The organism is Cedecea neteri (genome assembly GCF_000758325.1).
In the GTDB taxonomy this organism is placed as follows: domain Bacteria; phylum Pseudomonadota; class Gammaproteobacteria; order Enterobacterales; family Enterobacteriaceae; genus Cedecea; species Cedecea neteri_B.
In genome coordinates this window covers 1718883-1833800 of sequence record NZ_CP009459.1, presented here as the reverse complement: position 1 = coordinate 1833800, position 114918 = coordinate 1718883, and the positions used below count along the sequence as shown (strand labels likewise).

The 114918-nt window shown below is 54.7% G+C and carries 115 protein-coding genes, 4 tRNA genes and 1 other annotated feature (2 of these 120 running past the window's edge); of the genes, 34 read left to right on the top strand and 85 right to left on the bottom strand.

Annotation, left to right across the window (positions count from 1 at the left end; translation table 11 throughout):
* The 9 genes from carB to ribF all read right to left on the bottom strand — a co-directional run.
* Positions 1–878 carry the beginning of a carbamoyl-phosphate synthase large subunit gene (gene carB, locus LH86_RS08710; RefSeq protein WP_039300334.1) on the bottom strand. The gene continues 2347 nt to the left of window position 1, outside the view, so the window shows 878 of its 3225 coding nt (coding positions 1–878); it begins with the start codon at positions 876–878; its stop codon lies off the left edge, out of view.
* A 16-nt stretch (positions 879–894) separates the two neighbouring features.
* Positions 895–2043, bottom strand: coding sequence for a glutamine-hydrolyzing carbamoyl-phosphate synthase small subunit (gene carA, locus LH86_RS08705; RefSeq protein WP_039300331.1), 1149 nt, complete (start codon positions 2041–2043; stop codon positions 895–897).
* 458 nt (positions 2044–2501) lie between these two features.
* Positions 2502–3323, bottom strand: a complete 822-nt coding sequence (gene dapB, locus LH86_RS08700; RefSeq protein ID WP_039300328.1) for a 4-hydroxy-tetrahydrodipicolinate reductase — start codon at positions 3321–3323, stop codon at positions 2502–2504.
* Positions 3324–3482: 159 nt separating this feature from the next.
* Positions 3483–4400, bottom strand: a complete 918-nt coding sequence (rihC, locus tag LH86_RS08695; RefSeq protein ID WP_039306015.1) for a ribonucleoside hydrolase RihC — start codon at positions 4398–4400, stop codon at positions 3483–3485.
* A 71-nt stretch (positions 4401–4471) separates the two neighbouring features.
* Positions 4472–5422: a 4-hydroxy-3-methylbut-2-enyl diphosphate reductase gene (gene ispH, locus LH86_RS08690; protein ID WP_039300325.1), complete on the bottom strand. Its 951-nt coding sequence runs from the start codon at positions 5420–5422 to the stop codon at positions 4472–4474.
* The gene (fkpB, locus tag LH86_RS08685; protein ID WP_039300323.1) at positions 5403–5873 is read right to left on the bottom strand and encodes an FKBP-type peptidyl-prolyl cis-trans isomerase; all 471 of its coding nucleotides are present in this window, start codon (positions 5871–5873) and stop codon (positions 5403–5405) included. The genes ispH and fkpB overlap by 20 nt, the downstream gene beginning before the upstream one ends.
* 3 nt (positions 5874–5876) lie before the next feature.
* Entirely contained in the window at positions 5877–6383 is a 507-nt protein-coding gene (lspA, locus tag LH86_RS08680) for a signal peptidase II (RefSeq protein WP_039290186.1), read from the bottom strand.
* Complete coding sequence (ileS, locus tag LH86_RS08675; RefSeq protein WP_039300320.1) at positions 6380–9196, bottom strand: isoleucine--tRNA ligase; 2817 nt, start codon at positions 9194–9196, stop codon at positions 6380–6382. The genes lspA and ileS overlap by 4 nt, the downstream gene beginning before the upstream one ends.
* 32 nt (positions 9197–9228) lie before the next feature.
* Complete coding sequence (ribF, locus tag LH86_RS08670) at positions 9229–10161, bottom strand: bifunctional riboflavin kinase/FAD synthetase (RefSeq protein WP_039300317.1); 933 nt, start codon at positions 10159–10161, stop codon at positions 9229–9231.
* A 326-nt stretch (positions 10162–10487) separates the two neighbouring features.
* Between ribF and rpsT the strand changes: the two genes are divergently transcribed.
* On the top strand, positions 10488–10751 hold the full coding sequence (rpsT, locus tag LH86_RS08665; RefSeq protein WP_008461694.1) for a 30S ribosomal protein S20: 264 nt from the start codon (positions 10488–10490) through the stop codon (positions 10749–10751).
* A 64-nt stretch (positions 10752–10815) separates the two neighbouring features.
* Here rpsT and nhaR read toward each other — a convergent pair whose 3' ends face one another.
* The 4 genes from nhaR to dnaK form a co-directional block, all read right to left on the bottom strand.
* Complete coding sequence (nhaR, locus tag LH86_RS08660) at positions 10816–11709, bottom strand: transcriptional activator NhaR (RefSeq protein WP_008461693.1); 894 nt, start codon at positions 11707–11709, stop codon at positions 10816–10818.
* A 66-nt stretch (positions 11710–11775) separates the two neighbouring features.
* The gene (gene nhaA / locus LH86_RS08655) at positions 11776–12948 is read right to left on the bottom strand and encodes a Na+/H+ antiporter NhaA (RefSeq protein ID WP_039300314.1); all 1173 of its coding nucleotides are present in this window, start codon (positions 12946–12948) and stop codon (positions 11776–11778) included.
* A 198-nt stretch (positions 12949–13146) separates the two neighbouring features.
* Positions 13147–14280 (bottom strand): molecular chaperone DnaJ, encoded by a 1134-nt coding sequence (dnaJ, locus tag LH86_RS08650; protein ID WP_039300311.1) that lies wholly within the window; start codon positions 14278–14280, stop codon positions 13147–13149.
* Between the two features lie 84 nt (positions 14281–14364).
* Positions 14365–16287: a molecular chaperone DnaK gene (gene dnaK, locus LH86_RS08645; RefSeq protein ID WP_039300308.1), complete on the bottom strand. Its 1923-nt coding sequence runs from the start codon at positions 16285–16287 to the stop codon at positions 14365–14367.
* Between the two features lie 297 nt (positions 16288–16584).
* Between dnaK and satP the strand changes: the two genes are divergently transcribed.
* Positions 16585–17151, top strand: coding sequence for an acetate uptake transporter (gene satP, locus LH86_RS08640; RefSeq protein WP_008461687.1), 567 nt, complete (start codon positions 16585–16587; stop codon positions 17149–17151).
* A gap of 50 nt (positions 17152–17201) precedes the next feature.
* Here the strand turns inward: satP and LH86_RS08635 are convergent, their stop codons facing one another.
* The 3 genes from LH86_RS08635 to tal form a co-directional block, all read right to left on the bottom strand.
* Positions 17202–18512: an MFS transporter gene (locus tag LH86_RS08635; RefSeq protein WP_039300305.1), complete on the bottom strand. Its 1311-nt coding sequence runs from the start codon at positions 18510–18512 to the stop codon at positions 17202–17204.
* 125 nt (positions 18513–18637) lie between these two features.
* Positions 18638–19225 (bottom strand): molybdopterin adenylyltransferase, encoded by a 588-nt coding sequence (gene mog / locus LH86_RS08630; protein WP_039300302.1) that lies wholly within the window; start codon positions 19223–19225, stop codon positions 18638–18640.
* A gap of 109 nt (positions 19226–19334) precedes the next feature.
* The gene (gene tal / locus LH86_RS08625; RefSeq protein WP_039290154.1) at positions 19335–20288 is read right to left on the bottom strand and encodes a transaldolase; all 954 of its coding nucleotides are present in this window, start codon (positions 20286–20288) and stop codon (positions 19335–19337) included.
* A 217-nt stretch (positions 20289–20505) separates the two neighbouring features.
* Here tal and LH86_RS08620 point away from each other — a divergent pair, with 217 nt between their 5' ends.
* Together LH86_RS08620 and yaaA are read left to right on the top strand one after the other, a co-directional pair.
* Positions 20506–21945 (top strand): alanine/glycine:cation symporter family protein, encoded by a 1440-nt coding sequence (locus LH86_RS08620; RefSeq protein ID WP_039300299.1) that lies wholly within the window; start codon positions 20506–20508, stop codon positions 21943–21945.
* A gap of 72 nt (positions 21946–22017) precedes the next feature.
* Positions 22018–22791, top strand: coding sequence for a peroxide stress protein YaaA (yaaA, locus tag LH86_RS08615; RefSeq protein WP_039300297.1), 774 nt, complete (start codon positions 22018–22020; stop codon positions 22789–22791).
* Between the two features lie 48 nt (positions 22792–22839).
* Here yaaA and LH86_RS08610 read toward each other — a convergent pair whose 3' ends face one another.
* The 7 genes from LH86_RS08610 to yjjY all read right to left on the bottom strand — a co-directional run bounded on the left by LH86_RS08610 (position 22840) and on the right by yjjY (position 29571).
* Positions 22840–23100, bottom strand: coding sequence for a DUF2502 domain-containing protein (locus LH86_RS08610; RefSeq protein ID WP_039300294.1), 261 nt, complete (start codon positions 23098–23100; stop codon positions 22840–22842).
* Positions 23101–23312: 212 nt separating this feature from the next.
* A complete protein-coding gene (gene thrC / locus LH86_RS08605) occupies positions 23313–24599 on the bottom strand; it encodes a threonine synthase (protein ID WP_039300292.1) in 1287 nt (428 codons plus the stop codon).
* A 3-nt stretch (positions 24600–24602) separates the two neighbouring features.
* Positions 24603–25532: a homoserine kinase gene (gene thrB, locus LH86_RS08600; protein WP_008461668.1), complete on the bottom strand. Its 930-nt coding sequence runs from the start codon at positions 25530–25532 to the stop codon at positions 24603–24605.
* Position 25533: 1 nt separating this feature from the next.
* Positions 25534–27996, bottom strand: a complete 2463-nt coding sequence (gene thrA / locus LH86_RS08595) for a bifunctional aspartate kinase/homoserine dehydrogenase I (protein WP_039300290.1) — start codon at positions 27994–27996, stop codon at positions 25534–25536.
* 25 nt (positions 27997–28021) lie between these two features.
* Positions 28022–28139 (bottom strand) — a sequence feature (Thr leader region).
* Positions 28078–28146, bottom strand: coding sequence for a thr operon leader peptide (gene thrL / locus LH86_RS22000; RefSeq protein WP_071530522.1), 69 nt, complete (start codon positions 28144–28146; stop codon positions 28078–28080). It overlaps the preceding feature by 62 nt.
* A 196-nt stretch (positions 28147–28342) precedes the next feature.
* The gene (locus LH86_RS08590) at positions 28343–29029 is read right to left on the bottom strand and encodes a tRNA/rRNA methyltransferase (protein ID WP_039300288.1); all 687 of its coding nucleotides are present in this window, start codon (positions 29027–29029) and stop codon (positions 28343–28345) included.
* 401 nt (positions 29030–29430) lie between these two features.
* Positions 29431–29571, bottom strand: coding sequence for a protein YjjY (yjjY, locus tag LH86_RS22555; RefSeq protein ID WP_085938930.1), 141 nt, complete (start codon positions 29569–29571; stop codon positions 29431–29433).
* Positions 29572–29667: 96 nt separating this feature from the next.
* Here yjjY and arcA point away from each other — a divergent pair, with 96 nt between their 5' ends.
* Entirely contained in the window at positions 29668–30384 is a 717-nt protein-coding gene (gene arcA, locus LH86_RS08585) for a two-component system response regulator ArcA (protein WP_008461663.1), read from the top strand.
* 57 nt (positions 30385–30441) lie between these two features.
* Here arcA and LH86_RS08580 read toward each other — a convergent pair whose 3' ends face one another.
* Genes LH86_RS08580 through LH86_RS08560 form a run of 5 tightly spaced genes read right to left on the bottom strand, consistent with a single transcriptional unit; the run spans position 30442 to position 37449 of the window.
* Entirely contained in the window at positions 30442–32463 is a 2022-nt protein-coding gene (locus LH86_RS08580) for a CocE/NonD family hydrolase (RefSeq protein ID WP_039300285.1), read from the bottom strand.
* The gene (locus LH86_RS08575) at positions 32460–34082 is read right to left on the bottom strand and encodes an ABC transporter ATP-binding protein (protein WP_039300282.1); all 1623 of its coding nucleotides are present in this window, start codon (positions 34080–34082) and stop codon (positions 32460–32462) included. Before LH86_RS08575 ends, LH86_RS08580 begins: the two co-directional genes overlap by 4 nt.
* Positions 34079–34909 carry an ABC transporter permease gene (locus LH86_RS08570; RefSeq protein ID WP_039300279.1) on the bottom strand — a complete coding sequence of 277 codons (831 nt, stop codon included), beginning with the start codon at positions 34907–34909 and terminating at the stop codon, positions 34079–34081. The genes LH86_RS08575 and LH86_RS08570 overlap by 4 nt, the downstream gene beginning before the upstream one ends.
* Before the next feature lie 3 nt (positions 34910–34912).
* The gene (locus tag LH86_RS08565) at positions 34913–35860 is read right to left on the bottom strand and encodes an ABC transporter permease (RefSeq protein WP_039290121.1); all 948 of its coding nucleotides are present in this window, start codon (positions 35858–35860) and stop codon (positions 34913–34915) included.
* Positions 35860–37449 carry an ABC transporter substrate-binding protein gene (locus LH86_RS08560; RefSeq protein ID WP_039300276.1) on the bottom strand — a complete coding sequence of 530 codons (1590 nt, stop codon included), beginning with the start codon at positions 37447–37449 and terminating at the stop codon, positions 35860–35862. The genes LH86_RS08565 and LH86_RS08560 overlap by 1 nt, the downstream gene beginning before the upstream one ends.
* Before the next feature lie 192 nt (positions 37450–37641).
* Here LH86_RS08560 and LH86_RS21995 point away from each other — a divergent pair, with 192 nt between their 5' ends.
* Positions 37642–37941, top strand: a complete 300-nt coding sequence (locus LH86_RS21995) for a CBU_0592 family membrane protein (RefSeq protein WP_071842770.1) — start codon at positions 37642–37644, stop codon at positions 37939–37941.
* A gap of 129 nt (positions 37942–38070) precedes the next feature.
* On the opposite strand, the gene LH86_RS08555 is transcribed toward LH86_RS21995, so the two are convergent.
* On the bottom strand, positions 38071–38973 hold the full coding sequence (locus LH86_RS08555; protein WP_039300273.1) for a LysR substrate-binding domain-containing protein: 903 nt from the start codon (positions 38971–38973) through the stop codon (positions 38071–38073).
* Between the two features lie 143 nt (positions 38974–39116).
* The gene (creA, locus tag LH86_RS08550; RefSeq protein ID WP_039300271.1) at positions 39117–39590 is read right to left on the bottom strand and encodes a protein CreA; all 474 of its coding nucleotides are present in this window, start codon (positions 39588–39590) and stop codon (positions 39117–39119) included.
* Between the two features lie 211 nt (positions 39591–39801).
* Between creA and robA the strand changes: the two genes are divergently transcribed.
* A complete protein-coding gene (gene robA, locus LH86_RS08545) occupies positions 39802–40671 on the top strand; it encodes an MDR efflux pump AcrAB transcriptional activator RobA (RefSeq protein WP_008460114.1) in 870 nt (289 codons plus the stop codon).
* Here robA and gpmB read toward each other — a convergent pair.
* Positions 40668–41315: a 2,3-diphosphoglycerate-dependent phosphoglycerate mutase GpmB gene (gene gpmB, locus LH86_RS08540; protein ID WP_039300268.1), complete on the bottom strand. Its 648-nt coding sequence runs from the start codon at positions 41313–41315 to the stop codon at positions 40668–40670. The two genes, robA and gpmB, sit on opposite strands and share 4 nt — an antisense overlap.
* A 52-nt stretch (positions 41316–41367) precedes the next feature.
* Here gpmB and yjjX point away from each other — a divergent pair, with 52 nt between their 5' ends.
* A complete protein-coding gene (gene yjjX, locus LH86_RS08535) occupies positions 41368–41895 on the top strand; it encodes an inosine/xanthosine triphosphatase (protein WP_039300265.1) in 528 nt (175 codons plus the stop codon).
* Here the strand turns inward: yjjX and trpR are convergent.
* Both trpR and sltY read right to left on the bottom strand, forming a co-directional pair.
* Positions 41892–42230, bottom strand: coding sequence for a trp operon repressor (trpR, locus tag LH86_RS08530; protein ID WP_008460111.1), 339 nt, complete (start codon positions 42228–42230; stop codon positions 41892–41894). The two genes, yjjX and trpR, sit on opposite strands and share 4 nt — an antisense overlap.
* Before the next feature lie 55 nt (positions 42231–42285).
* The gene (gene sltY / locus LH86_RS08525; RefSeq protein ID WP_039300262.1) at positions 42286–44220 is read right to left on the bottom strand and encodes a murein transglycosylase; all 1935 of its coding nucleotides are present in this window, start codon (positions 44218–44220) and stop codon (positions 42286–42288) included.
* 242 nt (positions 44221–44462) lie between these two features.
* Between sltY and ettA the strand changes: the two genes are divergently transcribed.
* A complete protein-coding gene (ettA, locus tag LH86_RS08520; RefSeq protein ID WP_008460109.1) occupies positions 44463–46130 on the top strand; it encodes an energy-dependent translational throttle protein EttA in 1668 nt (555 codons plus the stop codon).
* A gap of 113 nt (positions 46131–46243) precedes the next feature.
* On the opposite strand, the gene nadR is transcribed toward ettA, so the two are convergent.
* Genes nadR through serB form a run of 3 tightly spaced genes read right to left on the bottom strand, consistent with a single transcriptional unit; the run spans position 46244 to position 49897 of the window.
* Entirely contained in the window at positions 46244–47476 is a 1233-nt protein-coding gene (nadR, locus tag LH86_RS08515; protein ID WP_008460108.1) for a multifunctional transcriptional regulator/nicotinamide-nucleotide adenylyltransferase/ribosylnicotinamide kinase NadR, read from the bottom strand.
* A gap of 46 nt (positions 47477–47522) precedes the next feature.
* Positions 47523–48905 carry a DNA repair protein RadA gene (gene radA, locus LH86_RS08510; protein ID WP_008460107.1) on the bottom strand — a complete coding sequence of 461 codons (1383 nt, stop codon included), beginning with the start codon at positions 48903–48905 and terminating at the stop codon, positions 47523–47525.
* Between the two features lie 14 nt (positions 48906–48919).
* Positions 48920–49897, bottom strand: coding sequence for a phosphoserine phosphatase (serB, locus tag LH86_RS08505; protein WP_039300259.1), 978 nt, complete (start codon positions 49895–49897; stop codon positions 48920–48922).
* A 204-nt stretch (positions 49898–50101) separates the two neighbouring features.
* Between serB and LH86_RS08500 the strand changes: the two genes are divergently transcribed.
* Together LH86_RS08500 and lplA are read left to right on the top strand one after the other, a co-directional pair.
* Positions 50102–50737, top strand: a complete 636-nt coding sequence (locus LH86_RS08500; RefSeq protein WP_039300256.1) for a YtjB family periplasmic protein — start codon at positions 50102–50104, stop codon at positions 50735–50737.
* A 74-nt stretch (positions 50738–50811) separates the two neighbouring features.
* The gene (gene lplA, locus LH86_RS08495) at positions 50812–51828 is read left to right on the top strand and encodes a lipoate--protein ligase LplA (RefSeq protein WP_039300254.1); all 1017 of its coding nucleotides are present in this window, start codon (positions 50812–50814) and stop codon (positions 51826–51828) included.
* Here lplA and yjjJ read toward each other — a convergent pair.
* From yjjJ to LH86_RS08430, 14 genes are all read right to left on the bottom strand, one after another.
* Positions 51825–53153, bottom strand: a complete 1329-nt coding sequence (gene yjjJ, locus LH86_RS08490) for a type II toxin-antitoxin system HipA family toxin YjjJ (RefSeq protein WP_039300252.1) — start codon at positions 53151–53153, stop codon at positions 51825–51827. The two genes, lplA and yjjJ, sit on opposite strands and share 4 nt — an antisense overlap.
* A 151-nt stretch (positions 53154–53304) precedes the next feature.
* On the bottom strand, positions 53305–54024 hold the full coding sequence (deoD, locus tag LH86_RS08485) for a purine-nucleoside phosphorylase (protein WP_008460099.1): 720 nt from the start codon (positions 54022–54024) through the stop codon (positions 53305–53307).
* A 59-nt stretch (positions 54025–54083) separates the two neighbouring features.
* Entirely contained in the window at positions 54084–55307 is a 1224-nt protein-coding gene (gene deoB / locus LH86_RS08480) for a phosphopentomutase (protein ID WP_039300250.1), read from the bottom strand.
* A gap of 52 nt (positions 55308–55359) precedes the next feature.
* Positions 55360–56682 carry a thymidine phosphorylase gene (deoA, locus tag LH86_RS08475; protein ID WP_039300247.1) on the bottom strand — a complete coding sequence of 441 codons (1323 nt, stop codon included), beginning with the start codon at positions 56680–56682 and terminating at the stop codon, positions 55360–55362.
* A gap of 67 nt (positions 56683–56749) precedes the next feature.
* Positions 56750–57529, bottom strand: coding sequence for a deoxyribose-phosphate aldolase (deoC, locus tag LH86_RS08470; protein ID WP_039300243.1), 780 nt, complete (start codon positions 57527–57529; stop codon positions 56750–56752).
* Between the two features lie 345 nt (positions 57530–57874).
* A complete protein-coding gene (locus tag LH86_RS08465) occupies positions 57875–59152 on the bottom strand; it encodes a NupC/NupG family nucleoside CNT transporter (RefSeq protein WP_039300240.1) in 1278 nt (425 codons plus the stop codon).
* Between the two features lie 171 nt (positions 59153–59323).
* Positions 59324–60100 (bottom strand): TatD family hydrolase, encoded by a 777-nt coding sequence (locus LH86_RS08460; RefSeq protein ID WP_039300238.1) that lies wholly within the window; start codon positions 60098–60100, stop codon positions 59324–59326.
* Positions 60097–61170, bottom strand: a complete 1074-nt coding sequence (locus LH86_RS08455) for a patatin-like phospholipase family protein (protein ID WP_039300235.1) — start codon at positions 61168–61170, stop codon at positions 60097–60099. Before LH86_RS08455 ends, LH86_RS08460 begins: the two co-directional genes overlap by 4 nt.
* Positions 61171–61462: 292 nt before the next feature.
* On the bottom strand, positions 61463–61624 hold the full coding sequence (locus LH86_RS21990) for a DUF1328 domain-containing protein (protein WP_007373037.1): 162 nt from the start codon (positions 61622–61624) through the stop codon (positions 61463–61465).
* Positions 61625–61757: 133 nt separating this feature from the next.
* Positions 61758–62369, bottom strand: a complete 612-nt coding sequence (gene osmY / locus LH86_RS08450) for a molecular chaperone OsmY (protein WP_039290058.1) — start codon at positions 62367–62369, stop codon at positions 61758–61760.
* A gap of 315 nt (positions 62370–62684) precedes the next feature.
* Positions 62685–64274, bottom strand: a complete 1590-nt coding sequence (gene prfC, locus LH86_RS08445; RefSeq protein WP_039300232.1) for a peptide chain release factor 3 — start codon at positions 64272–64274, stop codon at positions 62685–62687.
* Between the two features lie 100 nt (positions 64275–64374).
* Positions 64375–65052 (bottom strand): pyrimidine 5'-nucleotidase, encoded by a 678-nt coding sequence (gene yjjG / locus LH86_RS08440; RefSeq protein ID WP_039290052.1) that lies wholly within the window; start codon positions 65050–65052, stop codon positions 64375–64377.
* Positions 65053–65070: 18 nt separating this feature from the next.
* Complete coding sequence (gene rimI, locus LH86_RS08435; RefSeq protein WP_039300229.1) at positions 65071–65514, bottom strand: ribosomal protein S18-alanine N-acetyltransferase; 444 nt, start codon at positions 65512–65514, stop codon at positions 65071–65073.
* On the bottom strand, positions 65483–65902 hold the full coding sequence (locus LH86_RS08430) for a DNA polymerase III subunit psi (protein ID WP_039300226.1): 420 nt from the start codon (positions 65900–65902) through the stop codon (positions 65483–65485). Before LH86_RS08430 ends, rimI begins: the two co-directional genes overlap by 32 nt.
* A 107-nt stretch (positions 65903–66009) precedes the next feature.
* On the opposite strand from LH86_RS08430, the gene rsmC reads away from it, so the two are divergent.
* From rsmC to LH86_RS08410, 4 genes are all read left to right on the top strand, one after another.
* A complete protein-coding gene (gene rsmC / locus LH86_RS08425; RefSeq protein ID WP_039300223.1) occupies positions 66010–67041 on the top strand; it encodes a 16S rRNA (guanine(1207)-N(2))-methyltransferase RsmC in 1032 nt (343 codons plus the stop codon).
* A gap of 121 nt (positions 67042–67162) precedes the next feature.
* A tRNA-Leu gene (locus LH86_RS08420) sits at positions 67163–67249 on the top strand.
* Between the two features lie 31 nt (positions 67250–67280).
* Positions 67281–67367 (top strand) — tRNA-Leu (locus LH86_RS08415).
* 47 nt (positions 67368–67414) lie between these two features.
* A tRNA-Leu gene (locus tag LH86_RS08410) sits at positions 67415–67501 on the top strand.
* A gap of 39 nt (positions 67502–67540) precedes the next feature.
* Here LH86_RS08410 and LH86_RS08405 read toward each other — a convergent pair.
* On the bottom strand, positions 67541–67780 hold the full coding sequence (locus tag LH86_RS08405) for a DUF1435 domain-containing protein (RefSeq protein ID WP_008460074.1): 240 nt from the start codon (positions 67778–67780) through the stop codon (positions 67541–67543).
* A 265-nt stretch (positions 67781–68045) separates the two neighbouring features.
* Between LH86_RS08405 and LH86_RS08400 the strand changes: the two genes are divergently transcribed.
* Both LH86_RS08400 and fhuF read left to right on the top strand, forming a co-directional pair.
* Positions 68046–69110, top strand: a complete 1065-nt coding sequence (locus LH86_RS08400) for a GGDEF domain-containing protein (RefSeq protein ID WP_039300220.1) — start codon at positions 68046–68048, stop codon at positions 69108–69110.
* 131 nt (positions 69111–69241) lie between these two features.
* Positions 69242–70033 (top strand): siderophore-iron reductase FhuF, encoded by a 792-nt coding sequence (fhuF, locus tag LH86_RS08395; RefSeq protein ID WP_039300217.1) that lies wholly within the window; start codon positions 69242–69244, stop codon positions 70031–70033.
* Positions 70034–70076: 43 nt separating this feature from the next.
* On the opposite strand, the gene LH86_RS08390 is transcribed toward fhuF, so the two are convergent.
* Both LH86_RS08390 and LH86_RS08385 read right to left on the bottom strand, forming a co-directional pair.
* Complete coding sequence (locus tag LH86_RS08390) at positions 70077–71423, bottom strand: PTS sugar transporter subunit IIC (RefSeq protein ID WP_039300214.1); 1347 nt, start codon at positions 71421–71423, stop codon at positions 70077–70079.
* A gap of 13 nt (positions 71424–71436) precedes the next feature.
* On the bottom strand, positions 71437–71742 hold the full coding sequence (locus LH86_RS08385; RefSeq protein WP_039290026.1) for a PTS sugar transporter subunit IIB: 306 nt from the start codon (positions 71740–71742) through the stop codon (positions 71437–71439).
* Positions 71743–71953: 211 nt separating this feature from the next.
* Here LH86_RS08385 and LH86_RS08380 point away from each other — a divergent pair, with 211 nt between their 5' ends.
* A complete protein-coding gene (locus LH86_RS08380; RefSeq protein ID WP_008460069.1) occupies positions 71954–72412 on the top strand; it encodes a YbaK/EbsC family protein in 459 nt (152 codons plus the stop codon).
* 37 nt (positions 72413–72449) lie between these two features.
* On the opposite strand, the gene LH86_RS08375 is transcribed toward LH86_RS08380, so the two are convergent.
* A complete protein-coding gene (locus LH86_RS08375) occupies positions 72450–73250 on the bottom strand; it encodes an AraC family transcriptional regulator (protein WP_039300210.1) in 801 nt (266 codons plus the stop codon).
* A 119-nt stretch (positions 73251–73369) separates the two neighbouring features.
* Here LH86_RS08375 and LH86_RS08370 point away from each other — a divergent pair, with 119 nt between their 5' ends.
* From LH86_RS08370 to LH86_RS08345, 6 genes are all read left to right on the top strand, one after another.
* The gene (locus tag LH86_RS08370; protein ID WP_039306012.1) at positions 73370–74284 is read left to right on the top strand and encodes a DMT family transporter; all 915 of its coding nucleotides are present in this window, start codon (positions 73370–73372) and stop codon (positions 74282–74284) included.
* A 98-nt stretch (positions 74285–74382) separates the two neighbouring features.
* On the top strand, positions 74383–75159 hold the full coding sequence (locus tag LH86_RS08365) for a threonine/serine ThrE exporter family protein (protein ID WP_039290021.1): 777 nt from the start codon (positions 74383–74385) through the stop codon (positions 75157–75159).
* Positions 75150–75623 carry a threonine/serine exporter gene (locus tag LH86_RS08360; protein WP_039300207.1) on the top strand — a complete coding sequence of 158 codons (474 nt, stop codon included), beginning with the start codon at positions 75150–75152 and terminating at the stop codon, positions 75621–75623. Before LH86_RS08365 ends, LH86_RS08360 begins: the two co-directional genes overlap by 10 nt.
* A gap of 68 nt (positions 75624–75691) precedes the next feature.
* The gene (locus tag LH86_RS08355) at positions 75692–76138 is read left to right on the top strand and encodes a MarR family winged helix-turn-helix transcriptional regulator (protein ID WP_039300204.1); all 447 of its coding nucleotides are present in this window, start codon (positions 75692–75694) and stop codon (positions 76136–76138) included.
* Positions 76139–76233: 95 nt separating this feature from the next.
* Positions 76234–76662 (top strand): organic hydroperoxide resistance protein, encoded by a 429-nt coding sequence (locus tag LH86_RS08350; protein ID WP_008460060.1) that lies wholly within the window; start codon positions 76234–76236, stop codon positions 76660–76662.
* A gap of 140 nt (positions 76663–76802) precedes the next feature.
* Positions 76803–77315 carry a DUF2501 domain-containing protein gene (locus tag LH86_RS08345; RefSeq protein WP_034809722.1) on the top strand — a complete coding sequence of 171 codons (513 nt, stop codon included), beginning with the start codon at positions 76803–76805 and terminating at the stop codon, positions 77313–77315.
* Between the two features lie 41 nt (positions 77316–77356).
* On the opposite strand, the gene LH86_RS08340 is transcribed toward LH86_RS08345, so the two are convergent.
* Together LH86_RS08340 and LH86_RS08335 are read right to left on the bottom strand one after the other, a co-directional pair.
* Positions 77357–78097 carry a CDP-diacylglycerol diphosphatase gene (locus LH86_RS08340; protein ID WP_039300200.1) on the bottom strand — a complete coding sequence of 247 codons (741 nt, stop codon included), beginning with the start codon at positions 78095–78097 and terminating at the stop codon, positions 77357–77359.
* 19 nt (positions 78098–78116) lie between these two features.
* Positions 78117–79043, bottom strand: a complete 927-nt coding sequence (locus LH86_RS08335) for a LysR family transcriptional regulator (protein WP_039300197.1) — start codon at positions 79041–79043, stop codon at positions 78117–78119.
* Positions 79044–79177: 134 nt separating this feature from the next.
* Here LH86_RS08335 and LH86_RS08330 point away from each other — a divergent pair, with 134 nt between their 5' ends.
* Both LH86_RS08330 and LH86_RS08325 read left to right on the top strand, forming a co-directional pair.
* Positions 79178–80965: an adenine deaminase gene (locus LH86_RS08330; protein ID WP_039300194.1), complete on the top strand. Its 1788-nt coding sequence runs from the start codon at positions 79178–79180 to the stop codon at positions 80963–80965.
* A 16-nt stretch (positions 80966–80981) separates the two neighbouring features.
* Complete coding sequence (locus LH86_RS08325) at positions 80982–82325, top strand: NCS2 family permease (protein WP_039300190.1); 1344 nt, start codon at positions 80982–80984, stop codon at positions 82323–82325.
* Positions 82326–82372: 47 nt separating this feature from the next.
* Here the strand turns inward: LH86_RS08325 and hldE are convergent, their stop codons facing one another.
* The 3 genes from hldE to LH86_RS08310 all read right to left on the bottom strand — a co-directional run bounded on the left by hldE (position 82373) and on the right by LH86_RS08310 (position 88027).
* Positions 82373–83800 (bottom strand): bifunctional D-glycero-beta-D-manno-heptose-7-phosphate kinase/D-glycero-beta-D-manno-heptose 1-phosphate adenylyltransferase HldE, encoded by a 1428-nt coding sequence (gene hldE, locus LH86_RS08320; protein ID WP_039300186.1) that lies wholly within the window; start codon positions 83798–83800, stop codon positions 82373–82375.
* Positions 83801–83867: 67 nt separating this feature from the next.
* Positions 83868–86705: a bifunctional [glutamate--ammonia ligase]-adenylyl-L-tyrosine phosphorylase/[glutamate--ammonia-ligase] adenylyltransferase gene (gene glnE / locus LH86_RS08315; protein WP_039300183.1), complete on the bottom strand. Its 2838-nt coding sequence runs from the start codon at positions 86703–86705 to the stop codon at positions 83868–83870.
* A 23-nt stretch (positions 86706–86728) separates the two neighbouring features.
* Positions 86729–88027 (bottom strand): inorganic triphosphatase, encoded by a 1299-nt coding sequence (locus LH86_RS08310; protein WP_039300180.1) that lies wholly within the window; start codon positions 88025–88027, stop codon positions 86729–86731.
* A gap of 235 nt (positions 88028–88262) precedes the next feature.
* On the opposite strand from LH86_RS08310, the gene LH86_RS08305 reads away from it, so the two are divergent.
* Both LH86_RS08305 and LH86_RS08300 read left to right on the top strand, forming a co-directional pair.
* Positions 88263–88883 (top strand): TIGR04211 family SH3 domain-containing protein, encoded by a 621-nt coding sequence (locus tag LH86_RS08305; protein ID WP_039289986.1) that lies wholly within the window; start codon positions 88263–88265, stop codon positions 88881–88883.
* Positions 88884–88964: 81 nt separating this feature from the next.
* Complete coding sequence (locus tag LH86_RS08300) at positions 88965–90206, top strand: multifunctional CCA addition/repair protein (protein WP_039300178.1); 1242 nt, start codon at positions 88965–88967, stop codon at positions 90204–90206.
* Positions 90207–90218: 12 nt separating this feature from the next.
* Here the strand turns inward: LH86_RS08300 and bacA are convergent, their stop codons facing one another.
* Positions 90219–91040 (bottom strand): undecaprenyl-diphosphate phosphatase, encoded by an 822-nt coding sequence (gene bacA / locus LH86_RS08295; RefSeq protein WP_039300175.1) that lies wholly within the window; start codon positions 91038–91040, stop codon positions 90219–90221.
* Between the two features lie 114 nt (positions 91041–91154).
* Positions 91155–91523 carry a bifunctional dihydroneopterin aldolase/7,8-dihydroneopterin epimerase gene (folB, locus tag LH86_RS08290; RefSeq protein WP_039300172.1) on the bottom strand — a complete coding sequence of 123 codons (369 nt, stop codon included), beginning with the start codon at positions 91521–91523 and terminating at the stop codon, positions 91155–91157.
* Positions 91524–91630: 107 nt separating this feature from the next.
* Between folB and plsY the strand changes: the two genes are divergently transcribed.
* Entirely contained in the window at positions 91631–92251 is a 621-nt protein-coding gene (plsY, locus tag LH86_RS08285; RefSeq protein WP_008460038.1) for a glycerol-3-phosphate 1-O-acyltransferase PlsY, read from the top strand.
* Between the two features lie 79 nt (positions 92252–92330).
* Here the strand turns inward: plsY and LH86_RS08280 are convergent, their stop codons facing one another.
* From LH86_RS08280 to tsaD, 3 genes are all read right to left on the bottom strand, one after another.
* On the bottom strand, positions 92331–92561 hold the full coding sequence (locus tag LH86_RS08280; protein WP_039306009.1) for a hexameric tyrosine-coordinated heme protein: 231 nt from the start codon (positions 92559–92561) through the stop codon (positions 92331–92333).
* Positions 92562–92710: 149 nt separating this feature from the next.
* The gene (trpC, locus tag LH86_RS08275) at positions 92711–93505 is read right to left on the bottom strand and encodes an indole-3-glycerol phosphate synthase TrpC (RefSeq protein ID WP_039300169.1); all 795 of its coding nucleotides are present in this window, start codon (positions 93503–93505) and stop codon (positions 92711–92713) included.
* A gap of 159 nt (positions 93506–93664) precedes the next feature.
* On the bottom strand, positions 93665–94678 hold the full coding sequence (tsaD, locus tag LH86_RS08270) for a tRNA (adenosine(37)-N6)-threonylcarbamoyltransferase complex transferase subunit TsaD (RefSeq protein WP_039300165.1): 1014 nt from the start codon (positions 94676–94678) through the stop codon (positions 93665–93667).
* A 249-nt stretch (positions 94679–94927) separates the two neighbouring features.
* Between tsaD and rpsU the strand changes: the two genes are divergently transcribed.
* The 3 genes from rpsU to rpoD all read left to right on the top strand — a co-directional run bounded on the left by rpsU (position 94928) and on the right by rpoD (position 99037).
* Positions 94928–95143 (top strand): 30S ribosomal protein S21, encoded by a 216-nt coding sequence (gene rpsU / locus LH86_RS08265; protein ID WP_001144069.1) that lies wholly within the window; start codon positions 94928–94930, stop codon positions 95141–95143.
* Between the two features lie 153 nt (positions 95144–95296).
* Positions 95297–97042: a DNA primase gene (gene dnaG / locus LH86_RS08260; protein ID WP_039306006.1), complete on the top strand. Its 1746-nt coding sequence runs from the start codon at positions 95297–95299 to the stop codon at positions 97040–97042.
* Between the two features lie 150 nt (positions 97043–97192).
* On the top strand, positions 97193–99037 hold the full coding sequence (gene rpoD / locus LH86_RS08255) for an RNA polymerase sigma factor RpoD (RefSeq protein ID WP_039300162.1): 1845 nt from the start codon (positions 97193–97195) through the stop codon (positions 99035–99037).
* A 262-nt stretch (positions 99038–99299) separates the two neighbouring features.
* Here rpoD and mug read toward each other — a convergent pair whose 3' ends face one another.
* Entirely contained in the window at positions 99300–99806 is a 507-nt protein-coding gene (gene mug, locus LH86_RS08250; RefSeq protein WP_039300159.1) for a G/U mismatch-specific DNA glycosylase, read from the bottom strand.
* A gap of 126 nt (positions 99807–99932) precedes the next feature.
* Between mug and LH86_RS08245 the strand changes: the two genes are divergently transcribed.
* Positions 99933–100008, top strand: a tRNA-Ile gene (locus LH86_RS08245).
* Positions 100009–100145: 137 nt separating this feature from the next.
* On the opposite strand, the gene LH86_RS21985 is transcribed toward LH86_RS08245, so the two are convergent.
* The 14 genes from LH86_RS21985 to LH86_RS08185 all read right to left on the bottom strand — a co-directional run bounded on the left by LH86_RS21985 (position 100146) and on the right by LH86_RS08185 (position 112054).
* On the bottom strand, positions 100146–100364 hold the full coding sequence (locus tag LH86_RS21985; protein WP_071842819.1) for an ogr/Delta-like zinc finger family protein: 219 nt from the start codon (positions 100362–100364) through the stop codon (positions 100146–100148).
* A gap of 75 nt (positions 100365–100439) precedes the next feature.
* Positions 100440–101543, bottom strand: a complete 1104-nt coding sequence (locus LH86_RS08240; protein ID WP_197061711.1) for a phage late control D family protein — start codon at positions 101541–101543, stop codon at positions 100440–100442.
* Positions 101534–102019, bottom strand: coding sequence for a phage tail protein (locus tag LH86_RS08235; RefSeq protein ID WP_039300152.1), 486 nt, complete (start codon positions 102017–102019; stop codon positions 101534–101536). Before LH86_RS08235 ends, LH86_RS08240 begins: the two co-directional genes overlap by 10 nt.
* Positions 102016–104763, bottom strand: a complete 2748-nt coding sequence (locus LH86_RS08230) for a phage tail tape measure protein (protein ID WP_039300150.1) — start codon at positions 104761–104763, stop codon at positions 102016–102018. The genes LH86_RS08235 and LH86_RS08230 overlap by 4 nt, the downstream gene beginning before the upstream one ends.
* On the bottom strand, positions 104756–104875 hold the full coding sequence (locus tag LH86_RS21980) for a GpE family phage tail protein (protein WP_071842818.1): 120 nt from the start codon (positions 104873–104875) through the stop codon (positions 104756–104758). The genes LH86_RS08230 and LH86_RS21980 overlap by 8 nt, the downstream gene beginning before the upstream one ends.
* Positions 104876–104889: 14 nt before the next feature.
* Entirely contained in the window at positions 104890–105192 is a 303-nt protein-coding gene (locus LH86_RS08225; protein WP_039300148.1) for a phage tail assembly protein, read from the bottom strand.
* A gap of 54 nt (positions 105193–105246) precedes the next feature.
* Positions 105247–105762: a phage major tail tube protein gene (locus tag LH86_RS08220; RefSeq protein ID WP_039300146.1), complete on the bottom strand. Its 516-nt coding sequence runs from the start codon at positions 105760–105762 to the stop codon at positions 105247–105249.
* Between the two features lie 9 nt (positions 105763–105771).
* Complete coding sequence (locus tag LH86_RS08215; protein ID WP_039300144.1) at positions 105772–106944, bottom strand: phage tail sheath protein; 1173 nt, start codon at positions 106942–106944, stop codon at positions 105772–105774.
* Between the two features lie 164 nt (positions 106945–107108).
* Positions 107109–107678: a tail fiber assembly protein gene (locus tag LH86_RS08210; protein ID WP_039300141.1), complete on the bottom strand. Its 570-nt coding sequence runs from the start codon at positions 107676–107678 to the stop codon at positions 107109–107111.
* A 2-nt stretch (positions 107679–107680) separates the two neighbouring features.
* Positions 107681–109636, bottom strand: a complete 1956-nt coding sequence (locus LH86_RS22790) for a phage tail protein (RefSeq protein WP_052045558.1) — start codon at positions 109634–109636, stop codon at positions 107681–107683.
* Positions 109633–110175: a phage tail protein I gene (locus LH86_RS08200; protein WP_039300138.1), complete on the bottom strand. Its 543-nt coding sequence runs from the start codon at positions 110173–110175 to the stop codon at positions 109633–109635. The genes LH86_RS22790 and LH86_RS08200 overlap by 4 nt, the downstream gene beginning before the upstream one ends.
* Positions 110168–111076, bottom strand: coding sequence for a baseplate assembly protein (locus LH86_RS08195; protein WP_039300135.1), 909 nt, complete (start codon positions 111074–111076; stop codon positions 110168–110170). Before LH86_RS08195 ends, LH86_RS08200 begins: the two co-directional genes overlap by 8 nt.
* A complete protein-coding gene (locus LH86_RS08190) occupies positions 111063–111422 on the bottom strand; it encodes a GPW/gp25 family protein (RefSeq protein WP_039300131.1) in 360 nt (119 codons plus the stop codon). The genes LH86_RS08195 and LH86_RS08190 overlap by 14 nt, the downstream gene beginning before the upstream one ends.
* Complete coding sequence (locus LH86_RS08185; RefSeq protein WP_039300129.1) at positions 111419–112054, bottom strand: phage baseplate assembly protein V; 636 nt, start codon at positions 112052–112054, stop codon at positions 111419–111421. The genes LH86_RS08190 and LH86_RS08185 overlap by 4 nt, the downstream gene beginning before the upstream one ends.
* 130 nt (positions 112055–112184) lie before the next feature.
* Here LH86_RS08185 and LH86_RS08180 point away from each other — a divergent pair, with 130 nt between their 5' ends.
* Positions 112185–112994, top strand: coding sequence for a DUF2971 domain-containing protein (locus LH86_RS08180; RefSeq protein WP_052045557.1), 810 nt, complete (start codon positions 112185–112187; stop codon positions 112992–112994).
* On the opposite strand, the gene LH86_RS08175 is transcribed toward LH86_RS08180, so the two are convergent.
* The 6 genes in view from LH86_RS08175 to LH86_RS08155 are tightly spaced (at most 4 nt apart) and all read right to left on the bottom strand, a layout consistent with a single transcriptional unit that may run on beyond the window.
* On the bottom strand, positions 112968–113417 hold the full coding sequence (locus LH86_RS08175) for a phage virion morphogenesis protein (protein ID WP_039300126.1): 450 nt from the start codon (positions 113415–113417) through the stop codon (positions 112968–112970). The two genes, LH86_RS08180 and LH86_RS08175, sit on opposite strands and share 27 nt — an antisense overlap.
* Complete coding sequence (locus tag LH86_RS08170; protein ID WP_039300123.1) at positions 113410–113841, bottom strand: phage tail protein; 432 nt, start codon at positions 113839–113841, stop codon at positions 113410–113412. The genes LH86_RS08175 and LH86_RS08170 overlap by 8 nt, the downstream gene beginning before the upstream one ends.
* A complete protein-coding gene (gene lysC, locus LH86_RS22785) occupies positions 113804–114052 on the bottom strand; it encodes an Rz1-like lysis system protein LysC (protein WP_231562731.1) in 249 nt (82 codons plus the stop codon). Before lysC ends, LH86_RS08170 begins: the two co-directional genes overlap by 38 nt.
* Positions 113937–114365: an Rz-like lysis system protein LysB gene (lysB, locus tag LH86_RS08165; protein ID WP_197061710.1), complete on the bottom strand. Its 429-nt coding sequence runs from the start codon at positions 114363–114365 to the stop codon at positions 113937–113939. Before lysB ends, lysC begins: the two co-directional genes overlap by 116 nt.
* Positions 114362–114739 (bottom strand): DNZ54_00345 family protein, encoded by a 378-nt coding sequence (locus tag LH86_RS08160; RefSeq protein WP_039300118.1) that lies wholly within the window; start codon positions 114737–114739, stop codon positions 114362–114364. Before LH86_RS08160 ends, lysB begins: the two co-directional genes overlap by 4 nt.
* A gap of 4 nt (positions 114740–114743) precedes the next feature.
* Positions 114744–114918 carry the 3' portion of a lysozyme gene (locus tag LH86_RS08155; protein WP_039300115.1) on the bottom strand. The gene runs 335 nt beyond the window's last position, so the window shows 175 of its 510 coding nt (coding positions 336–510); the start codon falls outside the window, past its right edge; its stop codon occupies positions 114744–114746.

The following is a 114918-nucleotide window of genomic DNA, read 5'->3' as shown; positions in this document are numbered from 1 at the left end:
CCCGTTTTTGGGTTTACGGAGAACTGAACGTTTGAGCCGCCGGTTTCCACGCCGATTTCACGCAGTACCGCCATCGAGGCGTTACGCATGATTTGGTATTCTTTATCGGTCAGCGTTTGTGCTGGTGCCACGGTGATTGAGTCACCGGTATGAATCCCCATTGGGTCGAAGTTTTCGATAGAGCAGACGATGATGCAGTTGTCGTTCTTATCACGCACCACTTCCATCTCGTACTCTTTCCAGCCAATCAGCGACTCATCAATCAGCAGCTCTTTGGTTGGGGAGAGATCCAGGCCGCGCTCGCAAATCTCTTCGAACTCTTCGCGGTTATAAGCGATCCCGCCGCCGGTACCGCCCATGGTGAAGGAAGGGCGAATGATGCACGGATAGCCCACGTCTGCCGCCACCGCCAGCGCTTCTTCCATATTGTGCGCGATGCCGGAGCGTGCGGTGTCGAGACCGATTTTTTTCATCGCAATGTCGAAGCGACGACGGTCTTCAGCCTTGTCGATGGCATCAGCGGTCGCGCCGATCATGGTGACGCCGAACTCTTCCAGTACGCCCTGGCGCTCAAGCTCCAGCGCACAGTTCAGCGCGGTCTGGCCGCCCATGGTTGGCAGCACCGCATCCGGGCGTTCTTTTTCGATGATTTTGCGTACTACTTCCCAGTGAATCGGCTCGATGTAGGTCGCATCCGCCATTTCCGGGTCGGTCATGATGGTGGCCGGGTTGGAGTTCACCAGAATAACGCGGTATCCCTCTTCGCGCAGCGCTTTACAAGCCTGGGCACCAGAGTAGTCGAACTCACAGGCCTGGCCGATAACAATCGGGCCCGCACCGAGGATCAGGATGCTTTTTATATCTGTACGTTTTGGCATTTTATTTCGCTCCTGATTATTTAGCGGTAGAACGGTATTGCTTAATCAAATCGATAAAGTGGTCAAACAGCGGCGCGGCGTCGTGCGGCCCCGGGCTCGCCTCAGGGTGCCCCTGGAAGCTGAACGCGGCTTTATCGGTACGATGAATCCCCTGCAGGGTGCCATCGAACAGTGATTTGTGGGTTACGCGCAGGTTAGCTGGCAGCGTCGTCTCATCAACCGCGAAACCGTGGTTCTGCGCGGTGATCATCACGCAGTCTTTATCCAGGTCTTTTACAGGGTGGTTGCCGCCGTGGTGACCAAATTTCATTTTCACGGTGTTAGCACCGCTGGCCAGAGCCAACAGCTGATGACCAAGGCAAATACCAAAGACAGGAATGTCTGTCTCCAGGAAGGATTTGATTGCACTGATGGCGTAGTCGCAAGGTGCCGGGTCGCCAGGGCCGTTAGAAAGGAAGATCCCATCCGGGTTCATCTTCAACACGTCTTCCGCTGGTGTTTGAGCCGGAACCACCGTCAGGCGGCAGCCTCTGTCCACCAACATACGCAGAATATTGCGTTTCGCGCCGTAGTCATAAGCCACTACGTGGAAAGGTAACTCTTCAGTTTTTGCCGCTTCCGGCAGGTCGCCTTCAAGCGTCCAGCTACCCTGCTGCCAGGTGTAAGCTTCTTTCGTGGTGACTTCTTTGGCGAGGTCCATGCCATTCAGGCCAGGGAACGCTTTCGCTTTTTCCAGCGCCAGGGCTGCGTCTACGTTATCGCCCGCGATAATACAGCCGTTCTGGGCACCTTTTTCACGCAGCAGGCGGGTCAGCTTACGGGTATCAATATCGGCAATCGCCACGATGTTATGGCGCTTAAGGTAAGAAGAAAGGTCCTCGGTGCTGCGGAAGTTGCTGGCAATCAGCGGCAGGTCACGAATGACGAGGCCTTGCGCATGAACCTGGGAGGATTCTTCGTCGGCTTCATTGGTGCCGACATTGCCGATATGAGGATAAGTAAGAGTGACGATCTGGCGGGAGTAGGAAGGATCAGTGAGGATTTCTTGATAACCGGTCAATGAGGTATTGAAAACGACTTCACCCACTGCCGTACCCGATGCCCCAATGGCCCGACCGTGGAATTGGGTTCCGTCTTCCAGAACCAACAGCGCTGACTTGATCAAAACGTCCTCCAGGGAATAAACATTCAATTTATTCGCATATTAATTCAAAACTAACGCCTGAATCAAATGCAAAAAGCGTCTGCCCTACGGATTTTTGGCAAACGGCGGCATTCTAGAGACAAGCCAGGTAAAAGTCTACCTTAAGACGAAGTTTTTATGTCTCTTTTACCGCTCAGAGTAAAAATATCTGATTTGAAGGTCAAAATAACCAGCTAACCTGGGGAAAGTAATCGGTTGCCGACCATGAATATTGAAAAACTGAAGGGATGGCAGTGAAAAAGTGGACCAAATGGTCAAAATTAACATTACAATAACACAAAAATGTAAGATAACAATAAATTTAAGAATGAATTAAACAAAATCATTAGAAAGCATTTAAAAAAACAAAAGGGTGAAATCAATCACCCTAAAATCAATCAATTAAAAACAAACAACCACATTTATAAGGATGCGTTTAACTACAAATTATTGAGATCTAGTACATCTCGCATATCAAAAATACCGTTCTTTTTACCTTTCAGCCACAAAGCCGATCTAACTGCCCCATTAGCAAACGTCATGCGGCTGGAAGCCTTGTGGGTAATCTCAACGCGCTCGCCAATATCTGCAAACATCGCGGTATGCTCCCCGACGATATCGCCCGCACGCACGGTGGCAAAACCGATGGTGCCAGGTACACGTTCACCGGTATGCCCTTCGCGGGTATAAACGGCACAATCTTTAAGATCTTTGTCCATCGCCTGAGCAATAGCTTCCCCCATCGCCAGCGCGGTGCCTGACGGGGCATCCACCTTGTAGCGGTGGTGCGCTTCGATGATTTCGATGTCGGTGTAATCGCCCATGACTTTTGCCGCTTTCTCCAGCAGCTTCAGCATGACGTTCACGCCCACGCTAAAGTTTGCCGCGAAAACAATCGGGATCTCACGCGCCGCATCGTTAATGGCCTGCTTGCCCGCTTCATCAAAACCCGTCGTGCCGATAACCATGCCTTTGCCATGCTTGAGGCAAAATGCCAGGTGAGCCAGCGTTCCTTCAGGGCGAGTAAAATCGATAAAGACATCGAAATCGTTGGCTACCGCATCCAGGCTATCGCTCACCAGCACGCCAGTTTTTGCTGCTCCGGCCAGTTCCCCCGCATCACTACCGACCAGGGAAGAGCCCGGGCGCTCAAGCGCCGCCCCCAGCTGAACGCCATCCAGCTGTAAAGCCGCCTGAATTAACTGGCGCCCCATACGGCCGCCCGCGCCCGCGATGGCTACGCGAATCTGTGCATCATGCATATCATTACTCTTTGGTTAAATAATTCGTAAAAACGTTATCAGGTTAACCAGCCCTCTAGCAGGCCGCCAGCCGAAAACACCCATAATTAGAATTTACTGTCATAGCCCGGCAGTTATCAATAACGCAGATAATTCCCCTGTTTTTAATGGGATAATTATTCACGGTGCCAACGCCAGAACCTCAGAAACCCACGCCTGAAAACCGGGAACATCGATATCCAACGCAACCTGCGCATTGGCCGGGCGTTCGAGACGATGTTCGAGATCCACCACCGTCGTTCCGCTGGTATAAGTGCCGTGCGTTTCTACCGCGACAAAGCAGGGGAATGTCTGGAATAGCTCGGGCTTCACCAGCCATGCAATGGCAGTCAAATCATGCATTCGAAGCCCGGTTTCCATACTGCCGCTGCGGTAATGGCTGAATAGCGCGTGCAACATATTCCCGGTGCGATTCAAGGCTGGTAGCTGAGCCAGAAATTCAGGCGCAAGCATTGCACGATTTGTCACATCCAGCCCACACATGACGATATCCAGCCCGCTGTCAAAGACGCGTGCTGCCGCCTCGGGATCAATGGCCATATTAAATTCAGCCGTCGGCGTAAAGTTGCCCCTCCCTGCAGAGCCGCCCATCATGACTACGCGTTTAATACGCGTCTTACATTCAGGGTACTGCGTCAGCAGCATGGCGACGTTCGTCAGTGGACCAATGGTAACCAGAGTCACCGGCTCGTCGCTGCTTTTCAGACAATCGTACATGGCCTGGAATGCGGGAATAGGCAGTTCACGACGAGATGTTGCGGTGAAGACATACCCTTCCATTCCCGACTCGCCGTGCACGTAAGCTGCATCCCGCAGTGGGCGCAGCAGTGGGACGGAAGCCCCTTTCGCCACGGGCGTCTCTTTCTGCCAAAACTCCAGCAGTTGGAGGGCATTACGCGTGGTTTTGTCCACCGAGACATTTCCAGCCACGGTAGTGATGAGTTTCAAATCAAGCTGGGGGGCAAATAAAGCCGCGGCAAGAGCAACCGCATCGTCGATACCGGGGTCGGTATCAAGAATAATCGGGGTTCTGGTCATGCTGTTCTCCATAAAAAATGCCAGCGGGCATACACCAGCTGGCATCTTCTCATAAACGGAAACCGGCGACGCTAATCCACTTCACGGATGTCCACGCGCAGTTCACGCGGCACTTCAAAGACGATGTTCTCTTCGCGCCCTGTCAGTTCCTGAGCTTCACTACCGCCAAGTTCGCGCAGGCGGGTGATGACGTTTTGCACCAATACATCAGGCGCAGAGGCCCCGGCGGTAACGCCAACGCAATTCACGTCTTTGAGCCATGCTTCCTGAATATCAGAAGCATCATCAATAAGCCAGGCGGCTTTCCCCATCCGCTGCGCCAGTTCGGCAAGACGGTTGGAGTTAGAAGAGTTTTTGGAGCCTACCACCAGAACAACATCAGCTTCAGTGGCCAGTGCCCGAACCGCTTCCTGACGGTTGGTCGTGGCATAGCAAATGTCGTCTTTGCGCGGGCCGATAATTTTTGGGAAGCGCTGACGCAGAGCGTCAATCACATCCGAGGTATCGTCCACAGAAAGCGTAGTCTGGGTCATAAACGACAGATTGCTTTCGTCTTTGACCTCAAGCGTCCAGACATCGTCCGGTGACTCCACCAGGTACATGCCCCCTTTCGGGTTGCTGTACTGGCCCATGGTGCCTTCCACTTCCGGGTGGCCGGCATGGCCAATCAGAATAGACTCTTCACCACGGCGGCTGGCTCGCGCCACTTCCATATGCACTTTAGTCACTAACGGACAGGTGGCATCGAAAACTGTCAGCTCACGGCTCTTCGCTTCGTTACGCACCGCCTGGGAAACACCGTGCGCGGAGAAAATCAGGATAGCGCCGTCCGGCACTTCGCTAATTTGCTCGATAAAAATCGCTCCACGTTCGCGCAGGCTGTCCACCACATAGCGGTTATGCACCACTTCGTGACGAACGTAGATAGGTGCGCCGTAAATCTGCAGCGCATTTTCGACAATGCTGATAGCGCGGTCGACCCCAGCGCAAAAGCCTCTGGGATTAGCCAACAGGATCTGCATTCAACGCCTCCAGGACCGGATCAACTTCCAGCACTTCAATATCAAAATGAATAGTCTGCCCGGCTAGAGGATGGTTAAAGTCTACGGTGATCGAATCACCGTTAACTTCACGCACCACGCCCGGCATTTCACTGCCATCCATTGCGGTAAAGAGCATGATCGCGCCCGGCTCCGGTTCGCCCGCTTCGACAAACTCACGGCGTGAGAAGTACTGGATCATATCCGGGCTTGGAATGCCAAAAGCTGCTTCAGGCGCCAGCGAGAATGCTTTTTTGTCGCCAGCTTTCAGGCCAACCAGCTGGTCTTCCAGGCCTGGCGACAATGTTTCATCCCCAAGGCGGAACAGCGCAGGCTTACCGTTAGCACGGGTTGACTCCGCGGTGGAGCCATCCTCAAGCTTAAGCGTAAAGTGCACCAGCACCGCGCTATTGGTTTGTACGGACTCAGCCATGGATTACCCTTTTTGCTTCGCGGGCTTGTCGGAGGAGACAAAGAATCCCTCCAGCACAATCAGCGCCGCGCCGATACAAATTGCGGTATCGGCCAGATTGAAGGTGGCAAAATGCCAGTCGCCAACGTAGAAATCGATCATGTCGACGACAAAACCGTGCCACAGACGATCGAACAGATTCCCAAGCGCACCGCCAATGATTAACGCATAGGCAATGTTATTCAGTTTCTGGCTGGCTTTAGCGCGATACATCATCCACACCAGTGCCACACAAATACCGATAGCGATACCCGCGAAGAACCAGCGTTGCCAGCCGCCTTTGTCGGCCAGGAAGCTAAACGCAGCGCCGTAGTTACGTGCATAGTGCAAATTCAGGGAAGGGAACAGGGATACCGTATCCCCCAGCATGAAATGCTGGAGGATCAGATATTTACTGCCCAGATCCACAATCAGCACTACCACCACCAGCCACAGCCAGCGCAATCCGGTAGAGAAAATGGGTTTCATCAAGCAAACTTACGTTGTTCGCCGTCACCGGCTACGTTGCTGACACAGCGGCCGCAGATTTCTGCGTGCTCCGCTACCTGACCGATATCGGTGGTGTAATGCCAGCAGCGCGGGCACTTCTCACCGTCGGCTTTACGCAGAGCCACTTTCAGCCCTTTGAGGATTTCGCTCTGCTGAGCGTCTTCACCCGCCTGCGCATAATCGGTAACCGCAGCCCCGGAGGTCAACAGGACAAATCGTAATTCGTCGCTCAGGCTGTTCAGCTTAGCCGCCAGCTCTGCGTCAGCGTACAGCGTGACTGCCGCTTCCAGAGAACCGCCGATGCGCTTATCAGCACGGGCCTGCTCGATAACTTTGTTCACTTCGCCACGAACGGTCAGCAGCGTGTCCCAGAACTCACCGTTCATCGCTTCGCTTTCCGCCAGGCCAAACAGACCTTCATACCATTCGCCGGTGAACACGTACTTCTCGCGCGAGCCTGGCAGGTAGCCCCAGATTTCGTCGGCGGTGAAGGACATAATCGGCGCCATCCAGCGAACCAACGCCTCAGCAATGTGGTACAGCGCGGTCTGGCAGCTGCGACGCGCCACGCTGTCCGCTTTCGCGGTGTACTGGCGGTCTTTGATGATGTCGAGGTAGAACGAGCCCATTTCGACGGAGCAGAAGCGCATCAGGCGCTGCACCACTTCGTGGAAATCGTAGCTTTCGTAAGAAGCAATGATATCCGCCTGAGCTTCTTGCGCGCAGCCAACTGCCCAGCGATCCAGCACCACCATATCTTCCGGTTTCACCATGTCGGTTTCAGGATTGAAGCCGTTCAGGTTGGCCAGCAGGAAGCGGGCGGTGTTACGGATACGGCGGTAAGCGTCAGCTGAGCGTTTCAGGATCTCGTCGGAAACGGCCATTTCGCCAGTGTAATCGGTAGATGCCACCCACAGACGCAGAATGTCCGCGCCGAGTTTGTTCATCACGTCCTGTGGGCTAACGGTGTTGCCGATAGATTTGGACATCTTGCGGCCCTGACCATCCACGGTAAAGCCGTGGGTCAGCACCTGACGGTAAGGCGCTTTGCCTTTCATCGCCGTGGAAATCATCAGGGAGGACATGAACCAGCCGCGATGCTGATCCGAACCTTCCAGGTACATATCCGCCGCATGGCCGTGGAACTCTGGACGCACGTCAACAACGGAAGAGTGAGTAGATCCTGAATCGAACCAAACGTCCAGGGTATCCGGCACTTTAACATAGTTGTCCGCGTCATCACCCATGATGTCGCGCGGATCGAGATCCCACCACGCCTGGATGCCGTCTTGCTCAACGCGTTTAGCGACTTCTTCCATCAGCTCGAGCGAACGTGGGTGCAGTTCTTCAGTCTCTTTGTGCACGAAAAGAGACATCGGCACGCCCCAGGTACGCTGACGCGAGATACACCAGTCAGGGCGGTTTGCCACCATAGATTCGATACGCGCCTGGCCCCAGTCAGGGATCCACTGCACGCCTTTGATCTCTTTCAGGGACTGCGCGCGCAGGCCTTTCTGATCCATGCTGATAAACCACTGTGGCGTTGCACGGAAGATGATCGGCGTTTTGTGGCGCCAGCAGTGTGGGTAGCTGTGCAGTAGTTTTTCAACGTGCAGCAGGGCACCTTTATCACGCAGGATATTTACGATCAGGTCGTTCGCTTTGAACACCTGAACACCGTCCAGGCCTTCATAGGTCCCCGGCAGATAGCTCCCGTCCGGACCAACCGGGTTGGCGATTTCCAGGCCGTATTTCTGGCTGATGGTGTAGTCGTCCGGACCGTGGCCACCGGCGGTGTGTACCGCACCGGTACCCGCGTCCAGAGTTACGTGATCGCCCAAAATAGCCGGGACGTCAAAGCCCATGAACGGGTGCTTAAAGCGCAGCAGCTCAAGCTCAGCCCCTTTAACAGTACCGAGAACCTGATAATCAGTTACGCCAGCGCGCTTCAGCACGCTTTCCATCAGGTCTTTCGCCACGATCAGCGCCTGGCCTTCAATTTGCACCAACACGTAATCGAACTCGGCGCCCAAAGAGATAGCGCGGTTAGCAGGCAGGGTCCACGGCGTTGTGGTCCAGATAAGCAGAGAGATCGGGCCATTGACGGCAGAGGCACCAAACTTAGCTTTTACCGCATCAGCATCAACGGCATTGAACGTTACGTCGATGGACGGGGACGTTTTGTCGTAATACTCAACTTCGGCCTCCGCCAGCGCAGAACGGCAGTCCACGCACCAGTGAACCGGCTTGGCACCTTTGTGCAGGTGGCCATTGCCGATGATTTTACCCAGCGCACGAATGATGTTGGCTTCAGTATTGAAATCCATGGTCAGATAAGGACGCGACCAGTCGCCCAGCACGCCCAGACGGATGAAGTCTTCGCGCTGGCCATCAACCTGCTCGGCGGCATATTTACGGCATGCGGCACGGAACTCGGCGGCGGACACTTTCTCACCCGGCTTGCCGATCAGTTGTTCAACTTTCAGCTCGATTGGCAGACCGTGACAGTCCCAGCCCGGCACGTACGGCGAGTCGAAGCCGGAAAGCCCTTTAGACTTGATAATAATATCTTTCAGAATCTTGTTAACTGAGTGACCAATGTGAATGCTACCGTTCGCATAAGGAGGGCCATCATGCAAAATAAAGGTTTTTTTGCCTTTTTTCGCATTACGGATGATGCCGTACAGATCGTCATCATTCCAACGCGCCAGCATACCCGGTTCGCGCTTGGCTAAATCGCCGCGCATCGGGAACCCTGTTTCAGGCAAATTTAGGGTAGATTTAAAGTCACTCATTAGATTCTCGGTTCCGTATTTCGGTTAGCCTTTCAGGCATTTGACTCAAAAAATTCTCGGGCTGACACCACATCTCTGGCGATTTGTGCCTTCAGCTCATCGAGTGAAGCAAATCGCTGCTCATTACGTATCTTTTTACGCAGCACTACTTCTATATGGCGACCATAAAGGTCCATTACAACGTCCAGTAAATGGACTTCAAGCTGCTGGCGTATTCCCGCCACCGTAGGGCGAGTACCGATGTTTGCCACGCCGGCAATCGGTTTTTCACCAAGGCCAGAGACTTCCACCGCATAAACCCCTTTTACCGGGGAAACATGGCGACGCAGCGGCAAGTTTGCGGTCGGGAAGCCAATAGTACGGCCCAGCTCATCCCCATGCACAACGCGGCCGGAGATCATAAACGGATGTCCTAACAGGTTTTCTGCCTGCTGCAGGTCATCATCGGCCAGCGCCTGGCGCACCGCAGTACTGCTGATACGCACCCCATCGTCACAAAACGTTTGGGTACTGGTGATATCAAAACCGTATTCGCGGCCAGCCTTCTGTAATAACAAGAAATCCCCCTGGCGACCAGCGCCAAAGCGGAAATCATCACCCACCGCGAGGAATTTTACCCCGAGTCGATCAACCAGAAGGTCGCTCACAAAGTTTTGTGCGCTCAGCGCGGCGAAGCGGCGATCAAAGCGCACGCACAGCACGTAGTCCACGCCACATTCGGCCAGGTAGCGCAGCTTTTCTCGCAGACGAGTCAACCGGGCAGGGGCTTTTTCCGGTGCAAACAATTCGAGCGGTTGAGGCTCAAAAATCATGACCATTACCGGAAGGTTGCGCGCACGCCCCTCTTCGCACAGACCTTTTAATAGCGCCTGGTGGCCACGATGCACGCCGTCGAAATTACCAATGGTGAGTACACACCCGTGGTGCTCCCGGCGCAGATTATGTATACCGCGTATCAGCTTCATGGCTGGCTCAAAACAGTGGAAATTGGCGGATTATACCAACTACCGCGATTAAGGTTAACCGGCGATTAGCGCCTTTAACGTAAAGCTTGAATGAATTCATTGTGCTGGGAAGCACTTTGCGCAGACTTCGCATTTGTCTTGACGAATTTTGATGCGAAAGACTGTATTCCGAAGCCTGATGCTGGTAGAATCCGCGCCATCACACGTAAGAGGTGTCGGAAATTTAACGACGCTTATTTGCACAAATCCATTGACAAAAGAAGGCTAACGGGGCATATTCCTCGGCCTTTGAATTGTCCACATAGATCATATTTGGGAGTTGGACCTTGGCTAATATCAAATCAGCTAAGAAACGTGCCGTACAGTCTGAAAAGGCTCGTAAGCACAACGCAAGCCGTCGCTCTATGATGCGTACTTTCATCAAGAAAGTATACGCAGCGATTGAAACTGGCGATAAAGCTGCTGCACAGAAAGCATTTAACGAAATGCAACCAATCGTGGACCGTCAGGCTGCTAAAGGTCTGATCCACAAAAACAAAGCTGCGCGTCATAAAGCAAACCTGACTGCGCAAATCAACAAACTGGCTTAATCGCCTTTTTGCTGTGAGCTTTGATAAAAAAACCGGCTAACGCCGGTTTTTTTATGCCTGTGATTCAGTCAACTTTAAACAGCGCTGAGTAATCCTTGCTACAGATACGCTGCACCGCAGGATGCTGAATCATTCGTTCGGCAAAAATGGCATGGTACTCCTCCAGCACGTTATCCATTCTGCCTATCTCGACGATATCGTCATCGCTATAGATATCCTGCGCATACAGCGTCGGCGCCACAAAGATAGCGTTATGGGCGGCGCCAAACGCCTTCATCAGCGCGGCATCATCAAACTCGCCCAGAATCTCAATCTTCAGTCCCTGGATGTTAATCCAGTTAAGCAGTTTCCGCCCTAGCATTGAGCGACGCCCAGGAATAAGCAGACGTCTGGTTTCCAGACAGGCGGGGAAAGGCAGTTCAGGCTTTGGCCCCTGGCACCAAAAGCTAATGCCGCATTCACCGAGTTTCACTGAGAACAACCCTTCCTGCTGAGTTGAATCAATCGGGCAGTCCGAAATGATCATATCCAGCTTATGCTGGCTAAGCTGCTCCAGCAGCATTTCATGGGTAGATTCAAAACAGCGCAGGTGGATCTGCTCATCCTCGACCACGGCCGCATCCAGCACGCCGCTAACCAGACGCTTGGATAACGCATCCGCCACGCCAACATCAAACAAAATGTTAGCTTCTTTACGGTAGTTAACGATATCCAGCATTTCCTGGCTCAGGGTAAACATTCTGTCGGCGTAGCGGAACACAAGTTGCCCCAGCTCCGAAGGGACAAGTCCCCTGCCCTGACGGCGGAATAGTTTGCCCTGCAGGCGCTCTTCAAGCGCTTTGATTTGCCCGGTGATCGTTTGTGGGGTCAGGAACAATGCCTCAGCGGCACCGACAACCGAACCTTCTTTGCAAACGTGCCAGAAATAATAAAGATGATTGTAATTGATATGGGACATGCCCTTCACTCCCTGATAATTAATCCATTATCGGATCATCTGACGATGATCCGGCAGCCAGTAACGTCATGAAGTCGCCTTAGGCAATCGTGCTTTTAGCATCATGTAACCGACGACGGCAGAGAGCAACGAGCCCAGCAGAATTCCCAGCTTCGCCCAGGTGATCAGCTCCGCATCAACGTCGCCAAAGGCTAGCGAAGCGATGAAGATCGACATCGTAAACCCTATGCCACAGAGCACGCCTACCGCCATGATGTCCCTGAAGCTTGTTCCCTCTGGCAGTGAGGCAAGTTTAAACTTGAGCGCCAGCCAGCAAAACAGGCTGATGCCTAGCGGCTTACCGATGAACAACCCGGCCATAATACCCAGCGGCAGAAGCGACGTTAGCCCCTGTACTGTCACTCCGCTGAGGGAAACCCCTGCATTAGCAAAAGCAAACAGCGGCAGGATCAGGAAGGCTACCCATGGATGCAGCACATGCTCCAGGTCCTGAGCTGGTGAGCGTCCCTTCTCTTCTTTCAGTGGAATGAAGAAGCCAATAATCACGCCCGCAAGCGTGGCATGCACGCCTGATTTCAATACCGCAGCCCACAATATTACGCCCACCAGAATGTAGACTCCGGTACGTCGCACGTTAAACAGGTTCAGCAATGCCAATGCCACAATGGCCACAGCAGCTATACCGAGCGACATCATCGAGAGATCGTGAGTATAAAACAGCGCAATAATTACAATCGCGCCAAGGTCGTCGATGATCGCCAGCGCCATCAGGAAGACTTTCAACGCCAGCGGAACACGATTGCCCAGAAGCGCCAGGATCCCCAAAGCAAAGGCGATGTCGGTTGCGGCAGGTATCGCCCACCCTTCACGCGCTACAGGATCAGCATAGTTGAAAACCAGATAAAGCAGAGCCGGTACGACCATCCCACCGAAGGCGGCAATGACCGGGAATGACGCCTGACGGCGATCGGCCAGTGAACCGATGACCATTTCCCGCTTCACCTCAAGGCCAATCATCAGGAAGAAAATCGCCATCAGGGCATCATTCACCCACAACAGCAGGTTTTTACTGATATCCAGTGGCCCAATTCTCACTTCAACAGGCGTGGCAAGAAACGCCTCGTAGCCAGCACTGGTCGACTCCATATTTGCCAGTAGCATTGCCAGTGCCGCGGCAACAATCAAAAAAATACCGCCCGCGGCATCATTCTGAAAAAAACGTTGCAGATTTTTAGTCATTATTTCACTCAACTCTCTAAGTAGCGTATTCATCCTGAACACTAATAGGGTAGCCAGCATAGCGATAATAACACATCGTTAAAAACAGCTTATATTGCAAGTAATGATCGAAAAAACCGATCGATATAAAGAGGCATAAAAAAAACCTGAACCGAATGAAGCAGTTCAGGTTTTTTTAAGCATAACAACAGGAAGAAATTACCGAGTTAAATCATCAAAGAATTTCTTCACCCCGTCGAAGAAACTCTTTGAACGCGGACTGTTATTCGCCCCGGTAGGGCCGCCGAAGCTCTCTTCTAAATCACGCAGCAGCTTTTTCTGCTTTTCGTTCAGGCTGACCGGCGTCTCAACAACAACGCGGCACAGGAGATCGCCCTGCGCACCGCCGCGTACGGACTTCACGCCTTTACCGCGCATTCTGAACAGTTTGCCGGTTTGCGTTTCGCCTGGAACCTTCAAGTTAACGCGACCGTCGAGAGTTGGAACTTCAATTTCCCCACCCAGCGCAGCCATTGCAAAGTTGATCGGCACTTCGCAGTAGAGGTTATTGCCTTCACGTTCGAAGATCGGGTGCTGTTTCACCTGAACCTGAACGTACAGATCGCCTGATGGCGCGCCGTGTTCGCCCGCTTCGCCTTCGCCAGACAGACGAATACGGTCCCCGGTATCCACGCCTGCCGGGATTTTCACCGACAGCGTTTTGGTTTTCTCTACGCGGCCGTGGCCGTGGCAGCTGTTGCACGGATCTTTAATGATAGTGCCGCGGCCCTGACAGTGCGGACAGCTTTGCTGCACGGTAAAGAAGCCCTGGCGCATTTGCACCTGACCCTGGCCGTGACAGGTTGGACAGGTCTGCGGAGAAGACCCTTTCTTCGCGCCGCTGCCGTGGCAAACTTCGCATTCTTCGAGCGTCGGGATACGGATCTCTTTGGTGACGCCACGAACCGCTTCCTCAAGCGTTAAGTCCATGTTGTAGCGCAGGTCTGCACCGCGGGACGCACGCTGGCGGCGTCCGCCACCAAAAATGTCGCCAAATACGTCGCCAAAGATATCGCTGAAGTCGGCACCACCGCCGCCAAAGCCGCCGCCACCGCCCATACCACCTTGTTCAAACGCAGCATGGCCGTACTGGTCGTAGGCCGCACGTTTTTGAGCGTCGGTCAGGATTTCGTAGGCTTCTTTGATCTCTTTGAACTTCGCCTCGGCCTCTTTATCGCCCTGGTTACGGTCCGGATGGAACTTCATCGCCAGGCGCTTATAAGCTTTTTTGATTTCACGCTCTTCCGCTGACTTCGGAACGCCTAAAACCTCGTAATAGTCTCTCTTCGCCATCTCTTTTTTCTGCCCTTAACATACGAGCACGGGCGTGGAGTAAACTCCGCGCCCGTGCCGGTTAATTACCCTGCATCAGGGCGATTATTTTTTATCTTTAACTTCTTCGAACTCGGCATCAACAACATCGTCGTCTTTGCCGGCGTTGGCGTGGCCTGCATCTGCGGCATTGCCAGCCTGCTGCTCAGCGTGCTGCTGCTGAGCCAGTTCCATCAGCTTCTGGGAAACTTCAGCCAGCGCCTGGATTTTAGCTTCGATGTCCGCTTTGTCTTCGCCCTTCAGGGACGCTTCCAGCGCGGTCAGCGCAGACTCGATAGCGGTTTTGTCGTCAGCCGGCAGTTTGTCGCCTGCTTCTTCAACCTGCTTACGGGTGCTGTGCAGCAGATGGTCGCCCTGGTTACGGGTCTGAACCAGTTCTTCGAACTTACGGTCAGCTTCGGCGTTAGCTTCTGCATCACGAACCATTTTCTGGATTTCGTCTTCGTTCAGACCAGAAGATGCCTTGATGGTGATCTTCTGCTCTTTACCGCTGTTTTTGTCTTTTGCGGAAACGTGCAGGATACCGTCAGCATCGATGTCGAAGGTGACTTCGATCTGTGGCATACCGCGCGGTGCCGGGCTAATACCGTCAAGGTTAAACTGGCCCAGATCTTTGTTATCCGCAGCACGTTTACGTTCACCCTGCAGCACGTGGATGGTTACCGCAGACTGGTTGTCTTCCGCAGTAGAGAACACCTGGCTGTGCTTGGTCGGGATAGTGGTGTTTTTGTTGATGAGTGCAGTCATCACGCCGCCCATGGTTTCGATACCCAGAGACAGAGGGGTAACGTCCAGCAGCAATACGTCTTTCACTTCACCCGTCAGAACACCACCCTGAACCGCTGCACCGATAGCAACAGCTTCGTCCGGGTTAACGTCTTTACGCGGCTCTTTACCGAAGAACTCGGCAACTTTTTTCTGCACCATTGGCATACGAGTCTGACCGCCGACCAGGATAACGTCCTGGATATCGGAAACGGACAGGCCAGCATCCTGCAGGGCAACTTTCAGCGGCTCGATAGAACGGTTGACCAGGTCTTCAACCAGGGATTCCAGTTTCGCACGAGTCACTTTGATGTTCATGTGTTTTGGACCGGTCGCATCTGCAGTGATGTACGGCAGGTTCACGTCGGTCTGCTGTGCAGAAGAAAGCTCGATTTTTGCTTTTTCTGCCGCTTCTTTCAGGCGCTGCATTGCCAGCGGATCGTTACGCAGGTCAATGCCCTGATCTTTCTTAAACTCGTCAACGAGGTAGTTGATCATACGGCTGTCAAAGTCTTCACCACCCAGGTGGGTATCACCGTTGGTTGCCAGAACCTCGAAGGTTTTCTCGCCGTCAACTTCGTCGATTTCGATAATAGAGATATCGAAAGTACCACCACCGAGGTCGTAAACCGCGATAGTACGGTTGCCGACTTCTTTATCCAGGCCGTAAGCCAGAGCGGCAGCGGTTGGTTCGTTGATGATACGTTTCACTTCCAGACCTGCGATACGGCCGGCGTCTTTGGTTGCCTGACGCTGAGCATCGTTAAAGTATGCAGGTACGGTGATAACAGCTTCAGTTACCGGCTCACCCAGGTAATCTTCCGCGGTTTTCTTCATTTTCTTCAGCACTTCAGCAGAGATCTGCGGCGGTGCCATTTTCTGACCTTTTACGTCAATCCATGCGTCGCCGTTGTCAGCGCCGATGATTTTGTAAGGCATGATGGCTTCATCACGCTGCACTTCTTCGTCCTGGAAGCGACGGCCAATCAGGCGTTTAATCGCAAACAGAGTGTTTTGCGGGTTAGTCACTGCCTGACGTTTAGCCGGCTGACCTACCAGGATTTCGCCGTCCTGCGTGTAAGCAATGATAGAAGGCGTGGTGCGGTCGCCCTCGGCGTTCTCCAGCACACGAGCAGTTGTACCATCCATAATCGCGACACAAGAGTTAGTAGTCCCCAGGTCGATACCAATAATTTTACCCATCTAAACGTCTCCACTAAAAATTCGTCATCATGTGGTTGTGAACCTGTTATGCGGGCAAAAGCGTCTGTTTCAACTGCCCGAAGCGTTTTTTTTCAGGTCCGCCAACTGCGGTTGCATACAAGATGGGGTCGCAACGCTTGCCATCAAGGGGCAGGTGAAAAAAAATTTTCCGCTTTCCCCCCGCTCAGATCATAGACGGCAGCGTGCTGCCTGATTATTATGCCGCGCCCGCAACCGGACTCCCGGCCGCGGGGCATTAATTAACACTACATTTCAGATGAATTTTTCAGAGGAACTATGGGCAACACTAAGTTGGCTAATCCAGCTCCCCTGGGCTTAATGGGCTTCGGCATGACCACCATTTTGCTCAACCTGCATAACGCAGGTATTTTTGGTTTTGACGTTACTATCCTCGCGATGGGGATTTTCTACGGCGGTATCGCGCAAATCTTCGCGGGCCTGCTGGAGTTTAAAAAAGGGAACACTTTCGGTTTAACCGCCTTCACCTCTTACGGCTCTTTCTGGCTGACGCTGGTGGCGATTCTGCTGATGCCTAAAATGGGCCTGAGCGATGCGGCCAACGGCCACTTCCTTGGCGCGTACCTGGGCCTGTGGGGTGTCTTCACCCTGTTCATGTTCTTCGGCACCCTGAAAGCACCACGTATGCTGCAGTTCGTGTTTGCCAGCCTGACCGTGCTGTTTGCCCTGCTGGCTATTGGCCACCTGGCAGATAACGAAGGTATGGTGAAAGTCGCGGGCTGGATTGGCCTGGTGTGTGGCGCAAGCGCTATTTACCTGGCAATGGGTGAAGTGCTGAACGAGCAGTTTGGCCGTACCGTGCTGCCGATCGGCGAAAAACACTAATCTTTCTTTCGCGGAAAGCAAAACGCGGAGCCCTGCTCCGCGTTTTTTATTCAGGAAGGCGTCAGCGCCCTTTCCTCTATCTTGTCCTGATGATGAATATCCTTTCTCAGCCAAATCCCCATCACTAAACCCACAATGGCAAGCGCCAGCACGTACCAGGCCGGAGCCATCGGCGAAACGCCCATCAGCATGGTGACCGCAATCGGCGTCAGGCCGCCAAAAATGGCATAGGACAGATTGTAAGAAAACGAAATGCCGGTGAATCGCACCTGCGCCGGGAACGCCCGCACCATAACAAATGGCACCGCGCCAACCACGCCCACGCTCAGCCCGACCAGGCCATACAGCAAGAAGAGATGTTCCGGATAAGTCCCACTCAGGTGATAAAACATCCAGCTGCAGATGGCGAGCAAGACGCTGCCGACGGTAAAGGTTTTCCCTGAGCCATAACGGTCTGCCGCCAGCCCTGCCAGCAGGCAGCCCACGCACAGCATAATCGTGGCAATACTGTTTGCCTGCAGCGTTAAGGCAGGTGCGATCCCATGCTGTTTTTGCAGCCAGATCGGCGACATCAAAATCACCACCACGATGCAGGCGGAGAGCAGCCAGGTCAGCAGCATAGAAACAACCACCGCTTTTTTATGTCCAACCACGACTGACTTCAGCGGCATCTCCTCGGCCAGCGCTTTACGCTGCTGCATTTCGAGGAAGATCGGCGTTTCACGCAGCCAGCGGCGAAGGTACATCGCCACCAGGCCAAAAATCCCCCCAAGGAAGAAAGGAATGCGCCAGCCGCCGTCATGAATCGCCTGCTGGGTCATGGAAGTATTAATAATGGTTGCCACCACGGAGCCCAACAGAATGCCGACGGTCAGCCCCATCGTCAAAATGCCGCAGGCAATACCAATCCGCTTATCCGGCACATGCTCAGAGACAAACACCCAGGCGCCCGGCACTTCGCCGCCGATTGCCGCCCCCTGCAGAATACGCATCAGCAGCAGCAACAGCGGAGCCGCAATACCTAACGAAGCGTACGTTGGCAACAAACCTATGGCCAGCGTCGGTACCGCCATCAGCAGAATACTGAGGGTAAACATCTTTTTGCGGCCGACCAGATCGCCAAAGTGCGCCATCACAACCCCGCCCAGCGGGCGCACAAGATAACCGGCCGCGAAAATAGCGAATGTCTGCACCTGACGCAGCCACTCCGGGATATCAGCCGGGAAGAAGAGCTCTCCCAGCACTGCCGCAAAGAAAACGAAGATAATGAAGTCGTAGAATTCGAGGGCGCCACCGAGGGCAGCAAGCGTCAGGGTTTTGTAATCCTGCCGGTTAAGAGGTCTGGCGTGCTGTTTTGACATAGGGGACCGCTTGTAAAGAGGAGTGTTAATTATTTTTTCCGTTTAGCTGTAAAGCCAGAGTTACTATAACGGTAAAATATTCACACTCCATACCAATTCGATCTTATGTCACAAAAGCCAATTATTTAGGATTTTGTCTCGCGGCGAGCGCTTTTAGGGCGGAAAGCTGCTACCACATGGTCATGCGTTTCAACATAAGGGCCATCCAGCAACTGTATACAATACGGTACACTTGCAAAAATTCCCGGCACCACAACCTTGCCGTTTTCATCTTTCACGCCTTCCAGCGTTTCCTGAATAGATTTTGGCTGCCCCGGAAGGTTGAGGATCAAGGCCTGTTTGCGAATGACACCCACCTGGCGCGAGAGAATCGCCGTCGGAACAAAATGCAGGCTAATCTGACGCATCTGCTCGCCAAAACCCGGCATTAAGCGATCGGCAACGGCAAGCGTAGCATCTGGCGTTACGTCACGACGCGCCGGCCCCGTTCCACCGGTAGTCAGCACCAAATGGCAGGCCATTTCATCCACCAGCTCGCAGAGCGCTTGTTCAATGATGGATTGCTCGTCAGGGATAAGACGGGTTTCTATTTTAAACGGCGTCGTCAGCGTCTGCTCAAGCCACTCTTGCAGCGCAGGGATGCCTTTATCCTGATAAACGCCGCTAGAAGCGCGGTCTGAAATGGACACGAGTCCAATGCGTAAGGTATTCATATCAATCCCGGAAATCAGCAAGTCTGAGTGGAATGATACACGGGGAAAGGCGTTGCAGACAGGGAAAGCGGTGAAAAGCGTGGCCGACAGAAGCCGGCCACGAGAATGATTACAGCAGGTCGCCGATCATTTTTTCCAGTTTTTCCTGGTCGATTGCAAACTTACGGATACCGTCCGCCAGTTTGTCTACGGCCATTGGATCCTGGTTGTGCTGCCACAGGAACTGGGATTCGGTGATACGCTCAGGGCGCGCTTTCACTTCACCGGTGTAGCTCAGCTTACGCTCGATGGTGCCTTCGCTTTCTGCCAGCTCTTTCAGCAGTGCAGGAGCAATGGTCAGGCGGTCACAGCCAGCCAGCTCGATGATTTCACCGACGTTACGGAAGCTAGCACCCATCACCACGGTTTCATAACCGTGCTGCTTGTAGTACTGGTAGATTTCGGTCACGGAAACCACGCCTGGATCTTCCTGCGGCGCGTACTCTTTCTTGTCGGTGTTAGCTTTGTACCAGTCAAGGATACGGCCAACGAACGGAGAAATCAGGAACACGCCAGCTTCAGCACATGCGCGAGCCTGAGCGAAGGAGAACAGCAGGGTCAGGTTACAGTTGATGCCTTCTTTTTCCAGCTGCTCTGCAGCGCGGATGCCCTGCCAGGTAGAAGCCAGTTTAATCAGGATGCGATCGTTGCTGATACCTGCGTCGTTGTAGAGCTTGATCAGGTGTTTGGCTTTCGCGATGCTGGCTTCAGTATCATAGGACAGGCGAGCATCCACTTCGGTAGAGATACGGCCAGGGATCAGCTTCAGAATTTCCAGGCCGATGTTTACAGCCAGCTTGTCGGAAGCGTCAACCACCTGCTGAGCGCGATCGTTGCTCTGGCTACGAGCCCAGGTAATCGCTTCGTCGATCAGTTTACGGTACTCAGGGATCTGCGCAGCGTTAAGGATCAGAGAAGGGTTGGTAGTAGCATCTTGCGGCTGGTACAGCTTCATTGCCGCGATATCTCCGGTGTCAGCAACCACGGTGGTCAGTTGACGCAAAGAAGTCAATTTATCCGTCATAATGAGTGTTTCTCTTCAGGTGTAGCTTGTTAGGGAGATGTAACCGGTCTGGCTTGATGATATCACGCCGCCCATCAGGTGCAACCGCGACAAGTGCTGTCCGTCCAGTGGGCGAGAATATGCTAAACTCGACCGCCAATTTATCTGTAACGTAATGGATTGCATGGCACGGGCCCGTCAACCTCGCCGCCATCACGCATTAACAAGAGGGACGTTAATGACAGATTTTTTATTATTTATCAACGAGGTGCTTTGGGGATCCGTCCTGCTTTGGCTGCTGATTGGCGCGGGCATCTGGTTCACCTTTCGCAGCGGCTTCGTCCAGTTCCGTTACTTTACCCGGCTGCGCCTTTTCCTGCGCAACAGCGACTCGCCGGATCCTTCCGGAATATCCTCATTCCAGGCACTTTGCACCAGCCTTGCCGCGCGCGTCGGCAGCGGCAACCTTGCGGGCATTGCGCTAGCCATCTCCGCAGGTGGCCCCGGTTCGGTGTTCTGGATGTGGGTTGCCGCAGTGCTCAGCATGGCCACCGCCTTCGCAGAATGTTCCCTCGCCCAACTTTATAAAACCCGCGACAAAGAAGGAAACTACCGCGGCGGCCCTGCCTGGTATATGGAGCGTGGGCTTGGTATGCGCTGGATGGGCGTGCTGTTTTCCGTCTTTTTGATCGTTGCCTTCGGCATGGTATTCAACGCCGTACAGGCCAACTCCATTGCGATTGCCACTCACTACGCGTTTGATGTGCCAAAAATCTGGGTGGGCCTTTTCCTGGTGACTGTTACCGCACTGGTCATCTGGCGAGGGATGCGGACCATTGCCCGGATCTCCCAGTGGCTGGTGCCGCTGATGGCATTACTCTGGGTATGTATGAGCCTGTATGTTGTGGGGCTACACATTGAACGTTTCCCCGAAGTCATCAGGCTGATTTTCAGCCACGCCTTCGGCTGGCACGAAGCGGCTTCGGGCGCGCTGGGTTATACCGTCAGCCAGGCCATCACCAATGGCTTTCAGCGCGGGATGTTTTCTAACGAAGCGGGCATGGGCTCCACGCCTAATGCCGCAGCAGCGGCAGCCGCATGGCCTCCACATCCGGCCACTCAGGGCGTGGTGCAAATGTTTGGGGTGTTGATTGATACAGTGATTATCTGCACCGCGACTGCCGCCATTGTGCTGATGTCCGGCATGATGGACGGCATAGAAACGTCACGCAGCGGCATTATTCTGGTTCAGCAGGCGCTCAACTCAGCCGTAGGTGACTGGGGCAGCGGCTTTATCGTGGTTATCGTTTTCCTGTTTGCCTTCACGTCTATCATGGCTAATTACACGTACGCCGAGAACAATTTGCTGTTCCTGAACCAGGACAGCCGCGCGCTGAAATTTTTACTGCGCTTTATGGTACTTACCATGGTGATGTTCGGTACGCAGGCCGCATTACCGCTGGTCTGGCAGCTGGCAGACGTGGCGATGGCTATTATGGCGTTAACCAATATCACGGCGATCCTGTTGCTTTCTCCGGTGGTGAAAACGATAGCGGCAGATTATCTGCGCCAGCAAAAGCTGGGCATCTCGCCCATCTTCAACCCCAACCGTTTCCCGGAGATTAAGAACCAGCTGGCGCCCGGCGTCTGGGACAGAGACGTGGAAAAAAAACCTTAGCTGATTGCAGCCATAGGCCGCGACAGGCGGGAAATTTGCTAAAGTAACGGCCAAACTATGCAAGGAGTGGACATGCTAATTCTTATCTCACCTGCCAAAACGCTGGATTACCAAAGCGAGCTGCCGACGGACCGCTATACACAGCCAGAACTGCTGGAATACTCACAGCAGTTAATCAGCGTTGCCCGCAAGCTAAGCGCCCCGCAAATTGCTTCCCTGATGAGCATCAGCGATAAGCTGGCCTCTCTTAACGAAACCCGTTTCCACGAGTGGCACCCGGCATTTACGCCACAAAACGCGCGCCCGGCTATTCTCGCCTTTAAAGGCGATGTTTATACCGGCCTGCAGGCCGAAGAATTTAGCGATGCAGACTTTGATTTCGCCCAACAGCATCTGCGTATGCTTTCCGGGCTGTACGGAGTGCTGCGCCCGCTGGACTTAATGCAGCCTTACCGGCTGGAAATGGGTATTCGCCTGGAAAACCCGAAAGGCAAAGATCTTTATCATTTCTGGGGCGATACGATCACCGAGAAGCTGAATCAGGTGCTGGCCACCCAGGGCGACAATATCGTGGTCAACCTGGCGTCTGATGAATACTTTAAAGCGGTGAAGCCGAAGAAGCTGAACGCAGAGATCATCAAGCCCGTTTTCCTCGATGAAAAGAACGGCAAGTTTAAAGTCATCAGCTTCTATGCGAAAAAAGCACGTGGGCTAATGAGCCGCTACATCATTGAGAATCGCCTGACGAAGCCAGAACAACTCAAAGCGTTTAATACCGACGGCTATTTCTTTGATGAAGACGCGTCAGAGAAAAACGAACTGGTGTTTAAGCGCCACGAGCAGTAGAAAAAAACGCCAGCGTTAAGCTGGCGTTTTGCTTTGAACTCGCGCCGGTTATCTGTCCCAGCGATTATCATGGTGATAAGGCGGTGGGCCATCGAACCTTGCGTGACGCTGCCAACGGTGTTCACGCCACTCATAGTGCCTTGCCCACCAGTCGTGATCTCGCCAGTAACGGCCGTCCCAGTAGCGCCCGTGGTTGTCCTGATCGCCGAAGTGCAGCGTCACGGCAGGCACCAGCGTGATTTCTCCCGCCTGTACCGCCAGCGGCGTCACCACCAGCAGGGACAACGCCAGAAAAATGGATTTCAACATAGCTTGCTCCTTACTTCTTAAGCCGGCCCAGTGGGCCCGTTAAGATGAGCTTATGTCGGAAATCACGCCCGCGTTATTCTCCGCAATCCTAATCTCTAAGCATCCGCATTTTATGGGAATTTCTCCTTTTTTCCTGCTAAATGCCTGCTTATTTTCTCCCTGATTTACAGGGAAAAACGCCCCAGTCTGACCAGCAAAATGGGGCTTCAGGATTACGCTTTAACCATCATGAACTTACGTAGTTCGGCAAAATCAGCCGGGAGGTTGTGGGACAGCAGCGGCAGGTCTGCGCGGGACGCCAGTTCTTCCGGCAGAGGCAGCGCTTCGCCCAGAATCTCTTCCACGCTCTCTTTAAACTTCGCCGGATGCGCGGTGCCCAGGAACAGCCCAAACTCTCCAGGCTGAAGCTGGTCGCGCAAGGCACGGTAAGCAATCGCCGCATGCGGTTCGGAAACATAGCCAATCGCCTTCAGCTCACGCATCGTGTCTTTGGTGGTTTCGTCGGTCACTGCGGCGTAGCCAAGGTCGGTCAGGCGCCAAATTTTGCGGCGGAAAAGCTCTTCCACGCGCGGCCAGTTGTTCGGCTGGCTAACATCCATAGCGTTGGACAGCGTGGCTACGGTCGCTTTAGGCGCCCATTGGCCTTCCGCAAGGAAGCGTGGAACGGTATCGTTGGCATTCGTGGCGGCAATAAAGCGCTTAATCGGCAGGCCGAGGGATTTTGCCAGCAAGCCAGCCGTCAGGTCGCCAAAGTTACCGCTCGGCACGGAGACCACTAGCTGATTACGCGCTTCCTGCGGCAGCTGGGCTACCGCTTCGAAGTAGTAGCAGATCTGCGCCAACAGGCGGCTGATGTTAATGGAGTTTGCCGAGTTTAACCCCAGCGCCACCTTCAGCTCTTCATCATCAAATGCTTGTTTCACCAGCGCCTGGCAAGCATCAAAATCGCCGTCAATCGCCACGGTTTCGATATTTCCACCGAGGGTACAGAACAGTTTTTCCTGCAGCGGGCTGATTTTCCCACGCGGATAAAGAATAACGACGCGCACATTCTTAAGGCCGTAGAACGCATGGGCCACCGCCGCACCGGTATCGCCGGATGTTGCGGTCAGAATGGTCACAGGCTTGTCGCCGCTGATGTGAGTCAGCATCTGCGCCATAAAGCGCCCGCCAAAGTCTTTAAACGCCAGCGTCGGGCCATGGAACAGTTCCAGGCAACCCACGTCCGGCTCAACCATGTTCACCGGGGCAGGAAACGCGAAGGCCGCACGCACGCGCTCTTCCAGAATCTCCTGCGGGATCTCATCCCCGATAAATGCGGACAAAATTTTGCTGCTACGGCTGACAAAATCCATCTCCAGCATGGCGTCGATTTCTGTCAGTTCAAACTCAGGCAGCTCATGCGGGAAGAACAGACCCTGCTGTTTGCCCAGCCCCTGGGTAACGGCCTGTGCAAAGGAAACCTGCTCGTTGTGATCTTTAAGGTTGTACAGTTTCATGTCTTATCCCAAAACTCGTGCGCCAGCCGTATCCAGACGGCAAATATGTACAAAACCTTCCTGGTTCTGCAAATAATGTTGGCTGAGCCAGTCAGCCACGCGCTGCGCGGTATCGGTGTTATCGCACAGTGCAAATAAGGTCGGGCCGGAACCCGAAATCCCGCTAGCCAGCGCGCCGATATCCGCCACGGCTTTACGGGACTCATCAAACTTCGGCAGCAGTTTGGCGCGGTAAGGTTCAGCAATCACATCCTTCATCAGCTTCGCCGCGAGCGCAGGCTGGCGGGTATGACAGGCATGAATAAAACCGGCCAAATGGCGACCGTGGCTAATGCAGTCCTGGCGGCGGTACTGGGCAGGTAAAATCGCTCGCGCTTCGGCGGTTGAAACCTTAATGCCCGGATAGGCCAGTACCCACAGCCACTCATCAAAGCCTGGCACCTGCTGGCTGATGATGCCGTTTTCTTCGATCATCAGCTGCATGCCGCCGAGGAAACATGGCGCGACGTTATCGTAGTGAATGCTGCCGGAAATACGCCCTTCCAGCTCACCCATTAGTGCCAGCAGGCGTGTGTCGCTCAAAGGCTTACCGCAAAATTCGTTCATCGCCATCAAGCCAGCCACCACCGAACAGGCGCTGGAGCCCAGTCCGGAGCCGATAGGCATGTTTTTCTCAAGCGTCATCGCCACGGGAATAGTCTTGCCAATTTCCTGGCAGAAACGCTCCCAGCACTGATAAACAATGTTCTCGCGCGGTTCATCCGGCAGCTTGCTGGCGAACCGCCCAAGGTTGGTCAGGCTGAAGCTGTCTGCCGCTTCAACCGTCACGTAATCACCCAAATGCGAGCCATCAACCGGCGATACCGCCGCGCCCAGCACATCAAAGCCGACGCTCATATTAGCGCTGGAAGCCGGGGCATATACTTTAACCATCTTAAACTCCTAACTTCCATGACAGGGTGCGAAGCAGATCCGCGAAGACACCGGCGGCGGTAACATCGTTACCTGCCCCGTAACCGCGCAGCACCAGCGGCAACGGTTGATAATAGTGGCTGTAGAAGGCCAGGGCATTTTCGCCGTTCTTCACCTTATACAGCGGATCGTTGCCATCTACGGCGTCGATTTTCACTTTGCAGCTGCCGTCTTCTTCAATAATGCCGACGTAACGTAGCACTTTCCCATCGTCACGCGCCTTCCTCACACGAGCCGTAAACTCATCATCCAACTGAGGAAGGCGTGCCATAAAAGACTCGACGTCTCCGCTTGCATCAAAATTTTCTGGAAGTACGGATTCGATCTCGATATCCGAAAGCTCCAAATCGCTCCCGGTCTCACGTGCCAGGATCAACAGCTTACGCGCCACGTCCATACCGGAAAGATCGTCACGCGGATCCGGTTCGGTATATCCCATTTCACGCGCAGTGCTGGTCGCCAGCGAGAAGCTCATTCCCTCATCCAGCTTACCGAAGATGTAAGAAAGCGACCCGGAAAGAATGCCGGAGAAACGCTGCAGCTCATCGCCTGCATTCAGCAGGTTTTGCAGGTTTTCGATCACCGGCAGGCCCGCCCCCACGTTGGTGTCGTAGAGGAACTTGCGGCGAGAACTCTCCGCGGCATTACGCAGCTGGTGGTAATAATTCATGCTCGAGGTGTTGGCCTTTTTGTTTGGCGTCACCACGTGGAAACCTTCGCTCAGGAAATCGGCATACTGGTCCGCCACGGCCTGGCTGGAAGTACAGTCCACAATCACCGGATTCAGCAGATGATACTCTTTCACCAGGCGGATCAGGCGGCCAAGATTGAACGGCTCTTTGGCCTGCTCCAGCGCCTGCTGCCAGTTTTCGAGATCCAGGCCATGCACATTAGTCAGCAGGGCTTTAGAATTCGCCACGCCGCAAACGCGCAGGTCAATATGCTTCTCCTTCAGCCACGCCTGCTGGCGCTTAACCTGCTCCAGCAGAGCCGCGCCCACCCCGCCAACGCCCACGAGGAACAGCTCAATAACCTGGTCGGTATTAAACAGCATCTGGTGAGTCACACGCACGCCGGTCACGGCATCATCGTTATTGACTACAACAGAGATAGAACGCTCGGAAGAGCCCTGTGCGATAGCGATAATATTGATATTCGCGCGGGCCAGGGCAGCAAAGAACTTGGCGGAGATCCCACGCAGCGTTTTCATGCCGTCGCCCACGACGGAGATAACCGCCAGGCGTTCGGTCACCGCAAGCGGCTCCAGCAGCTCTTCTTTCAGTTCGAGATAGAATTCATCTTCCATCGCTTTGCGAGCGCGGCCGCAATCAGCCTGCGGAACGCAGAAGCTGATGCTGTACTCAGAAGACGACTGGGTGATCAGCACCACGGAGATCCCGGCACGGGACATCGCGGCAAACACGCGTGCGGCCATGCCGACCATGCCTTTCATTCCCGGGCCCGAGACGCTGAACATCGCCATGTTGTTCAGGTTGGTGATGCCTTTCACCGGCAGCCCTTCGTCATCGCTTTTGTCGCCAATGAGCGTACCTGGCGCCTGCGGATTTCCGGTATTTTTAATCAGGCAAGGGATCTGGAACTGAGCAATCGGGGTGATGGTGCGAGGGTGAAGTACTTTGGCGCCGAAGTAGGAAAGCTCCATCGCTTCCTGGTAAGACATCGACTTCAGCAGTCGGGCATCTGGCACCTGGCGCGGGTCACAGGTATAAACGCCGTCGACGTCAGTCCAGATCTCACAACAGTCGGCTCGCAGACAGGCAGCCAGCACGGCGGCAGAATAGTCGGAACCATTCCGGCCCAGAACAACCAGCTCACCTTTGTCGTTCCCGGCGGTAAACCCGGCCATCAGGATCATGTGATCCTCAGGAATACGGCTGGCGGCAATACGGCGGGTTGACTCTGCGATATCCACGCTGGAATCCAGGTAATGCCCTACCGCCAGCAGCTTCTCGACCGGATCGATCACGGTCACCTGGTAGCCGCGAGCCTGCAGCACGCCAGACATGATAGCGATAGACAGCTTCTCGCCCCGACAAATGATCGCCGCATTGATGCTGTCCGGGCACTGTCCCAGCAAGCTGATCCCGTGCAGAACATGCTTAAGCTGAGCAAATTCTTGATTCACCAACTCTTTCAGTTCAGCCAGCGGAAAGCCCGGCTGTGCCTCTGCCAGGCCATTCAGCAGTTCAGCAAAAATACGCTCTGCGTCGCTGATATTCGGCACAGCGTCCTGGCCCCCGATGGTTTTCTCAATCATCGCCACAAGGTGGTTAGTAATTTTTGCCGGAGCAGACAGCACGGTCGCCACCTGCCCCTGTTTGGCATTACTTTCCAGGATATCGGCAACGCGAAGGAAACGCTCCGCATTTGCCACCGAAGTACCGCCGAATTTCAACACTCGCATTGTTGTGACCCCTTGATTTTTTCCCGAAAAAAAAGCCCGCACTGTTTAGGTGCGGGCTTTTTTCATTTTTACCTGTATGCGTCAGCCCGCACCGTTACCTGTGGTAATGGTGGTTGTGATAATTGTGGTAATCAGGCTGAAGCGAAACATGGATGTTGTGTGCTCTAAATTTGTGATAGCTCTATTGGTTAAAGCAATCCCTTTACCAAGTCAATTTTTTTTAGTTCTGTCACAAAAAATTGCCTTGCCCGGTCGCGCTGAAAAATCCACCAAAAATGGGAGTAAAAGCGCGTAAATAGCGCAATAAGTTAGATGAACGTCTCAAAAAGAGACATTCAAAAAGATTTCATTCTGGCAATTTTTTTTCGATGTCATGAAGCAAACGGTGAAGCATTGCCGTGTCTCTGTGCTCCAGCAGGCCTAAACGCTGCTGAACCCAATCGACCATTTTTTGGTCGTCCGCGACTTCAAGACGATGCAAAAGTGCCGCCATTCGCAAACGCAGCGCATTCAATTGCTGCCCGTCACCGGCCACGTTTTCCACAGGCGGTTGCTGCATCAAAGCAGAAAGCTGGTAGCAATAAACCATCACGGCCTGCCCCAGGTTAAGTGACGGGTAATCCGCGACCATCGGCACGCCGGTTAAAACATCCGCCAGTTCCAGCTCTTCGTTCGTCAACCCGGAATCTTCTCGGCCAAAAATTAGCCCCGTGCATCCTACCCACTGGCGCTTTTCTTCAAGCATTGGCACCAGCTGTTGCGGTGTTGCGTAGTAATGAAATTTCGCCCGACTGCGGGCCGTTGTGGCGATAGAAAAATCCACGTCACTCAGGGCATCCGCGAGCGTGTCGAAGTGGCGAATCCCATCAAGGATATCGCCCGCGCCGTGCGCCACCCAGCGCGCTGCGGGTTGAAGATGCGCATCACTGGCAACGATCCTCATCTCCGTAAACCCCATGGTCTTCATCGCCCGGGCCGCGGCCCCGACGTTCTCTGCTCTGGCCGGTGAAACCAGGATAATTGGCAAACGCATTGGAACTCTCTTCTAAAATTCGTTAAAACGTGCGAAGTGATGCACAAATTTGGATAATACGCATCGCAAATTTACTTTGTTGCAACATATATTGTGGCAACGGCTTTCAATGAACTTATAACTTAAGCTTATGCTTTTACGTGATTATATACCATGAGAATGGGGCAAATACCGATTATATCCACTTGTTTAGCATGGTTTATTTTTCCGTAAGCTCATCACCGTCGCTGGCCAGATTCAGCTTACTTTTTTAACGCTTTACGATATTGATTATTAAAAAGTTGTGACAAAAGCTAGCATTGAGCTACGATGATTTAATGAAACTGTTAACGTGCTACAATTGAAATTGATATATGTCAACGAAGCGTAGTTTTATCAGGTGTCTAAGCAGCACTAGCCTGTTATGTTGCTGTTAAAATGGTTAGGATAACAGCCGTTTTTGACACCGTCGGGTCCAAAGGGAAAGCACCCACGACCAAGCTAATGATGTTGTTGACGTTGATGGAAAGTGCATCAAGAACGCAATTACGTACTTTAGTCATGTTAAGCCCGGCATGTTAATTTATGGCATGTAACAGGCAGGTCAGGGACTTTTGTACTTCCTGTTTCGATTTAGTTGGCAATTTTAGGTAGCAAACATGCAGACCCCGCACATTCTTATCGTCGAAGACGAATTAGTAACACGCAACACGCTTAAAAGCATTTTTGAAGCGGAAGGCTATGATGTTTTTGAAGCGACCGATGGCGCAGAGATGCATCAAATCCTTGCCGATAATGACATTAACCTCGTCATTATGGATATCAACCTGCCGGGTAAAAACGGCCTGCTGCTGGCGCGCGAATTGCGCGAGCAGGCTAACGTGGCGCTGATGTTCCTGACGGGCCGTGACAACGAAGTAGACAAGATTCTCGGTCTTGAAATCGGTGCGGATGACTACATCACCAAACCTTTCAACCCGCGTGAACTGACTATTCGTGCACGCAACCTGCTGTCCCGCACCATGAATTTAGGGGCCATCAGCGAAGAACGTCGTTCCGTTGAAAGCTATAAATTCAACGGCTGGGAGCTGGACATCAACAGCCGCTCTCTGGTTAGCCCGAACGGAGAACAGTATAAGCTGCCGCGCAGTGAATTCCGTGCGATGCTGCACTTCTGTGAAAACCCGGGCAAAATTCAGTCTCGTGCCGAGCTGCTGAAGAAAATGACCGGTCGCGAGCTGAAGCCGCATGACCGTACTGTCGATGTTACTATCCGCCGCATTCGTAAACATTTCGAATCCACGCCGGATACGCCAGAAATCATCGCCACCATTCACGGCGAAGGCTATCGTTTCTGCGGCGATCTGCAGGAATAAGCGGTTAGAAATAACGAAAAGGGCTGACATCTGTCAGCCCTTTTTTATGCCTGTCATTCAGCGGGAAATGCGTTCATTCCAGTCCCGGGTAAAGACCACGTCGCCGTTGTGTTGAACCGTCATCTTTCCACTGACGATAAAATGCGTCAGGTCACTGCGCAACTCCAGCACAATATCCGTATCCGTCCACCAGCCTTCCCGGCCGATTTTCATGTTCTGAGTCAGCAGGTAATGCGCCGAGAGAGGATCGCTGTTCTGCACGGTCAGCTGACGTCTGAGGCTATGATCGACGGTGGTATTGATATCATCAAACCGATACACGCCCTCGCCAAAAACACCGCCCACGCCCTGAGTGATGCTCTGCCAGCTGTCTTTCACCACGTCATAGCGCAGTTCGCGGTCGACCCGCCCCGGAGAGAGAATAGTCAGCGGCGTATTGGCTGCCGTTTCAGGATGAGGATTAGGGCCGGCAATCAGCTTAACTTCCCTGCAAACCGGCAATTGCAGCTGAGCACTGGCCAGATCAACGCTAAGCGTCGCATTTTCGGCCATCGGCCAAATCATCGGCCAGAAGGTAGTCGCGAGAGAAACCCGTAGCCGATGCCCGGCAGCAAAGCGCCAGGCGATGCCATCCAGCTGCACGGTGACGTTGACCTTTTCGCCGGGCACCAACGCGACGTTCTGCTCCTGCCCCTGCAGATGGCTCAGATTTACCCAACCGTGGCTGACGCGGGTCGAAGCCCCATCAGGCGCAACGTCTGACAGGCGGACATACAGCATGGCCGCAGGTTTATCGCTGGAAAGCGTGACGTCAAACTGCGGGAAACCGTAAATCGCCAGACTTTCGCTCAGCGGGGCGCTGTCGAAACTTTCTGCCAGTCCGTCGTCCATCCGCTGATCGCTCGGGCTTTCCCCCAGCACGCCAGCGCCCATCCACTCTCCGGCGAACAACCCGTGGTTCTGCACGCTACGGATATCCTGCCGGTATTCATCGGCTAAAGGCGATGTCGCCAGCCGACCAGGCTGCAAGTGCCAGCGCTGAGGGAAGGTTTCAGCATCCGTATCGTTCTCAATAGCAATCCACTCCCCAAAGGCCTGCGGCCGCTGCGAATCAGGTCGCTGGCTGTCGTTGAGCCAGGCCTGTACGCGCGGGCCATCCAGCACGTCGTTATCGACCTGTTTCAACCAGCGATCCCACCAGCTTACGGCTTCCTGCAGAAAACCGATGGCCGGCGTGGGCGAACCATCCTGTGGGTAAATATGCGCCCACGGACCAAGAATAGCTTTACGCGGAACGTTCAGGTTATCCATCAGGCGGAAAACCGCGTTGCTGTAGGAGTCAGCCCAGCCGCCCACCGCCATCACCGGGCAGGTGATGGCCTGCCAGTCTTCCCCCACCGAGCCGTGCTTCCAGTAATCATCTTTCAGCGGGTGTTCCATCCACAGCGCCGGGAAGAAAGGCATATTTTCAAGGCGATTCAGCCAGGCCTGATACCAGCCTTCCCCGACCAGCTCCGGGTCCTGTGGGCGACTTTGGTAGGCCAACATAATGCCGCCCCACCACAAATTGTCATTCAGCAGGCAGCCGCCTTTGTAGTGGATATCGTCGTTGTAGCGATCGTCCGTCGAGCAAACGGTGATAATGGCTTTCAGCGCCGGAGGACGGCGCGCCGCCAATTGCAGGCAGTTAAACCCTCCCCAGGATTTCCCCATCATGCCCACGGCGCCGTTGCACCAGGGCTGACGGCTGATCCAGTCGATCACCTCCAGCGCATCTTCCTGCTCTTGCAGGAGATATTCATCGGCCATCAGCCCATCAGAATCACCGCTGCCGCGCATGTCAACCCGCAGCACCGCATAGCCATTGCCGGCAAAATAGCCGTGCATCGGCTCATCCCGGGTACGCGTTCCGTCGCGCTTGCGATAGGGAATGTACTCCAGAATAGCGGGTACCGGCTGCTGCGAAGCCGACAAAGGCAGCCACATACGCGCGGCCAGCCGGGTTCCGTCTTTCAAAACAATCCACAAATGTTCCGTCACGCTCACGCTGTGGGGGAATTGCGTAATAAGAGTTTTCATGAAGCTCCTGCCATCGCATTTAACTGACGCTGACCCAGCACCTCATCCAGCCAGGAAGGGCGCATTTCCGGCACGGAAGTCAGCAGTTTTTCGGTATAGCTGTGCATTGGCGCGCTGAATACCTGCGCGGTCGGGCCCTGCGCGACGACGTTGCCCTGATACATCACCGCAACCTGCTGAGCAATGCGTTTTACCGTGCTCAGGTCGTGGGTAATAAACAGGTAAGACAGCCCCAGCTGTTCCTGCAGATTTCTCAGCAATTTCAGCACTTCTTCCGCCACCAGCGGGTCCAGCGCGGAAGTGGCCTCATCGCAGATAATCAGGTCGGGCTTCGCGGCCAGCGCTCGCGCAATACACACGCGCTGCTTCTGGCCCCCGGAAAGCGAGCCTGGATAGCGATCAATCAGATAATCAGGGAGTTCAGTCAGTTTCAGGAGTTCCAGAACCCGCGCGCGAACCTGCTGTTTATCAAGACCAAAATAGAACGCTACCGGGCGGCCAATCGCCTCCAACACGGTTTGCCTCGGGTTAAGCGCTACATCAGGCAACTGATAGATCATCTGGATACGGCGCAGCGTCTCTTTATCACGCTGCTGATAGCGGTTGGCCAGCACCTTGTCGGCGAAGGTCACGCTGCCTTTTGTATCAGTCAGCAGGCCGCAGAGTGCCCGGGCCAGCGTACTCTTTCCGCTCCCGGACTCGCCAATAATGGCCATCGTTTCTCCTTTGGCAATGCTGAGGGAGACATTGTGGACGACAGTCTTTCCGTTGTAGCCCGTCGAGAGATTATTCAGCGCCAGAAGCTGGCCTTCAGGTTTACTTTCGGCATGAACCGGAGTTAAAGCGTGGGCGCGTTCTGACACCAGCCGCTGCGTGTAACTTTCAGCTGGGTTCTGCAGGATATCGGCGGTGCTGCCGCATTCCACTTCGCTCCCCTGTCGCAGCACCATAATGCGGTCGGCAATCTGTGCGACAACCGCCAGATCGTGAGTGATATACAGCGCGGCGGTGTTAAACTCTCTGACCAGTTTGCGCAGCATCACCAGCACTTCGATTTGCGTCGTCACATCCAGCGCGGTGGTCGGTTCATCCATCACGAGAACGTCCGGCTTGCAGGACATCGCCATCGCCGCCATTGCTCTCTGCAGTTGCCCGCCCGAGAGCTGATGCGGATAGCGCTGGCCGATCGTTTCAGGTTCCGGGAGATCCAGCGCTTTAAACAGCGTTACGGCCCAGCTCTGGGCTTCTTCCGGGCTCATCAGGCCATGGCGAAGCGGCCCTTCACAAACCTGCTTGCCGATGGTCAGCGCCGGGTTGAACGCGGCGGCGGCGCTCTGCGCCACATAGGCCACGCGCTTACCGCGAAACTCGCGCTTCTCTTTGCTGGACAGGGCAACAATGTTTTGCCCGGCCACCAGCACTTCACCGCCCGCGATCCGACAGCCAGGTCGGGCATAACCCAGGGCCGCAAGACCGATAGTTGATTTCCCCGCGCCAGACTCGCCAATCAAGCCCAGCACTTCACCGGGCATCAGTCTGAGAGAGACGCCTTTCACCAGCGGCAGCCCCTGCTCGGTTTCAATGCGTAAATCACGCATCTGTAAAATCGGTTGTGTCATCCCTCTTCTCCCAGCGAAAGGTTATTACGCACCAGCAACCAGTCGACCACCAGGTTGACGCCGATCGTCAGCAGAGCAATCGCAGCAGCGGGGTACAGCGGAGCAAACTGGCCAAAGTTGATGGCCTGCGCGTTGTCGCGCACCATGCTGCCCCAGTCCGCCCACGGTGGCTGAATACCCAACCCAAGGAAACTCAGCCCGGCAATAAACAGGAAGGTAAAGCAGAAGCGCATGCCGAATTCCGCCAGCAACGGCGGCATCGCGTTAGGCAGAAACTCTTTACGGACGATCCACCACAGCCCTTCCCCACGCAGGCGCGCCGCTTCTACGTATTCAAGGCAGACGATCCCCTGCGCGACCAGACGAGCAAGACGGAAAACGCGAGTCGCGTCCAACAGCGCAATGGTTCCGACCAGCACCGGAATAGAGGTCCCCAGCACGGACAGGACGATCAGCGCCAGGATCAGCACCGGGATCGACATCAGAGTATCCACAATACGGGTCAGCACGACATCCACCCAGCGCCCGTAAATCGCGGCGGTAAAACCGGTAATAATGCCCACCACAAACGAAATAGAGGTGATCGCCAGCGCAATCGCAATGGTGGTTCGGGCACCAAACAGGATGCGCGACAGCATGTCACGCCCCAGGCTGTCGGTGCCAAACGGCATCGAACTGGACGGCAGCATCCAGATGTCACCCACCTGAGCCGTTTCGCTGTGCGGCGCCAGCCAGGGCGCAAAAAGCGCGGCAATCAAATTGACGGCAATAATGGTCAAACCCAATATTGCTGACAGCGGCACCGTGCGAATTTTGATATTTTTCATGGCCTACCTCGCATGCCGTAGTCGTGGGTTACACCAGATGGCCAGCAGATCTGCCGCCGTATTCAGCAGAATATAGGTCCCGCCAAACAGCAGCCCACAGGCCTGTACTACCGGCAAATCTCGTTTTGTCACCGCATCCACCATTAATTGCCCGATGCCCGGATAGACAAAGACCACCTCAACCAGGATCACGCCCACCACCAGATAGGCCAGGTTAAAAGCAATCACGTTAATGATTGGCGCGAGTGCGTTGGGCAAGGCGTGGCTCAGCACAATGCGCCAGCGCGAAAGCCCTTTTAGCAGCGCCGTTTCGATGTAGCTGCTGGACATCACCGCGCCGACAGAAGCGCGCGTCATGCGTAGCATGTGCGCCAGCACCACTAACACCAGCGTCAGCATTGGCAACGTGCAGGCATACAGCCTGTCGAGCAGGCTGGCATCCGGGTCGACCAGCGCGAGGCTGGGGAACCAGGCCAGGCGAATGGCAAAGAAGATCACCAGCACGTAGCCGACAAAAAACTCCGGCACGGAGATGCTCATCAGCGTTAGGGTGTTCGCCAGCCGGTCAAACCAGGAACCACGCCATACCGCAGAAGCAATGCCCAATACCACAGCTAACGGAATCGCGATCAGCGCGGCATACACCGCGAGGAATAGCGTGTTCGCCAGGCGAGGCAGCAGCTCGGCGCCAATAGGCTGGTTGTTGGCAAGCGAAGTGCCCAGGTCACCGTGCAGCACGCCGGATAACCAGTGCAGATAGCGATAAACCGCCGGCTGATCCAGGCCAAGCTGCAGACGCAGCGCGGCGATGGTTTCCGGCGTGCCGTTTTGGCCGAGGATGGCGCTCGCCACGTCGCCGGGCAGCAGCTCGGTGCCGACGAAGATCAGAACCGAAACCAGCCACAGCGTCAGCACGCCCAGCAATAAACGATGAAGGATCTGTTTTTTCATTACGACTCCAGCCAGACGCGTTCAGCCAGGCGGCCACCCATGAAGTTGAAGAGTGGATGAGGTTTCACGCCGCCAACTTTTTTGCTGGTGGCATCCAGATAGTCGCCAAACAGCGGGATCATCGCGCCGCCGTCATCCCGGGCAATGCTTTGCAGCTCGCCGTAAATCTCTGCCCGCTTTTGGTCATCAAGCAGCGATCGCGCCTGAATCAACAGGCTGTCGAATTTGTCGTTCTTCCAGTGGGTATCATTCCATTTGGCGGTGGACTGCCAGGCGGTGGAGAACATCTGATCCGCGGTTGGACGGCCGCCCCAGTAGCCCATGCTAAACGGCGCTTTCATCCAGACGTCATCCCAGTAGCTGTCCGCCGGCTGGCGTTTGATGCTGACCTGAATCCCTGCCGCCGCGGCTTCGCCCTGGAACAATGCGGCGGCGTCCAGCGCCCCGGCAAAGGCAGCGTCAGAGGACGACAGTTCGAGCGGCAGTGCGCTTAGTCCGGCTTTTTTCAGGAAGAACTTAGCCTTGTCAGGATCGTAGGCGCGCTGCTCCAGGCTTTTATTGAAGAAGCGATCGGTTTTCGGGATCGGATGATCGTTGCCCAGCGTGCCGTAACCCCGCAGCACGGTGGCCAGTAATTTCTCGCGATCGATGCCGTATTTAATCGCCGTCCGAACGTCATTGTTGTTGAACGGCGCTACGCGGCAGTCCATCAGGAAGGTGAAATGCTGCCCGCCAGCCGCCCGCACAATGTTCAGCGCCGGGCTGCGCTTCAGGAAATCGACGGTTTTAAAGTCCACGCGGTTGATGGCGTGTACCTGGCCCGAAATAAGGGCGTTGGTACGCGCGGTCGCATCATTGATGACCAGCACTTCAACAGCGTCCACAAACGCGCGGTTTGGCTTCCAGTAATTAGGGTTACGCTTAAAGTAGGAACGCACGCCCGGCTGGTACTGGTCAAAGACGAAGCCACCGGTGCCAATCGGGTGTTTCCAGTCGGTAAAGCCGTCCGGTACCACAACGAGGTGGTAGTCCGCCAGCAGGAACGGCAAGTCGGCGTTGCCGCTGTCCAGCGTCAGGGTAATTTCGTTCTCACCGCTCTTCTTCAGATCTTTGATGGCTGCCAGCTGCGTTTTAATCGCGCTACGCGACTGGTCGCCACGGTGGAGATTAATCGAGTAAAGAATGTCTTCCACCGTAAGCGCCTTGCCATTGTGGAAGGTCACGCCCTGACGCACTTTAAAGGTCCACTCCTGCGCACCCGGCTTCGCTTCCCAGCTTTCCAGCAGTTCCGGCGCGGCCTGGTTATTCTCATCAATTTCCACCAGGCCGTTCATCAGCATGTATGCCTGGTTCAGCGGCACCCAGTCGCTAAAGAGCGTGGGATCCAGAGAATCGCTGGTATTGCCGCCCGACATGCCCAGCTTCAGTACGCCCCCTTTTTTAGGCGTTGCTTCGGCAGCAAAACCTGCCAGCGGTGACAGCGATAACGCACTGCCCATACCAATCAGCGCCGCCGTATTGATAAATGAACGGCGGCTCATGCTCACGCCTTGCAGGTATTTTTTTTCGTCTGAACGATCGTCTTTCATTTATTTTTCTCCGTTATTATTTGTTTGTCTGACCACCGGCCAGATGCCATAGCACATCTATTTATGATTTATATCAAAACAGCCAAACACTGAGGCATGAGTTTTTCGTATCAGACTATGAAAAAAATGCACGGCAGAACCACGGCAAAAAAGATAATTTCCCGTTCACGGAGTCACATCAGGAAAGAAAAAGTGGAACTGCATACCCTTGTAGGTTTAATTGGCGTGTTTTGTTACCTGCTGGCATACGCGCTGGTTCAAATGCGAAGGCTATCAATAGATTCAAATGGTTATGCCTGTCTTAACATCGCAGGCTGCGTGGGCGGGCTGTATTCCCTCAGCCATGACTTTAATTTAGCATCGGTAATATCACAGTCGATGTGGCTGGTTTTCACGCTTATAGGTATGCATACTTCTTATCGCCGTCGTGGTGCGATGAAAAATAAAATACCGCCACTGGACTTAGAGACAATAAATAAACCAAAGGATTAAAATCGATTCATCACTTATTTTCGCTCAAGTTATATAAGAAAACGTTATGGCTAATAAAATAAGCAGATAATTTATTGATGACCAAAATATTAAAATAATCGTCTTTTGTGATTTACATCTATTTTCTGCTTATTCCGCCAAAGGTTGACGCTGCAGCCAGCTCATCACATGGCGAACAACCGGCTTCATGTAGCGATCCTGGGGGATAAGCAGGAAACATTTACTGGCGGCGGCCAGCTTTCCGGAGTGCGCCGCGACAAGCTCTCCCCGGTTAAGATAATCCTGCACCAGCCCTTCCCAGCCGAGTAATATCCCGTCGCCGCGCACCGCCGTCTCCACCAAAAACGGATAGTTATTGGCTCGCCAGGTTTGCCGGGGCACAAAGCTCAAAACATTTTGTGAAGCAAACCAGTCGCTCCAGCCGGTCCACTCCCGCTGCGGATCGTCCTGAATCAGCAGCGTGTGCTGCAGCAGCGCTTCCGCCGGTGCGTCCGAACCAATGCGTGACAGAAAAGCCGGGGAGCACATGGGGTAGCAGACTTCATCGAAGAGCGGCGTGGCATGAAAGCCGACAGGTACGCTTCGCAGGTAAAAAATCGCCAGATCAAATTCCGATGAGCGCAGTTCGGCGAAGTTATCGGTAATTTTCATGCGAATCTGTAAATCTGGCAGTTCACGATGCAGGGCGGAAAGCCGGGATGACAGCCACAGAGAACTCATGGCGCTGGTACAGGCGATTGTGACCTGGGGTAGCCCGGTCCAGCCCATAACTTCCGCCGTGGCGTGCGACAGGGCCGCCAGCTGCTGCCTGACCCGCTCGGCATAAGCTTCCCCGCGTGGCGTAAGAAGCACTCGCCGCTGGGTTCGGGTAAAGAGCTTGCAGCCGAGCATCTCTTCCAGCTGCAGAATTTGCCGGCTGGTGGCGCTTTGCGTCAGGTTCAGCTCCTCCGCCGCACGAGAAATGTTGCCATAGCGGGCCACGCATTCGAAGGCGATAAGGGTATTCAGGGGCGGTAGAGGCTCGATTTGCATCAAAGAAGCCTTAGAAGGCAACGGCACGGTCATAACACACTAATAAGGAAGGCAAGAACTGACAAGCCTGATGCATTAGAAATACATCAGGCTTCTCATGCCGGTCACGCGTCGATGCATCCGTTCAGCGCCAGAGGCGCAGATTATTTATTCCACGGAATAATCGGCACCGCACTGATGGCGTTCTTCGGCGAGCCTTCAACAACGCGGTCAGAGTAGGCAAGGTAGGCTAGCGCATTACGCTTCGCATCATAGAAACGCACTACTTGCAGCTTTTTAAACACCAACGAAGTTCGCTTTTGGAACACCACATCGCCCTGCGCTTTACCTGCTTTTATCTTGTCGCTGAGCTCAACCGGGCCAACCTGCTGGCAGGAAATGGCCGCATCAGACGTGTCTTCCGCTAATCCGAGGCCGCCCTTGATACCTCCGGTTTTTGCGCGGCTGATATAACAGGTCACATTCTTCACATCAGGATCGTCAAACGCTTCGACGACAATCTTGTGGTCAGGGCCAAAGACTTTAAACACGGTATCCACCGAGCCGATCTGCTCCGCGCTCGCGCCGTAGCTTACGGCCAGAAGCGCACTGCAAAGTGCTAAAGCTTTATATTTCATATTGTTACCATTGTATAAAAATTACCCTACGGGACTATTCAACAATTGGACAAAAAATCGTTGAATATCACATTATTAGCAAAACCTGCCTCCATAATCGGCAAATTTGGCACAACTTGTTAAATAAAAACGGTGAATGCATAAACTACAAAAATGCTATTATCCGCTACCTTAGTAAACAGGCATTCGCTTGTATGGATGAGGATATTTTATGGATCAGGCTGGGATCATTCGCGATCTTCTTAGCTGGCTGGAGGGCCACCTCGACCAGCCTCTCGCCCTTGATAATGTGGCGGCAAAGGCAGGTTATTCCAAGTGGCATTTACAACGGATGTTTAAAGAGGTTACCGGGCACGCTATTGGTGCCTATATTCGCGCCCGCCGACTCTCCAAATCCGCCGTTGCTCTGCGCCTGACTGCGCGCCCTATTCTCGACATTGCGCTTCAGTACCGCTTTGACTCGCAGCAGACGTTTACCCGCGCGTTTAAAAAGCAGTTTGCTCAAACGCCGGCGCTCTACCGTCGTTCTCCTGACTGGAGCGCTTTCGGTATGCGCCCACCGCTGCGTCTCGGCGAGTTTACGCCACCGCAGGCCCACTTCATCACGATGCCGGAAACGCATCTGGTTGGGGTGACGCAAAGCTACAGCTGCACGCTGGAGCAAATCTCCGATTTCCGTAATGAGATGCGCATCCAGTTCTGGACACAGTTCCTCGGCAACTCACCGACCATCCCGCGGGTGTTATACGGCCTGCATGAGCCTCGCCCAAGCTCGGAAAAAGACGACGAGCAGGAAGTCTTCTACACCACGGCGCTGACGCCGGAGCTGGCGAATGGTTTCCTGCCGGACTCGCATCCGGTGGTGCTGGAAGGTGGGGATTATGTGCAGTTTAACTATGAAGGGCTGGGCACCGGGCTGCAGGACTTTATCCTGACGGTTTATGGCACCTGCATGCCGTCACTCAACCTGACGCGCCGTAAAGGTCAGGACATCGAGCGTTTCTATCCTCAGGATGAAACGCGGGATCAGGACGTGCCGATGCATATCCGTTGTGAATACCTGATCCCGGTTCGCCGTTAACGCTGGATCTCATCCAGAGCAGGGACATCAAGATGCGAGATGTCTCCTGCTGTTTCAACCACCCATCCAGACGCCAGCCAAGGGCTGTGCTGATAATCCACGCGGGAAATCGAACAGTTGCGCAGACGCAGGCGACGTTCAGCCCACGCCGGTAAGCCAAGAATCGTACTGACCAGCCCACCCAGCGCCATACCGTGACTCACCAGCAATGGTCGGCTCCCAGCCGGCAGCTCGCGGCAGGCATTCAGTGCTTCGTGCATGCGGTTACTCAGCTCCAGCATGCTTTCGCCTTCAGGAATACGCCCGTCCGGCGTACCGTCCACCAGACGACGACGCCAGCCCTCCTCCTCTTCGGTCAGCGAGTCCATTTTGCGGCGTTCAAGCACGCCCATATTGAGCTCGCGCAGGCGGGCATCCAGGATAATCTCGCAGCCGCAGGCTTCGGCGATGATCTCTGCGGTGCGGCGAGTACGGCCTAAATCGCTGCTGATGATGTGGGTGATGCCAAGGGCTCTGGCTCGTTCGGCCACTTGCCAGGCCTGACGTTCTCCGTTTTCAGTCAGCGCGCTGTCTGACTGCCCCTGAATGCGGCGCTCAGCATTCCACTGCGTTTCGCCATGACGAACAAGGTATACCTGTAACATGCGTTTTTTCCGTTATACTCCGGTCACGAAATATCGAGAGTTCTGACTTATTATGAACCATGTCGTAGCTGCAACAACCAATCCCGCCAAAATTCAGGCGATTCTGCAGGCGTTTAGCGAGATTTATGGCGAAGGATCCTGCCATATTGAGCCAGTGGTCGTCGATAGTGGCGTGCCGGAGCAACCCTTCGGTAGTCAGGAAACGCGAACTGGCGCACGATGTAGGGTAGCGAATGCCCGGGAGATCAGACCAGATGCCGACTTTTGGGTCGCCATTGAGGCCGGTATCGACGAAGGTAGCACCTTCAGTTGGGTGGTGATCGAGAACCGCCAGCAGCGCGGCGAAGCCCGTTCGGCTACCCTGCCGCTGCCAGACATCATTCTGCAGAAAGTCAGTGCAGGCCACGCTCTGGGGCCGGTGATGTCGGACTATACGGGTATCAATGAGATTGGGCGTAAAGAGGGAGCGATTGGGGTGTTCACCGCCGGAAAGCTCACGCGTAGCAGCGTTTACCATCAGGCGGTGATTCTGGCGCTAAGCCCGTTTCATAACGAGATTTACCGCCGGGAATCTCTTTAGCGGTTTGAGCTGCCACCCTGCAGCAGCTCTTTTTCCAGCCATGCCCGTAGCTCAGTCGGCGCAGCTTTCAGGCTATTAGAGCCACGAGTGATGGTTGCGATACCCGCGCCCAGTTCATTCTTCAGCTCACGCTGGCTAAGCTCACCGCGCAACAGCTCTTCAATGATCCGTACCCGCGTGCCTAACGCCGTACGCTCATCCGGCGTCAACAGCAGCGTCAACAGGGGCATGTGAAGCTCCTGCCCGAAAGCTTGCTGCAACAGCCCCACAAAGCGGAGCCACTCTTTATTACTTTGCTCGGCCTGTTCCGCCGAATACTGAGAGAGCTGAGTCATGTCAGGCCACCATACTCTTTAACTAGTACGGCAGCATAACATACTCTCTGCGCAATCAGTAACGCCGCTGCCACTCGCTGTCAGACAGAATTTTGTCCGGCTGCCCCATGAAATAACGGTAATAGGCATCGTAGGCCAGCACGTTTTTCACATAACCACGCGTCTCGGAGAACGGAATACTTTCCACGAAAGCGATGGCGTCAATTCGCCCCGCGCTGTTACCCAGCCAGGTACGCACACGCCCCGGCCCGGCGTTATAGGCGGCGGAAGCAAAGATACGGTTGTTCTCAAACTGCTGGAACACATACTGCAGGTAGCTGGTGCCAATATTGATGTTGGTGTCAGGATCCAGAAGCTGCACCGGGCTGCTGTAACCTGGAATGCTGAACATCTTCACCGTATGGGTAGCGGTACCCGGCATGATTTGCATCAGGCCGCTTGCCCCCACCGGGGAACGCACTTTCGGGTTCCAGGCACTTTCCTGGCGGGCAATCGCCATCGCATAACTTTGTGGCACAGTTTTGCCGCTAACGTAGCGGGCAAAGGTGCCTTTATATGCCAGCGGGAAGCGCTCTTCGAGATTGTCCCATAGCTTGCCGGCAATGGTTGCCTGCACGCTGAGATCCCACCAGTCCTGCTCAAAAGCATAGCGCGCCAGCCCGGCCTGCTCCTGCTTGCTGCGGCTGGTGACCAGGTTTGCCCATTCGCTCCGCGCGGTGTTGTCCATATTCCAGTACATCAGCTCGCGGACGCGGGCCATTTCAGGCCCCTGCACCAGCGCCGGATTCACCGGTTCAGCTTTATCCACGCGCAGTGGGTATTCTTCTCCAAGACGCTGGGCGGCAACCATTGGGTAGAAGCCACGCTGCTGCATCAGGGCACGAAGAATGCCTTTCGCTTCGTCTTCACGTCCCCGCTCCAGCAGCAAATCAGCCTGCCAGTAGCGCCATTCGTCTTTCTCTTTGGCTTCCATCGGCAAACGCGCCAGCCAGGTATTCAGCCCTGTGCGATCGCCCGCACCCAGCGCCATGCGCACGCGCCGCTCAATCAACGAGGTGGACTGGGAACGCATAATGGCGTCATCCCGCCAGCGGGCCTGTTCATCCGTCACGTCGCTGCCCATCAATCGCCAGGCTACAACATCACGCAATTCCTGCACTTGCTCCTCGGTCAGCTTCTGCACCTGGGCCAGCGACGGGATCATCAGGCGAGCATTTTCTACATCCTGGCGGGCAACGCTTGCAAAGGCGATAGCGGCCGCCTGACGAGTGAAGTCCGTCGCCCCCACAGTATTGGCGAAGGTCAGCACCGTGCTGGGATTATTTTGCAGGCTGACCAGGGCGCTGGAGATGGTCTGGTATTCCGCCGGCATCTGGTTCGCAAGCGCATTCACCAGCGAGGTATTCCCCTCTTTCATCGCCAGACGGATTCGCTCAAGGTAAGCCAGCGGATCCTGCGTGCCGGAAGCTCGCCACGCCGAAAACAGCGCATCACAGCTTGATGGCTGGCTTTTTCCCGTCAGCCAAAGTTCTTTCGCACCGGCCCAGGCGGCATCCGCTTGCCCGGTATTCCATTTGGCAAAGTAGTAATTACATTTTGCTTCGTTTGTAGCAGGCGGCTCGGGGCTAAAAGCCAGCAAACCTCGCCAGTCCTGACGCCTTGCCAGCTCGTTAACAAACCGGGAACTTAAGGTGCGCGCCGGAGGCAGGGTTGGGTTCGCCTGGATAAACTGGGCCACCGCCACGGTCGGCTCGTTCATCAGGTCATCGGTAAGCTGACGGTATTCGAGATAAGGATAAAGGGGATAGGTTTGCAGCGTGGGCATGAGCTGCTGCACCACGTCCATTTGCTTGTTATCCCAGGCCTGTTTAATTTGCGCGTAGCGGTTGCGCTGCTCATCGAGAGAATCTGCACGTACCGCACCGTTTAACATCACCAGGCTAACGCCCGCGGCAAGCAACTGCCATACGACTTGTTTGGCTTTTACCACACCTTCTCCTCATTATTTTCCTGACGGCATCATGCCTGCGCTGCAATAAGCGAATGCATTCATGCTAACCAGGGGAGACGCAATACGCCACGTCCGGAAGGGATATTTTGGTCATGAAACGTATAAAGGCGCCCTGCGCGGCAGAAGCACGATACCCCGCTGGGATTAGACCGTGAAAACCGCTACACTTCGCCTTTGTTAAGTACCATCTTACATCACGATAAAAGAGGCAAAGTCGCACTGTGGCTCAATTCGTTTATACCATGCATCGTGTCGGCAAAGTTGTCCCGCCGAAACGACATATTCTGAAAAATATTTCGCTCAGCTTCTTCCCTGGCGCCAAAATCGGCGTGCTGGGTCTGAACGGTGCCGGTAAATCCACCCTGCTGCGCATCATGGCCGGCATCGATACCGATATCGAAGGCGAAGCCCGTCCTCAGCCTGGCATCAAGATCGGCTACCTGCCGCAGGAACCTAAGCTGAACCCGGAACACACCGTACGTGAGTCCGTAGAAGAAGCGGTTTCCGAAGTGGTTAACGCGCTGAAAGGCCTGGACGAAGTCTACGCCAAATACGCCGAGCCGGACGCGGACTTCGATAAGCTGGCCGCACAGCAAGGCAAGTATGAAGAAATCATCCAGGCGCACGACGGTCATAACCTGAACGTGCAGCTGGAGCGCGCTGCTGATGCCCTGCGCCTGCCGGACTGGGATGCAAAAATCGAGAAGCTGTCCGGGGGTGAACGCCGCCGCGTTGCGCTGTGCCGCCTGCTGCTGGAAAAACCAGACATGCTGCTGCTCGACGAACCAACCAACCACCTGGATGCAGAATCCGTGGCATGGCTGGAACGCTTCCTGCACGACTTCGAAGGCACCGTGGTGGCGATCACCCACGACCGTTACTTCCTCGACAACGTTGCCGGCTGGATCCTCGAGCTTGACCGTGGGGAAGGTATTCCATGGGAAGGTAACTACTCCTCCTGGCTGGAGCAGAAAGATCAGCGCCTGGCGCAGGAAGCCTCAACGGAAGCGGCTCGCCGTAAATCCATTGAGAAAGAGCTGGAGTGGGTTCGTCAGGGCGCTAAAGGCCGTCAGTCTAAGGGCAAAGCCCGTCTGGCGCGCTTCGAAGAGCTGAACAACACCGAATACCAGAAACGTAACGAAACCAACGAACTGTTTATTCCACCTGGCGCACGTCTGGGGGATAAAGTGGTGGAAGTTAACAACCTGCGTAAATCATACGGCGACCGCCTGCTGATTGACGATCTGAGCTTCTCCGTACCGAAAGGCGCCATCGTCGGCATCATCGGTCCGAACGGCGCGGGTAAATCCACCCTGTTCCGCATGATGTCCGGTCAGGAACAGCCTGACAGCGGCTCAATCACCCTCGGTGAGACCGTGAAACTGGCCTCCGTTGACCAGTTCCGTGACGCCATGGATAACAGCAAAACCGTGTGGGAAGAAGTCTCCGGCGGCCAGGATATTATGCGTATCGGCAACACCGAGATGCCAAGCCGCGCCTACGTTGGCCGCTTTAACTTCAAAGGCGTCGACCAGGGCAAACGCGTGGGCGAGCTGTCCGGCGGTGAGCGTGGTCGTCTGCACCTGGCGAAACTGCTGCAGGTTGGCGGTAACGTTCTGCTGCTCGATGAACCAACCAACGACCTGGATATCGAAACCCTGCGTGCGCTGGAAAACGCCCTGCTGGAGTTCCCGGGCTGCGCGATGGTTATCTCGCACGACCGCTGGTTCCTGGACCGTATCGCTACCCACATTCTGGATTACCAGGATGAAGGTAAAGTGGAGTTCTTTGAAGGTAACTTCACCGAATACGAAGAGTACAAGAAGCGTACCCTCGGCTCAGATGCCCTGGAGCCAAAACGCATCAAGTACAAGCGCGTAACCAAGTAAATGCAAAAGGCACCTTCACGGTGCCTTTTTTATGGTGGGTTCTCTTCCCCTCACCCCGGCCCTCTCCCCAGAGGGGCGAGGGAGAAAACAAAAGCCACAGGCCAGCGTACGCTTTACCGCTGCTCGCCCATCATCTCTTTCACCAGATCCACGCAGCGCAGGAAGCGCGAGTCATAGTCGGACTCTTCGACGTGAATAAACTCGATGTTGTTCTCTTTGAGCATCTCCACCAGCAGGTTCTGGAACGATTTTCTGTCCACATCGCTGCCGAGGCTGCGTAAACCGTCGGCCACCCATGGCGTATTGTTTTCCAGCAGAATCACCAGGTCAAAGCGGTATTCGTCGATCAGCGCCTGCACAAACGGGTGTTCGCGGCCTTCATACTTCTTGCAGAAGGCCTGAGTGGTCACGAAGTCGGTATCGATAAATGCCACTTTATTGGCGTACTTCACCGCAAAGTCGACGTACTGCGCATGGCCGATGGCAATTTTGTCGTAGTCTGAATATTGCAGCGCCATTTCGTCACCGCCCAGATGCGAGAAAACGTAATCGCGGCCGTACTCCCATGCACTGGTGGTGTTGAAGATGTTGGCGAGCTTGTTCACCATCCACGACTTCCCGCTCGACTCGCCGCCGAGTATCGCCACCGTGCGCACGAAGAACGGTTTTACTTCAGTAGGAATGTATTCCCAGTAGCGGAACGGGTTTTCACGGATTTGCGTGCCGCTGATGTTCATAAAGGTACGCTTAGGATCGACCACTACCGTTTCAATCCCGAGATGTTCGGTAAACTTCGCGGCATCCCCTTCTTCCGAGGTGTAGATCCGGTCTGGCGAAATACCTTTGCTGTCCATAAACGCTTTAATCCCGCGGCTCCAGACGTCCCAGCCGTGGGGATAAGGCTCCATCCCCTCCTCGTTAAAGGAGTGAATGCGGATATTCTTCTGATATTTAAAAGTTTGCAGCAGCCAGCGCAGGCGATCACCGGTGGTTGGCTGCTGGGACATCGCGCTATCGTCAAACAGCGCGCGGTCGCGGGGCTCATCATAGCCCATGATGATATGCAGCTCGTCCACCTGGCTACAGGCGCGCTGGATCAAGTAGATATGCCCGGTATGCAGCGGATAAAACTTGCCGAACACCACGCCGACTTTCTTTTCACGACGTGGGAATTCCAGCCCAAGGAAGCGGTGCAGCGCCTCAAGTTTTTGCGCGCTGGGGCTTTTGATTTTCGCGTTCAGTAACTGGCTCAGGTAGCCTTTAGTCATGCCGCTGGCGTCCGCCACCTGCTGTAAGGTACAGCCCTGCTGACGAATAGCCGTTTTAATATAGTCGAATGACGACACGCGCTGCCTCCTGCCGGAGCGGGAACGGTTCCCGCAAGTTACTCAATTATAAGTCGTCGAATACAGAAAGCGCATCAGCAAGTTTTTTCACGCCGAAGACCTGCATCCCTTCAGGAATTTTTTTCGGTACGTTGGCCTGAGGCACAATCGCGCGCTTAAAGCCGTGTTTGGCGGCTTCGGAAATACGCTCCTGCCCGCTAGGTACCGGGCGGATTTCACCCGCCAGCCCGACTTCACCAAATACCACCAAATCCTGCGGCAAGGCTCTGTCGCGCAGGCTTGAAACCATCGCCAGCAGTAGCGCCAGGTCGGCGCTGGTTTCGGTAACCTTTACGCCGCCCACCACGTTCACAAACACGTCCTGATCGGCCATTTGCAGGCCACCGTGACGGTGGAGCACGGCCAGCAGAATCGCCAGGCGGTTTTGCTCCAGACCAACGGCTACGCGGCGGGGGTTGGACATCATCGACTGATCCACCAGCGCCTGGATCTCAACCAGCAGAGGACGCGTCCCTTCCCAAACCACCATCACCGAACTGCCCGGCGTCACTTCATCTCCCCGGCTGAGGAAAATGGCCGACGGGTTGCTGACTTCGCGCAGTCCCTGCTCGGTCATCGCAAACACGCCCAGCTCGTTCACTGCCCCAAAGCGGTTTTTATGGCTGCGCAGAGTACGGAAGCGGGAATCGGCATCGCCGTCGAGCATCACTGAACAGTCGATACAGTGTTCGAGAACTTTTGGCCCCGCCAGAGAACCATCTTTCGTGACGTGCCCGACCATCACGATCGCCACACCTTTCGTCTTAGCAAAACGCGTCAGGTAGGCTGCAGTTTCACGCACCTGGGCCACGCTGCCCGGCGAAGATTGCACATCCGCCATGTGCATGACCTGGATCGAGTCAATCACCATCAGCTTCGGCTGTTCTTCCTCGGCGATCATACAGATCTGTTCGATGCTGGTTTCCGACAGCATATTGAGGTTTTGCGTCGGCAGACCTAAACGGTGGGCGCGCATCGCCACCTGCTGAAGCGACTCTTCGCCGGTGACGTACAGGGTTTTCATCTGCTCGCTCAGCTTGCAAAGCGTTTGCAGCAGCAACGTTGATTTCCCTGCGCCTGGGTTACCGCCGATCAGAATGGCGCTGCCCGGCACTACGCCGCCGCCCAGCACACGGTCAAACTCTTTAAAACCAGTGGAAAAGCGCGGCAATTCTTCCAGGCTGATGTCCGAAAGCTTTTGTACGCGGCTGACGCCCGCGCTCCCGGCATAGCCGGAGAGGCGCTCGTTGCGGGCAACCTGTGGAGAAGCGGCGATGCGCACTTCGGTAATGGTATTCCACGCGTGACAGGCGCTGCACTGCCCCTGCCAGCGCGGGTAATCCGCACCACACTCGTTACAAACAAATGCGCGTTTTGGAGCTTTCGCCACCTTTATACCTCTTGTTAACGTTCTTCCTGAATCAGGCTACCGGAAAGGATGCAGAACACGCCCATCAGATCCGCATGGCGAATACTGACTTCACTTTTCTCAATCACCTTCGGCTTAGCATGATAGGCAATCCCCAGGCCTGCGGCGTGGATCATGGGTAAATCATTGGCCCCGTCGCCAACCGCAACAGTCTGCGTGGCGGGGATTTCATATTTTTCTGCCAGGCGCTTCAGGGTGACCGCTTTGAACTTCGCGTCCACAATCTGCCCCAGCACCTCGCCGGTCAGCTTGCCGTCGCAAATCTCAAGTTCGTTGGCGACCACCGCCGTGAGGTTTAATGTGTCGCGCAGGTATTCGGCGAAGAAGGTAAACCCGCCAGAGGCAATCGCCACTTTCCAGCCTAGCGTATCGAGGTTTTGTACCAGAGATTTTAGCCCCGGCATCAGCGGTAGCTCGTCGCGGACCTGGCGCAAAATATTGGCATCCGCACCCTTCAGGGTCGCCACGCGCTGGCGCAGACTGGCGGTAAAGTCCAGTTCGCCGCGCATTGCGCGTTCGGTGACTTCGGCTACCATTTCCCCCGTTCCCGCCAGCTTGGCAATCTCATCGATGCACTCGATCTGAATGGCGGTGGAGTCCATGTCCATGACCAGCAGACCTGGCGTTTTCAAATGTGGAATTTTGCCCAGCGGCGCCACGTCCAGCCCGGCGTCGTGCGCAAGCTTGGTCGCGCGAGGCGTTAAAGAGCCAGCCAGGCGAATCACCTGGTAATCTTCCACGCACCATGCGGTCACAATCACCATCGCCGCCCCCAGCCTCCGCTGGTATTTGGTCAGGCACTGCTTGTCCAGATTGCGCCCGTACAGGAGCCAGCCACTGCGGCCAGCGCGGTAGTCCAGCGGCATCACTTCGTCACCGCTCAGGGAAAGCGGCAACCCAGGCCAAAGTGAAACATCGTTAGGCAAATCGCACCAGGTCAAACTGTTTGGCATTGCGGCTCCAGAATCAAGTAAACATACCCTTTTGCAGTCGGATTGCGGGCTGATGGCAAGGGGTTTATCTCCTCGCGCTGGCGTAAAGCCTGAGCCTCTGCCCTTTGAAGGATGCAGGGTATCCGGGTAAAAACAACGCATGAGGCTACCTTGTCCGCCTTGCTTCTGGCAACATTAAAGTAAGCAATTTTCCAAAGGTACATCATGGTTCGGGTAAAATTTAAATTTCGGCTCCACCGCGCAGTGATTGTGCTGTTCTGCCTCGCACTTTTGGTGGCGCTAATGCAGGGGGCGTCCTGGTTCAGCCGTGGCAGCCAGCAGGCGCGAAACGTTCAACTGGAGGAGCTGGCCCGCACCCTCTCCCGCCAGGTCGCGTTTAATCTGGTGCCGGTGATGAAAACTGAGAATCCGGATGAAAAACGCATCTCCACCGTGCTTAACCTTTTGACTAAGGATAGCCGTATTCTGGATGCCGCCGTGTACGACAGCGAAGGCGATCAGATTGCGCGTGCGGGGGAAAACATTGAGGTTCGCGACCGCCTGGCGCTGGACGGACAAAAAGCCGGCAGCTACTTCAACCAGCAAATTGTCGAACCTATCACCGATAAAAGCGGGCCTATCGGCTACCTGCGCATTACCCTGGACACCCACACCCTCGCCACCGAATCCAAGCAGGTGGACAACACCACCAATATTCTGCGCCTGATGCTGCTCCTCGCCGTCGCGATTGGCATCGTCCTGACCCGCACGCTGCTGCACGGCAAGCGCACCCGCTGGCAGCAATCACCGTTCCTGCTGACCGCTAATAAGAAGGTCACAGAAGAAGACGAAACGAAGTAAAGCTCCCGCGGTAAATTCGCCGTGCTGGCTGCATGTTAAGATAACGCCCTTATTCTGGGACAAGGATCTTTGTTATGTCGACTTTGCGTTTGCTTATCTCTGACTCTTACGACCCGTGGTTTAACCTCGCCGTTGAAGAGACTATTTTTCGACAGATGCCCGCCACGCAGCGGGTTCTGTTTCTATGGCGTAATGCAGATACGGTGGTGATTGGCCGCGCCCAGAACCCGTGGAAAGAATGCAATACCGGGCGCATGGAGCAAGATAACGTTCGGCTGGCAAGGCGCAGCAGCGGCGGCGGTGCGGTGTTCCACGACCTCGGCAACACCTGCTTCACTTTTATGGCCGGCAAACCCGAATACGACAAGAGTATTTCCACGGCTATCGTGCTGAACGCACTGGAAAGTCTTGGCCTTAATGCCACCGCTTCCGGGCGTAACGATCTGGAGGTCGAAACCGCCGATGGAACGCGTAAAATTTCCGGATCTGCCTACCGCGAAACCATGGATCGCGGCTTCCACCACGGCACCTTGCTGCTGAATGCCGATCTCAGCCGCCTGGCAAACTACCTCAATCCCGATCCGAAAAAACTGCAGGCCAAAGGCATTACTTCCGTAAGAAGCCGGGTCGCAAATCTGAGCGACATCAAACCAGGCTTGACCCACGAGCAGATAGCCGAGGCGATAACGGAGGCTTTCTTCGCTCACTACGGCGAGCGTGTGGAAGCCGAGCATATCTCCCCGGAAGCGTTCCCCGATCTGCCAGGGTTTGCCGAGACTTTTGCCCGCCAGAGCAGCTGGGAGTGGAATTTTGGCCAGGCGCCAGCCTTTACGCACCTGCTGGACAACCGCTTTAGCTGGGGCGGCGTTGAACTGCATTTTGACGTCGAGAAAGGCCATATCACCCGCGCCCAGATGTTCACCGATAGCCTTAACCCTGCCCCGCTTGAAGCGCTGGCCAGCCGATTAAAAGGCTGCCTGTACCGCAGCATTTTACTGCAGCAGGAGTGTGAAACGCTGATTTACAGCTTCCCGGAACAGGAAGCCGAACTGCGAGAACTTTCAGCCTGGATTGCTCAGGCGGTACGTTAGGCCAGCCGCCGAAGCCGATCGCTTAACTGCCCGACTTGCTCAGCCATTCCCGCCGCTATTTGCCGGAATGGCTCGCTCAGCATCACATTCAGGCTAAGCTCCTGCCAGTAGCGCTGCGCCCAAGGCTGCATCTCGAGCCACACTTCGCCGGGGATGTCGGCATCAATATTAATCTCAATGCAGTCTGCCCGCATATTGCCTGAGCTGCCCGGAGCCCAGGCCATAGGCAGCATATCGTAGACCGGCGTTAGCTCAAGCGGACGGTCGGAGAGAAAGAAAGAGAGGTTCCCGGCATGCATATCGCTGTTGCCAATCAGTCGGCCAAAAGCCCAAATGCGCTGCACCTGCCGAAGCGTGGCGGCCTCAACCATCCCCTCTTCTTTTAGGCGCGTCAAGGCTTTAGGCCAGCTAAGCACGCCCGCCGCATATTCACTTTGCACGCTTTCAAGAGAGACAATACTGCGCCGCCCGAAAACGCCCACGCAGTCAAAGCGCTCAACTTCGAGAAAGACCTGCCCGCTTTCCGTAGAAAGCAGATCACACCGTGCGGCAGCGATCCCTATTTCATTTAGCAGCGTTAAAGCGCGGGCCTCGGCGGTCAGTAAATCCGCCCAGCGGCGCTGGTTATCGTTCTGCATAGCCGGGGTGAATTTCACGATGGCATGTCGTGGCCCGCGAACAGTTTCACTGTAGCAGGCGAATTTAGGCTGCTCGCCTCCGGCAGATGAGCCGACAATTTCACCGTCTATCGCCCTGTGAGCAAGCTCAGCGTAAACCTTCAGGCGTTCATTATGAGGAATGGCTTCGGGAACTTCTCTCTCAGTCCACAGGCGATAACTCTCTTCGCCCACCTGCCACCCGCCCAGATTTTCCTGCCGCTGCACAGAGAGCGCCAGGAGCACATCCTCTTCTCGCCACAGCCGAATATCTTCCGGTAAATCGCTGTCTTTAGCTAACTCACGCCCCCAGGCCCTTCCCAAAAAACCCTGCGGCCGGAGATCGGTCAGGTACCAGGGCAGTCCATCAAACCAGCGGCTATCGCCGTTGTGATGCACAACCAGGCAGCTGCCTTTCGGCCACATGGGATAAAGCACACCAAACACCCAGGCTTTACCGGTATCGTCAATCTGCCAGAGCTGAAACTCGCGATGCTGCCTTACCGGGTGCTTTAATCCATACAGCGTCGCACGAGCTGAGCCGAATTTGATAACGTCAGTTTCAAGCGCTACCCGGCGAGAGAAAGTCGCCTGACTGATTCCCAGCCGTTGGGCCAGCGTCCTGGCTGGAAGAGGTCCGGTAAGAAGAAGGTCCGTTAGCTCACGCATATGAATAGATTAATGAATAGATACCTGAATTGATTTATAGCCGTGAATGACAGACAGGTAAAGGGGCTCAACCAAAAATAAGAAATAAAATGAATAGATAAATGGCATAAAAAAAGGCGCCCTAAGGCGCCCTTTAAACAAGAACAAAAACTTACTCTTTGTCGCCCAGCAGGACGGATTCCAGAGCAATTTTGATCATGTCGTTGAAGGTGGTCTGACGCTCAGCGGCGGTGGTCTGCTCGTGAGTACGGATGTGGTCAGACACGGTGCAGATAGTCAGCGCTTTCGCACCAAACTCAGCCGCTACGCCGTAGATCCCGGCCGCTTCCATTTCCACACCCAGAATGCCGTATTTTTCCATCACGTCGAACATGGACGGATCTGGCGTGTAGAACAGGTCTGCAGAGAAGATGTTGCCCACGCGAGCGTCAACGCCCAGCGCTTTTGCCGCATCAACCGCGTTGCGAACCATATCGAAGTCAGCGATAGCCGCGAAGTCGTGATCCTTGAAGCGCAGGCGGTTAACTTTAGAGTCAGTACACGCGCCCATACCGATAACCACGTCGCGCAGCTTAACGTCTGCACGAACCGCGCCGCAGGAACCCACGCGAATGATTTTCTTCACGCCGAAGTCGGTGATCAGCTCTTTCGCGTAGATGGAGCAGGATGGGATGCCCATGCCGTGGCCCATAACGGAGATCTTGCGGCCTTTGTAAGTGCCGGTGAAACCGAGCATGCCGCGCACGTTGTTCACTTCACGCACGTCTTCCAGGAAGGTTTCCGCGATGTGCTTGGCGCGCAGCGGGTCACCCGGCATCAGTACTACGTCAGCGAAATCGCCCATTTCTGCGTTAATGTGTGGCGTAGCCATTATGTATTCCTTGATTTAAAAAGTTAGCAATCAGGCGGGCAACCGCCCGCCCAAAGGGATCACAGCATGTTTTTGCCGTAGTCCATGTCGGAAAGACCGAAGTACTTCGCTACCGTCTGGCCGATATCCGCGAAGGTTTCACGGTGACCAAGAGAACCGGCTTTCACTTTCGGGCCGTAGATCAGCACCGGAATGTGCTCGCGAGTATGGTCGGTACCCTGCCAGGTCGGGTCACAGCCGTGGTCAGCGGTGAGGATCAGAATGTCGTCCTCTTTCAGCAGCGCCATCAGCTCCGGCAGGCGGCGGTCGAACAGCTCAAGGCCGCCCGCATAGCCAGCCACGTCGCGACGGTGGCCCCAGGAGGAGTCAAAGTCTACGAAGTTGGTGAACACGATGGTGTCGTCACCGGCTTCTTTCATCTCTTTGATGGTTGCATCAAACAGCGCATCCAGACCGGTTGCCTTCACTTTTTTAGTAATGCCGCAGTTGGCGTAGATGTCCGCAATTTTACCCACGGAAACAACCTGGCCATGCTTCTCATCAACCAGCTTCTGCAGCACGGTGGCGGCAGGTGGCTCGACCGCTAAGTCGTGGCGGTTGCCGGTACGCTGGAAGTTACCTGCTTTATCGCCAACAAACGGACGGGCGATAACGCGGCCAATGTTGTAGCCGCCTTCGGTCAGCTCTTCACGCGCGATTTCGCACAGCTCATAAAGCTTATCGAGACCGTAGGTTTCTTCGTGGCAGGCAATCTGGAACACGGAGTCAGCGGAGGTGTAGAAAATCGGTTTCCCGGTTTTCATGTGCTCTTCGCCCAGCTGGTCCAGGATCACGGTCCCGGAAGAGTGGCAGTTGCCGAGGTAGCCCGGCAGGTTGGCACGCTTGACCAGTTTGTCCAGCAGCTCCTGCGGGAAGCTGTTGTCGTGGTCGCTGAAGTAGCCCCAGTCAAACAGAACCGGCACGCCGGCGATTTCCCAGTGGCCAGACGGGGTGTCTTTGCCGGAAGAAAGCTCATGGGCCCAGCCGTAAGCGCCGATAACTTCTGCGTTACCGTCCATGCCTGCGGCCACTTTGCCGGTGGAGCCTTCATGAGCTTTGACCAGCCCAAGACGAGTCAGATTCGGCAGGTTCAGGGGGCCTTTACGGCCTTTGTCAGCTTCGCCTTTGGCGCAAGCCTCCGCGATGTGACCGAGGGTATCAGAGCCGACATCTCCGAAGCGCTCGGCGTCTTCGGTAGCACCGATGCCGAACGAGTCCAGCACCATAATAAACGCACGTTTCATATTATTCTCCGTACCTTGTGCTCTATAAAATAGGGATCAGATCAGTATACCGTTATTCAGTGATTCGGCGATAGACAGTTAGTGTTTCCTGTGGTGCTTTTTCGTCAATGCTGATTGCCGCCTTCACCGCCTTCGCCGCTTCCTGCCAGCTGGCTTCGTCTTTCGCGTGGATCACCGCCAGAGGACGTTCGCTGTCGATAGATTCCCCCAGACGCGCCATATCGGTAAAGCCGACGCTGTAATCAATGGTGTCGGAAGCCTGACGACGACCGCCGCCCATCGATACCACCGCCATACCCAACGCACGCGTGTCCATCGCCGAGACAAACCCGGACGCTTCGGCATACACCGCTTTACTCAGCATCGCCGTTGGCAAGTACTTCGCATAATTTTCAACGAAGTCGCTCGGACCTTTCTGCGCGGCAACCATGCGGCCAAATACTTCGGCCGCTTTGCCGTTGTCCAGCACCGCCTGAAGCTTCACGCGTGCTTCCGTATCGTCTTTGGCAAGCTTGCCGGAAATCAGCATTTCCACGCACAGCGCCATTGTCACATCAAACAGACGCGGGTTGCGGTATTCACCCGTCAGGAACTGCACGGCTTCGCGGACTTCTACGGCGTTACCCGCGCTGGAAGCCAGCACCTGGTTCATGTCCGTCAGCAGCGCGGTAGTCTTCACGCCTGCGCCGTTAGAAACGCCAACGATAGCCTCTGCCAGCTGGGCTGACAGCTCGTAAGTCGGCATAAATGCGCCGCTGCCTACTTTCACGTCCATCACCAGCGCGTCCAGTCCTTCGGCCAGTTTTTTCGCCAGAATGGAAGCGGTGATAAGCGGGATGGAATCCACCGTCGCGGTAATGTCGCGAGTGGCATAAAAACGTTTGTCCGCCGGTGCCAGCGAGCTGGTCTGGCCGATAATGGCCACGCCGACGTCCTTAATAATGTCGCGGAAACGGTTATCGTCCGGGAAGATATCGAACCCTGGAATCGCCTCGAGCTTGTCCAGCGTCCCGCCGGTGTGCCCCAGGCCACGACCTGAAATCATCGGCACATAGCCACCGCAGGCCGCCACCATTGGGCCAAGCATCAGCGAAGTGACATCACCCACGCCGCCGGTGGAGTGTTTGTCCACAATTGGGCCGTTGAGGTTAAGGCTTTTCCAGTCCAGCACGGTGCCGGAATCCCGCATCGCCATCGTCAGCGACACCCTTTCCGGCATAGTCATGTCGTGGAAGAAAATGGTCATCGCCAGAGCAGCAATTTGCCCTTCAGAGACGGTGTTGTCGCGAATGCCGTTGATAAAGAAGCGAATCTCTTCGTCGCTCAGTACCAGGCCATCACGTTTTTTACGAATAATTTCTTGTGCGAGAAACACGGCAACCCCCTAAGAAATGCGGGTGAAAGGCGGCGGAAAATCCGCCGCAAAGGAAGATCAAAAAAGATTAGTAGCTGCTGGCGCTTTTCCCGTCACCATGGCCCAGCGCTTTCAGCAGGCTGGCTAACAGGCTGGACGCCCCGAAGCGGTAATGACGGGAGTCGGCCCAGCCGGCACCGAACAGATCGTCCGCGATAGCCAGGAACTGCGCAGCATCTTCAGCGGAGCGAACACCACCGGCTGGTTTGAAGCCTACGGTTTTTTCCACGCCCAAATCGCGGATCACTTCCATCATGATGCGAGCGCTTTCCGGCGTGGCGTTAACCGGCACTTTACCGGTCGAGGTTTTGATGAAGTCGGCACCGGCTTTAATCGCAATAGCTGATGCTTTACGGATCAGTTCTTCAGTTTTCAGTTCGCCGGTTTCGATGATTACTTTCAGCAGTACGTTAGCGCTGGCGCAGGCATCTTTACACGCTTTCACCAGGTCGAAGCCTACCTGCTCGTTACCGGCAATCAGCGCCCGGTATGGGAAGACCACGTCCACTTCGTCCGCGCCGTAAGCGATAGCGGCGCGAGTTTCTGCCAGCGCGATGTCGATATCGTCGTTACCGTGTGGGAAGTTGGTCACGGTAGCAATGCGGATGTCCGGCGTGCCCTGCTCTTTCAGGGTTTTACGGGCGATAGGGATAAAACGCGGGTAGATACAAATCGCAGCGGTGTTGCCGACTGGGGTTTTTGCCTGATGGCACAGAGCGATGACTTTCTCGTTAGTGTCATCGTCGTTCAGGGTAGTCAGATCCATCAGTTTCAGCGCACGCAGGCTGCTTTGGGTTAAATCGGTCATAACGCTCTCCAACAAAAGGGAAATAAGTCTCCGGCCTGGAAACTCAACACGTTGGAGCGGACTTGGTTCCTTGAAGAAGAGTGGTCACCTGGGTCACCCTCACGTTGAGATCCTTCTCACCGCACATTGCCGGTTGCAATGTTAGAATTCTAACACCCACTACCGATGCAATTTTGTGTCTCGCCTCACAAAAGCCAAAGCATGAATTGCAAGCTTTCATAGAGTATATGTGATTAAAGGAACAAAATAACGCGCTAAATTGCGTCTGAAAGCAAGAAAATGGCTGGCAGGGCGCCAGCCATCGGTTACCGCTTAATGTTATTATTATAACATTTATATTGCAGCTTACAGCGCCAGGAACAGCCCGGCGATGGTGGCACTCATCAGGTTAGACAGCGTCCCCGCCGCTACAGCTTTCATGCCCAGCTGAGCCACATCATGCCGACGGTTTGGTGCCATGCTGCCCAGGCCACCAATCAGAATGGCGATAGAAGAAAGGTTAGCAAATCCGCACAGCGCGAAGGAGATAATCGCTTTGGTATGGCCGGACAGCACCTGCAGGCCCGCCGCAGCCACTTCGGCATCATCCTTCAGGTAAGCGCCAAAGTTCAGGTAAGCGACGAACTCGTTGATGATCAGCTTCTGGCCGATAAACGAGCCCGCGACAGTTGCCTCACTCCACGGCACGCCAATCAGCCAGGCAACCGGGGAGAACACCCAGCCCAGCATCAGCTCCAGCGAGAGCTGCGGATAGTTGAACCAGCCGCCGATGCCGGAAAGCATCCCGTTCAGAAGGGCAATCAGCGCCACAAATGCCAGCAGCATCGCCCCGACGTTCAGCGCCAGCTGCATCCCGGAAGCTGCGCCCGAAGCCGCCGCATCCAGCACGTTAGCCGGGCGATCCGGATCGTTTTTCATCGACTCCAGCTCCGGGGTGTCGTTCGGGGTTTCCGTTTCAGGCAGCATTATCTTGGCAAACAGCAGCCCGCCCGGTGCGGCCATAAAGGACGCGGCAATCAGGTATTCCAGCGGCACGCCCATCTGCGCATAGCCCGCCAGCACGGAGCCCGCCACGGAGGCAAGGCCACCGCACATTACTGCAAACAGCTCAGAGCGGGTCATGGTTGAGATGTAAGGGCGCACAACCAGCGGCGCTTCGGTTTGGCCAACGAAAATATTCGCCGTCGCCGATAAGGATTCGGTGCGGGAGGTTTTCAATACCTTACGCAGGCCGCCGCCGAGAATACGGATCACTAACTGCATCACGCCAAGGTAGTAAAGCACGGCGATAAGCGAGGAGAAGAAGACGATAATCGGCAGAACGCGCAGCGCGAAAATAAAGCCGCCGCCGCCAAAAACCTCAAACATTTTGTCAGAAACCAGCCCGCCAAACAGGAAGGAAATCCCTGAGTTGCCGTAGGCGATGACGTTAGCCACCCCCTCAGACATCGCGAGCAGCACCTTACGCCCGACCGGAACGTAAAGGATCAACGCCCCGATACCGATCTGGATAAGCCACGCGCCAATGACGGTGCGCAGGTTGATCGCCTTGCGGTTGCTGGACAGTAAAACGGCGATCAGCAGCAATGCCACCATGCCGATCAATCCCATGAGTATTTGCATACAGTATCCCTGTGTATCAACTGGAAAGATTTGGGCTTTAGCAGCCCCTTTTTAGCGCGCGGATTATAACCACAGGGGCGAGAAAAGTGCCGGAGCAATCACGTATAGGACGAAATGTATAGAAACATTTACATAGCAAGGTGATGAGCATCACACTTTAGGCGTGACTCATTAGAAGGCGAATAATTCGTCTGCGTTGTTTTTCAAGGCATTAGCAATGATTTCTGCGGGTTCCGGGCGTAATTCACACAGCGCATCGAAGACCTTGGCGGCACGTTCCGGGCGGTTTGGCTGCCCCTGCCAGCCGTTCAACGGCATATCCGGTGCATCGGTTTCCAGTAACAGCGATGAAAGCGGAAGGCGAGCCATCACATCCCGGGTTTTGCTGGCTCGGGGATAGGTGATGGTGCCGCCGACGCCAATCCGATAACCCATCGCGATAAACCGTTCTGCCTGCTGCAAGCTTCCGGCAAAACCGTGCACCACGCCGGTTCTGGGTAAATTGTAGCGCTTCAGGTGCAGCGCCAGCTTGTCGTGGGTACGGCGGGAGTGAAGCAGCACCGGCAGATCGTAACGCTTCGCCAGCTTCAGCTGCTCGCTGAGGATAAACTCCTGCCTGTCGAATTGCGGATCTTCGCGATAAAGATCCAGCCCAATCTCGCCGATCGCGATCAGCTTCTCCGGCTTTTGCTGCAAAAGATCTTCTAGCGCGGCCAGCCCTGTTTCATCATGCTTTTCAATCACTATCGGATGCATGCCCAGGGCGGCATAAAGCGCCGGGTAGCTCTGCGCCAGCGCGAGTACGCGATTGAAACGTTCTGCTTCTATTGCGGGCACAATAATTTTACGCACCCCAGCCTCAGCGGCCAGCGAGAGACTGTGCTCTTCATCCCCGGTAAAGGGGGGAAAATCAAAGTGGCAATGGGTGTCGTAGAACGTAAAACTCACGCAAGATCCTCATTATCAAACGCCGCATCATTCGCCTGCAGGCCAGGGCTAATCGGTTTAACCAGCGATTCATTTGCCGCCGCAGCAGGGGGAATAACCAACGGGCCTGGCGTATTAATACGCGGCAAATGGCGCCTTAACGGTGGCTTAGCCACCAGCAGTTTGCCAATGGTGGCCAGGAAATAGCGCCCGCACAAGCGCCCCGTTTGATAATCCGCCGTCAACGAAGGCAGGCGGCTGCCGAGCGCGCTGCTTAATAGCGCTTTCGGGGGATAAATCTCGAAGATTCTCAGTTTACCTGGCGGCTTCTCAATGAAGTTTTGGATCTCACGGTAGCTTTCTTCGTGGTGCTGCACCAGGTTCAAAAGCGGCTGCAGACTGCTGTCGCCCAGCCAGCGCTCCATATGTTTAAACCACTGCGGCGTGTAGTACATCTGTGAAGGTACGGTACGAATGACCACCAGCGTATCCGCCCCGCGCTTAACCGCTTCCCGCACCGGTACCGCATCGCTGATGCCGCCGTCCTGATAGCTGATGCCGTCAATCTCCACGCCTGAGCGATAAAAACCGGGAATGGCACTGGAGGCTTTCAGCAAATTTAGCCAGGTATCCGCGGTCGGCGAAAAGTAATTCGCCGCATAGTCATCACTGCGGCAGGCGCACATAAAGAACTCTTTTCCCTGCTCAAACAGCGGGTCGGCGCTGGACATCGACAGCGGCAGTCTGGCGGCGGTCGACTCAATCAGCCAGTCGAGATCGATCAGATGCCCCCCGCGCGCAAAGCGTAGCGGATTGAAGAAATCCCTCGTCGTCGTAAAGCGCGTAATGACGCGGCGTGCGTATCCCGGCTGATTACACACATAAGCGGAGAGATTCTGCGCCCCGGCTGAGGTGCCAAGGAACAGATCAAAGGGGTTGAATTCCGCTCGCATAAATTCGTCCAGAACCCCGGCCGTAAAGATCCCGCGCTGCCCGCCCCCTTCACAAATCAGAGCGAGTTTTCCAGGACGAAAAGATTTAGTCGCCAGCGGCGCAATATTGCCGAGCGTAACGGGTATACGATTTCCCACCCTGCTTTCCTGAATTCTGTTGTTGTGAATTTATACCCTATACCCATAGCGCGCTAAGTAAAACGGCGAAAGCCAGTCACAAGGACTGGCTTAAGGTTGCTGACGAAGAGGGAAAAAGCGTGGTTTTCCCCTCTTTATGGTGAGCAGCCGAAAATCAATGAATTGATTTTCCTGTTTTTTTTAACGAGTCGTCTGGTATTTCTTTTCTATCGACAGAGGTTTGTCGACAGTATAAAGCCAGTCACGAGGACTGGCTTTTCTTTTGTATCGGCATGTTACTCACTGAGTGTTGCTAAGGACGTCTGCGCCCCATAAACAGACTGACCAGGAACAGAATGATCCCGACGATAAAGACAATTTTTGCAGCACCTGCTGCGGTACCGGCCAGACCACCGAAGCCCAGGGCCGCAGCGATCAACGCTATAACCAGAAAAATAATGCCCCAACGAAACATAGACTCTCCTTAACCATAGTGAATCTTATCGCTTCTTCACGTGCGCCGAATGGCTAACCCGCAGGCGATAATGTGTAAGGGTGGTGCTTATCGCCTCCCGGACTAACCCGGGAAGACGTTTAGGGTGCTGCTGTTACTTCACTTTCAGATCGTTTTTAACGCTTTTCACGCCTTCAACAGCTTTGGCAATGCTTTCAGCCTTCTCAGACTGGGCGGCAGACTTCACTTCGCCGGACAGCTGAACCACACCGTCAGTGGTTTCAACTTTTATATGGCGCGACGGCACAATGCTGTCGGCTAACAATTTCGCTTTGATCTCGCTGGTCGTGGCCGCATCCCCGGCATAACCTTTCACCGACTGCGTTTTCGCGTCACGAACGTGGAGTTTGTCGCTCACCGAGGTCACGCCTTCCACTTTTTTCGCCGTGGCGACGGCCTGCTCCGCCTGCGCCTGGCTTTCAACAAAACCGCTCAGGGTGACCACTTTATTGTCGGTTTTGACCGAAATATCGGTACTTTTAATGTTTTTATCGTCAACCAGCGCGGCTTTAACTTTCGCTGTGATGCCGCTGTCGTCCATGAAATTACCGACTTTAGTCATTGAGCTATCGATTTTTTTCCCTGCACTATCAGCGGTAGATTCCGTTTTATTGAGCAGAGTGTCTTCCGCAAAGGCACTGGTGCTTGCCAGTACAGAGCCCAACACAACCGCCAGCAGAGTTTTTGAAATCTTAGTCGTAGTCATCGATTAATTCCTGTAGGTTTGCTCATCATTTGAGCTTTCTCGTTTCTCGTAAGCTGAAAAAAATCAGCTATTAATATTGAGATGACCTGAGAAACGCCAACAAGACACCAGAAAATGATTAATTCCCGGAGCTTTCATCCAATAAAATTGTCATCACTTTGTTAAATATAGATCACAATCATAAAAGTGCATGACGTGTTGATGGAAAAAGCAGCAATGACGCAGGATTCGCGGGAAATTAAGAGGATTCTGCAAGAGGTTCAAAAGACAGGAAAAGTGAGAAGAGCGCGGCGAACGCCGCGCTCTGGCTGGCAATTAGTGCTCGCGCGTTTTACGGAAGGTCACGTCAGGGTAACGTTCCTGAGTAATGTTCAGGTTTACCATTGTCGGGGCGATGTAGGTCAGGTTATCGCCGCCATCCAGCGCCAGCTGAACTTCGTTTTTACGTTTGAATTCTTCAAACTTCTTAACGTCATTCCCTTCAACCCAACGCGCCGTCGCCACGTTCACCGATTCGTAAATCGCTTCCACGTTATATTCGCTTTTCAGGCGAGCGACGACCACGTCGAACTGCAGAACCCCTACCGCGCCCACGATCAGGTCGTTGTTGGCAATCGGGCGGAACACCTGCACCGCGCCTTCTTCAGAAAGCTGAACCAGGCCTTTAAGCAACTGCTTCTGCTTCAGCGGGTCGCGCAGGCGAATGCGACGGAACAGTTCCGGGGCGAAGTTCGGAATACCGGTGAACTTCATCATTTCGCCCTGGGTAAAGGTATCACCGATCTGAATGGTGCCGTGGTTGTGCAGGCCGATGATATCGCCAGGATAAGCTTCTTCCACGTGAGAACGATCCCCGGCCATAAAGGTCAGCGCGTCAGAAATAATGACGTCTTTCCCGATACGCACCTGGCGCAGCTTCATGCCTTTTTCATACTTACCGGACACCACGCGCATAAAGGCGACGCGGTCACGGTGTTTCGGGTCCATGTTGGCCTGGATCTTAAAGACAAAGCCGGTGAACTTCTCGTCCGCGGCTTCCACCAAACGCGTGTCGGTTTTACGCGGCATCGGAGCCGGGGCCCACTCCACCAGGCCATCCAGCATGTGGTCTACGCCGAAGTTGCCCAACGCGGTGCCGAAGAATACCGGGGTAATTTCACCGGCCAGGAACAGTTCGTGATCGAATTCGTTGGAAGCCCCCTGCACCAGCTCCAGCTCCTCGCGCAGCTGCAGAGCAAGATCTTCCCCGACGGCTGCGTCGAGTTCCGGGTTATTCAACCCTTTCACGATGCGCACTTCCTGGATCGTATGGCCTTTACCGGTCTGGTAGAGGTAGGTTTCATCTTTATAAAGATGGTAGACCCCTTTGAACAGCTTGCCGCAGCCGATTGGCCAGGTGATTGGCGCACAGCCAATCTTCAGCTCGCGCTCAACCTCATCCAGCACTTCCATTGGATCGCGAATGTCGCGGTCCAGTTTGTTCATGAAGGTGATGATCGGCGTGTCGCGCAGACGGGTAACTTCCATCAGCTTGCGGGTACGATCTTCTACGCCTTTCGCGGCATCGATAACCATCAGGCAGCAGTCGACGGCGGTCAGGGTACGGTAGGTATCTTCGGAGAAGTCTTCGTGCCCCGGGGTGTCCAGCAGGTTAACCAGGCTGTCGCGATACGGGAACTGCATCACCGAGGTGGTGATTGAGATCCCACGCTGTTTTTCCATCTCCATCCAGTCGGATTTGGCGTGCTGGCTTGAGCCACGGCCTTTTACCGTCCCGGCGGTCTGGATCGCCTGTCCGAACAGCAGCACCTTTTCGGTGATGGTCGTTTTACCGGCATCCGGGTGAGAGATAATGGCAAAAGTGCGGCGTTTAGCCACCTCTTGCAAATAAGGAGACAAAGTCATAATTACATCTTCTGTAAGTGCGCGCGGCCTTGAGCCACGCGGCGAGTGAACGTTATTTGGCGGCTATTTTACCCATCATTGCGGGTTTAACAATCAACAATCATGGCTTACACAGCAGTTGCTCCAGTTCACTTAGCGAGGTGACCTGCCAGGTCGGTTCAATCCCTTCCGGCGCGGTGCGCCCGTGGGCGTTCAGCCAGCAGGTTGCTATCCCGGCGTTGATACCGCCCAGAATGTCGGATTCTGCCGTGTCGCCAACCATCAAAACGCGGTCGCGCGGCGGCTGTTTCATCTGCTCGAAGGTATAGTCGAAAATGCGGCGGTCGGGTTTGGCGACCCCTACCTGCTCGGAAATCACCAGCAGGTCGAAATAGTCACGCAGGCCAGTGCGTTCAAGGCGGATCTGCTGCAGCGCGGTAAAGCCGTTGGTGATGATGCCAAGTTTCGCTTTGCCCTTCAGCGCATTCAGGAGAGAAACCGCGCCAGGCAGCGGGGCACAAATTTCGGCCATGGCGGATAAAAAGGCATCATTCAACTCTGCTGACGGCACATTCAGCCGCCCTGCCCAGTCCTCAAAACGTCTGAGCTGCAGCTGCAACGCGGTAATCGCGCCATTCTGGTAGTCGACCCACAGCGGCTTGTTTACCGCCTGGTACTCCTGGAAATCATCTGCGGTAAAGGTCACGCTGTAATCGAGAAACATGCGCTGCAAACCGCCGAACGCGTCAAAGGTAAACAGCGTTTCGTCCGCATCAAATAAAATCCAGTCCCAGTTCATCCACACACCTTTTAAAAATTAACCGAGGGGAAGCGCCATCACGATTGCGTCTTCCCGACCTTCTTTTGCAGGATAATAATTGCGACGCACCGTCGCTTCGTTAAAGCCCAGGCTTTCGTACAAGGTTCTCGCCCCAACGTTAGAGGCGCGCACCTCCAGCCACAGCGTAAAGACATCCCGTTTTTCAAGCTCTGCAATAAGATGCTCAAGCAGCGCTTTCCCAAGTCCTTGCCGCTGATACGCCGGATCGACCGCAATGTTAAACAGCGTGGCTTCATCGAGAATGACCTGCGTCACCGCAAAAGCGGCAAGTTTGCCGTCAACGTCCAGCCGTAAATTGAAATAGCGCTCGCCCTGGTTGCTGGCAAAGGTTTTTTCACTCCAGGGAAAAGCATGACTACGCTGCTCAATGGCATACGCGTCCGCCAAATCATTCGGCGTCAGGGAAGAAATCGTGTTCATGTTCGCAAATCTGTTGCCACAGCGCCTGTCGCGCGTTGCCATTGTGATAAAGCTCGTCAAGCGCAGGGGACGCGAGCTGCGCGCCGTTTAGCGTCAGCGGTTGCTCCACGCCCAGGCGCCAGCTATTGCAGCGGCTATCGGGCGGCATCATTGCCGCGCGTTCCGGCGTCAGTTGCATTACTTGCTCGGGGCTTAACGCTATGCTGCGTAAAATATCCTTCACCAGCGGATCGTTCAAGGCGGGTAGCGTCTCAGCCACCATCACTAAACGCACGCCAGCGGGCAAAGAAACCGCAATTTCGCCCTGTAAAGCCGTCGGACGGCGCAGCATCCACTGGGTAATACCCAGTTGCTGTAACTGCCAGTCGCGTCGGGAAGGGGAAGTCATAGCGAAACCTGTTGAGAGCGTAATTCGGGCGGCAAATATAGCAAATTCATCGAATCCACGCCATTAAAGCTCTATAATCCACGCTCTGATTTTCCAGGAGCAATTTGATGAGTGCGTTTACCCCGGCGAGTGAAGTACTGCTGCGCCACAGCGATGATTTTACCGAGAGCCGTGTGTTGTTTGCCGGTGACATGCAAGACGACCTGCCGGCGCGTTTCGACACCGCCGCCAGCCGCGCCCACACCCAGCAATTCCACCACTGGCAGGTATTAAGCGCGCAGATGGGCGAGAACGCACAGTATGGCCTGGTGGTCAGTGCGGATGACGTTGCCGACAGCAATACGCTTATCTACTACTGGCCGAAAAACAAGCCGGAAGCTCAGTTCCAGCTGATGAACATTCTGTCGCTGATGCCGGTTGGCACCGATGTTTTTGTCGTCGGCGAAAACCGCTCTGGCGTGCGCAGCGCAGAGCAAATGCTGGCTGATATTTGCCCGCTGACGAAAATCGACAGCGCGCGCCGCTGCGGTCTGTACCACGGCCGCCTTGAGCAGCAACCTGCGTTTGATGAAAACAGCTGGTGGGGTGAATACCCTCATGAAGGGATGACGGTGAAAACCCTGCCGGGCGTCTTTAGCCGCGACGGTCTGGACACCGGCAGCAAACTGCTGCTTTCCACATTGACGCCACACACCAAAGGCAAAGTGCTGGATGTTGGCTGCGGCGCAGGCGTGCTGGCGATTACTCTCGCCAGCCACTCGCCAAAAGTGCGCCTCACGCTGAGCGACGTTAGCGCACCGGCGGTCGCCGCCAGCCGCGCAACGCTTGCCGCTAACGGCATTGAAGGGGAAGTGATCGCCAGTAACGTCTACTCGGAAATCAACGGCCGTTTCGACATGATCATCTCCAACCCGCCATTCCACGACGGGATGCAAACCAGCCTCGATGCAGCGCACCAGCTTATTCGTGGTGCGGCTCGCCATCTGAATATGGGCGGCGAATTGCGCATCGTGGCAAACGCCTTCCTTGCCTACCCGAACGTGCTGGACGAAGTGTTTGGTAGCCATGAAGTTATTGCTCAAACCGGCCGCTTCAAAGTTTACCGCGCCGTGCTGACCCGAGCGGGTAAAAAGCGCTAAACGCGTTAAGGTGCCGCTTTTTGCATCACTCAGGAAAGCGGCACCAAATTAAGTGTTGACGAAGCTCAGAAAACATCTAGAATGCGCCTCCGTGGTTGTGATACTTCGGTATTACAGGTATGCGAAGGTGGCGGAATTGGTAGACGCGCTAGCTTCAGGTGTTAGTGTTCTTACGGACGTGAGGGTTCAAGTCCCTCTCTTCGCACCAACACAACCACGAAAGATATCGTTCGCACTGCGCGAAGGTGGCGGAATTGGTAGACGCGCTAGCTTCAGGTGTTAGTGTTCTTACGGACGTGAGGGTTCAAGTCCCTCTCTTCGCACCAATGCGAAGGCGATATCAAAACTCTTCAGATGCAAGTCTGAAAACTGTGCGAAGGTGGCGGAATTGGTAGACGCGCTAGCTTCAGGTGTTAGTGTCCTTACGGACGTGAGGGTTCAAGTCCCTCTCTTCGCACCACTTCTTATGAAGTGACTCTCTTTCTCTCCCCCAGCTTGTTTATCTCATCGATCCCAAATTCATCACAATCAACAGCAATCCGCTGGCAAATGCTACGCACGACGGCAGTAAAACAAAGTGTCTCAACGTTTTGTGGTAGAGCATCAATGCCGTTGCAAGCAGCCCGATAACCACCAGCACGCGCCACTGACTGAAACTGAGATCCAGACAGGCAAGCAGCGCCACGGCAAGCCCCGCCACCATTACACTCCAGCCACTTTCGAGTCGTCGTTGCAGCATTTTTACGCCCCATCATGATAATGATAACCAATATCATATGATAAATTTTCTCAACTGTCAGCGTAAAAACGTGCGCGGCCTATAGCTGAAATAGCCAGGGTTGACGTGTCATTTAATGACAGATTTTCAGTAAGGTGATAGATTGAGCGCCGGCTTTAGTTTGCCTTATAAAAATTCCAATAGTTGCCAGAAAAGCCGATAACTCGCTTTTCATTGATACGACACACACAACACCTGACGCGCTTACCCAAGACACAATCGTTCTATGACAGCCCAAACCTGGCGAGCCTTACTCAAAGCAAAGCAGCTGCTTTCTTTACGTTTATTTTTGCTGCTCAACGCCCTGGCAGCCGCTTTTGCTATGCTCTTTCCGATCCATTCGACCATGCGCATAACGCCGCCCGTTGTTGCTATTCTGCTGATTAGCCTGGCCTTGCTTGCCTGGCAAATGATGAATAATAAGCAGCTGATTAACCTGAATATTGTCTCGTTATTTCTTGGGTTATTATGGGCGGTGCATATTTTCATTAAAAACGCGGCCATCGGGGATCTGGACACCTCATTTCTGGTGATTAGCCTGATGTCGGTGCTTTTTATTGGCGCTATTGCCTTTATGAATAATATTGTGGCTTTCCTGCTGCACAGCCTGCCCGTGGCGCTGGTCGTACTTTGGCTGGGCAACGTTGACCAATGGCTGAGGGTGATTTATTCCATTGCGCTGCCCGCTATCGGGATCGCTATTCAGCATATTATTCAGAAACGTAATGACCGCTTCACCCAGCGGCTGATGAATAAGCTGCTCGAAGAAAAAGAGACGCTGACCGATCTCAGCATGCTCGATCCTTTAACCGGCCTGTACAACCGTCGCGGCTTTCAAAACCGCCTCGAGAACATCCAGGCCTCCGGCAGCGGCAGTCACTACGTTTTGCTGCTGGATATCGACCACTTCAAGTCCTACAACGACCACTACGGCCATGCGATGGGCGATCAGGCGCTGATCCGCGTTTCTGCGGCGATTCGCGATGCCGTGCGCTCAAGAGATCTTGTCACGCGCTACGGCGGGGAAGAGTTCATGATTATGCTCACCAACATCGACGCGGAACGTGCCATGCAGTCGGCGGAAAGGATCCGCCAGCGTGTTTTCGATTTGGACATCCCGCATATGTTTAATACCCAGGTCGCGACCAACGTTACCGTCAGCATCGGGCTTGCACCGTTCATCGAAGGCAGCATAGACGATGCCCTTAGCCTCGCAGATAAAGCGCTTTATCAGGCCAAAAACCAGGGAAGAAACAGTATTCTGACCAACGACATGCTCGCGGTGAATTAACCCGGCGAGAGACGTTCTGGATCGCCAAAACCGCCATCACTCAGCGATGGCGGTGAATACACCTTGCCAGAGATTTTTCCCAACGTTAGTATTGCTAATCATTATCATTTAGATTACTCCCTGACGAAAGTATGGCGCTTCACTCCCTCCAACTTAGCGATGACAGCGGTTGCTTTGTTCTTCCCTGGCCCCCAGCGGCAAGCCCGCTGGCAGATTCGCTGCGGGAGTATTTTGCCGCGCACCGCCCGTACTTCAATGACATCATCAAATTAAACGAACAGGCTCCCGCCACGGCAATGACGCTTAGCGAATGGCAACGCCCCGCCACGCTAACCTCTCTGATGGCGGCCTACGGCGACCATATCTATCGTCACCAGCCTGAACTTACCCGCGAGAATAAACCGCTGAAGTCGCTGTGGGCGCAATGGTACATCGGCCTGCTGGTGCCGCCGATGATGATGGCGCTGCTGACTCAGCCTAAAGCGCTGAACATTTCGCCTCAGCATGTACAGGTGGAGTTCCACGAAACGGGCCGGGCTAAATGTTTCTGGATTGACGTGGCTGAAGATTGCCGGGCAAGCGAGCAGTCGCTCACTGTTCGTCTGGAAAAATTCATCGTCGACGGTTTGATGCCCGTCGTGGCGGCGCTGGAAGCCAGCGAAGAGATTAATGCCCGGCTTATCTGGAGCAACACCGGCTACCTGGTGAACTGGTTCTTCGGCGAGCTAAAACCGCTGCTGGATGAACAAAGCCTGGCGACGCTGGTACAAACCTGTTTCTTTGAAAAACAGCTTTCATGCGGCCGGGAGAATCCGCTTTACCGCACGGTTATCTCGCGTGAAGGCGTTCTGGTCAGACGCACCTGCTGCCAACGCTATAAGCTGCCTGACGTCCAGCGCTGCGGCGACTGTACTCTCAAATAGCAAACGGCGGGTTTCCCCCGCCGTTCTTAATCCAGCTAAACCATTAAGCCAGCTGCTGACTCCCCTCCTCGCTCGCTCTCTGGGCTTCTTCTTTTTCCTGCTCCAGCAGCTGCTTCTCGTACACTTTGAAGAACGGGAAGTAGATGATGGACGACACGCAGGCCAGCAAAATCACCAGAATTGCGGCACGGAAGTCCCAGCCCAGCGCCCAGGCAGCACCGATTGGCGCAGGCGCGGTCCACGGCACCACCGAAATCACGCGACCAATCAGATCCAGTTTCATCGCGCCCCAGGCCAGCACGGCGTTAACCATTGGTGCCAGCAGGAACGGAATGAAGAACACCGGGTTCATCACAATCGGCGTCCCGAAGATCACCGGCTCGTTAATGTTAAAACAGGTTGGCACGATGCTCAGACGGCCAATGGAACGCAGGTGGGCAGATTTACTGCGCAGGTAACAAATAACCAATCCCATCGTTGCCCCGGAACCGCCGACCACGATAAAGAAGGTCCAGAACGCTTCCATAAAGATATGCGGCAGAGGTGCACCGGCCGCCAGCGCGCCCTGGTTCAGACCCAGGTTGGTCAGCCAGAACATCTGCAGCATCCCGGAGACAATCGCTGCCCCGTGAATACCCGCAAACCACAGCAGGTGAGCAATCAGTACGGCAAGCAGAATCGCAGGCAGAGAATCCGCCGCGGACACCAGCGGTTTGAACAGCGCCATAATGGCCTGAGGGATCAGCATTTCGAACTGGGACTGAATAAACAGGCTCAGCGGATACAGCGTCAGCACCACAACCAGCACCGGGATCAGCAGATCAAAAGAGTTTTTGATCATCGGTGGCACCTGGTCCGGCAGCTTGATGCCGATATTGTGTGCTTTCAGGAAACGCATCATTTCTACGCAGTAGATCGCCACCAGAATCGCGGTAAAGATCCCGGTGCCGCCAAGGCTGTCCACCGGCAGCGTGCCTTTGGTTTTCGGGGCCGCAACCACCAGGAAAGCCATCAGCGACAGCATCGCGCACATGAAAGGATCGAGCCCGTGCGATTTAACGTAGTGTTTACCCAGGTTGTAGGCAATCGCCGCACATATGTAGATAGACATGATGCCCATCGTCATATCAAACGGCGTTAAAATCTGCCCTTCAAACTGCTTCGCCAGGTCGAGCCAGGCGCGAGCAAAGCCCCATGTCGTGGTGGGCGAAAACGGTGGATAAGCAAAAACCAGCAGGAACGAGCCAACAATCATAAACGGCATCGCAGAAATAAAGCCGTCGCGAATAGCCATCACGTGCCGCTGGGAAGAAATGCGGCCAGCTATCGGGCTAACGTAGTTCTCAACAAACCGAAAAATTAAATTAAAAGCAGCATGGTTGGAAGACATAGTGGCTCTCCTGTCAGGCTATCAACGCGAGTGCATCGGCGAGAATTCTGTCGCCGCGCATCATTCCGTAATCCATAGAGTTAATGACCGTGACCGGGATCCGTTTGGGCGCGGCCTGAGCCTTAAAATCTTCCAGACGGTATTTGATCTGCGGACCGAGTAAACAGCAATCAAATTCAGGCATAACATCCGTGAACTCTTCGATACCCACCGCCTTGATCTCAACCTCAATCTGTTGATCCTGGGCGGCCTGTTTCATCCTGTTCACGACCATACTGGTAGACATACCAGCGGCACAGCATAAAAGGATACGTTTCATAGACGACTCTTATTATTGGGTACAGGGGGTGGTTACAGGATTCAGTATTCCTCGCGGAATTTATTACTGCAACCGGTTACCGTAACCGGTTTCAGTGATTGTGAAGGAGATCCAGAAATTTCTGACAAGGCGGGTATGAGATAAGTATAAGCGGTTTACAGAAAGCACAAGCTTATGCGAAATTATTTGCCACCTGGATCAGGAGAAAATCATGAGTTTGCAGTCCGTGCGGCAGTTCTTCGCCGACCATGCCCCCGATATAGATATCATCGAGCTAAACCAAAGCACCGCTACCGTCGCACTTGCCGCCGCCGCCCACAATGTGGCTCCTGGGCAAATAGCCAAAACGCTCTCATTAAAAGTCAAAAACGACATAATCCTGATCGTCGCGAAGGGCGATGCACGCCTTGATAATAAGAAACTTAAAGAAGCATTTGGGTCCAAAGCGCGCATGCTCAGCAGTGATGAAGTGGTGAACTGGACCGGGCATCCTGTCGGCGGCGTCTGCCCGTTTGGGCTGGAAAACCCGCTGGCGGTGTTCTGCGACATCTCACTGCGCCAGTACGATGAAGTGTTGCCCGCCGCTGGGGCTATCCACAGCGCCGTCCGCATTTCACCTGAACGTATGGCCGAACTCACCCACGCTAAATGGGTGGACGTCTGCCAGTAAGTTTACTGCAGCCGGAAGTAAAAGACTTTCGGCTCAGTTAACGCTCCAACCCGGTAATACGCTTGCGATACTCATCCGGCGTTTCCTGGGTTAAGCGGCGGAACATCGTAATAAACGCCGATGAACTGCCGTACCCCAGCTCAAAAGCGATATTCTCGACGGTCCATCCCTCGGCCAGTAAAGGCATCGCTTTCACAATTCTTAGCCTCTGCCGCCACTCCGCCAGCGTCATACCCAGCTCCCGCTGGCAACGTCTCATCAACGTTCGCTCACTGGTATTGGCCAAAGCCGCCAATGCCGCCACGGAACGGCTATCCCCAGGGTTTTGTTCCAGCACGTTAAGCACCCGCTGAACCAAAGGATCGCCGGATCCTGGCAAATAGTTCCCCACCCGTTCCGCCTTAATCAGCCGGTCAACCAGCACACGCAGGAACCGCGATTCCTCTTCAGAAGGAGGGATGCCCGGCGGGTTAAGATGTAAATGCTCGAGCATCGCCCGGACGAGAGGCGTGATAGCCATAACGGTCACCTGCTGCGGAAACGCTGCGCACTCCGCGAGGCTGACATATACGGAGCTGTGCCACGCCTCCATCCGATTTTGCGCCAGATGCTGCGTGTTCGGCGGCAGCCAGATACCGTACTGGGACGGCACCACAAAGTGCCCTCCGGCATATTGCACCTCCACAACGCCGCTTACCGCTGAGACAAACTCTCCCCAGGGATGACTGTGTTCCAGGTACAAACCGTGCGCAGGCATCGGCGCGCTGCGAAAGTACAGCGTGGCCGGAAGCTCGCCGGTAAAAGGCGCGATAAGGATGCTGGGCGTTTTCTTTGGCACGGATATCCACCTTCAAAGTCGTCGAGAAAACATTGACCGAAACGCACGATGGCATGGCGGTTTCTCACTATATCAAGCATATCGCCCCAGTTAATAATGCGTTTTTCGGGAGAAAACGCATGTCCAAATACAAAACCATCGACCGCCTGGCCGTCGCCGGGATGATCACCCTCTGTCTGATATGGAGCCTGCAGCAGCCCGGCCTGAAAGCCACGGCTGAGGACGCCAGCCCCATCCTACAGATCGCCTTACGTTCCGGTATAGGCGCGGGGCTGGTCGCGCTTTATATGCTGTTGAGAAAAGAGAAAATTCAGTACGCCTCCCTGCCCTGGCTTGCAGGCGCGGGAGCCGGAGTTCTGTTTGCGCTCGAGTATTTGTTTCTTGGCATCGGCCTGCGTTATACCAGCGCCGCGCACGGCGTAGTTTTTCTTTATACCGCACCGCTGTTTGCCGCCGTGGGCCTGCACTTTACCCTGCGTTCTGAGCGCTTGGCGCCGGTACAGTGGATCGGGATCGTACTGGCATTTATTGGCGTAATTGTCACATTTTCAGCGCCAGATGGTGGGCATTCATCACTTTTCGGCGATCTCCTTTGCCTGCTTTCCGGTGCCTCTTGGGGCGCAACCACTGTGTTGGTTCGCACCTCCCGTCTGACCCAGATGTCCGCCGCCCAAACGACGCTGTTTCAGCTCGCAGGGGCTTTTATTGTGCTGCTTGCAGCGTCGTTCATGCTAGGGCAAACTCGCTTTAACCCAACGCCGCTACTGCTGGGCAATATGGTCTTTCAGTCTGTGGTTGTTTCCTTCCTGAGCCTGCTTATCTGGTTTGCTTTACTGCGCCGCTACCAGGCTTCTGCGCTCGGCGCCTTTTCTTTTGTCACACCGCTGCTCGGGGTCGTGTTTGGCGCCTGGTTACTGAATGAAAAGATAAACGCCGGTTTTCTGCTGGGATCGGTTTTCGTCATCGGCGGCATTGTCTGCGTGAGCTGCAATCAATGGCTGGAAAAAATAATCACGTTTCATCGTCGGGGATAGTGACGCAAAGCTTGATCTGACGCGGCTAATGAAGCGATGCGCTCATGTTAAATGGATAAACGTTAAGCGCATTTCCTTCTCTTTGGTCAGGATCAAGCATGCAGCCAGATGTTGCTTCCCAGCGGGACGTCACTCGTTTATGTATTCAATGCGCGCTCTTTTTACTGCAGCACGGGGCAGAAAGCGCGCTGGTAGAGGAGCTTTCAACGCGCCTTGGCAAAGCGTTGGGGATGGACAGCGTGGAAAGCTCAATCTCCGCTAACGCCATTGTGCTTAGCACCATTAAAGACAATCAGTGCCTGACCACCACCCGCAAAAATAACGATCGCGGGATCAACATGCACGTCGTCACCGAAGTCCAGCACATCGTGATCCTCACCGAACACAAGCTGCTGGATGCCAGGGACGTTCTCAAACGCTTCGAACACATCAAACCGCTGCGCTACCCACGCTGGCTGGTCGTCCTGATGGTGGGCCTTTCCTGTGGCTGCTTCTGTAAACTGAACAATGGTGGCTGGGACGGGGCGTTTGTCGCCTTTATCGCCAGCTCGCTGGCGATGTACGTGCGCCAGCTTCTCACCCACCGCCAGCTTCATCCGCAGATCAACTTCTGCATCACCGCGTTTGTCGCCACTACCGTTTCGGGCCTGCTGATCGCCAAAGGCCCGTTTGCCGCCACTTCCAATATTGCGATGGCCGCAAGCGTGTTATTACTCGTCCCCGGTTTCCCGCTGATTAACGCCGTCGCCGACATGTTCAAAGGCCACGTAAACACCGGGCTTGCTCGCTGGGCGATGGCCAGCCTGCTCACGCTTGCCACCTGCATTGGCGTAGTGATGGCGATGGCGGTATGGGGGCTAAGAGGATGGGCATAATCGAGTTTGTTCTGGCTCTGGCCCAGGACATGGTGCTGTCTGCCGTGCCGGCGGTGGGCTTTGCGTTAGTCTTTAACGTGCCTCAGCGCGCCCTGCCTTACTGTGGCCTCCTCGGTGCTATCGGCCACGGCTCACGTATGGCGATGATGACGGCGGGTTTAAACATCGAGTGGAGCACTTTTCTGGCTTCGATTCTGGTCGGTATCATTGGTATTCAGTGGTCTCGCTGGTACCTTGCTCACCCTAAAGTTTTCACCGTTGCGGCCGTGATTCCAATGTTCCCGGGGATCTACGCCTACACCGCGATGATCTCGGCGGTAAAATTGACGCACTTTGGCTACAGCGATCCGCTGATGATCCAGCTGGTGACCAACTTCCTGAAAGCGTCATTTATCGTGGGGGCGCTGTCCATCGGGCTTTCACTGCCGGGGCTGTGGCTTTATCGCAAAAAACCCCGGGTCTGATCGCACAGACCAAAACGCCGTCAAAATAAAATTTGCTATTTAATCGCGCGCTATCTATATTGAGAAACATGAAGAAGACATCGACCGAAACGAACGCCCTGCTGCTGGACAACCAGCTTTGCTTCGCGCTCTACTCCGCCAATCTGGCGGTGAACAAGCTCTACCGCCAGCTGCTTGCGCCGCTGCAGCTCACCTATCCGCAATACCTGGTGATGCTGGTGCTGTGGGAGCAGGACGATGTCACGGTGTCGCAAATCGGTGAGCGTCTTTTTTTAGACTCAGCCACCTTAACGCCACTGCTAAAACGGCTTGAAAGCGCAGGGTTGCTGCTACGTCAGCGCTCCCGCGAAGATGAACGTCAGGTGGCAGTAACGCTGACCCAGGAAGGGAAAGCGCTGCAGGAAAAAGCACTGGGTATTCCTGACTCCGTGCGCTGCGCTTCCGCCTGTAGCGTGGACAGCATGCTGGGGCTGAAGGCGCAGCTGGAAACCTTGCGCGGTAATTTAAATACGTAATAATTAATCGTCGATACTGTCGGCGATTTTTAAAACACCATATAAATCGCACGCTATTTTATAGCACAAACTAAATGTAAGATGAGGAACCTGCCATGTCTTTAGAAAAAGTCGTTTACACCGCAAAAGCCAAAGCCACCGGCGGCCGTGAAGGTCGTGCCACCTCTTCCGACGGCGTACTGGACGTCAAGCTGGGCCTGCCAAAAGAGATGGGCGGCGCGGGCGGTGAAGTCACCAACCCTGAGCAACTGTTCGCGGCGGGCTACTCCGCATGCTTCCTGGGCGCAATGAAGTTCGTCTCCGGCCGCGACAAAATCTCCATGCCGTCTGACGCTTTCATCGAAGGGGAAGTCGGCATCGGGCCACTGCCAACCGGGTTCGGTATCGAAGCGAAGCTGAACATCCACCTGCCGGGTATGGACGCTGCCGAAGCGAAAAAACTGGTCGATGCGGCACACATTGTTTGCCCGTACTCCAACGCAACCCGCGGCAACATTGATGTGACCCTGAACATCATCAACTGATGCTACAAGCCGGGGAAACCCGGCTTTTCCACCTGTACCCACGGTTTAAGACAACTCTCAATCCCCCTGCTTCCGGCCAAAGCGCTATACTCACGCCTGAAATCTCCTGCACCGCAGGCAAACAAAGCGAGTATCACAAGATGAAAGCAAGGAATAAAACGCTCTGCGCAATGGCGCTGGCAGCAGCCTTTTTCGCGGGCCAGGCAACGGCTGCCAACTGGCAGGAACAACTTTCCAGCGCCGCCAATGAGCTGACTAAAAGCGGCAATGCGACTACCACCAGCAATGGCGCTCAGACCGGCGGTCTGTCTCTCTCTTCACTGACCAGCCTGCTGAACGGCAACAGCAAATCTCTCAGCTCAAGTACGATGACCAATGCCGCAGGCGTGATGGAGTACTGCGCGAAGAACAAACTGGCTTCCGTCACCAACACCGACAACATCAAAAACCAGCTGATGACCAAGCTGGGGCTGGAAAGCAGTACCAAGCCTGCCGACAAGCAGGACTACAATCAGGGCCTGATGGGCTTACTGAACACGGCCAACGGCCAGAAACTTGACCTGAACAGCATCGGCAACTCGCCGCTGGCTGAAAAGGTGAAAACCAAGGCCTGCGATCTGGTGCTCAAACAGGGCATGAATTACCTGTCGTAACGGCACAAAAAAATGGCCTCTTGCTAAGAGGCCATTTTGCTTTAGTTTGCCAGCGAGCAGCTGTAGTCCAGCATCTCTTCCGCCGAGCCCTGATTCCCGCCCAGCAGTTGGCGAGGGTTAGCCAACAGCATCACATCCCCCTTCGTTGTCACCACTCGCGCCAGGCCAAAGTTTTCCATCTCATCGCCCTGAGCCTTCACGTACTCCGCCAGCACGGTAAACGGGTTCGCGTCTGCCGGGACTTTTCTCGCCAGATATTTATGGCCAAGGATCTCCGCGCCAAACGGCTGCCACTGGTCGCCGACTTTGTCGGCAAGCTGGTTAATGGATTGATATACCTCAGGCCGCAGGCAGGACAGGTGAATGTGCAGCTGGTTCTGAGAACGTCCGTAGCGAGAGTTGATCGCCAGCACCAAATCATCGTCCCGCACCGCTTTTGTGGTTTCATCCAGCAGATAGTGGCGATTCTCCCACGCATCCAGGAAGTAGTTTGGCGCGCCGTTTTCAAGGATCTTCTGGCTCTCGATGCCGGTGATTTTATCCGTCGGCATCAGCAGATTATGCAGCGGGCCTTTGGCATCTTTAAACACCAGGTAGCGCCCGGCCAGATCGACTTTCAGGCAAGGTGCAGGCGAGTTGTTCTGCTGCTGATTGGGAATGCACTGCTGGCTGATGATATTCCACAGAGCATCACTGTGACGATGCAGCAGCCACAGGCGGATTGCGACGGCGGCCACCAGCAAAATCAGCAGCACAACCACCACGCGCAGGATCTTTTTCATGTCAGGTTTCCTTGTAAAGTCAGAGCACTTTTCGTTGTTGTAATAGGCGGACGATAAGCTGGAAGCAGGCTTCAATTTGCGGCGCGAACGGCTCGGTACTGCGCATCAGCGCCACGGTGCGGCTCAGCGATGGCTGCTGCAAATGAATCACTTTCAGCTCAGGGTCCTGCAAAAAGGTGGTGTAGAGCTGCGGCAAAATAGCCACCGCCAGCTGCGAGCGCACCAGCCCATAAAGGGTTTCAATAAAATCAACCTGATAGCGCGCATTAAGCGTCAGGCGCTGGCTTTCCGCCATCGCCGCCACCAGCCGGCTGATATTACCTTTTGAAAACACCGCGATGTCCCGCTTCACCAGGCTTCGCCACGGCGCGTGGCTGGATTCTGCCAGAGGATCGAGACAGTTGACTACCGCCACGAAGGGATCTTCCTGCAGCGGATGGATCTCCAGCGTTTTGGGCACTGAGCTGTCCAGCGCCCCCAGGCCAAAGTCCAGCTGGCCGCTTTCAAGCTGGGCAATCAGCGCATCGTTGGTGCGGTCGTGAAACTCAACGCGCAGGCGAGGAAAAGCCTCTGCAATACGTTGAGGAATATCGGGAAATAAAAGGCTGCCAACCGAGGGCACCAGGCCTATGCGAAGCGTGCCGTCACCGCCATCCTGGACGATGCGCTGCATGTCATCAAACGCGCGCTGAGCGACGTTGAGCACGCGTTCGGCATGGGGCAGTAGCGCCGCGCCCAGGTCCGTCAGCGTCACTGCCGCAGCGGTTCTGTTAACCAGCTTCCCACCCAGCACGGACTCAATCTGCCGTAACGCACTGCTTAGCGCGGGCTGACTAATGGCCAGCCGGTTGGCGGTATCGGTGAAATGACGGAGTTTGGCCAGCGTCACAAAATACTGGATCTGTTTTAACGAGAGTGCGGGAAGGCGCTGCCAGGGTTCAGCCATTGGAGTATCAGGGTTGCCAGGTAAACGTTTGCCACAGGATAAACGTTTCTTATCGGCTGATAAATTAAATCATCTGGGCAAAGCGTATTCCCCTGCCTAGAGTAGCCGTCAGAGCCCCTTTTTTGGAACCTGTGATGACTCCTGCTGATTTACGTCGCCGCGCGGTAAAAGCCGCCCTCGGCGAAACGCCCTTCGACCTTCTGCTCATCAATGGCCGGGTCGTGGATATGGCCACCGGTGAAATCCGTGAGGCGGATGTCGGTATCGTCGGGACGCTCATCGCCAGCGTACATCCACGCGGCAGCCGCGAAGATGCCGAACAGATTCACGATCTCGCCGGAAACTATCTCAGCCCAGGGCTGATGGATACTCACGTCCACGTTGAAAGTTCCCACCTGCCGCCCGCGCGCTATGCCGAAATCGTCGTCGCCCAGGGCACCACAACGATTTTTTGGGACCCGCATGAGCTGGCGAACGTGCTCGGTATTGAGGGCGTGCGTTACGCCGTTGACGCCAGCCGCAACCTGCCGCTGCGCGTGATCTGCGCGGCCCCGTCCAGCGTGCCGTCAACGCCGGGCCTGGAAATGTCCGGCGCTGATTTTGCCGGGAAAGAGATGGAAACCCTGCTCTCATGGCCGGAAGTGGCGGGCGTAGCCGAAGTGATGGATATGCACGGCGTGCTGAACGGCAGCGAAAGAATGCTGGAAATTCTCAATGCCGGTCTGGAAAGCGGCAAACTGATTGAAGGACACGCCCGCGGCCTGAATGGCGCAGGATTGCAGGCCTACCTTGCCGCTGGCGTGACGTCAGATCATGAACTGACCTCCGCAGCCGACGCGCTGGAAAAACTGCGTGCCGGGCTGACCCTGGAGATACGCGGGTCACATCCGTACCTGCTGCCGGAGATTGTTGCCGCCCTGAACGGTCTGCCGCATTTGTCATCGCAGGTCACCGTCTGCACCGACGACGTGCCGCCGGACATGCTGCTGGCAAAAGGGGGCATCGTTGCCCTGCTGAACCTGCTAATTGAGCACGGCATGAAGGCCGAGGATGCTTTGCGCCTGGCTACGCTGAACGCCTCGCTGCGCCTGCAACGTCCGGATCTCGGCCTGATTGCCGCGGGCCGCACCGCCGACCTGGTGGTCTTCGATTCGCTGGAGAAACTGAGCGCCCAAACCGTGTATGTCGCCGGGAAGCTCGTCGCGGAACAGGGAAAAATGCTGGAACCCGTCGCGGCGCCGTCCATCGTTCCCCCGCGAGATACCGTTCAGCTGCAGCCGCTGAGTCCGAACGATTTTGTTCTCAAGGTGCCGGTGAATAATGGCCGTGCACGCCTGCGCCACATCAAGGGTGCTCGCTTCACCCAGTGGAGCGAAGTCGAGGTGGAAGTCCGACACGGCGAAGTTCAGGTCCCGGACGGCTTCAGCCTGATTTGGGTTCAGCACCGCCACGGTCGCCATGAGGCGAAACCACAGCTGGCGCTGCTCGAAGGCTGGGGTGAACTGCGGGGCGCGATTGCCACCACCTATTCGCACGACTCGCACAACCTGGTCGTCCTCGGCAGAGATCCGCAGGACATGGCGCTCGCCGCTAACGAGCTGATCGCCTGCGGAGGCGGGATGGCGCTTAGCCAGAATGGACAGATGCTGGCGAAGGTAGAAATGCCGATTGCCGGGATGCTCTCCGACCTGCCCGCCGCCGAGCTGGCGCAGCAGTTTGCTGAACTCCGTGAATTGAGCAACAAAGTCGCCGACTGGGAGCCGCCGTACCGCGTATTCAAGGCCATCGAAGGCACCTGCCTGGCCTGTAATGCCGGACCACATTTGACCGATCTGGGACTGACGGACGGCAGCACTCGCCAGATCGTCGACCCGCTTATTGAATGCCACGAACACCCGGCAGACGCACACACAACACATTAATCCGGAGAGCCAAATAATGGCCGAAAATTCAGTGTCTCAGGCAGCCAGCGAAAGCTGGCTGGAGCGGCGATTCCAGCTTCTCAGCCGCCAAAGCAAAGTGAAAACCGAATGCCTCGCGGGCATCACCGGCTTTCTCGCCGCCGCCTATTTGCTGGTTGTTATCCCTGGCCTGCTGGCCGTGGGCGGAATGGATAAAGGCGCGGCAACAACCGGGACGATCATCGTTTTCGTTCTCGGCACGCTGCTGATGGCGTTTTACGGCAACCTGCCGTTTATTGTCGGGCCGGGCATCGGCGGCTCGGTGCTGGTCGGCGTGACGCTTGCCGGGAGCGAGCATATTGGCTGGCAGATTGGCCTCGGTATCGCCTGCTGGTCCGGTATTCTGTTCTTTGCCCTTACCCGCCTTGGCCTGCGTGAAGTGGTCACCCGTTCGGTACCGCAGTCGATCAAACTTGGGCTAACGGCCTCCATCGGCCTGTTTGTTGCGGTGCTGGGCTTCCGCAACGCCGGGCTGGTGCTTGCCAACGCCAAAACCAACGCGCTGGCGCTCGGTGACTTTACTTCCACCGGGGCAATTGTGGCGCTGTGCGGCCTGTTCCTGGCGATTGCGCTCCAGGCTCGCCGCGTGCCGGGAGCCATTTTATGGGCGATTCTGTTTGCCACTCTGGTCGGTATTCCGCTGGGCGTCACTCACCTGCCGCAAAGCTTTATCGCCATGCCGCATTCGCTGACACCAGTGCTGGGGCACGTGGATATGCTCGGCGCGCTGAATATCGCCTTCCTGCCGTTCCTGTTTGTCTTCTTTGCCTCAGAGTTTTTCTCCACCATGGGCACTACGCTGGCGGTGGGTGGTGAAGCCGGATTGCTGGACGAACACGGCAATATGCCGCACATCAACCGCCCGTTTATGGTGGACTCTATTGCCGCCGCGCTTGGTCCGTGGGTCGGTATTCCGGCGGCTACGGCGCTGATCGAGTCTTCGGCGGCGGCAGAAGCGGGCGGTAAAACCGGCCTCACCGCGCTGGCGGCAGCGGTAATGTTCCTGCTGATGCTGCTGTTTACCCCAGTGGCATTGATGATCCCGAAAGAGGCTACCGCGCCCGCGCTGATCCTTATCGGCCTGAACATGTTCAGCGGCCTGCGCAAAGTGGATCTGGGCAACTTCACCGAAGGTCTGCCGGTGCTGATGATGGTGATGATCACGCTTATTGCCAACAGCTTCGGCACCGGGATCGCCGGCGGCCTGCTGTTTTACATCATCATTAAAGTGATTGCCGGTAAGTGGCGTGAAATTCCGGTGGGGCTTTACCTGCTGGCCATTCCGCTGGCGTACTACTTCGCCACTTTGGTTAAGCACTAGAAACAGAAAAGCCTCTCAAACGAGAGGCTTTTTTCTCAGCGGCTCATTTAGCCGTTATTTTGAATCTTCTTGATGATATTGGTGGTGGAACAGCCATCTTCGAAGTTCAGCACCATCACTTCCCCGCCGTTGGCCCAAACCTCTTTGCTCCCGGCAATTTGTTCCGGTTTGTAATCGCCACCTTTCACCAGACGATCGGGCAGGACTTCACCAATCAGGCGCTGAGGCGTGTCTTCTTCAAACAGTACCACCCAGTCCACCGCTTCCAGCGCAGCCAGCACGATCATACGCTGATCCTGCGGGTTCACCGGCCGGGTTTCCCCTTTCAGGCGTTTGGTTGACGCGTCACTGTTGACTGCAACAATCAGACGGTCACCCAGCTTGCGGGCATTCGCCAGATAGGAAACGTGCCCTGCATGCAGAATATCGAACACGCCGTTGGTCATCACCACACGCTCACCACGCTTGCGAGCAGCGGCAACCGCAACTTTCAGCTCGGCTTCGGTCATCACGCCAAAGCCCGTTTCCGCGCGGCCGCGCACCGCGTTTTCCAGCTCGACCGGAGAAACGGTTGACGTCCCCAGTTTGCCAACAACCACGCCAGCCGCGGCATTCGCGAAGTAACAGGCTTCTTCCAGCGAGTTCCCCGCCGCCAGCGTTGCCGCCAGCACGCCGATCACCGTGTCACCGGCGCCGGTCACGTCATAAACTTCCTGCGCCTGAGTCGGCAGATGGAAAGGCTCAATGCCCGGCTGAAGAAGCGTCATGCCTTGTTCGGAGCGCGTCACCAGCAGCGCCGACAGTTCATAATCGGCGATAAGCTTCATGCCACGTTCCACCAGCTCGGCTTCGGTTTTACACTTGCCCACCACGGCTTCAAATTCTGAAAGGTTCGGGGTCAGCAGCGTTGCACCGCGGTAGCGCTCAAAATCGGTCCCTTTTGGGTCGATGAGAACCGGGACTTTGGCTTCGCGAGCCAGGCGAATCATCTGCTGTACAGTGGCCAGCGCCCCCTTGGAGTAGTCGGAAAGGACCAAAGCGCCAATATGAGGAAGTGCCTGGCTAATGCGCTCATGCATAGGCTCAGGATCAATGCCCTCAAACCCTTCTTCAAAATCAAGGCGAATCAGCTGCTGGTTGCGTGAAAGTACGCGCAATTTGGTAATCGTAGGATGAGTCGGAACGGAAACGAAATCGCACTTCACGTTGACGCCTGCCAGGCTCTGGCTGAGCGCACGAGCCGCATCGTCAATACCGGTCAGGCCGACCAGGCGGGAGTTAGCACCCAGCGAGGCAATGTTCATCGCCACGTTAGCCGCACCGCCAGGACGTTCTTCAATGGTATCCACCTTCACCACCGGTACCGGGGCCTCAGGTGAAATACGGCTGGTTGGGCCGTACCAGTAGCGATCCAGCATCACATCACCAACCACCATGACGCCTGCACGGCTGTATTCGGGCAGCGTTACTTTCATTCCAGACTCTCCTGCGGGGAAAAATTTCGCGTGGATAATAGCATATTTATAAACTTACACCTGCAAGCTAGCATCCCAGCCAGCGTTGCCAGCTCAGGCGTACCTGCTCGCGCTCTTTCACAAAGGCGTCCAGCGCCACATGGCCCGGCAATTCCTGCAGCGCCAGATGGTGCAATTCATCCCGCAGCGTGACATAGGCGTGCGTCAGCGCTTTGGCCTCTGCTTCATCCATAATGTCATTCTGCGCCATCAGTTCCAGAATGCGCACGTTATCGGACCAGCGGGTTAGCTTCGGCGCTTCGCTGGCGTAGCGCAGCACCAGATATTGAGTAATAAATTCGATGTCGGTGATCCCGCCTTCATCGGCTTTAATATCAAAGCGATCGCGGTGCTTATTACCCAAATGCGCGCGCATTTTTTCACGCATCTCGCGCACTTCTACCTGCAAGGCTTCGCCTTCACGCGGCGTGCACAGGATCTCGCGTCGGATGGCGTCAAACTGGCGATTAAGCCCCGGATCTCCATACACCACGCGGGCGCGAACCAGCGCCTGATGCTCCCAGGTCCAGGCTTCATTCTTCTGATAATCAGCAAAAGATTCTGCGGTGGTGACCAGCATACCTGCCGCACCGGACGGCCTGAGACGAGCGTCAACTTCGTACAAAATCCCGGTCGAGGTACGCGTGCTAAACAGATGCATGATGCGCTGCGCCAGGCGCAGATAAAACTGACGGCCATCGATTTCACGCTCGCCGTCCGTCATCACTTCTATCGGACAATCATGCAGGAAAACCAGATCCAGATCGGAACTGTAGCCCAGCTCCCAGCCCCCCAGTTTGCCATAGCCCAGCACGGCAAAGCCTCGCCCTTCTCGGTCCTGCAAATGACGAGGCTGGCCGTAGCGCGCCACCATTTGCGCCCAGGCACGCTGCACCACCGCATCGAGAATCGCTTCCGCAAGCCAGGTCAGGTGGTCGCTAACCTTCATCACCGGCAAAGTGCCAGCGATATCAGCCGCCGCCACACGCAGCATCTGCGCCTGTTTGAACTGACGCAACGCTTCCAGCTGCTGCTCTTCGTCTTCGTCCGGCACGCGCAGCAGATATTGACGCAGTTCGTCGCGATAGGCGTCCATTGCCGTGGGCTGATACAGCGTATTGGGGTCGAGCAGTTCATCCAGCAGCAGCGGATAGCTGGCAAGCTGCGCGGCAATCATCGGCGAGGCCGCACAGAGCGTAATCAGGTGTTTAAGCGCGCCGGGGAATTCACTTAGCAGTTCCAGATAGGTTGTTCGGGTGAGGATCCCAAACAGCAGCGGCGTCAGGCGGGAAAACGTCAGCGGTGCGTCGGCCCGGGAACAAACTTCACTCAGCAAGTGTGGCAGAAGTTGATCCAGCACCTGTCGGCCACGTGGGCCAATGGTGCGTTTGTCGATCTCCTGCCGGAAATAGCTAACTTGCTTGAGTAATTCTGCCCGCGCCTCTGTGCTCAAATGACTCAGCACCGCCGTATTTTCATCGGCATCCAGGGCGTCGATCCATAGCTCGCGCCAGCCTTCAGCAACTTTATCTTCGCCGGCTTCCGGCTCGTCATCGCCAATCAGATCGTTAAAGACCTGACGCACGTCGTTCATATGCAGCTGCAGCGTTTGCTGCAGGGCTTCCCAGTCAGCCGCCTGCATCGCCCAGGCCAGCCGGGCGCGGTTAAGATCGTCGCCGGGCAAGGTTTGCGTCTGCTCGTCGTTGATGCTTTGCAGTAAGTTTTCCAGCCGCCGCAGATAGAGGTAAGCCGCCCGTAGTTTCTGCGCGTCTTCTTCCGGCAGCAGATGAAGCTGTTGAATGGCTTCCAGGGTGGGCAGCAACGAGCGGGACTGCAGCGAAGGTTCCCGGCCACCGCGGATGAGCTGGAAGACCTGCACAATAAATTCGGTTTCGCGAATACCGCCGGCGCCGAGCTTAATATTGTCCGTTAGCCCACGGCGACGGACTTCGCGGGCAATCATGCCCTTCATGTTTCGCAGGGACTGAATCACGCTGAAGTCGATGTAGCGACGGAACACAAATGGCCGCAGCATGTTGCGCAGCTCCTGGCTCCAGGCATCGTTGTTGTCGCCCATAATCCGCGCTTTTACCATCGCGTAACGTTCCCAGTCGCGCCCTTGCTCCTGGTAATAATCTTCCAGCGCGGCAAAGCTCAGCACCAGCGGACCGCTGTCGCCAAACGGACGCAGGCGCATATCCACGCGGTACACAAAGCCATCCTGCGTTGGCTGGTCGAGGACTTTAATCAGGCGTTGCCCCATGCGGGTGAAGAACTGGGCGTTATCCAGTTCACGGCGCCCGCCCTGAGTTGAGCCGTTTTCCGGCCACGCAAAAATCAGGTCGATATCGGAAGAGAAATTCAGTTCGCCGCCGCCCAATTTACCCATGCCAAGGATCAGCAGCGGCTGCGGCTCTCCTGCGGCGTTGCAGGGTGTGCCCCATTCACGGCAGCAGGCGGCATAAAGCCAGTCACGGGCGGCAACAATCAGCGTTTCCGCCAGCGCGCTCAGCTGCTGCAGCGTGCTTTGCGTATCTACCTGCTCCAGCACCTGCGCCCAGGCAATACGTACCATAATGCGGCGACGGAAAAACCGCAGCGCTTTCATCAACGCCGCTTCGTCGTGCACATCCTGCAGATCCTGCTGGAGCCAGGCAGCATAGTGCCGCCATTCGTCAGCCGTAGGGGCATCCTGCTGCAGGGTTTGCAGCCAGGCGGGATACGCCACCACGCTGTCACCAACAAAATCACTTATCGCCAGCACCGCTCGAGCTTCTTCGCTCAGTGTCAGGGAGTCAATCTCTTGCGGCAGGCGCGGTAAAAACGCCTGCAGGTGCTGCTGTAATAAAGGGGTCAGCGCCATCATGGTGGGTATCCGTTACCAGTCTATTATTTCCCGCTGTGCAGCCAGAAAGGCGCCTGCGAGATCGCTTCATTTCGGTAGTGCTCAATTTCTATGCGCTGGCGGGTGACGATGGCGTGACGCAGCCCCTGCCAGTTTTCCAGCCACGGCTGGGTTTGCGCATCGCTGTATACTCCGGCCAGCAGGCGGATAGCATCCGTTTCACGCGCCAGGCGCGGCAGCTGGTCTGCGTATGCATCCCCCAGCGGGCGCTGGAAGGCGTCTTTTAGCTCAGCCGCATGGCGGGAAAGATGCGTATCAGCAAAACGTTTAAAGGAGCTATCCAGCTTCGTGCGGCCTTTCTCATCAATGAACGGCTGCCACTGGCGCTCCACCAGCCAGCGGGTCAGCGCCAGCTTAGCGCTGCTTGCCTGTGCGCTATAGACAATCACTTCGGCTTTTTCGTCGCCGGCAAAGCGTACTTCGAGCGCAATCAGCTGCTCACGTAAGTGGGTACTCGCTTTTCTTGGAATAATACCGCCAAAAAGCGCGAGGGCATGACGCACGAGACCTACGGCATCAACCACCTGCTGCTTAGCCGCTTTCACGCCGCTAAGCCAGAGTTCTTCATGGTAAAGCCAGTGAGCGAGCGCCAGCTCCAGAGCACCTTCCAGCCCTTGCTCAACGCTGGCTTTAGCAGGCGGATACAGCACGCCCAGCGGTTTCACTTCGCGCACCGCATTGCCCTGGGCCAGATGATAGCCCCGTGCAGCCTTGCTCAGGCTACCCTGACGCAGGCCAGATTCTGTGACCAGGCTTTCCGCCAGAGCCAGTAAATCCGCCGTCTCACCGCTCAGCAGCTCAAGTTCAAGCTCGCAAATGGGAGTCTGGTGCTCACCGGCTTTCACTTCCCCCAGATCCAACGCCAGTTCAATACGGCTTTCCCCGTGAGTAACTACCCACTTTTCGCGCGCGAAATCCGTGCTGAACAGCGGCTTCACGTCGGCCTGTAAAGTCGCCACGTCCAGCCCTTCCGGCCAAACTTCTGCTGGCAGCAAAGCAAGGTCCAAATCTGGCTTGCTTAGCGCCACGTTGTATTCAGGGCGCTGATGCAACCCGCCGGTCACACGCCCGGCGATTTTCATCGTCATTTCGTATTGCCCGGCATCACCGCGAATACGCAGCCCCATGTCGTGGCGGCGCAGCAGGTTATCCGCTGTTTCATAATAAATATTGAGCAACTGACGAGGGTCGCTGTGCTCGCCCGGCAGGGCATTTAATTTGTCGCGCAGCGCGTCAAGTGCAGCGGGGTTAACGATGAATTTAAGTTCGATTTCCTGGGCCATGTCTTCTTTACTTATGTTTACGTCACACCAGGCGATCGCCTGGCGAACTAAATAGCGTCGATTAGGTCTGTAATAGTACGACAAAATACCCCGTCGGGTAGCGAATTTGCGGTAGGGCCAGAACGCCGGGTGGTCAAATTGACATCAGGATGATTCTCATTCAGGTTTACGGATTGCGCCGTCAGACTGTTGCCACTACTATCGTTCCACACTTTATGAAAATAACGACGAAATAATGCAGAAATTACGCCTGATTTGCCTCACTTTGCTCTCCCTTAGCGTTTCCGTCGTGGCTCATGCCGAAGAAAAACGTTATGTCTCTGATGAATTAAATACCTGGGTCCGCAGCGGCCCGGGCGATAACTACCGCCTGGTTGGTACCGTCAACGCAGGGGAACAAGTCACACTGCTGCAAAGCAACGAAGAAACTAAATACGGCCAGGTACGTGACAGCAACGGGCGTACCTCCTGGATCCCCCTCGCGCAGCTGAGCACCACCCCAAGCCTGCGTACCCGCGTGCCAGATCTGGAAAACCAGGTCAAAACGCTGACCGACAAGCTGAATAACATCGACACGACCTGGAACCAGCGTACCGCTGAAATGCAGCAGAAAGTGGCCCAGAGCGACGGCGTTATTAAGGGCTTGAAGGATGAAAATCAGCAGCTTAAGAACCAGCTTATCGTCGCCAAGAAAAAGGTGGATGCCGCCAACGTGCAGCTTGACGACAAACAGCGCGCCATCATCATGCAGTGGTTTATGTACGGCGGCGGCGTGGCAGGGTTTGGCTTGCTGATTGGCCTGCTGCTTCCGCACATGATCCCAAGCCGCAAGAAGAAAGACCGCTGGATGAACTAACGGCGGTACATTAGCCGTTGATTCCCCCTCGCATCTACACTTACCATTCGTGGTTCAATAACGGTGCCAGGGGTGTAAAGCGTGAAGATTTATCTTGTCGGTGGTGCGGTTCGTGACGGGTTGTTAAAACTGCCGGTTAAGGATAAAGACTGGGTTGTGGTTGGGGCAACGCCTCAGCAAATGCTGGATGAAGGCTACGAACAGGTCGGGAAAGACTTCCCGGTGTTTCTGCATCCGCAATCCCACGAAGAGTATGCGCTGGCCCGCACCGAAAGAAAATCGGGCCAGGGTTATACCGGCTTTACCTGCTATTCGGCACCGGACGTCACGCTCGAACAGGATCTCCTGCGCCGCGACCTGACGATCAACGCTATTGCCCAGGATAAGAATGGCGAGCTTATCGACCCGTATAACGGCCTTGCCGATATCGAGCGTCGCCTGCTCCGCCATGTTTCACCGGCTTTCAATGAAGATCCGCTGCGCGTGCTGCGCGTGGCGCGTTTTGCTGCACGTTATGCCCATCTTAATTTCCAGATAGCGCCAGAAACGCTCGCCCTGATGCGATCCATGACGGACAACGGCGAAATTGCCCATCTAACCGCCGAACGCGTGTGGAAAGAGACGGAGAATGCGCTGACCAGCCGCAATCCGCAGGTCTTTTTTTCCGTACTGCGCGAATGCGGCGCCCTGAAAGTCCTGTTCCCGGAAATCGACGCGCTTTACGGCGTCCCTGCTCCGGCAAAATGGCACCCGGAGATAGACACCGGTATTCATACGCTGATGACCCTGTCTATTGCCGCGCTGCTTAGCCCGGCAGTGGACGTGCGTTTTGCCACGCTGTGTCACGATCTGGGGAAAGGACTGACGCCAAAAGAGAAATGGCCCAGCCATCACGGCCACGGCCCGGCAGGCGTTAAGCTTGTGGAACAACTCTGTACCCGCCTGCGCGTGCCAAACGAGATTCGTGATCTGGCCAAACTGGTCGCCGAATTCCACGACCTCATCCACACCTTCCCGATTTTGCAGCCCAAAACGGTGATCAAGCTGTTCGACGCCATTGATGCCTGGCGCAAGCCGCAACGCGTGGAGCAAATTGCCTTAACCAGCGAAGCAGATGCGCGCGGGCGTACTGGCTTTGAGGCCAGCGATTATCCGCAGGGGAGAATGCTACGCGCGGCCTGGATTGCAGCGCAGAACGTAACGAATAAAGAAGTGATAGACGCAGGCTTCAGCGGCCCGGCCATTCGTGAAGAGCTAACGAAGCGGAGAATTAAGGCCGTCGCAGCCTGGAAGGAAGCGAACTGCCCCCAGCCGCAAGGCTGAGGGCGAAGGTTACTAGGTGAAGATAAAGAACACCACGGCGGCAACAATAAAGCGGTAAATCGCAAACGGAATAAACGAAATACGCTTGATGAGTTGCAGGAAGGTTTTGATGGCGACCAGCGCCACGATGAACGCCGTGACAAAGCCCACGGCAAACATCGGCAGGTCGCCCATGGTCAGGAAGCCGATGCTCTTATAGAGATCAAGCGCAGTCGCCCCCATCATCATCGGCACCGCCAGCAGGAATGAGAACTCAGAGGCCGCATAGCGGCTAACGCCCATCAGCATCCCACCGGAAATCGTTGCCCCGGAGCGAGAGAATCCCGGCCACAGCGCCAGACACTGGAAGCAGCCAATCATAAACGCCTGGCGATAGGTGATGTCGTCCACGCCTACGGCACGCGGCACCTTGGGTTTCAGGCACTCGGCGGCAATCAGCAGCACGCCACCCACCACCAGGGCATACATCACGTTAACAGGGTTAAACAGCGATTTAATGGCATCGTGCAGGACAAGGCCCAGCACGACCGCCGGGATCATGCCCAGTAAAATATGGATCAGAGAAAGACGACCAGTACCTACCCCTTCATGCTCAGGAGGGTGGCCAAAGTGGATACCAATCAGACCAAACAGGCGACGCCAGAACATCACCACCACGGCGAGAATAGAACCCAGTTGAATAACCACTTCGAAGGTTTCCGCGGTTTGCCCTTCGAAGCCTAAAAGATGCCCTACGATGATCATGTGCCCGGTAGACGATACCGGTAAAAACTCCGTTAACCCTTCCACAACGCCAAGAATGGCGGCAATCGCCAACGTTGGTAAATCGCTCATCACTTACCCCTCATCCCGAAAAACGAACACAAAAAACGGCACACGAATTACGTCTGCCGCAAAAGATACGTTGATAAGACCAGCACGTCGCCGTTTGGTTTAACGCTCAGGCCATTATTTGCTTTGTTTCAGATTATTGCCACGCTCGATAATAACACCGACATTTGTGGCCTGTGCAACGGCGCCAGGCTTGCTCACCTTTAACCGAATCCACGGAGAATTAAAGCGGGTCAACAGCAGTTCCGCAACCTCTTCAGCCACACGCTCCACCAGCGCAAAACGCCCGCCGCCGACGTGCTGCAAAACGGCTTCGCTGACATCCGCATAGCTGAGGCAATCCTTAACGTCATCACTGCCCGCCGCCTGGCGGTTATCCCAGGCCATTTCGATATCGAACACCAGCTTCTGTTCAATGGTTTGTTCCCAGTCATAAACACCGATGGTGGTGATTACCGAAAGTTGCTCTATAAATACAATGTCCATCACGCCCTGCCCGGTTTTTAGTCATGCCGGATACCACTTCCGGCGAAATATGCGTATTATCCACAGATGCAAAGAAGACTTCGACACTTTCAACATGGAACAGCGTTATGAGTGCAATCGCGCCTGGTATGATTCTCCTCGCGTATCTTTGCGGCTCGATTTCTAGCGCCATTCTGGTGTGCCGCATTGCCGGTCTCCCCGATCCACGCGAGAGCGGCTCCGGTAACCCAGGAGCAACCAATGTGTTGCGTATTGGCGGTAAAGGTGCGGCCGTAGCGGTACTAATTTTTGATGTGCTGAAAGGCATGCTGCCGGTCTGGGCGGCCTGGGCCCTGGGCGTAACCCCCTTCTGGCTTGGCCTGATTGCTATTGCCGCCTGCATGGGCCATATCTGGCCAGTGTTCTTTAAGTTTCAAGGCGGAAAAGGCGTCGCCACGGCGTTTGGTGCCATTGCCCCTATCGGCTGGGATTTAACCGGCGTGATGGCGGGCACCTGGCTGCTAAGCGTACTTCTGAGCGGCTATTCTTCCCTCGGCGCCATTATCAGCGCGCTGATAGCCCCGTTTTATGTCTGGTGGTTCAAACCGCAGTTTACCTTCCCGGTAGCGATGCTCTCCTGCCTGATCCTGATGCGCCATCACGACAATATTCAGCGCCTGTGGCGAGGGCAGGAAACGAAAATCTGGGCGCGATTTAAAAAGAAAAAGAAAAAAGACGAGTCTGAATAATCCTGTCTTATTTGAGCCCCGCAGAAACAATAAAGGAGTGATAAATCACTCCTTTATTCTTAGGTAAATCAGCTAAATGCTAAGCCTTCCAGTAATTATTCGCGGCCGCAATGGTCTGGAAATGAATCGCTATCACCTGAGATGACGCAATCAGCGCATCTGCGTCATTCGCGTAGACCGGACGCAGCTTTTTCAGCACTTCCGGGTCTGGCTGTACGGTTTTGACTCCCCGACGGCTCAGCGTTACCGCCAGTTCATACCCTGCCTGCGGATCGTCAGTTACCAGCGTTGTTAACCATTTATCGCTCATATTGTCCCACTCATTATCGTTATTGTATAAATTGCATTTTTTATGCACTTTAAGTGCACGACATTTATCAACATAATCCTGGCAAAAATCAATAAAAAAGCCCGCTATCTCAGCGGGCTTTAGGCGTGGTTTAACAAACGCTCAGCCGTTTAGCGCTCGGGGAAAAACATCGCGGCCAGTTCTTTACCCGGTTCTTCTGCCCGCATAAAAGCTTCACCCACAAGGAAATTATTCACATTAGCTTCACGCAGACGAATGACATGCTCGCGCGTAGCGATGCCTGACTCGGTCACAACCATGCGATCTGCCGGCAACTGTGCCAACAGGCTGATGGTCGTTTCTATCGTGGTCTCGAAGGTGCGCAAATTACGGTTATTCACACCAATAAGCGGCGTGGTCAACCGAAGCGAACGTTCCAATTCATCGGCGTCGTGTACTTCTACCAACACCGCCATGCCCAGCTCGTGCGCCTGGGCTTCAAGTTCCTGCATCTGGCTGTCTTCAAGCGCAGAAACAATCAGCAGGATGCAATCCGCGCCCATCGCCCGGGCTTCCACAACCTGCCACGGATCGATCATAAAATCTTTGCGTAAAACAGGTAGCTCACAGGCAGCTCGCGCCTGCTGCAGATATGCCGCGCTTCCCTGGAAAAACTGTTCGTCAGTCAGTACCGATAAACAGGCAGCCCCGCCCTGTTGGTAAGAAACGGCTATCTCCGCAGGATTGAAATTTTCGCGGATTAAGCCTTTCGACGGGCTAGCCTTTTTCACTTCGGCAATCACCCCCGCCAGGCCCGCATCACGCTTGTGGCGGAGCGCGGCAACAAAATCACGGTGGTTCTGTGCGGCGGCCTGTTCGGCAAGCTGGCTCAGGGAAATCGCTTTTTTGGCGGTGGCAATTTCTTCATTCTTAACGGCGATAATTTTGCTGAGGATATCGGACACAACGTTCTCCAGGTTCAGTCGGGTATCACCTTAGAGTGCCGGATTGTGCGCCGAAAGTACCGGGCTAATTTGGCTTTCGTTTGTTGCAGAATATGACTTGCAGGAAAGGGGTTCAGAAACAAAAAAAGGAGCGGTTAAACGCTCCTTTTAGTTTGCTTATCAGGCGGCGGGTAACTCTGCCAGCGGCCAGCGAGGACGCACGCTAACGCTCAGCTCGCCAGAAGTACCGGCTTTGAGGCGAATCATCCCGGCATAGGCGATCATGGCACCATTATCGGTGCAAAACTCCGGCCGCGCGTAAAACACTTCGCCGCGGCGTTTAGTCATCATCTCGGCCAGCTTAGCGCGCAGAGTGCGGTTGGCGCTCACGCCGCCCGCCATCACCAGACGTTTAAAGCCGGTATGCTCAAGTGCACGTTTACATTTAATGGCCAGCGTATCCACCACCGCATCTTCAAAGGCGCGGGCGATATCCGCGCGGGTCTGATCGTCCGCGTCGTTATCGCGAATGGTGTTTGCCGCGAAGGTTTTCAGGCCAGAGAAGCTGAAATCCATGCCGGGACGATCGGTCATCGGACGTGGGAAGGTAAAGCGTCCCGGCGTGCCCTGAGCCGCCATTTTAGAAAGCAACGGCCCGCCAGGGTAATCAAGCCCCAACAGCTTAGCGGTTTTATCAAAAGCCTCACCGGCCGCATCGTCGATAGACTCGCCCAGCAGTTCATATTTACCAATCCCGGTAACGCTGATGAGCTGAGTATGGCCGCCGGAAACCAACAGCGCGACAAACGGGAATTCTGGCGGGTTGTCTTCCAGCATCGGGGCCAGCAGGTGGCCTTCCATGTGATGTACCGGCACGGCAGGCACATCCCAGGCAAACGCCAGCGAGCGACCGATGGTTGCGCCAACCAGCAGCGCGCCAACCAGACCCGGCCCGGCGGTGTACGCCACGCCGTCGATATCTTTGGCGGTTAATCCAGCCTCTTTTAGGGCAGCCTGGATAAGCGGCACAGTCTTGCGAACGTGATCGCGGGAGGCCAGCTCCGGCACCACGCCGCCGTAGTCAGCATGCAGTTTCACCTGACTATACAATTGGTTGGCTAATAACCCTTTCTCATCGTCATAAATGGCGATGCCGGTTTCATCACAGGATGTTTCGATTCCCAGTACACGCATGGCTTGTTTTACCTCTTTGGCCCGGCGCGAAGTTTAATCCCGGTGGCTTCCTTTGTAAAACTTTGCTGCCCCTGGGTGCACCTTATGGTGTATAATCTGCGGCCCTGGAAGATACCGGCCCTAAAAGCCAGGTTTCTGGTCGTTCGGTGCTTTACAAAGCAGCAAGAGTTGCAGTAAAATTCCGCACCATTTTGAATTAAGCTGGCCTGTATGCCAGCGGCAAACCGAATTATTAAAGGTGAGAGTTACATGCCGGTAATTAAAGTACGTGAAAACGAGCCGTTCGACGTAGCACTGCGTCGCTTCAAGCGTTCCTGCGAGAAAGCAGGCGTTCTGGCGGAAGTCCGTCGTCGTGAGTTCTATGAAAAACCAACGACCGAACGTAAGCGCGCTAAAGCTTCTGCTGTGAAACGCCACGCGAAGAAACTGGCTCGCGAAAACGCACGCCGCACTCGTCTGTACTAATCTTCTGAGGATTCACTCCTCAACTTCAGACTGAGTAGTAGTTATAAGGCCGTGCTTCCGAAAGGAATGCGCGGCTTATTCTCGTTTATAAACTGACATATCCCTGAGCTTTTAGGCCACCGCCTGAGAGATGACGGATATAGCATGGGGCCTATGGCTGGACGAATCCCGCGTGTTTTTATCAATGACCTGATCGCTCGCACCGACATCGTCGACCTGATCGATGCTCGCGTGAAGCTGAAAAAGCAGGGCAAGAACTACCACGCATGCTGTCCATTCCATAACGAGAAAACCCCCTCTTTCACCGTGAATGGTGATAAACAGTTTTACCACTGCTTTGGCTGTGGCGCACACGGTAACGCCCTCGACTTTCTGATGAACTACGACAAGCTCGAGTTTGTCGAAAGCGTTGAAGAGCTGGCGACCATGCACAACCTTGAAGTGCCGTACGAAGCGGGCAACGGCCCAAGCCAGATCGAACGGCACCAGCGCCAAAGCCTGTATCAACTGATGGACGGCCTGAACGCCTTTTATCAGCAGTCCCTGAAGCAGCCCGCCGCAGAACCGGCGCGCCAGTATCTGGGCAAGCGTGGCCTGAGCGATGAAGTCATTAGCCATTTCGCTATCGGCTATGCGCCACCCGGCTGGGATAATGCGCTTAAACGCTTTGGCGGCAACAGCGAAAACCGCCAGGCACTGACGGACGCAGGCATGCTGGTCACCAACGACCAGGGCCGTAGTTACGACCGTTTTCGCGAGCGGGTCATGTTCCCGATTCGCGATAAACGCGGCCGGGTCATCGGGTTTGGTGGACGCGTGCTGGGCGATGCCCTGCCAAAATACCTGAACTCCCCGGAAACCGACATTTTTCACAAAGGCCGCCAGCTGTATGGCCTGTATGAAGCCCAGCAGAGCCAGCCGGAACCGGCACGCCTTCTGGTAGTCGAAGGATATATGGATGTGGTGGCGCTGGCGCAGTACGGCATTTCCTACGCCGTCGCTTCCCTGGGCACCTCCACAACCGCCGATCATATTCAGTTGCTGTTCCGGGTGACAGATAACGTCGTCTGCTGTTATGACGGCGATCGCGCGGGACGAGACGCGGCATGGCGAGCGCTGGAAACTGCGCTACCTTATATGACGGACGGTCGTCAGCTGCGGTTTATGTTCCTGCCCGATGGCGAAGACCCGGATACGCTGGTGCGCAAAGAAGGAAAGGACGCGTTTGAAGCGCGGATGGAGCAGGCTCAGCCGCTCTCCACGTTCCTGTTTAACAGCCTGCTGCCGCAGGTTGATTTGAGTACGCCAGACGGAAGAGCGCGGCTAAGCACGCTGGCTCTGCCGCTGATTAGTCAGGTACCCGGCGAAACGCTGCGTATCTATCTGCGCCAGGAGCTGGGCAACAAGCTCGGTATTCTGGACGACAGCCAGCTTGAAAAGCTGATGCCTAAACAGGTCGAGGGGGCAACACCTCGTCCGGCGCCTCAGCTAAAACGCACAACCATGCGTATACTGATAGGGTTATTGGTACAGAATCCGGAACTGGCTCCACTGGTCCCGCCACTAAGCGGGCTGGATGCCGCAAAACTGCCGGGTTTAACGCTGTTTAGCGGCCTGGTTGACGCCTGTCTGGCGCATCCGGGGCTGACAACCGGGCAGCTACTGGAACAATATCGTGGCACAAATGAGGCCACGACCCTTGAAAAACTCTCGGCGTGGGACGATATAGCAGATAAGGACATTGCTGAAAAAACGTTCACCGACTCGCTGGACCATCTTTTTGAGTCGGCGCTGGAGCTGAGATTTGAAGAATTAATGGCACGTTCCAGAACGACGGGGCTGACCCCGGCGGAGCGTGAAGAAGTCCGCGTGATCACGCAGTCGCGCGCCAAAAAATAGATTCGCGGCTTAACTGCCGAACATTGATCGGGTCACCCCCGAACGCCGCACGGACGGGCTGCGGCATAAAAATAAATCAGCCCTCGTACGTTATTGTTGGCGGCAACGCCTACCGACACAACCCTAATACTGAAGTGTGGATACCGTCTTATGGAGCAAAACCCGCAGTCACAGCTCAAGCTTCTTGTCCAACGTGGTAAGGAGCAAGGCTATCTGACCTATGCCGAGGTCAATGACCATCTGCCGGAAGATATCGTCGACTCCGATCAGATCGAAGACATCATCCAAATGATCAACGACATGGGCATTCAGGTGATGGAAGAAGCCCCTGATGCCGATGATCTTTTGCTTGCTGAAAACTCTAACAACACCGATGAAGACGCGGAAGAAGCGGCTGCCCAGGTGCTGTCCAGCGTGGAGTCCGAAATTGGACGTACCACCGACCCCGTGCGTATGTACATGCGCGAAATGGGGACCGTTGAACTGTTAACCCGTGAGGGTGAGATCGATATCGCGAAGCGTATCGAAGACGGTATCAACCAGGTACAGTGCTCGGTTGCCGAGTACCCGGAAGCGATCACCTATCTGCTGGAGCAGTACGATCGCGTTGAAGCTGAAGAAGCTCGCCTGTCCGACCTTATCACCGGCTTTGTTGACCCGAACGCGGAAGAAGATCTCGCGCCAACCGCAACCCATGTCGGCTCCGAACTCTCTCAGGAAGAGATGGACGACGATGAGGACGAAGACGAAGAGTCTGACGACGACAGCTCCGACGATGACAACAGCATCGACCCGGAACTGGCGCGCGAAAAATTTGGTGAGCTGCGTAAGCAGTACGAACTGACTCGCGACACCATCAAAGCGAAAGGCCGCAGCCACGCTGACGCCGCCGCGGAGATCCTGCAGCTGTCTGAAGTGTTCAAACAGTTCCGCCTGGTGCCAAAACAGTTCGACTACCTGGTCAACAGCATGCGCGTCATGATGGACCGCGTTCGTACCCAAGAACGTATCATCATGAAGCTGTGCGTTGAGCAGTGCAAAATGCCGAAGAAAAACTTCATCACGCTGTTCACCGGCAACGAAACCAGCGAAACCTGGTTCAACGCGGCCATTGCGATGAACAAGCCGTGGTCTGAGAAGCTGCATGAAGTGTCCGAAGACGTTCACCGCAGCCTGCAGAAGCTGCAGCAGATCGAAGAAGAGACCGGCCTGACCATCGAGCAGGTAAAAGACATCAACCGTCGCATGTCCATTGGTGAAGCGAAAGCGCGCCGTGCGAAGAAAGAGATGGTTGAAGCCAACTTGCGTCTGGTTATTTCTATCGCTAAGAAATACACCAACCGTGGCCTGCAGTTCCTCGACCTGATTCAGGAAGGCAACATCGGCCTGATGAAAGCCGTTGATAAGTTTGAATACCGCCGTGGCTATAAGTTCTCAACTTATGCAACCTGGTGGATCCGTCAGGCTATCACCCGTTCCATCGCCGACCAGGCGCGTACCATCCGTATTCCGGTGCACATGATTGAGACCATCAACAAGCTCAACCGTATTTCGCGCCAGATGCTGCAGGAGATGGGCCGTGAGCCAACGCCGGAAGAGTTAGCCGAGCGTATGCTGATGCCGGAAGACAAAATCCGTAAAGTGCTGAAAATTGCCAAAGAGCCTATCTCCATGGAAACGCCAATCGGCGACGATGAAGATTCGCATCTGGGTGATTTCATCGAGGACACTACCCTCGAGCTGCCGCTGGATTCTGCCACCTCCGAAAGCCTGCGTTCCGCAACGCACGACGTTCTGGCTGGCCTGACTGCGCGTGAAGCGAAAGTCCTGCGTATGCGCTTCGGTATCGACATGAACACCGACCACACGCTGGAAGAAGTGGGTAAACAGTTCGACGTTACCCGCGAACGTATCCGTCAGATTGAAGCGAAGGCGCTGCGCAAACTGCGCCACCCAAGCCGCTCTGAAGTCCTGCGTAGCTTCCTGGACGATTAATCGGTGCCAAAAATTGAAAAGCTCCCGCCAGGGAGCTTTTTTTTGCCTTGAATTTCTGGGCACTGTCGTTTTTCAAAGCGCTTTTTCCAGTCTCCCTCCGGACACTTCTTTTCATTCCCTCTCTCCCTCCGGGAGCTTCTTTTAATTCCCCTTCTCCCTCTGGAAGCTTCTTTTTATCCCCCTTCTCCCTCTGGAAGCTTCTTTTTATCCCCCCTCTCCCTCTGGGAGAGGGCCGGGGTGAGGGAAAACGGCAACACCTTATTTACCGCCCACGCACCGTCAACGACTCATTCAGCTCTCTATAAGCCTCAGCCAGATTATCCAGCGTGATGCGGCTCAAGCCGCTTGGATTAGGCAAAATCCACACCTCGGTATCACCAAGGGTAATCTCCTGCCTGCCCCATTTCACACCACGCTGCCTGAAAGCCTGCTCAAACGCCTGCTTACCCAGAATCGCCAGCGCTCCCGGATGGTACTCCTGCATCTTTGTAATCAGCTCTCGCCCTCCGGCACGCAGCTCCTGCAGCGCCACTTCGTTTGCCTGCACGGTTGGCCGCTCCACCAGTTTCGTCACGCCGCAGCCGTAGGAAAGCAACAGCTGTGCCTCCTCAGGCTTGAGCTGTCGGTCCGTAAAACCCGCGAGGTGAAGCACTTTCCAGAAGCGATTGGCAGGATGCGCAAAAGGCAGCCCGAGATGAGCGGATGATTTTCCCGGATTAATACCGCAGAACACGACCCGAAGGTCAGGCTGAAGGATATCGCTAACCATTGTATTTCTCAGCTGAATGAATGGAGTAGGAAGTATAAGGGATTGATTAGCCATTGTTTATAAAACAAGCACACGTCACTTAAGCGCTGGATCGTCACCGCCAGTTACATTATAATTCAGCGCCACGGCCCCTTAGCTCAGTGGTTAGAGCAGGCGACTCATAATCGCTTGGTCGCTGGTTCAAGTCCAGCAGGGGCCACCAAATTTTAGATTTAAAATCATATAATTAAGCCACTCTAGCGAGTGGCTTTTTTGTTTGCTGATTATTCATTGGCAGCAAAATGGCAGCAGGATTTTAACCATGCCCAATAAAAAAACCCGCCGAAGCGGGTTAGTTTGTCAAAAATTCATATGCCCCTGACCTCCATTTAGTGGATGAGGTGGAGCGTGATCGACTAGTCCTGGGGTAACAATAAACCGTACTACCGTTTCATGAGTGACAAAGGTGGTGCCGCAATTAACATTTTGGCACTGGCAGTAACGCTCCTTAGTGGTGTCGGAAACCCGGAAGCTACTCCGAGTATGTGCCGCATGTCCACATTTCGGACAATTCATCATAACCACTTTTCTCCTGCCGCCCTATCAATCACACAATGATACATCACAAACCCATTTTGTGAACAATCATTCCATTTATAAATCATCTATCTTCACCTCAAACTCAATACTGGTAGTAAATCCACTATCAGCACTAACGCTATGAGTCAGGGTTGTAATCGTCCATTCAGCATCATCAATAGGCTGCTTAAACCCTGAAACTTTCACCGGCATTTCGGTATAGAGATCAGCACGCCCTTCCGCCAATTGCAGAGAAAACGAAGCCACACCGCGCTGCAGCCTCTCCCACTGCATTTTGGCCGCCCGCTCGGCATTTCCCCGGCTTGCATAGGTACGACTCAGCACCAGGACATTTTCATCCGTTCCTACTAGATAATCGCCCTGTTTTTTCTCTGCTTTTTCCGCCTCGGTTGGCTCTGGCTTGGCCTTTTTTCTCCGGCGCTTAACCGTGGCAGTTTCTTTTTTTTGTGGCTCCTTCGTATCAAGCCAGCTCGCAATAACGCCCGTGTAAGCTCCCCGGTCAGCCAGGGTGAAGTGGTGCCCGTCCCCGGCCTGCCGTGTAATCGTGATGACAGGCAGCGGCTTACTGCTCGCCGTTCTTCCCTGCCCCTGCCGGATAAAGAGCAGGTTGCCATCTTTTATGGAGGCGATAGCCCCATACTGGCGGGCCAGCTTCATTAAAAAACTGGCGTCGCTTTCATTGGTCTGATCCATGTGCTCTACAGACTTTCCGGCCACATCTTTTCCCAGCGCCATTTTCAGCTTGTGTCTCGCAGCAACTTCCCTGACTACATCCCCGACCGTTGTTTTATGCCACGATTTTTCCCGGCGGGTGTTCAGCGTTTCCCGAAAATCCGCACTACGGGCGCGGATAGTTAACTTATCCGGCGCCCCGCTGTGCTCAATCTCATCCACAGTGAAAGCCCCCTTTGGAAACAGCGGCTGCCCCTTCCAGCCGAGAGCAAAATTGATTACTGCCCCACGCCGCGGCAGGACTATTTTTCCGTCCGCGTCGTCAAGCTCCAGATCGAGCTGGTCAGCCTCAAAGCCCCGGTTATCCGTCAGCGTCAGACTCATAAGGCGCTCATCCATCACCGTAGTAACATCCTTGCCCTCAATAATGATGCTGAAAGCCGGGGTTTTGCTGTTCAGATTTAATAAATCAAAGTTCACGACAATAATCCCCCAACGGCATTTTTCAGCTTACCTGCCGCTGCAGCCGCAGAATCCTGGAGGTTGCTTAGCTGGTCTTTCAGATCACCAAACATTTCTGTCAACGATTCATCGACACGCTTTAGCGTCAGGGTGAACTCAATCCGGCGTGGCATACCACTTTCAAAAAATTCCGTCCTGGTTGTACTCATGCTTTCAATGATGAACATGCCGTAAATCGTGCCGCTCCCCTCAATGAGTGGCCACGCCTTACCCAGCTCTGCCATCACCTCCAGCGCCAGCAGTGACAACCTGCCGCCGGTGATTTCCGGTAACAGAACCCCCGAAAGCGTCAGAGTGTCATTGTCAGGGCCAAGATACTGCGTTGACGGCCTGCGGTTTACGCGACTGTTTGTTGCGTGCCGCCAGCTGCGCTGATATTGCAATTCCTGATAAGGGATCGTCCGCAGTTGAAACACATACATTCCCAGAATCATCATCATGGCTCGTAGCCCCCCTGATCGCTAAAGTTGCTGCGGGCTTTTGCTTTCGCCCTGCTTTCACGCTCATTCAACTGGCGAGCGACCTCCCGCGCGATATCCTGCGCGTTTTGCCCCGGCTGGGTATAAATGGTGATTGGTGCGTGAGTTTCTACGTGCATGACCGGCGCAGGAGCTGCGGCTTTGTCAGCTTTAATGTTGTAAGAAGCAGCAGGCAAACTCATTGGGTGAAGCTGCGCCGCTTCCGCCGGTACTGATGCAACCCCCATCATCCCGGCAACCACAGAAGCCAGCGCCGCCGTCCGTGTACGGCTGGTGATATTAGCCGGGCCATTGATAATCTCAGGACCGTTTTCACCGGCAATCCCCCACTGCCCTTTTGGAATGTACCCGCCACGGTCATATGCGCCCGCATACTTCGGCCCTGGCGCCATTGTCGGCCCGGCACCTCCTGGCATGATCTGTATGGGCTGCTTACCGGGGGTTTTATCGTTACCCGTCATCCAGTCCGGCAGATAGTTTGTTACCGACGAAAGTTTGTTTTTCAGTGCTTCCCACTTCTCGTTAATGCCATTCAGTATCGAGTCGATGATTGAACTACCGTACTCTTTGAATTTTGCTGGCATGGCGGCAACATCACCCAAGATCTCATCCCATTTGTTGCTGATGGTTTGCTTAACCGTTGTCCACGCTTCCAATACGCCAGCCTTAATTGCATCCCAATTCTTCATGATCAGCCCCGGAAGGGTGTAATTGAAGAACAGAGACTTAATCCCCTCCCATGCAGCACTGGCCGCGTTTTTAATCCACTCCCACGCGGCAGACGTTGCGTTACACACCATATCCCACATGGCTTTAAATTTTGGCCCCAGCGTGTCCCAGTTCTGCCAGATGTAAATCGCACCTGCAGCTATCAGGCCAATCACGGCCAGAATCGGGTTAGCAAACATCAGGCGGCCCAGCCAGACGATGCCGGAACCAACTGTGCTAAATGCTTTTGATAGCAGGCCCAAAGATCCCGCACCTCTCAGCCCCAGCATCGCAAACTGGAAACGCAGCAGTGTTAACGGGGCCAATAGCCCAACAATGGCAAACATCACGCCGCCGAATGCAACCGTCAGGCCAGCAACAACCGCACCGATGGTGACAAAGGCTTTACTGAACGTTGGGTGCGCCTTGAGAAATTCAGCAACACCATGCAGCACGCCAGAAATTGATTTTGTCAGCTCACGCAGCCAGCCGTTATTTTTCTCGAATAACTCAACGCTGATATTTTCCAGCGCGGCGTGGAGCATGGTCATATCACCGGCCATGTTATCCAGCATGGTTTTCGATACCCGCGCCGCTTCGCCGTCATATTCCCCAGGCGCTCCGCGCATTTTCTCCAGCGAACCATCACCGGCTGCGTGCATTAAAACGCCAAACCCCGTCACGGCGTACTGCCCGGCGATATCTTTAAATATTTGCCCGCGGTCCACGTTGCCCATTTTTGAAGTCTTTGAATTGATATCTCGCAGAATATCAACCATATCCCGCATATTGCCTTTCTCGTCTTTTGTGCTCCCCCCTAATTCTGCAACTGCTTTAGATGTGCCGATACGGCTCAAAATACTGCGCATCGTCGTACCCGCCTGGCTTCCCTGAATACCGGCACTCCCCAGCATCGCGGTTGCCGCAGAAATGGTTTCCAGTGACTGCCCATATTCCCGGCCAACACCGGCAGAATATTTCAGCGACTCTCCCAACATCGGAATATCAACGTTATTTCGGGTAAACAGCGCGGTCAGCACATCAGCGACGTGGTCCATTTTCTCCGCAGGAATCCCCATTGCTGTCTGGATATTCGATGCAATGTCAGCCGTTGTCCCCAGATCGATATCACCGGCAGCGGCCAGATTCAGCATCCCCGGCATAGCCCCCTGAATCTGCTTCGCGCTGTAACCTGTACGACCCAGAAAATACTGTCCTTCCGCAACCTGCAGATCGGTAAATTTCGACTGTAACGGCAGCGTCCTGGCCTGATGCCTGAGTGCGGCCATTTCCGGGTCGTCTTTATTCTGGATGCGAGTCACGGCCTGGGTTTTACTCATCATGGCGTCAAAGTCATAACCCACGCTCAGTGTATTTTTCAGACCATTAAACATCGTGCGGCCGGTCGCCACGGAGGTATAGCCCAGCCCGGCCATCACGGCCCGCTGCTGGTTTCTGGCATTATATTTTTCACGAACGGCAGTCATCTTTGCCTGACGTTCGCCAGCAGATTTAAGCCGCTCCTGCTGCTGCTTGAGCGCGCGTGTGGCTGATTCCGTGTCTGCTTTTAACCGGCGCTGGGCATCTGACAACCTTCTGGTATCTATGCCCGCCTCACCCAATGCCTGGCGCTGCCGCTGCACAGACAAGCGAAGGTTTTTATATGTTTCACTCAGTTGACCAACCCGCCTTTTTGCCTGCTCTAATTCCCTAGCCTGCTTTTTTGTAGGGTTACTGCTTGCGGCAAACGCCCGCGCCAGTGCGGCAACTCCCTGGCGGGCTGATTCAAGGTTGCTTTTAGACCTTTCAAGTTCTGTTCGGGTCTTTCGGAATCCATCGATCCGGCCAGCCTGTTCATTCAGGCTCTTTAGCTGATCACGGCTTTTTTTGATGGCGCCAGCCAGCTCCTTAGAGCTGAACTGTGCTGCGCGGAATGGGCGGGTGAGTTTATCAACCGCATTTAAAACTACCTGCAGGCGCAGGTTGCTATCACTCATCGCTGGCCCCGCTTCGCTGAATTGCTTTATACCGCCACTCCAGCACCTCAGTTAGCGGCATAACATCAGTGACGGACGGCGGCCAGTGAAAGATGGTGGCAATGTCCGCCACCAGATCGTCAACCGTCAGGCTGTCGGTAAACCGGCAAGCACCGACTTCGGCAACAAAAAAGTCACCACCTCAACGGACAGCGTGGTTAAGTCCGCCGGGTCCATTTCCGCCATTTCCTGCTGCGTCAGTGCTGGCGTGGAAATGCGCGGAATAACGGTCATCATCGCCGACACATCCATATCCATCAGCGCCTGCAGACGAGTACCGCGCAGCGCACCGGATAATGGTTTGCGCAGGACAACTTCTTTAATCTCTGTCTTGCCGCGTTTAATAGGTGTATCAAGGGTTACGGCCTTTTCAGTCGTGGTTGCAGTCATTTTTATTTCCCGAAAATTAAGTAATGGCGCGGGTTCCCGCGCCTGTTATTTGGTTCAGAGGCCCAACGCAGCACGATGCGCTTCCATAAGATCAACCCCATCAACGATTTCAATCATGTTGACCAGATCGACCTCATACACCACTTCACCGTTAATGGTTAACTTGGCGTAGCTGTTGGTCAGGCTCACTTTCGTTGTGCTGCTCTCGCCAGTTTTCCATTCACCGGAATCAACTTCCTTAATGCGCCCACGTGTCACCAGTTCAACAGTCTGAACCTCACCGGTATCGTCTCGCTGAATTGAGCCGGTAAAACGGGTCTGAATAGCGTCAACTGTCGTTTTGCCGATCTGCTTGAATACCAGCGATTCTGTGCCGCCTAATGTGTACTCTGTATCCAGTGCGCCATCGTCCAGGCCCATATCAATATCAACGGCCCCGGCCATTCCGCCGCCCCTGAACTTTTCAAACTTACGGGTATACTTCGGCAGGGTTAGTGACTCCGCGATGCCCTGCCAGTTGTTCCCGTCATTGAACATATTCATGTGCTTTAACTTACGTGGTAATCCCATGACGCCCCCTTAAGCGCGAACCTGGCTGGAAAAATCCATCAGGTATTGATCGGTGATGCGCTGGCGCAACATCAGGTTTTCAAGCGGTGGCACTGGTGTGTAGTCGTAATCAATCGACAGCTTCCCGGCCTTGAGCGTGTCTTTGTCGTTCACGGCATCATCCAGCCAGCAGTGGCCCCCAATGAGATAGCCCTGGCTAACAAGACTGCGCATTTTTACGCGGATACCTTCGATAATGTCTCGCGCAAGGGATGGGGTCAGAGGCTTATCCACAGCCCACATGTGCGCTTCGGCCATCGTGTCAGACAGAACCTGCGCTGTGCGGGTGTAGCTTTCGAATGCGAAAAGCGGTTCATCACTGAGGCAGCGAGAACCCCAGAAGCGAAAACCGTCTTTTCTGACTAGCGTGGTAACGTCATTCTGGTTGAGCAGGCCCGCATCCGTCGCCGGGTCCTGTAGATCCCAAAACACATCCGCAGAAAGGCCGGTAACACCGTTGACTGCAACGTTAGACAGGCTTTTATGCCAGCCCGTCTGCTCGTCGATTTTTGCTCGCAACCCTAACGCACGGGCGGTGGCAAATGCCGTGGCATCCGCTTTCAACACAGTGTCAAAATTGATGAAGTCGGGCCAGATTAGCATCCCTTCACGCTGCCCGAAGTTATCCCGGTACGCGATAGCCTCCTCCATCGTTTTGCAACCGTATGCAGACAGGTAAGCGAATCCACGCAAGCTCTGAGCGATGCTCAGCAGCCCTGCCGAAACAGTTTTAGTGTCATGTCCCGGAACGCCAAGAATGCGCGGTTTAACACCAAGCTGGGCCTGCGCAGACAGCAACGCTTTCATGCCCGTTTTTTGTCCATCAGGCGTTGCGCCGCCAAGAATATTGGACGTTGTTTCTTCCTCGGTTTTTCCCTGGGCCACACGGACGACAACCGTCACAGGTTTTGTCTGATCAGCAATAGCCTGCAACGAACGGGCAAGAGTGCCGGACTCTCCCGCTTTGCCACTAGCAGTCAATACATCAGTTAGTAATACCGGTTTATTCAGGGGAAACACGGACGCATCGGCATCATCGCCGGTGCATACCATGCCCACAATAGCTGTACTTACCGTAGTAATGGGGCGGGTGCCTTCGTTGATTTCGACAACGCGCACGCCGTGGTGATAATCCTGAGCCATTTTTCAGCCTCTCTGTTACAGGGGTGCTCTTATGTTCAGGATGTTGGTCGTGATTCGCACGTAAGCGTGATTGTGCCGTGGTCAGTACAAAAGAAATTATGCTCAGCCGCGATGGTACAAAAGGCCGGTCGCTACTCGCGTCCGGCGGATGCAGTAAATTCGGGTTATGCTGATTCCAGTTTTACCGGCCAGTCTATTTCTGGCGCAAAGGATGTATCCACGGCATCCAGTGCATCAAGATAATCAAGCCACTCGTTATATTGCCCTTTTTCGGTGTCCTTTAGCCGCCCCATCGCAGCCTTGCCCGGCCATTGTTTATTGTTAATGTATTCATTAGCTTGCGCTATGCGACTTTGTTTTTCGGCCTCTGCTGAGGCAATCAACTCTTCCAGTGTCGCTTCACGCCTGACAATTTCGCCGTCCATATAGAGCCACCCCCCATGGATATCAGCGCGCCTGTTTGCCGTCGTGTTTTTGACTTCAGCAACGCTATAACCCACCGGCCATAAACCCGAGACATCATGCCCGCTGTCAGCACTGCTGATGCTGCGAATAATGTTTTTTTCGTCATAACACAATTTAATCGTGTCACTCTGAAACAGCTTTTGACACTCGTACCAGTCCAGGCCGTCGTCTGATTTCAAAAACATCACGCCGAGTTTATTTTTCAAATGCAATTGCTCAGGCGTCGCCGGATTCGCTAATTTAAAATTTCTAATATTTTGTAAAGCCATAATTAAACCCTCCCGATTGTATACCAAGCGCCAGTAATCATTTTTTGAATGTACGTAATATAAAAACCTTCGTTATTATCCCAGTTGCCATTCACTTGCGACCCAACAAACACCGCGCCCGGAGGTGCAACACGTTGCCCTGTATTTGCACCGGCGTCTTGATATTCAACGCCCGCCAGTCGGATATCCTGGATGGCGTAATTCTGCACCCACTGATAGCTCGGGAACTGCGAAAGGTCTTGCTGCGGTGGCGGATTATTCGACGAGTAAACACGCACATTACCCCCCGATTCAAACACCCCTAATGTTGATACAACGTTGCCACCTGAACTAATGCTGCCACCTGAACCAATATTGCCGGGGCTATAGAATGCTCCGTCATTCGGATTGAATGTCCATGCCGCCCCTGTTCCAGCATCAGTGATTCCGTGGATCAGGATTTGCGGAAACTCAGCTTTTCCGCTTGTAGCAATTCCGAGGCTGGCAGCAAGTTGATAACCAAGGTCTTTCGTCTGCACGACACCTTTAATCATCGGCAGATAAACATTTCCGACCGCATGAAATAGCGGTATTGCAAACGGCGCCTCTGAATGTTTGAGCTGCCCGGCAAAAGAGCCCGCCCCCTCCCATGTACCCAGCTTTATCGCATAATGCAATGAGTTATCAAGATAACCGACGTTCCCCCCGGCAGCCGGTACAGCGCCAGTTTCCTGCGCTGTCGGTCTGTTTTCTTTGTCGTATTGCATAACCCATACAGACCACGCCTTGTCGTAAAAGGAGCGGATGTAAGAACGGGAACCGGCATATACACGGTAAATCTGAGTGACACCGGCACTTTTATAGATTTCCAGTGAACCTGCGTTCGGTTCGGGATAATTTGCCCCCGAAATGGCGTTGATGTTAGCAGGCTGATAATACAATCCCGGCGTTAGGTAACTATTCAAATTAGCGGCTGCAGGGATGTAAGCCGCCTGGCCTTCAAAAATATCCTGTGCAGTAACGCTCATATCACTGTCCAGGGAATGACCGTTTACTTTTCGCGTTCGCGGCACACCACCGAGATTTTCCAACGCGGCGGCTTTATTCGGCACGTCACCCAGATTGCTGCTCGTGGATAAAAAATCCGTAGCGGGACGGACAGCCGCCGACCCCAGGCCGAGATTTAAACGGGCGGCATTTTTATCCGGCAAATCCCACAGATTATTCCAGACGTTTAAAAACGCGGTCGCGTCGTATTGTGCCGCCGTTCCCAGCCCCATGTTTTTGCGGGCAGTAACTTTATCCGGCACATCGGCCAGATTACTGTCTCTGAGCAGTCGTTTCTCGGCGTTCTGGTTCGCAGCATTCCCCGCATCTACGGCAACCTTCACCGCCTTAGGCGTGGCGGCAAGCGTCTCGCTGTCGCTGTTGGTGGCACTGCTCAGTTGCACAAACCCTTTTTCGTTCAGTGTTGCGTCGGGGTGATTGCGTGATTTAGCGTGTTTGTCGAGTGCGTCGTCAACGTACTCTTTTGTTGCGAGCACTGCCGAGTTATCTATGCTCAAATCAACAGCATCAACATTACTGAGCGCGACAACCATTCGCACAACCTGCTGACGGCCAGACCCTTCGGCAAGTTCAGGCTTATAGCTTTCAGCCATATTGGCTACAGCAATTAACACTCCTGCGTCGTCGAATAAACCCAATTCTCGCATCCAGAATCCGCCTGCTTCAGCAGGCACAATCAGCTCAGCCACTATACAGTTGGGATATTTGGGATGTTGTGTAATGGAGTTAATCGCAGCCCGCCAAACCTCCCGCACAAGGGCCGTCTGATTCGGATTAGGTACGGGAAGTTGCCCGCCGCCATCACCCACAGCCATTGTCGTAAACACAACTTTTTTACCGCCCGGTGGCAGAGCTGCTGCCAGCTTAATTATCCCTGCAGCAGTGATCAGGGTTTTAAATTTCTGGCTCATCGTAACAACTCCATATCTGGATATACCGTATAAATTTCACCGTCATGCACCACGCCACCGGCATACAGGTAGCCCGGAATATCCTGAACAATATTGAGTCCGATCAGATGCCTGCTGGCGGGTTTGGCATCGGCAATTAGCCGTTCCATTTCGTGATACATTTCTTCTGTTACACCACTTTCGAGCACGCCAATATTCAGGCGAAAGGTGCCTGGCGGATCATTGGCCTCCCACCATTCCTGAAAATTAATCACATAGCCCAACGGCTCTACAGCGCGACGAATGACCCCCCGCGTGCCTTTGTGGCTATGGACAAACCATGCACTGCGCACCACTTCGCGTTTCGTTTCCTCCGGCCAGCGTTCGTCCCATCGATCAACAGAAAATGCCCAGGCAAGATAAGGCAGAAATTTTGCAGGACAAGTTGTCGGGTTCCACAAATCACGTAATGGCACACGCAGATCAGATATACCGCTGCAGGCTTGCGCCAGTTTGCGCTCAAGAGGCGATGAACCCGGCGGCAACAGGCTATTACTCATCAGTCCCCCCGTTTGCTACGCTCCATTCAGTGCAGGATGCAGCCTGGGTTAAGTCCAGCACCACATCCGCCGCCGGTGCCGTCAACTCCACGCGCTGAACGCCCTCAACATGCAATGCAGCATAGATGGCGCTGCGTCGGATATCGCGGCCCAGTCGCCCCTGGCTGGCAATGTATTTCTGCAAGCTTGCTTTTGCTGCAGCAATAATGGGTTCCGCTTCCGGCCCTGGATAAAAATAAATCGTTGCATCAACACTGTAGGGTACAATCTGCGCACTTCTTACAGTGACGCGATCTGCAACCGGCCTGACATTCTCGCTATTCAATGCCCTTTCAACCACGGCAAGCAAATCAGGCGCTGCAGTCCCATCCCCCTGCGTACTGAGGACGGTCAGCACAACTTCGGCAGGCGCCGGGCTAATCGCACTGGCATCAGCAACACGGCCATCGGCACTGACTGCGTGAAACTTATATGCCGCTGTCGGGCCAGCAACGGACAGCCCCTCAAACGCTGATTGCGTTCTTCGCCGTAGAGCCTCATCGGCTTCCATGACTGCCGCGACCGGCGGAACCGCATCAGTATCAGCAGGACTGACGATCTGCCTGTTCACATTGTAATTTGCTGCGAGCTGCTCAAGGTCGTTCCCGCTGGCATAAGCAACCATCACAGCCTTTGCTGCCTCATTAATTCTTTGACGTAGCAGCAACTCACGATAAGAGCTTTCCTGCAGTAACTTTGTTACAGGCTCTGATTCCAGTGAGAGCGTGCGCCGGACAGCTTCTCGCTCATCCGCGGGATAAAGCGCAATAAACGCGGCTTTACGCATAGCCAGTAGCGTTTCAAAATCCGGCTCATCAACTATTTGTGGCGGAGGCAATTGCGAAAGATCAATGGCTGCCATTTTCGCCCCCTGTCGAAACGGTGAATGAAACTGGCGCACCATCAGTCCGCCGTCCTGTCAGATCGACATCCATTGCGCCATCAAAGCTGCTGTTAATCACGATTGAATCCAGTGCCAGACGAGGCTCCCAACGGCTCAATGCAGTATAAATTGCAGCCATCACCTGCAACCGCAGCGTTGGGTTTTGTGGCTGATCGATAAGGGCAAATAGCAGCGAACCATATTCACGGCGGGCTATCCTGCTACCTTGCGGAGTCATCAAAATATCGCGTACGGACTGGCGCAAATGCTCTATATCCGTGATCACTCGCCCCGTTTTCTGACTCATCCCCAGATAAAGTGTCATTGCGGCCCTCCGGATATATCGCCGCCGGATTTCACGCCAGAATGCGCGTGCTTATCGACGATCACGCCGTTAGAACTCATGCTGCCTCCGCCCTGTGTGACGCCCCCATTAACCACCACATCACCGTTAATGCGGGCCTGACTCGTCTCAACACTGACCCCGCCTTTAATAACCACATCGCTGTTAATCAGGGTTTCGCTTGCCTCGACGATAAACTTCGGCGTTTTGTAAGTGACGTTTTCCGACGCTTCGATCACCATGGATTTGATGCCCCGGACATACCACCGCCCGCTGGCAGGCTCATACTCAAACCAGCCCCCGTCCGGGTACTCCGTCACGCAACCGGCCACAGAATCCGACGGCGGCGCAAACTGACTCGAGTAGATGGCGGGCAGCACAAAAGCCGTCTCCAGATTGCCGCCCATGCTGAGCACCACAACCTGCTCGCCGGGCGACGGGCACCACCATGTACGGGCGCCACCGGCACGCAGCGTCAGCCAGTTAATCCAGTTGGTTTCAAGCTCGCCCACTTTCACCCGGCATAGCCAGTTAGCCCGATCCACCTCGGTCACAGTGCCGGTGCGGATCAGGTTGGTGATAAGGCGCATGATTTCTGTAAGTTGTGCGTTCATTAGGTGAGAGTGCATGACTCTAAGCATTCACAAAACGAATCGGCTTTGTATGGCGCATCCCACAATGAAGCAGTAATATCCTGACCTGAGGAATCCCTAAAAACATTGTCATTTTTGGAACAGGTCAATAATGCTTTTATATAAATACGTTGATTTAAGCACCGCAGATACAATCATAAAAAATTCAACATTGAAATTTTCAAAAGCCTCCTCACTCAATGACCCATTTGAGCTTACCAGCTTGCATTCTGATTCAGCTCTTGAACATGACGATCAAACGATAAAATACATCGTAGCGTCTCAGTCTTATGGAATTTTATCTCTCACAAGAAATCCTCTAAACCCACTAATGTGGGCGCATTATAGTAAGGGTGAAAAAGTAGAAGGTGGTTATGGCATTCCACTTGACCACGGAAACTGTTCTCATGCAGGTATTGTTTTCGGCATTGACATCAATGAAGCAGGGTTAAATGACATTGGCGCTAATGTAATCCCAGCTAAATATGGAAGTGTTATTTACACGTCGACAAAGCCCAAGGCATCTTTCGATAACTCCGAAAGCCATATATTTTTTCAAGGATTACAGTTCACTTTTACTCCTGGTTTGCTTGAGGTTCTTCAAAGAACATTTCTTTACAAGCCTGGATACTGGTCTTATGAAGAGGAGGTTAGAGTTGTTAGAAATGTTTGGCGAATTTCTGGCGAAATACAACCGGTAAAAAATTCAAGCTTTAAAGAAGCATATATTGGAATCAGAAATTCTTTTAATAAAAGCTACCTAATCAAAACCAAAGCAGAATTCAAAGAACACCTTCCTGAATGCAAAATATTTGTTTGTAGATTTGATAATTCTGAATGGACGTTCAATAAAATCACAATCGATGAGGCTATCGAGCAGTGTATCGCACTAGAATCACGACTCAACAAGCCAGCTCAGTAGAATGTCACGGGTGAGTTCTTCAACTTCGTCATTAACGCCCAGCAACCGGCGCTCTGCATAACGCACTTTTGGCCCCCGCTTACTCACTTTGTCCCGTAAGCCGTAGTGGTGGACCCTGGCAATGCGCTGTACCTGCCCAACAAACGCGACACTCGCAGAGTTAACAGACGAAGAGACGCGCAAAAATCTGGCAGTGCGAAGTTTTGAAAACATCTGCCGTTTAATGCGGCCTTTCTTGCTCCGGGCTGTCACCTTTCTGGATTCATACGCACTTCCATCCGGGTTGCGCTGCAGTCTGATATTATTCTGCTGTGTCCGACGCAGCTGCTGCGCCAGTTCCCGCATCATTTTCTTTCTGGCCGCAGGCTCAAGATTCGCCAGTAAAGCCTCCAGCCAAGCATCAACCTTCTGCAGATCATCCACGTTTCACAGTCCACATTTCGTCCGGTTCGTCAGGCTCCGGCACAGCCTCAACGCTCGCCACTCCACCGTCAGCGCTAACAATCACACGCTCAGTAAGTTGCAGGTTCAAACTGATATCGCAGATATCGTTTCGCAGAATATCCACCTCAAAAGTGAACAGTTTTTCGCGCAGTTCCGGGCTGTTAATAGCGTCCGGCTGATTATCACGAAGCCACAACAGCACTGGTGCCATCAGCAAATTTTGATCACCGCTAAAATCTTCAATTACCACGTTCAACGTGTAGCGGTATTCCCATGACATAGAACTGGCCCCGGTTGCTACAAGTGAGCCGTTATCAACGAAAAGGTGTAGTTTGTCCGGGTTGCCCCGGACATAAGCAACTGCTTCATTCAGGGCGCGGCGTAAAGACTGCGGCTTGTTCACTATTTCGCTCCTGACACGAAACTATCGTGTCCACCTTGTCAGCACAGGTCGCCCAGGCGGCCTCGGTTTCATCCAGCACCGCATTCAGATCACCGTTACTCCTGGGCGATGACCTTTCCAGTCGGCACTGCGTCACTTTTGGACAGCCACTCACGGTAAGCTGCACCTCCGGCGATGGCTGGACGCTCCCGCAGCCGGACAATGTCAGCAGGCAAAGGAGTGTCAGCCCAGCGGCGTAAATCCTCGTTTTCACGTTTTAGCTCCTCGATCCTGTGTTGACGGAGTCTCAGCAGCGAGGCGTTCTGCTCCGCTGCCGCATAAAGTCGCACCTGCTCCTGGCTGTTGGTTTCAGTCAGAATGGACAGGCCGATCAACTGGCTGTTTTTCTTCGTCAATTCCAGCGCTTTACTTTTCAGCACCGCGCCCTGCGTCTCTATGATGTGGCTGGCATTGTTAAGCCGCCACGACTGCCAGCCCAGCGCGACCAGTGCTAGCGCAAGCACTACCGCCAGCACACGCATCAGGCAGCCGCCGGTTTATGGAGCTGCGCACGAGCAATTTGATACAGGACCAGCGTCAGCAGATAAAACACCAAAGTGATTGCCCAGCCCGATATTGCTAGGCACGCAACAACAAGCAGCCTCACCGTCCATGTTCGCACTGGTTTTACCGGCTGCATCCTGAACTTCATCAATGCCGCCCTTACCTGGTTACGCGGCCCATCACCGGCGGCCCATCCGATAACGGCAAATGCCGCCATGAGCCAGGCAATAATGCACGCTACCTGAACAGATGCACCGACCAGAACCGGCGCCCCACTGCGAGGGTAAAGCAGACTGATAACGAGTAGTGCGGCCCACACTATCGGGAAAAACACGCTAATAAATTTCTTCTTCATCTTGCTATGCTCCTTGTAAGCACCAGGCCATTTCCCGCCCGCGACGGTTGTCCAGCCCCTGATTAAACACACCTTTCACATAAACCCAGCGCGGCAACTGGTGGCACGCATCCGTCCAGCGCCGCTGATTGAGCAACTTAACCAGCGTGGAGCTGCAGGCATTGCCTGTCCCTACGTTG

Bases quoted from the DNA above. Each gene is read 5' to 3' on its own strand.
- dapB (WP_039300328.1), bottom strand. From the start codon at position 3,323: ATGCATGATGCACAGATTCGCGTAGCCATCGCGGGCGCGGGCGGCCGT.
- rihC (WP_039306015.1), bottom strand. From the start codon at position 4,400: ATGACCAGAACCCCGATTATTCTTGATACCGACCCCGGTATCGACGAT.
- ispH (WP_039300325.1), bottom strand. From the start codon at position 5,422: ATGCAGATCCTGTTGGCTAATCCCAGAGGCTTTTGCGCTGGGGTCGAC.
- fkpB (WP_039300323.1), bottom strand. From the start codon at position 5,873: ATGGCTGAGTCCGTACAAACCAATAGCGCGGTGCTGGTGCACTTTACG.
- ileS (WP_039300320.1), bottom strand. From the start codon at position 9,196: ATGAGTGACTTTAAATCTACCCTAAATTTGCCTGAAACAGGGTTCCCG.
- ribF (WP_039300317.1), bottom strand. From the start codon at position 10,161: ATGAAGCTGATACGCGGTATACATAATCTGCGCCGGGAGCACCACGGG.
- nhaR (WP_008461693.1), bottom strand. From the start codon at position 11,709: ATGTCCCATATCAATTACAATCATCTTTATTATTTCTGGCACGTTTGC.
- nhaA (WP_039300314.1), bottom strand. From the start codon at position 12,948: ATGACTAAAAATCTGCAACGTTTTTTTCAGAATGATGCCGCGGGCGGT.
- dnaJ (WP_039300311.1), bottom strand. From the start codon at position 14,280: ATGGCGAAGAGAGACTATTACGAGGTTTTAGGCGTTCCGAAGTCAGCG.
- dnaK (WP_039300308.1), bottom strand. From the start codon at position 16,287: ATGGGTAAAATTATTGGTATCGACCTGGGGACTACTAACTCTTGTGTC.
- satP (WP_008461687.1), top strand. From the start codon at position 16,585: ATGGGCAACACTAAGTTGGCTAATCCAGCTCCCCTGGGCTTAATGGGC.
- LH86_RS08635 (WP_039300305.1), bottom strand. From the start codon at position 18,512: ATGTCAAAACAGCACGCCAGACCTCTTAACCGGCAGGATTACAAAACC.
- mog (WP_039300302.1), bottom strand. From the start codon at position 19,225: ATGAATACCTTACGCATTGGACTCGTGTCCATTTCAGACCGCGCTTCT.
- tal (WP_039290154.1), bottom strand. From the start codon at position 20,288: ATGACGGATAAATTGACTTCTTTGCGTCAACTGACCACCGTGGTTGCT.
- LH86_RS08620 (WP_039300299.1), top strand. From the start codon at position 20,506: ATGACAGATTTTTTATTATTTATCAACGAGGTGCTTTGGGGATCCGTC.
- yaaA (WP_039300297.1), top strand. From the start codon at position 22,018: ATGCTAATTCTTATCTCACCTGCCAAAACGCTGGATTACCAAAGCGAG.
- LH86_RS08610 (WP_039300294.1), bottom strand. From the start codon at position 23,100: ATGTTGAAATCCATTTTTCTGGCGTTGTCCCTGCTGGTGGTGACGCCG.
- thrC (WP_039300292.1), bottom strand. From the start codon at position 24,599: ATGAAACTGTACAACCTTAAAGATCACAACGAGCAGGTTTCCTTTGCA.
- thrB (WP_008461668.1), bottom strand. From the start codon at position 25,532: ATGGTTAAAGTATATGCCCCGGCTTCCAGCGCTAATATGAGCGTCGGC.
- thrA (WP_039300290.1), bottom strand. From the start codon at position 27,996: ATGCGAGTGTTGAAATTCGGCGGTACTTCGGTGGCAAATGCGGAGCGT.
- LH86_RS08590 (WP_039300288.1), bottom strand. From the start codon at position 29,029: ATGCGTTTGCCAATTATCCTGGTTTCACCGGCCAGAGCAGAGAACGTC.
- yjjY (WP_085938930.1), bottom strand. From the start codon at position 29,571: ATGACTAAAGTACGTAATTGCGTTCTTGATGCACTTTCCATCAACGTC.
- arcA (WP_008461663.1), top strand. From the start codon at position 29,668: ATGCAGACCCCGCACATTCTTATCGTCGAAGACGAATTAGTAACACGC.
- LH86_RS08580 (WP_039300285.1), bottom strand. From the start codon at position 32,463: ATGAAAACTCTTATTACGCAATTCCCCCACAGCGTGAGCGTGACGGAA.
- LH86_RS08575 (WP_039300282.1), bottom strand. From the start codon at position 34,082: ATGACACAACCGATTTTACAGATGCGTGATTTACGCATTGAAACCGAG.
- LH86_RS08570 (WP_039300279.1), bottom strand. From the start codon at position 34,909: ATGAAAAATATCAAAATTCGCACGGTGCCGCTGTCAGCAATATTGGGT.
- LH86_RS08565 (WP_039290121.1), bottom strand. From the start codon at position 35,860: ATGAAAAAACAGATCCTTCATCGTTTATTGCTGGGCGTGCTGACGCTG.
- LH86_RS08560 (WP_039300276.1), bottom strand. From the start codon at position 37,449: ATGAAAGACGATCGTTCAGACGAAAAAAAATACCTGCAAGGCGTGAGC.
- LH86_RS08555 (WP_039300273.1), bottom strand. From the start codon at position 38,973: ATGCAAATCGAGCCTCTACCGCCCCTGAATACCCTTATCGCCTTCGAA.
- creA (WP_039300271.1), bottom strand. From the start codon at position 39,590: ATGAAATATAAAGCTTTAGCACTTTGCAGTGCGCTTCTGGCCGTAAGC.
- robA (WP_008460114.1), top strand. From the start codon at position 39,802: ATGGATCAGGCTGGGATCATTCGCGATCTTCTTAGCTGGCTGGAGGGC.
- gpmB (WP_039300268.1), bottom strand. From the start codon at position 41,315: ATGTTACAGGTATACCTTGTTCGTCATGGCGAAACGCAGTGGAATGCT.
- yjjX (WP_039300265.1), top strand. From the start codon at position 41,368: ATGAACCATGTCGTAGCTGCAACAACCAATCCCGCCAAAATTCAGGCG.
- trpR (WP_008460111.1), bottom strand. From the start codon at position 42,230: ATGACTCAGCTCTCTCAGTATTCGGCGGAACAGGCCGAGCAAAGTAAT.
- serB (WP_039300259.1), bottom strand. From the start codon at position 49,897: ATGCCAAACAGTTTGACCTGGTGCGATTTGCCTAACGATGTTTCACTT.
- LH86_RS08500 (WP_039300256.1), top strand. From the start codon at position 50,102: ATGGTTCGGGTAAAATTTAAATTTCGGCTCCACCGCGCAGTGATTGTG.
- lplA (WP_039300254.1), top strand. From the start codon at position 50,812: ATGTCGACTTTGCGTTTGCTTATCTCTGACTCTTACGACCCGTGGTTT.
- yjjJ (WP_039300252.1), bottom strand. From the start codon at position 53,153: ATGCGTGAGCTAACGGACCTTCTTCTTACCGGACCTCTTCCAGCCAGG.
- deoD (WP_008460099.1), bottom strand. From the start codon at position 54,024: ATGGCTACGCCACACATTAACGCAGAAATGGGCGATTTCGCTGACGTA.
- deoB (WP_039300250.1), bottom strand. From the start codon at position 55,307: ATGAAACGTGCGTTTATTATGGTGCTGGACTCGTTCGGCATCGGTGCT.
- deoC (WP_039300243.1), bottom strand. From the start codon at position 57,529: ATGACCGATTTAACCCAAAGCAGCCTGCGTGCGCTGAAACTGATGGAT.
- LH86_RS08465 (WP_039300240.1), bottom strand. From the start codon at position 59,152: ATGCAAATACTCATGGGATTGATCGGCATGGTGGCATTGCTGCTGATC.
- LH86_RS21990 (WP_007373037.1), bottom strand. From the start codon at position 61,624: ATGTTTCGTTGGGGCATTATTTTTCTGGTTATAGCGTTGATCGCTGCG.
- osmY (WP_039290058.1), bottom strand. From the start codon at position 62,369: ATGACTACGACTAAGATTTCAAAAACTCTGCTGGCGGTTGTGTTGGGC.
- prfC (WP_039300232.1), bottom strand. From the start codon at position 64,274: ATGACTTTGTCTCCTTATTTGCAAGAGGTGGCTAAACGCCGCACTTTT.
- yjjG (WP_039290052.1), bottom strand. From the start codon at position 65,052: ATGAACTGGGACTGGATTTTATTTGATGCGGACGAAACGCTGTTTACC.
- rimI (WP_039300229.1), bottom strand. From the start codon at position 65,514: ATGAACACGATTTCTTCCCTGACGCCGAATGATTTGGCGGACGCGTAT.
- LH86_RS08430 (WP_039300226.1), bottom strand. From the start codon at position 65,902: ATGACTTCCCCTTCCCGACGCGACTGGCAGTTACAGCAACTGGGTATT.
- rsmC (WP_039300223.1), top strand. From the start codon at position 66,010: ATGAGTGCGTTTACCCCGGCGAGTGAAGTACTGCTGCGCCACAGCGAT.
- LH86_RS08405 (WP_008460074.1), bottom strand. From the start codon at position 67,780: ATGCTGCAACGACGACTCGAAAGTGGCTGGAGTGTAATGGTGGCGGGG.
- LH86_RS08400 (WP_039300220.1), top strand. From the start codon at position 68,046: ATGACAGCCCAAACCTGGCGAGCCTTACTCAAAGCAAAGCAGCTGCTT.
- fhuF (WP_039300217.1), top strand. From the start codon at position 69,242: ATGGCGCTTCACTCCCTCCAACTTAGCGATGACAGCGGTTGCTTTGTT.
- LH86_RS08390 (WP_039300214.1), bottom strand. From the start codon at position 71,423: ATGTCTTCCAACCATGCTGCTTTTAATTTAATTTTTCGGTTTGTTGAG.
- LH86_RS08385 (WP_039290026.1), bottom strand. From the start codon at position 71,742: ATGAAACGTATCCTTTTATGCTGTGCCGCTGGTATGTCTACCAGTATG.
- LH86_RS08380 (WP_008460069.1), top strand. From the start codon at position 71,954: ATGAGTTTGCAGTCCGTGCGGCAGTTCTTCGCCGACCATGCCCCCGAT.
- LH86_RS08370 (WP_039306012.1), top strand. From the start codon at position 73,370: ATGTCCAAATACAAAACCATCGACCGCCTGGCCGTCGCCGGGATGATC.
- LH86_RS08365 (WP_039290021.1), top strand. From the start codon at position 74,383: ATGCAGCCAGATGTTGCTTCCCAGCGGGACGTCACTCGTTTATGTATT.
- LH86_RS08360 (WP_039300207.1), top strand. From the start codon at position 75,150: ATGGGCATAATCGAGTTTGTTCTGGCTCTGGCCCAGGACATGGTGCTG.
- LH86_RS08355 (WP_039300204.1), top strand. From the start codon at position 75,692: ATGAAGAAGACATCGACCGAAACGAACGCCCTGCTGCTGGACAACCAG.
- LH86_RS08350 (WP_008460060.1), top strand. From the start codon at position 76,234: ATGTCTTTAGAAAAAGTCGTTTACACCGCAAAAGCCAAAGCCACCGGC.
- LH86_RS08345 (WP_034809722.1), top strand. From the start codon at position 76,803: ATGAAAGCAAGGAATAAAACGCTCTGCGCAATGGCGCTGGCAGCAGCC.
- LH86_RS08340 (WP_039300200.1), bottom strand. From the start codon at position 78,097: ATGAAAAAGATCCTGCGCGTGGTGGTTGTGCTGCTGATTTTGCTGGTG.
- LH86_RS08335 (WP_039300197.1), bottom strand. From the start codon at position 79,043: ATGGCTGAACCCTGGCAGCGCCTTCCCGCACTCTCGTTAAAACAGATC.
- LH86_RS08330 (WP_039300194.1), top strand. From the start codon at position 79,178: ATGACTCCTGCTGATTTACGTCGCCGCGCGGTAAAAGCCGCCCTCGGC.
- LH86_RS08325 (WP_039300190.1), top strand. From the start codon at position 80,982: ATGGCCGAAAATTCAGTGTCTCAGGCAGCCAGCGAAAGCTGGCTGGAG.
- hldE (WP_039300186.1), bottom strand. From the start codon at position 83,800: ATGAAAGTAACGCTGCCCGAATACAGCCGTGCAGGCGTCATGGTGGTT.
- glnE (WP_039300183.1), bottom strand. From the start codon at position 86,705: ATGATGGCGCTGACCCCTTTATTACAGCAGCACCTGCAGGCGTTTTTA.
- LH86_RS08310 (WP_039300180.1), bottom strand. From the start codon at position 88,027: ATGGCCCAGGAAATCGAACTTAAATTCATCGTTAACCCCGCTGCACTT.
- LH86_RS08305 (WP_039289986.1), top strand. From the start codon at position 88,263: ATGCAGAAATTACGCCTGATTTGCCTCACTTTGCTCTCCCTTAGCGTT.
- bacA (WP_039300175.1), bottom strand. From the start codon at position 91,040: ATGAGCGATTTACCAACGTTGGCGATTGCCGCCATTCTTGGCGTTGTG.
- folB (WP_039300172.1), bottom strand. From the start codon at position 91,523: ATGGACATTGTATTTATAGAGCAACTTTCGGTAATCACCACCATCGGT.
- plsY (WP_008460038.1), top strand. From the start codon at position 91,631: ATGAGTGCAATCGCGCCTGGTATGATTCTCCTCGCGTATCTTTGCGGC.
- LH86_RS08280 (WP_039306009.1), bottom strand. From the start codon at position 92,561: ATGAGCGATAAATGGTTAACAACGCTGGTAACTGACGATCCGCAGGCA.
- tsaD (WP_039300165.1), bottom strand. From the start codon at position 94,678: ATGCGTGTACTGGGAATCGAAACATCCTGTGATGAAACCGGCATCGCC.
- rpsU (WP_001144069.1), top strand. From the start codon at position 94,928: ATGCCGGTAATTAAAGTACGTGAAAACGAGCCGTTCGACGTAGCACTG.
- dnaG (WP_039306006.1), top strand. From the start codon at position 95,297: ATGGCTGGACGAATCCCGCGTGTTTTTATCAATGACCTGATCGCTCGC.
- rpoD (WP_039300162.1), top strand. From the start codon at position 97,193: ATGGAGCAAAACCCGCAGTCACAGCTCAAGCTTCTTGTCCAACGTGGT.
- mug (WP_039300159.1), bottom strand. From the start codon at position 99,806: ATGGTTAGCGATATCCTTCAGCCTGACCTTCGGGTCGTGTTCTGCGGT.
- LH86_RS21985 (WP_071842819.1), bottom strand. From the start codon at position 100,364: ATGATGAATTGTCCGAAATGTGGACATGCGGCACATACTCGGAGTAGC.
- LH86_RS08235 (WP_039300152.1), bottom strand. From the start codon at position 102,019: ATGATGATGATTCTGGGAATGTATGTGTTTCAACTGCGGACGATCCCT.
- LH86_RS08230 (WP_039300150.1), bottom strand. From the start codon at position 104,763: ATGAGTGATAGCAACCTGCGCCTGCAGGTAGTTTTAAATGCGGTTGAT.
- LH86_RS08225 (WP_039300148.1), bottom strand. From the start codon at position 105,192: ATGACTGCAACCACGACTGAAAAGGCCGTAACCCTTGATACACCTATT.
- LH86_RS08220 (WP_039300146.1), bottom strand. From the start codon at position 105,762: ATGGGATTACCACGTAAGTTAAAGCACATGAATATGTTCAATGACGGG.
- LH86_RS08215 (WP_039300144.1), bottom strand. From the start codon at position 106,944: ATGGCTCAGGATTATCACCACGGCGTGCGCGTTGTCGAAATCAACGAA.
- LH86_RS08210 (WP_039300141.1), bottom strand. From the start codon at position 107,678: ATGGCTTTACAAAATATTAGAAATTTTAAATTAGCGAATCCGGCGACG.
- LH86_RS22790 (WP_052045558.1), bottom strand. From the start codon at position 109,636: ATGAGCCAGAAATTTAAAACCCTGATCACTGCTGCAGGGATAATTAAG.
- LH86_RS08200 (WP_039300138.1), bottom strand. From the start codon at position 110,175: ATGAGTAATAGCCTGTTGCCGCCGGGTTCATCGCCTCTTGAGCGCAAA.
- LH86_RS08195 (WP_039300135.1), bottom strand. From the start codon at position 111,076: ATGGCAGCCATTGATCTTTCGCAATTGCCTCCGCCACAAATAGTTGAT.
- LH86_RS08190 (WP_039300131.1), bottom strand. From the start codon at position 111,422: ATGACACTTTATCTGGGGATGAGTCAGAAAACGGGGCGAGTGATCACG.
- LH86_RS08185 (WP_039300129.1), bottom strand. From the start codon at position 112,054: ATGAACGCACAACTTACAGAAATCATGCGCCTTATCACCAACCTGATC.
- LH86_RS08180 (WP_052045557.1), top strand. From the start codon at position 112,185: ATGCTTTTATATAAATACGTTGATTTAAGCACCGCAGATACAATCATA.
- LH86_RS08160 (WP_039300118.1), bottom strand. From the start codon at position 114,739: ATGAAGAAGAAATTTATTAGCGTGTTTTTCCCGATAGTGTGGGCCGCA.